Annotated in this window: 107 protein-coding genes (2 of these 107 cut by a window edge); 71 read left to right on the top strand and 36 right to left on the bottom strand. The window is 67.6% G+C overall.

Annotated elements, in window-relative coordinates:
* Positions 1–213, bottom strand: the 5' portion of a protein-coding gene (gene can, locus C5O79_RS25140) for a carbonate dehydratase (RefSeq protein WP_046546228.1). 555 nt of this gene lie to the left of the window's left edge; the window shows 213 of its 768 coding nt (coding positions 1–213); its start codon is at positions 211–213; the stop codon falls past the left edge of the window.
* Positions 214–268: 55 nt separating this feature from the next.
* Positions 269–2,086 (bottom strand): bifunctional isocitrate dehydrogenase kinase/phosphatase, encoded by a 1,818-nt coding sequence (gene aceK / locus C5O79_RS25135; protein ID WP_046544306.1) that lies wholly within the window; start codon positions 2,084–2,086, stop codon positions 269–271.
* Positions 2,087–2,390: 304 nt separating this feature from the next.
* On the opposite strand from aceK, the gene C5O79_RS25125 reads away from it, so the two are divergent.
* Positions 2,391–3,470 (top strand): MBL fold metallo-hydrolase, encoded by a 1,080-nt coding sequence (locus C5O79_RS25125; protein ID WP_131931827.1) that lies wholly within the window; start codon positions 2,391–2,393, stop codon positions 3,468–3,470.
* Positions 3,471–3,486: 16 nt separating this feature from the next.
* On the opposite strand, the gene C5O79_RS25120 is transcribed toward C5O79_RS25125, so the two are convergent.
* The 6 genes from C5O79_RS25120 to argS form a co-directional block, all read right to left on the bottom strand.
* Positions 3,487–5,133 (bottom strand): ABC-F family ATP-binding cassette domain-containing protein, encoded by a 1,647-nt coding sequence (locus C5O79_RS25120; protein WP_131931825.1) that lies wholly within the window; start codon positions 5,131–5,133, stop codon positions 3,487–3,489.
* Positions 5,134–5,332: 199 nt separating this feature from the next.
* Positions 5,333–6,928: an ABC transporter substrate-binding protein gene (locus C5O79_RS25115; RefSeq protein WP_124473074.1), complete on the bottom strand. Its 1,596-nt coding sequence runs from the start codon at positions 6,926–6,928 to the stop codon at positions 5,333–5,335.
* Between the two features lie 416 nt (positions 6,929–7,344).
* Positions 7,345–8,118, bottom strand: a complete 774-nt coding sequence (locus C5O79_RS25110; protein ID WP_046544310.1) for an SDR family oxidoreductase — start codon at positions 8,116–8,118, stop codon at positions 7,345–7,347.
* A 19-nt stretch (positions 8,119–8,137) separates the two neighbouring features.
* Complete coding sequence (locus C5O79_RS25105; RefSeq protein WP_047852279.1) at positions 8,138–8,776, bottom strand: thiol:disulfide interchange protein DsbA/DsbL; 639 nt, start codon at positions 8,774–8,776, stop codon at positions 8,138–8,140.
* A 69-nt stretch (positions 8,777–8,845) separates the two neighbouring features.
* Positions 8,846–9,751 carry an SPOR domain-containing protein gene (locus tag C5O79_RS25100; protein WP_046544312.1) on the bottom strand — a complete coding sequence of 302 codons (906 nt, stop codon included), beginning with the start codon at positions 9,749–9,751 and terminating at the stop codon, positions 8,846–8,848.
* Positions 9,752–9,854: 103 nt separating this feature from the next.
* A complete protein-coding gene (gene argS, locus C5O79_RS25095) occupies positions 9,855–11,636 on the bottom strand; it encodes an arginine--tRNA ligase (RefSeq protein WP_124493735.1) in 1,782 nt (593 codons plus the stop codon).
* A 200-nt stretch (positions 11,637–11,836) separates the two neighbouring features.
* Between argS and C5O79_RS25090 the strand changes: the two genes are divergently transcribed.
* A complete protein-coding gene (locus tag C5O79_RS25090; protein WP_011353361.1) occupies positions 11,837–12,160 on the top strand; it encodes a DUF1840 domain-containing protein in 324 nt (107 codons plus the stop codon).
* A gap of 302 nt (positions 12,161–12,462) precedes the next feature.
* Here the strand turns inward: C5O79_RS25090 and C5O79_RS25085 are convergent, their stop codons facing one another.
* The 6 genes from C5O79_RS25085 to C5O79_RS25055 form a co-directional block, all read right to left on the bottom strand.
* On the bottom strand, positions 12,463–13,050 hold the full coding sequence (locus C5O79_RS25085; RefSeq protein ID WP_131931823.1) for a hypothetical protein: 588 nt from the start codon (positions 13,048–13,050) through the stop codon (positions 12,463–12,465).
* 188 nt (positions 13,051–13,238) lie between these two features.
* Positions 13,239–15,956, bottom strand: coding sequence for a methionine synthase (metH, locus tag C5O79_RS25080; protein WP_039346353.1), 2,718 nt, complete (start codon positions 15,954–15,956; stop codon positions 13,239–13,241).
* A gap of 42 nt (positions 15,957–15,998) precedes the next feature.
* The gene (locus C5O79_RS25075) at positions 15,999–17,066 is read right to left on the bottom strand and encodes a homocysteine S-methyltransferase family protein (RefSeq protein WP_131931821.1); all 1,068 of its coding nucleotides are present in this window, start codon (positions 17,064–17,066) and stop codon (positions 15,999–16,001) included.
* A 200-nt stretch (positions 17,067–17,266) separates the two neighbouring features.
* Positions 17,267–17,524, bottom strand: a complete 258-nt coding sequence (locus C5O79_RS25070; RefSeq protein ID WP_006477667.1) for a DUF3567 domain-containing protein — start codon at positions 17,522–17,524, stop codon at positions 17,267–17,269.
* Between the two features lie 254 nt (positions 17,525–17,778).
* On the bottom strand, positions 17,779–19,074 hold the full coding sequence (locus tag C5O79_RS25060) for a DUF3108 domain-containing protein (RefSeq protein ID WP_131931819.1): 1,296 nt from the start codon (positions 19,072–19,074) through the stop codon (positions 17,779–17,781).
* 126 nt (positions 19,075–19,200) lie between these two features.
* Positions 19,201–20,067, bottom strand: a complete 867-nt coding sequence (locus C5O79_RS25055) for an IclR family transcriptional regulator (RefSeq protein ID WP_011353357.1) — start codon at positions 20,065–20,067, stop codon at positions 19,201–19,203.
* A gap of 130 nt (positions 20,068–20,197) precedes the next feature.
* Between C5O79_RS25055 and C5O79_RS25050 the strand changes: the two genes are divergently transcribed.
* The 6 genes from C5O79_RS25050 (at position 20,198) to rfaE2 (ending at position 26,225) form a co-directional block, all read left to right on the top strand.
* Complete coding sequence (locus C5O79_RS25050) at positions 20,198–21,190, top strand: fumarylacetoacetate hydrolase family protein (RefSeq protein WP_047852275.1); 993 nt, start codon at positions 20,198–20,200, stop codon at positions 21,188–21,190.
* Positions 21,191–21,327: 137 nt separating this feature from the next.
* Positions 21,328–22,155, top strand: a complete 828-nt coding sequence (locus C5O79_RS25045; protein WP_039346345.1) for an enoyl-CoA hydratase/isomerase family protein — start codon at positions 21,328–21,330, stop codon at positions 22,153–22,155.
* A gap of 88 nt (positions 22,156–22,243) precedes the next feature.
* The gene (locus C5O79_RS25040; protein WP_124647728.1) at positions 22,244–22,996 is read left to right on the top strand and encodes a PhaM family polyhydroxyalkanoate granule multifunctional regulatory protein; all 753 of its coding nucleotides are present in this window, start codon (positions 22,244–22,246) and stop codon (positions 22,994–22,996) included.
* A 24-nt stretch (positions 22,997–23,020) separates the two neighbouring features.
* Positions 23,021–24,247, top strand: a complete 1,227-nt coding sequence (locus tag C5O79_RS25035) for a patatin-like phospholipase family protein (protein WP_046544320.1) — start codon at positions 23,021–23,023, stop codon at positions 24,245–24,247.
* A gap of 463 nt (positions 24,248–24,710) precedes the next feature.
* The gene (locus C5O79_RS25025; RefSeq protein ID WP_011353352.1) at positions 24,711–25,589 is read left to right on the top strand and encodes a diiron oxygenase; all 879 of its coding nucleotides are present in this window, start codon (positions 24,711–24,713) and stop codon (positions 25,587–25,589) included.
* A gap of 150 nt (positions 25,590–25,739) precedes the next feature.
* On the top strand, positions 25,740–26,225 hold the full coding sequence (rfaE2, locus tag C5O79_RS25020; RefSeq protein WP_039346335.1) for a D-glycero-beta-D-manno-heptose 1-phosphate adenylyltransferase: 486 nt from the start codon (positions 25,740–25,742) through the stop codon (positions 26,223–26,225).
* A gap of 16 nt (positions 26,226–26,241) precedes the next feature.
* On the opposite strand, the gene C5O79_RS25015 is transcribed toward rfaE2, so the two are convergent.
* From C5O79_RS25015 to C5O79_RS25005, 3 genes are all read right to left on the bottom strand, one after another.
* Positions 26,242–26,484: a hypothetical protein gene (locus tag C5O79_RS25015; RefSeq protein ID WP_046546230.1), complete on the bottom strand. Its 243-nt coding sequence runs from the start codon at positions 26,482–26,484 to the stop codon at positions 26,242–26,244.
* Between the two features lie 195 nt (positions 26,485–26,679).
* Entirely contained in the window at positions 26,680–27,468 is a 789-nt protein-coding gene (locus tag C5O79_RS25010; protein WP_046544321.1) for a type III pantothenate kinase, read from the bottom strand.
* Positions 27,465–28,385, bottom strand: coding sequence for a biotin--[acetyl-CoA-carboxylase] ligase (locus C5O79_RS25005; protein ID WP_047852273.1), 921 nt, complete (start codon positions 28,383–28,385; stop codon positions 27,465–27,467). The genes C5O79_RS25010 and C5O79_RS25005 overlap by 4 nt, the downstream gene beginning before the upstream one ends.
* 490 nt (positions 28,386–28,875) lie before the next feature.
* Between C5O79_RS25005 and C5O79_RS25000 the strand changes: the two genes are divergently transcribed.
* Together C5O79_RS25000 and C5O79_RS24995 are read left to right on the top strand one after the other, a co-directional pair.
* The gene (locus C5O79_RS25000) at positions 28,876–29,430 is read left to right on the top strand and encodes a hypothetical protein (protein WP_081421227.1); all 555 of its coding nucleotides are present in this window, start codon (positions 28,876–28,878) and stop codon (positions 29,428–29,430) included.
* Entirely contained in the window at positions 29,417–30,091 is a 675-nt protein-coding gene (locus tag C5O79_RS24995; protein WP_047852683.1) for a M35 family metallo-endopeptidase, read from the top strand. The genes C5O79_RS25000 and C5O79_RS24995 overlap by 14 nt, the downstream gene beginning before the upstream one ends.
* 19 nt (positions 30,092–30,110) lie before the next feature.
* Here C5O79_RS24995 and C5O79_RS38640 read toward each other — a convergent pair whose 3' ends face one another.
* The 4 genes from C5O79_RS38640 to C5O79_RS24975 form a co-directional block, all read right to left on the bottom strand.
* The gene (locus C5O79_RS38640; protein ID WP_240687924.1) at positions 30,111–30,374 is read right to left on the bottom strand and encodes a hypothetical protein; all 264 of its coding nucleotides are present in this window, start codon (positions 30,372–30,374) and stop codon (positions 30,111–30,113) included.
* 205 nt (positions 30,375–30,579) lie between these two features.
* On the bottom strand, positions 30,580–31,128 hold the full coding sequence (locus tag C5O79_RS24985; RefSeq protein ID WP_047852272.1) for a hypothetical protein: 549 nt from the start codon (positions 31,126–31,128) through the stop codon (positions 30,580–30,582).
* Positions 31,129–31,350: 222 nt separating this feature from the next.
* Positions 31,351–32,196: a tetratricopeptide repeat protein gene (locus C5O79_RS24980; protein ID WP_047852271.1), complete on the bottom strand. Its 846-nt coding sequence runs from the start codon at positions 32,194–32,196 to the stop codon at positions 31,351–31,353.
* A gap of 8 nt (positions 32,197–32,204) precedes the next feature.
* Positions 32,205–34,274, bottom strand: a complete 2,070-nt coding sequence (locus tag C5O79_RS24975; protein ID WP_047852270.1) for a bifunctional 2',3'-cyclic-nucleotide 2'-phosphodiesterase/3'-nucleotidase — start codon at positions 34,272–34,274, stop codon at positions 32,205–32,207.
* A gap of 194 nt (positions 34,275–34,468) precedes the next feature.
* Between C5O79_RS24975 and C5O79_RS24970 the strand changes: the two genes are divergently transcribed.
* From C5O79_RS24970 to C5O79_RS24925, 10 genes are all read left to right on the top strand, one after another.
* Positions 34,469–35,692 (top strand): ABC transporter permease, encoded by a 1,224-nt coding sequence (locus C5O79_RS24970; RefSeq protein WP_226237935.1) that lies wholly within the window; start codon positions 34,469–34,471, stop codon positions 35,690–35,692.
* Positions 35,689–36,588 carry an ABC transporter ATP-binding protein gene (locus C5O79_RS24965; RefSeq protein ID WP_046544328.1) on the top strand — a complete coding sequence of 300 codons (900 nt, stop codon included), beginning with the start codon at positions 35,689–35,691 and terminating at the stop codon, positions 36,586–36,588. The genes C5O79_RS24970 and C5O79_RS24965 overlap by 4 nt, the downstream gene beginning before the upstream one ends.
* A 17-nt stretch (positions 36,589–36,605) precedes the next feature.
* A complete protein-coding gene (locus C5O79_RS24960; protein WP_047852268.1) occupies positions 36,606–37,535 on the top strand; it encodes an MlaD family protein in 930 nt (309 codons plus the stop codon).
* Positions 37,536–37,573: 38 nt separating this feature from the next.
* Entirely contained in the window at positions 37,574–38,197 is a 624-nt protein-coding gene (locus C5O79_RS24955) for a PqiC family protein (protein ID WP_047852682.1), read from the top strand.
* 19 nt (positions 38,198–38,216) lie between these two features.
* The gene (locus tag C5O79_RS24950) at positions 38,217–39,368 is read left to right on the top strand and encodes a VanZ family protein (protein WP_046544330.1); all 1,152 of its coding nucleotides are present in this window, start codon (positions 38,217–38,219) and stop codon (positions 39,366–39,368) included.
* 186 nt (positions 39,369–39,554) lie between these two features.
* Complete coding sequence (locus C5O79_RS24945; RefSeq protein ID WP_011694422.1) at positions 39,555–39,872, top strand: ferredoxin; 318 nt, start codon at positions 39,555–39,557, stop codon at positions 39,870–39,872.
* A 13-nt stretch (positions 39,873–39,885) separates the two neighbouring features.
* Positions 39,886–40,530, top strand: coding sequence for an alpha/beta hydrolase (locus C5O79_RS24940; protein WP_034198940.1), 645 nt, complete (start codon positions 39,886–39,888; stop codon positions 40,528–40,530).
* Positions 40,531–41,018: 488 nt separating this feature from the next.
* On the top strand, positions 41,019–42,332 hold the full coding sequence (locus tag C5O79_RS24935; RefSeq protein WP_046544331.1) for a D-alanyl-D-alanine carboxypeptidase family protein: 1,314 nt from the start codon (positions 41,019–41,021) through the stop codon (positions 42,330–42,332).
* A gap of 48 nt (positions 42,333–42,380) precedes the next feature.
* On the top strand, positions 42,381–43,307 hold the full coding sequence (locus C5O79_RS24930; protein ID WP_046544332.1) for a D-amino acid aminotransferase: 927 nt from the start codon (positions 42,381–42,383) through the stop codon (positions 43,305–43,307).
* Positions 43,307–43,615: a YbeD family protein gene (locus C5O79_RS24925; protein ID WP_011353335.1), complete on the top strand. Its 309-nt coding sequence runs from the start codon at positions 43,307–43,309 to the stop codon at positions 43,613–43,615. The genes C5O79_RS24930 and C5O79_RS24925 overlap by 1 nt, the downstream gene beginning before the upstream one ends.
* A gap of 25 nt (positions 43,616–43,640) precedes the next feature.
* On the opposite strand, the gene C5O79_RS24920 is transcribed toward C5O79_RS24925, so the two are convergent.
* Entirely contained in the window at positions 43,641–44,612 is a 972-nt protein-coding gene (locus tag C5O79_RS24920) for a transcriptional regulator GcvA (RefSeq protein WP_046544333.1), read from the bottom strand.
* Between the two features lie 102 nt (positions 44,613–44,714).
* On the opposite strand from C5O79_RS24920, the gene C5O79_RS24915 reads away from it, so the two are divergent.
* The 6 genes from C5O79_RS24915 to C5O79_RS24890 all read left to right on the top strand — a co-directional run bounded on the left by C5O79_RS24915 (position 44,715) and on the right by C5O79_RS24890 (position 49,947).
* Positions 44,715–45,041: a DUF2917 domain-containing protein gene (locus C5O79_RS24915; RefSeq protein ID WP_122474588.1), complete on the top strand. Its 327-nt coding sequence runs from the start codon at positions 44,715–44,717 to the stop codon at positions 45,039–45,041.
* 84 nt (positions 45,042–45,125) lie between these two features.
* Positions 45,126–45,884 carry a lipoyl(octanoyl) transferase LipB gene (gene lipB, locus C5O79_RS24910; RefSeq protein ID WP_046544334.1) on the top strand — a complete coding sequence of 253 codons (759 nt, stop codon included), beginning with the start codon at positions 45,126–45,128 and terminating at the stop codon, positions 45,882–45,884.
* Entirely contained in the window at positions 45,877–46,869 is a 993-nt protein-coding gene (lipA, locus tag C5O79_RS24905) for a lipoyl synthase (protein ID WP_039346279.1), read from the top strand. Before lipB ends, lipA begins: the two co-directional genes overlap by 8 nt.
* Before the next feature lie 252 nt (positions 46,870–47,121).
* Complete coding sequence (tauA, locus tag C5O79_RS24900; RefSeq protein ID WP_039346278.1) at positions 47,122–48,138, top strand: taurine ABC transporter substrate-binding protein; 1,017 nt, start codon at positions 47,122–47,124, stop codon at positions 48,136–48,138.
* Positions 48,139–48,178: 40 nt separating this feature from the next.
* On the top strand, positions 48,179–48,985 hold the full coding sequence (locus tag C5O79_RS24895; protein WP_047852265.1) for an ABC transporter ATP-binding protein: 807 nt from the start codon (positions 48,179–48,181) through the stop codon (positions 48,983–48,985).
* On the top strand, positions 48,985–49,947 hold the full coding sequence (locus C5O79_RS24890) for an ABC transporter permease subunit (protein ID WP_047852264.1): 963 nt from the start codon (positions 48,985–48,987) through the stop codon (positions 49,945–49,947). Before C5O79_RS24895 ends, C5O79_RS24890 begins: the two co-directional genes overlap by 1 nt.
* Before the next feature lie 127 nt (positions 49,948–50,074).
* Here C5O79_RS24890 and C5O79_RS24885 read toward each other — a convergent pair whose 3' ends face one another.
* The 3 genes from C5O79_RS24885 to C5O79_RS24875 all read right to left on the bottom strand — a co-directional run bounded on the left by C5O79_RS24885 (position 50,075) and on the right by C5O79_RS24875 (position 53,774).
* A complete protein-coding gene (locus C5O79_RS24885) occupies positions 50,075–50,710 on the bottom strand; it encodes a LysE family translocator (RefSeq protein ID WP_047852263.1) in 636 nt (211 codons plus the stop codon).
* A gap of 152 nt (positions 50,711–50,862) precedes the next feature.
* Positions 50,863–52,740 (bottom strand): gamma-glutamyltransferase, encoded by a 1,878-nt coding sequence (gene ggt, locus C5O79_RS24880; RefSeq protein ID WP_047852262.1) that lies wholly within the window; start codon positions 52,738–52,740, stop codon positions 50,863–50,865.
* Between the two features lie 71 nt (positions 52,741–52,811).
* Positions 52,812–53,774 (bottom strand): LysR family transcriptional regulator, encoded by a 963-nt coding sequence (locus C5O79_RS24875; RefSeq protein ID WP_131931817.1) that lies wholly within the window; start codon positions 53,772–53,774, stop codon positions 52,812–52,814.
* Between the two features lie 261 nt (positions 53,775–54,035).
* Here C5O79_RS24875 and C5O79_RS24870 point away from each other — a divergent pair, with 261 nt between their 5' ends.
* The 9 genes from C5O79_RS24870 to C5O79_RS24830 all read left to right on the top strand — a co-directional run bounded on the left by C5O79_RS24870 (position 54,036) and on the right by C5O79_RS24830 (position 67,064).
* The gene (locus C5O79_RS24870; protein ID WP_122474587.1) at positions 54,036–56,168 is read left to right on the top strand and encodes a 3-hydroxyacyl-CoA dehydrogenase NAD-binding domain-containing protein; all 2,133 of its coding nucleotides are present in this window, start codon (positions 54,036–54,038) and stop codon (positions 56,166–56,168) included.
* Positions 56,169–56,197: 29 nt separating this feature from the next.
* Positions 56,198–57,406: an acyl-CoA dehydrogenase family protein gene (locus C5O79_RS24865; protein ID WP_122474373.1), complete on the top strand. Its 1,209-nt coding sequence runs from the start codon at positions 56,198–56,200 to the stop codon at positions 57,404–57,406.
* Between the two features lie 14 nt (positions 57,407–57,420).
* A complete protein-coding gene (locus C5O79_RS24860; protein WP_122474372.1) occupies positions 57,421–58,557 on the top strand; it encodes an acyl-CoA dehydrogenase family protein in 1,137 nt (378 codons plus the stop codon).
* 31 nt (positions 58,558–58,588) lie between these two features.
* Positions 58,589–59,794, top strand: coding sequence for a CaiB/BaiF CoA-transferase family protein (locus C5O79_RS24855; RefSeq protein ID WP_122474371.1), 1,206 nt, complete (start codon positions 58,589–58,591; stop codon positions 59,792–59,794).
* A gap of 159 nt (positions 59,795–59,953) precedes the next feature.
* Positions 59,954–60,259, top strand: coding sequence for a DUF485 domain-containing protein (locus C5O79_RS24850; protein WP_047852258.1), 306 nt, complete (start codon positions 59,954–59,956; stop codon positions 60,257–60,259).
* 11 nt (positions 60,260–60,270) lie between these two features.
* Positions 60,271–61,956, top strand: coding sequence for a cation acetate symporter (locus C5O79_RS24845; protein WP_046544344.1), 1,686 nt, complete (start codon positions 60,271–60,273; stop codon positions 61,954–61,956).
* Between the two features lie 354 nt (positions 61,957–62,310).
* On the top strand, positions 62,311–63,600 hold the full coding sequence (locus C5O79_RS24840) for a dicarboxylate/amino acid:cation symporter (RefSeq protein ID WP_122474370.1): 1,290 nt from the start codon (positions 62,311–62,313) through the stop codon (positions 63,598–63,600).
* Positions 63,601–63,604: 4 nt separating this feature from the next.
* Entirely contained in the window at positions 63,605–65,614 is a 2,010-nt protein-coding gene (locus C5O79_RS24835) for an ATP-binding protein (RefSeq protein WP_122474369.1), read from the top strand.
* A 94-nt stretch (positions 65,615–65,708) separates the two neighbouring features.
* Positions 65,709–67,064: a sigma-54 dependent transcriptional regulator gene (locus C5O79_RS24830; protein ID WP_047852256.1), complete on the top strand. Its 1,356-nt coding sequence runs from the start codon at positions 65,709–65,711 to the stop codon at positions 67,062–67,064.
* A 97-nt stretch (positions 67,065–67,161) separates the two neighbouring features.
* Here C5O79_RS24830 and C5O79_RS24825 read toward each other — a convergent pair whose 3' ends face one another.
* A complete protein-coding gene (locus C5O79_RS24825; protein WP_046544348.1) occupies positions 67,162–67,698 on the bottom strand; it encodes a TlpA disulfide reductase family protein in 537 nt (178 codons plus the stop codon).
* A 160-nt stretch (positions 67,699–67,858) separates the two neighbouring features.
* Between C5O79_RS24825 and C5O79_RS24820 the strand changes: the two genes are divergently transcribed.
* Positions 67,859–68,431 (top strand): hypothetical protein, encoded by a 573-nt coding sequence (locus C5O79_RS24820; protein ID WP_046544349.1) that lies wholly within the window; start codon positions 67,859–67,861, stop codon positions 68,429–68,431.
* A gap of 333 nt (positions 68,432–68,764) precedes the next feature.
* Here the strand turns inward: C5O79_RS24820 and C5O79_RS24810 are convergent, their stop codons facing one another.
* Entirely contained in the window at positions 68,765–70,396 is a 1,632-nt protein-coding gene (locus tag C5O79_RS24810; RefSeq protein ID WP_047852255.1) for a YifB family Mg chelatase-like AAA ATPase, read from the bottom strand.
* A gap of 306 nt (positions 70,397–70,702) precedes the next feature.
* Positions 70,703–70,954: an accessory factor UbiK family protein gene (locus tag C5O79_RS24805; RefSeq protein WP_006489451.1), complete on the bottom strand. Its 252-nt coding sequence runs from the start codon at positions 70,952–70,954 to the stop codon at positions 70,703–70,705.
* A gap of 355 nt (positions 70,955–71,309) precedes the next feature.
* Between C5O79_RS24805 and C5O79_RS24800 the strand changes: the two genes are divergently transcribed.
* From C5O79_RS24800 to ptsP, 7 genes are all read left to right on the top strand, one after another.
* Positions 71,310–71,648: a P-II family nitrogen regulator gene (locus C5O79_RS24800; RefSeq protein WP_006398175.1), complete on the top strand. Its 339-nt coding sequence runs from the start codon at positions 71,310–71,312 to the stop codon at positions 71,646–71,648.
* 37 nt (positions 71,649–71,685) lie between these two features.
* Positions 71,686–73,200: an ammonium transporter gene (locus C5O79_RS24795; RefSeq protein WP_046544351.1), complete on the top strand. Its 1,515-nt coding sequence runs from the start codon at positions 71,686–71,688 to the stop codon at positions 73,198–73,200.
* Positions 73,201–73,444: 244 nt separating this feature from the next.
* A complete protein-coding gene (gshA, locus tag C5O79_RS24790; protein WP_011353295.1) occupies positions 73,445–74,734 on the top strand; it encodes a glutamate--cysteine ligase in 1,290 nt (429 codons plus the stop codon).
* Positions 74,735–74,760: 26 nt separating this feature from the next.
* Positions 74,761–75,717, top strand: a complete 957-nt coding sequence (gene gshB, locus C5O79_RS24785) for a glutathione synthase (RefSeq protein ID WP_039346241.1) — start codon at positions 74,761–74,763, stop codon at positions 75,715–75,717.
* A gap of 230 nt (positions 75,718–75,947) precedes the next feature.
* The gene (locus C5O79_RS24780; RefSeq protein ID WP_096507416.1) at positions 75,948–76,418 is read left to right on the top strand and encodes a PTS fructose transporter subunit IIA; all 471 of its coding nucleotides are present in this window, start codon (positions 75,948–75,950) and stop codon (positions 76,416–76,418) included.
* A 73-nt stretch (positions 76,419–76,491) separates the two neighbouring features.
* Positions 76,492–76,761: an HPr family phosphocarrier protein gene (locus C5O79_RS24775; RefSeq protein WP_046544352.1), complete on the top strand. Its 270-nt coding sequence runs from the start codon at positions 76,492–76,494 to the stop codon at positions 76,759–76,761.
* A 481-nt stretch (positions 76,762–77,242) separates the two neighbouring features.
* Positions 77,243–79,015, top strand: a complete 1,773-nt coding sequence (ptsP, locus tag C5O79_RS24770; protein ID WP_039346522.1) for a phosphoenolpyruvate--protein phosphotransferase — start codon at positions 77,243–77,245, stop codon at positions 79,013–79,015.
* Between the two features lie 74 nt (positions 79,016–79,089).
* Here the strand turns inward: ptsP and moeB are convergent, their stop codons facing one another.
* From moeB to gpmA, 3 genes are all read right to left on the bottom strand, one after another.
* Positions 79,090–79,842, bottom strand: a complete 753-nt coding sequence (moeB, locus tag C5O79_RS24765; RefSeq protein WP_039346236.1) for a molybdopterin-synthase adenylyltransferase MoeB — start codon at positions 79,840–79,842, stop codon at positions 79,090–79,092.
* A 103-nt stretch (positions 79,843–79,945) separates the two neighbouring features.
* A complete protein-coding gene (locus C5O79_RS24760; protein WP_039346234.1) occupies positions 79,946–81,493 on the bottom strand; it encodes a S41 family peptidase in 1,548 nt (515 codons plus the stop codon).
* A 270-nt stretch (positions 81,494–81,763) separates the two neighbouring features.
* Complete coding sequence (gpmA, locus tag C5O79_RS24755; protein WP_046544353.1) at positions 81,764–82,510, bottom strand: 2,3-diphosphoglycerate-dependent phosphoglycerate mutase; 747 nt, start codon at positions 82,508–82,510, stop codon at positions 81,764–81,766.
* A 135-nt stretch (positions 82,511–82,645) separates the two neighbouring features.
* Between gpmA and C5O79_RS24750 the strand changes: the two genes are divergently transcribed.
* The 5 genes from C5O79_RS24750 (at position 82,646) to C5O79_RS24730 (ending at position 85,562) form a co-directional block, all read left to right on the top strand.
* A complete protein-coding gene (locus tag C5O79_RS24750) occupies positions 82,646–83,068 on the top strand; it encodes a rhodanese-like domain-containing protein (protein WP_046544354.1) in 423 nt (140 codons plus the stop codon).
* Complete coding sequence (grxC, locus tag C5O79_RS24745; protein WP_039346228.1) at positions 83,065–83,325, top strand: glutaredoxin 3; 261 nt, start codon at positions 83,065–83,067, stop codon at positions 83,323–83,325. The genes C5O79_RS24750 and grxC overlap by 4 nt, the downstream gene beginning before the upstream one ends.
* Before the next feature lie 107 nt (positions 83,326–83,432).
* Positions 83,433–83,915, top strand: a complete 483-nt coding sequence (gene secB / locus C5O79_RS24740) for a protein-export chaperone SecB (protein ID WP_011353285.1) — start codon at positions 83,433–83,435, stop codon at positions 83,913–83,915.
* Between the two features lie 28 nt (positions 83,916–83,943).
* Positions 83,944–84,942, top strand: a complete 999-nt coding sequence (locus C5O79_RS24735) for an NAD(P)H-dependent glycerol-3-phosphate dehydrogenase (RefSeq protein WP_122474366.1) — start codon at positions 83,944–83,946, stop codon at positions 84,940–84,942.
* A gap of 95 nt (positions 84,943–85,037) precedes the next feature.
* Positions 85,038–85,562, top strand: a complete 525-nt coding sequence (locus C5O79_RS24730; RefSeq protein WP_047852252.1) for an O-acetyl-ADP-ribose deacetylase — start codon at positions 85,038–85,040, stop codon at positions 85,560–85,562.
* Between the two features lie 32 nt (positions 85,563–85,594).
* On the opposite strand, the gene trmL is transcribed toward C5O79_RS24730, so the two are convergent.
* Together trmL and C5O79_RS24720 are read right to left on the bottom strand one after the other, a co-directional pair.
* A complete protein-coding gene (trmL, locus tag C5O79_RS24725; protein WP_122474365.1) occupies positions 85,595–86,065 on the bottom strand; it encodes a tRNA (uridine(34)/cytosine(34)/5-carboxymethylaminomethyluridine(34)-2'-O)-methyltransferase TrmL in 471 nt (156 codons plus the stop codon).
* A 105-nt stretch (positions 86,066–86,170) separates the two neighbouring features.
* Positions 86,171–86,974, bottom strand: a complete 804-nt coding sequence (locus C5O79_RS24720; protein ID WP_046544357.1) for a phosphoribosyltransferase family protein — start codon at positions 86,972–86,974, stop codon at positions 86,171–86,173.
* A gap of 81 nt (positions 86,975–87,055) precedes the next feature.
* Here C5O79_RS24720 and C5O79_RS24715 point away from each other — a divergent pair, with 81 nt between their 5' ends.
* The 8 genes from C5O79_RS24715 to C5O79_RS24685 all read left to right on the top strand — a co-directional run bounded on the left by C5O79_RS24715 (position 87,056) and on the right by C5O79_RS24685 (position 94,113).
* Positions 87,056–88,021 (top strand): methyltransferase domain-containing protein, encoded by a 966-nt coding sequence (locus C5O79_RS24715; RefSeq protein ID WP_046544358.1) that lies wholly within the window; start codon positions 87,056–87,058, stop codon positions 88,019–88,021.
* 195 nt (positions 88,022–88,216) lie between these two features.
* Entirely contained in the window at positions 88,217–88,741 is a 525-nt protein-coding gene (locus tag C5O79_RS24710) for a DUF2244 domain-containing protein (RefSeq protein ID WP_046544359.1), read from the top strand.
* Positions 88,742–88,796: 55 nt separating this feature from the next.
* On the top strand, positions 88,797–90,392 hold the full coding sequence (gene coxB / locus C5O79_RS24705; RefSeq protein WP_122474364.1) for a cytochrome c oxidase subunit II: 1,596 nt from the start codon (positions 88,797–88,799) through the stop codon (positions 90,390–90,392).
* A gap of 43 nt (positions 90,393–90,435) precedes the next feature.
* Positions 90,436–92,043, top strand: a complete 1,608-nt coding sequence (gene ctaD, locus C5O79_RS24700) for a cytochrome c oxidase subunit I (protein ID WP_031401318.1) — start codon at positions 90,436–90,438, stop codon at positions 92,041–92,043.
* A gap of 69 nt (positions 92,044–92,112) precedes the next feature.
* The gene (locus tag C5O79_RS38225) at positions 92,113–92,253 is read left to right on the top strand and encodes a cytochrome oxidase small assembly protein (RefSeq protein ID WP_027789063.1); all 141 of its coding nucleotides are present in this window, start codon (positions 92,113–92,115) and stop codon (positions 92,251–92,253) included.
* Positions 92,254–92,288: 35 nt separating this feature from the next.
* Positions 92,289–92,897: a cytochrome c oxidase assembly protein gene (locus C5O79_RS24695; RefSeq protein WP_039346202.1), complete on the top strand. Its 609-nt coding sequence runs from the start codon at positions 92,289–92,291 to the stop codon at positions 92,895–92,897.
* 16 nt (positions 92,898–92,913) lie between these two features.
* Complete coding sequence (locus C5O79_RS24690) at positions 92,914–93,114, top strand: DUF2970 domain-containing protein (protein WP_046544361.1); 201 nt, start codon at positions 92,914–92,916, stop codon at positions 93,112–93,114.
* 141 nt (positions 93,115–93,255) lie between these two features.
* A complete protein-coding gene (locus C5O79_RS24685) occupies positions 93,256–94,113 on the top strand; it encodes a cytochrome c oxidase subunit 3 (protein ID WP_027789064.1) in 858 nt (285 codons plus the stop codon).
* A 172-nt stretch (positions 94,114–94,285) separates the two neighbouring features.
* Here C5O79_RS24685 and C5O79_RS24680 read toward each other — a convergent pair whose 3' ends face one another.
* The gene (locus C5O79_RS24680; RefSeq protein ID WP_011353273.1) at positions 94,286–94,495 is read right to left on the bottom strand and encodes a twin transmembrane helix small protein; all 210 of its coding nucleotides are present in this window, start codon (positions 94,493–94,495) and stop codon (positions 94,286–94,288) included.
* A gap of 84 nt (positions 94,496–94,579) precedes the next feature.
* Here C5O79_RS24680 and C5O79_RS24675 point away from each other — a divergent pair, with 84 nt between their 5' ends.
* Genes C5O79_RS24675 through C5O79_RS24655 form a run of 5 tightly spaced genes read left to right on the top strand, consistent with a single transcriptional unit; the run spans position 94,580 to position 98,661 of the window.
* Positions 94,580–95,290, top strand: a complete 711-nt coding sequence (locus C5O79_RS24675; protein ID WP_046546234.1) for an SURF1 family protein — start codon at positions 94,580–94,582, stop codon at positions 95,288–95,290.
* Positions 95,291–95,350: 60 nt separating this feature from the next.
* Positions 95,351–95,977 (top strand): cytochrome c oxidase subunit I, encoded by a 627-nt coding sequence (locus tag C5O79_RS24670; RefSeq protein WP_046544362.1) that lies wholly within the window; start codon positions 95,351–95,353, stop codon positions 95,975–95,977.
* A gap of 24 nt (positions 95,978–96,001) precedes the next feature.
* Positions 96,002–97,114 (top strand): COX15/CtaA family protein, encoded by a 1,113-nt coding sequence (locus tag C5O79_RS24665; RefSeq protein ID WP_039346192.1) that lies wholly within the window; start codon positions 96,002–96,004, stop codon positions 97,112–97,114.
* Positions 97,115–97,122: 8 nt separating this feature from the next.
* Positions 97,123–98,025: a heme o synthase gene (cyoE, locus tag C5O79_RS24660; protein ID WP_047852250.1), complete on the top strand. Its 903-nt coding sequence runs from the start codon at positions 97,123–97,125 to the stop codon at positions 98,023–98,025.
* Between the two features lie 18 nt (positions 98,026–98,043).
* Positions 98,044–98,661: an SCO family protein gene (locus C5O79_RS24655; RefSeq protein ID WP_122474362.1), complete on the top strand. Its 618-nt coding sequence runs from the start codon at positions 98,044–98,046 to the stop codon at positions 98,659–98,661.
* 151 nt (positions 98,662–98,812) lie between these two features.
* Here the strand turns inward: C5O79_RS24655 and C5O79_RS24650 are convergent, their stop codons facing one another.
* The gene (locus tag C5O79_RS24650; RefSeq protein ID WP_047852249.1) at positions 98,813–99,103 is read right to left on the bottom strand and encodes a YciI family protein; all 291 of its coding nucleotides are present in this window, start codon (positions 99,101–99,103) and stop codon (positions 98,813–98,815) included.
* A gap of 241 nt (positions 99,104–99,344) precedes the next feature.
* Here C5O79_RS24650 and C5O79_RS24645 point away from each other — a divergent pair, with 241 nt between their 5' ends.
* Together C5O79_RS24645 and C5O79_RS24640 are read left to right on the top strand one after the other, a co-directional pair.
* Complete coding sequence (locus C5O79_RS24645; RefSeq protein ID WP_047852679.1) at positions 99,345–100,949, top strand: methyl-accepting chemotaxis protein; 1,605 nt, start codon at positions 99,345–99,347, stop codon at positions 100,947–100,949.
* A gap of 204 nt (positions 100,950–101,153) precedes the next feature.
* On the top strand, positions 101,154–101,969 hold the full coding sequence (locus C5O79_RS24640) for a MetQ/NlpA family ABC transporter substrate-binding protein (protein ID WP_039346185.1): 816 nt from the start codon (positions 101,154–101,156) through the stop codon (positions 101,967–101,969).
* A 113-nt stretch (positions 101,970–102,082) separates the two neighbouring features.
* Here C5O79_RS24640 and C5O79_RS24635 read toward each other — a convergent pair whose 3' ends face one another.
* Complete coding sequence (locus C5O79_RS24635; RefSeq protein WP_046544364.1) at positions 102,083–102,391, bottom strand: VF_A0006 family four-cysteine protein; 309 nt, start codon at positions 102,389–102,391, stop codon at positions 102,083–102,085.
* A 336-nt stretch (positions 102,392–102,727) separates the two neighbouring features.
* Between C5O79_RS24635 and C5O79_RS24630 the strand changes: the two genes are divergently transcribed.
* The 8 genes from C5O79_RS24630 to nagA all read left to right on the top strand — a co-directional run.
* Positions 102,728–103,693, top strand: a complete 966-nt coding sequence (locus C5O79_RS24630; protein WP_046544365.1) for an ABC transporter substrate-binding protein — start codon at positions 102,728–102,730, stop codon at positions 103,691–103,693.
* Between the two features lie 139 nt (positions 103,694–103,832).
* On the top strand, positions 103,833–104,729 hold the full coding sequence (locus tag C5O79_RS24625; RefSeq protein WP_039346181.1) for an ABC transporter permease: 897 nt from the start codon (positions 103,833–103,835) through the stop codon (positions 104,727–104,729).
* A 1-nt stretch (position 104,730) separates the two neighbouring features.
* The gene (locus tag C5O79_RS24620) at positions 104,731–105,525 is read left to right on the top strand and encodes an ABC transporter ATP-binding protein (RefSeq protein WP_122474361.1); all 795 of its coding nucleotides are present in this window, start codon (positions 104,731–104,733) and stop codon (positions 105,523–105,525) included.
* Between the two features lie 237 nt (positions 105,526–105,762).
* Positions 105,763–106,470 carry a translesion DNA synthesis-associated protein ImuA gene (gene imuA / locus C5O79_RS24615; protein ID WP_122474360.1) on the top strand — a complete coding sequence of 236 codons (708 nt, stop codon included), beginning with the start codon at positions 105,763–105,765 and terminating at the stop codon, positions 106,468–106,470.
* Entirely contained in the window at positions 106,403–107,899 is a 1,497-nt protein-coding gene (locus tag C5O79_RS24610) for a DNA polymerase Y family protein (protein WP_122474359.1), read from the top strand. The genes imuA and C5O79_RS24610 overlap by 68 nt, the downstream gene beginning before the upstream one ends.
* Before the next feature lie 6 nt (positions 107,900–107,905).
* Positions 107,906–111,112 carry an error-prone DNA polymerase gene (locus C5O79_RS24605; protein ID WP_122474358.1) on the top strand — a complete coding sequence of 1,069 codons (3,207 nt, stop codon included), beginning with the start codon at positions 107,906–107,908 and terminating at the stop codon, positions 111,110–111,112.
* Between the two features lie 325 nt (positions 111,113–111,437).
* Entirely contained in the window at positions 111,438–112,172 is a 735-nt protein-coding gene (locus tag C5O79_RS24600; RefSeq protein WP_122474357.1) for a GntR family transcriptional regulator, read from the top strand.
* 98 nt (positions 112,173–112,270) lie between these two features.
* Positions 112,271–112,744, top strand: the 5' end (the start) of a protein-coding gene (gene nagA, locus C5O79_RS24595) for an N-acetylglucosamine-6-phosphate deacetylase (RefSeq protein ID WP_047852242.1). The gene runs 630 nt beyond the window's last position; only the first 474 of its 1,104 coding nucleotides appear in the window; the start codon lies at positions 112,271–112,273; its stop codon lies beyond the right edge, outside the window.

Below are 112,744 nucleotides of genomic sequence, written 5' to 3'. Positions count from 1 at the left end.
CGCGATATTGCGGTGGACGAACACTTCGCCCGGCGGCAGGCCGATGATCTCGTTCGCGGGTACGCGCGAATCCGAGCAGCCGATCCACAGATATTCCGGCGCCTGCTGGTGGGCCAGACGCGCGAAGAATTCCGGATCGTCCTCGAGCTTGTGCTTGACCCAGGCGTCGTTGTTGTCGAACAGGTGTGAAAGCGGATTGTCTTGGGGGTTCATCGGTGTGGATTCCGTTGGCGGAAATCGGGTCGCAATCGGTGCGGTATAGCGGGCGTCAGGCGGCGCGCTGCGCGTCGCCTGCGGCATCGCCCTGCTCCGTCGCGCCGAAACGCGCGGGGTAGCGCACGCAAAAGCGCAGCGCGGTGTCGTATGGATAGAAGTCGGGCAATTCGCCCTGGATCAGCTTGTCCTTGCTGGCCTGCCACAGCGCGGGATCGAAAAAGTCCGCGTGATGTTTCATGAAGACGTCGCGCACGCGCGGGTCGCCGAGCAGGAACGGCCCGTAGGTCTCCGGAAAGATGTCGTGCGGGCCGACGGTATACCACGGTTCGCCGGACAGCTCGTCTTCCTCGTTGCGCGGCGGCGGCACGCGGCGCACGTTGCAGTCGGTCAGGTACTCGATCTCGTCGTAGTCGTAGAACACCACGCGGCCGTGGCGCGTGACGCCGAAGTTCTTGTACAGCATGTCGCCCGGGAAGATGTTCGCCTTCATCAGCTCCTTCACCGCGTTGCCGTACTCCTTCACGCCGTGCTCGACGTCGGTGTCGGAGCCGTTCTGCAGGTACAGGTTGAGCGGCGTCATCCGGCGCTCGATGTACAGGTGCTCGATCACGAGATTGCCGTCCTCGTATTCGAGCAGCGACGGCACTTCCTTCTCCAGCTCGCGCACGAGCGCGTGGTCGAGCCGTGCGAGCGGCAGCGCGACGCTCGAATACTCGAGCGTGTCGGCCATCCGCCCGAGGCGGTCGTGGCGCTTCACGAGCTGGTACTTCTCCATGATCTGCGCGCGCGTGGTTTCCTTCGGCGGCGGGAAGTGATCCTTGATGATCTTGAACACGTACGGGAACGACGGCAGCGTGAACACGAGCATCACGAGGCCCTTGATCCCGGGTGCGATGATGAAGCGGTCGCTCGAATGCGACAGATGGTGCAGCAGGTCGCGATAGAACAGGTTCTTGCCCTGCTTCTGCAGGCCGACCGACGTGTAGATCTCCGCCTTCGGCTTGCCGGGCATGATCGTGCACAGGAAGTCGACGTACGCGGACGGCACGCCCATGTCGACGAGGAAATACGAGTGCGAGAAGCCGAAGATGATCATCAGCTGGTCGCGGCGCAGCAGCACGGTGTCGAGCGAGAGCACGCCAGGGCGCACGTGGCGGATCGGCACCGCGAACGGCAGCACGCGGTCGGCGTTGATGATGCGGCCGACGATGTACGCGCTCTTGTTGCGGAAGAACAGCGACGACAGCACGTGGATCTGGAAATTCGGCGCTTCGTCGAAGTGGCCGAATTCGTCGTGGATCGCCTCCATCACACACGCGATGTCGCGCGGGAGATCGTCGAACGCCGGCTCGAGCTGGAAGTTCGTGACGATCCGCTCGAGCGTGGCCGCGAGCCCGTCGGTGCCCGGATAGTACGCGCGGTAGGTCGGCTTCGCGGCCGGCTCGTCGTTCTCCAGATACTCGGTCGAGATCGCCGGGCGAACGAAGATGAAATCGTTGCTGAAGTACGAGCGGTGCAGGATCTTGCAGCACACCGAATTGAAGAAGGTTTCCGCGCACTCGGGCTGGCGGTGCGACGTGAGCAGCCCGATGTAGTGCAGCTTGATCTGCTGCCACACTTCGTCGTCGATGTTCTCCGCGTCGTATTCGTCTTCCAGCACCTCGACGCATTCCTTCACGCGATCGTCGTACGACGTGATCCGCTCGCGCGCGAGCCGCTGCAGCCCGTGCCAGTCGCCTTGCTCGTACAGCGTCTTCGCCTCGACGGCCGCCTCGCGGAAGATCCGGTAGTGGCGGTCGAAGTTCTCGAGCATCGTCTGCGCGACGTCGAAACCGATCTGCGAAGACAGCAGTTTGGGGAAGTGATTCATCGCGTGCAGACTCGTTCGGGAGGGGCTGTAAGCACTCGCCATTTTAGCGCCCAAGCGGGCAATTCAAGGGCTTTGCGGCGAGGCGCGGCCGGCCGGCAGGCGGCGGGTTGCCCGCCGTTGGGTGCCGTTCGGTGCATCTTCGCGTAAAGATACGGGTACGGAACCGATTCTGGCACGAACTTTTTTTGACGGGCGGCAAGCCGCCGGGCACGCGTTCCCCGGGACGGCGATAGAATCGACGCACCGCTCGCCGCGGCCTGCCGCCGGCGCGCAATCGCACCGATAACGACGAGACGCCCCACCGATGAACGCACTGGAACACCAACTCGACTATCCCTTCGCCGATACGCTGCCCGCCGCGGGCGACACGTTCGAGGTCGCGCCCGGCGTGCGCTGGCTGCGCATGCCGCTGCCGTTCTCGCTCGATCACATCAACCTGTGGCTGCTGCGCGACGAGATCGACGGGCAGGCCGGCTGGACGATCGTCGATTGCGGGATCTCGTCGGACGCGATCCGCACGCACTGGGAGCAGATCTTCGACACGCATCTCGACGGCCTGCCCGTGCTGCGCGTGCTCGTCACGCACTGCCACCCCGATCACTTCGGCCTCGCGAACTGGCTGTGCGAAGGCGGCGACAAGGGCCGCTGGAACGTGCGGCTGTGGATGACGCTCGGCGAGTACATGTTCGGCTGCCTGATGGCGGCCGGCAACGGCTCGAACGCGGGCGGCGCGGCGGCCGCCGATCACTTCGCGCGCCACGGGCTGACCGATCCGGCCGCGCTCGACAAGCTGCGCAACCGCCGCAGCTACTACTCGGATCTCGTGCCGGCCGTGCCGCCGCGCTACCGGCGCCTGCGCGAGGGTGACGCGGTGACGATCGGCGCGCGCACGTGGCGCGTCGTGACCGGCTTCGGCCATTCGCCTGAACATTGCGCGCTGCACAGCGACGCGGACGGCGTGCTGATCTCCGGCGACATGGTGCTGCCGCGCATCTCGACGAACGTGTCCGTGTTCGACCTCGAACCGGAAGCGAACCCGCTCGCGCTGTACCTGCAGTCGCTCGGCCGCTACGAGACGATGGCGCCCGATACGCTGGTGCTGCCGTCGCACGGCAAGCCGTTCCGCGGCGTGCGCACGCGCATCACGCAACTGCGCGAACACCACGACGCGCGTCTGGCCGAAGTGCGCGTCGCGTGCGCGGAAAAGCCGATGAGCGCGGCCGACATCGTGCCGATCATGTTCCGCCGGCGCGAGCTCGACATCCACCAGATGACGTTCGCGCTCGGCGAAGCGCTCGCGCACCTGAACCTGCTGTGGCTCGCGGGCGAGCTCGTGCGCGAGCAGGGCGACGACGGCGTGCTGCGGTTCCGCACCGCCGGCTGATACCGCCGCGTTCTCCTCAAGCGACGGGTTCGTAGCGCCACCCGTCGCGATGCCATTGCATCGTATGGGTCGGGTCGAGCGCCGCGAGAAACGCGGGGTCGTGCGACGCGACCACGATCGCGCCGGGAAAGCCAGCCAGTGCGGCTTCGATCGCCCGCACCGATTCGAGATCGAGGTGATTGGTCGGCTCGTCGAGCAGCAGCAGTTGCGCGGGCGTGCCGCGCCACAACGCGCACGCGAGCGCGGCCTTCAGGCGCTCGCCGCCGCTCAGCTGCCGTGCGGGCTGCGTCGCGCGCACCGCGTCGAGCTGCAGCAGTGCGAGCCGGCTGCGCAGGTCGCCTTCGGCGAGCGGCGTATCGAGCAGCCCCAGTTGCTCGACGATCGAACGATCGGGATCGAGCAGCGCGAGCCGCTGGTCGAGATACGCGGCGCTCACGTGCGTCGTGCGTGCGCCTGAACGCGGTTCGAGTTCGCCGGCCAGCATTCGCAGCAACGTCGATTTGCCGCAGCCGTTCGGGCCGGTCAGCGCGATGCGCACGGGGCCGCTCGCCGACCACGTGATTGCATCGGCCGCGCCTGCGATACGCCACGGCAGGTGCGCGCGTTCGAGCGTGAACAACTGGCGGCGCGCGCTGACCTCGGTGCCCGGCAGCGACACCAGCACGGGCGCATCGGCTTCGACGCGTGCGGCTGCTTCCTGTACCCGTTCGTCGAGTGTCGCCTTGAACTCGTTCTGGTGGCGCCGCACCGTGCCCATGATGCTGCGCGCCGCACCCTTGCGACTCTGTTTTGCCATCGATGACAGGTTGGCCGACTTCGCGTCGCGCAGCGACGCGGCCGCGTGACGCTGGATCGTGTCGTGTTCCTGTTCGAGCCTGCGCCTGACGCGTCCGCGTTCGGCACGCGCGTTGTCGAGCGCGGACTGCGCGGCATCCTGTTCCGCGTCGCGTTGCGCGCGGTAGAGCGCGTAGTTTCCGCCATACGAGCGCACGCCTTGCGGCGTCAGCTCGACGATCCGTTGCACGCCGGCGAGCAGCGCACGGTCGTGGCTCACGATGACGACGCCGCCGCGCCAGCCGTCGAGCGCCGCGCGCAGCCATGCACGGCCCGGCGCGTCGAGATGGTTGGTCGGTTCGTCGAGTACGAGCAAGCCCGCGCCGGACAGCAGCGCGCCGATCAGCGCGACGCGCGCGAGCTGGCCGCCGCTCAATGCCTGCGCGGGCGTGTCGGCGCGCACGTCGTGCAGTCCGGCTGCGTCGAGCGCGGTGCGCAGCCGCTCCGCGAGATCCCAGCGATCGCCGATCAGGTCGAAGTCGTGCGGTTCTGCGCGACCGTCGGCGAGACGCGCGAGTGCGCCGAGCGGCCCATCGAGCGCGGCAATTTGCGCGACGGTTCGCGGGCCGGCCGATACGTCGCCGTCGTCATGCTGCTGCGCGACGTAGACGACTGACGTGTGCCGCTCGATCGTCCCCGCGCTCGGCGCGCAGCACCCCGCGATCAATTGCGCGAGCTGGCTCTTGCCGATGCCGTTGCGGCCGACGATGCCGGTCGGCGTGCGGTCGATGGAAAGGTCGAGCGAATCGAACAGCGTGAAGCCGTCGTCGAAGCGGAAGGAAACGTGATGAAGCGCGACGAGCGCGCCGGTGGGCGTGGCTGCAGCCATAAGCACCTCCGAAAATGCGTGAAGACCTTCGCGCGCGGCGTGCGTGGCACGGCGGCGAAAACATTTCGGGAAGGCTTAGTTGTTCACTTTGGCTGACGTCCGGTGTGAGGAATGAGCGCGCAGTGTAGCGCGCGCCGCGCGCGGGCGGCAAGCGACGGTCGGACGCACCGTCGCCTGCGCGCCACGCGCGAGGGTTGCGTTACTGCACGGCGACGGTCGTGAAGTTCTGCCGTCCGAACGGACTCACGTGATAGCCGCTCACGTTCGTGCGCGTGAGCGCGGCCGCGGTCGGGTAGCCGAGCGGAATCCACAGCGCCTGGTCGTGGATGATCTTCTGCGCGGCTTCGTACAGTTTCGCGCGTTTGGCCTGGTCGGCGGTCGACTTGCCGTCGGCGATCAGCTTGTCGAGCTGCGTGTCGCAGAAGCGCGCGAAGTTGATGCCCGACTTCACCGCATTGCAGCTGAACAGCGGCGACAGGTAGTTGTCCGGATCGCCGTTGTCGCCGGCCCAGCCCATGAACAGCATGTCATGCTGGCCGAGCTTCGCCTGCTTGATCAGCTCGCCCCATTCGATCACCTTGACCTCGGCCTTCACGCCGATCTTCGCGAGGTCGGCCTGCAGCAGCTCCGCGCCGACCTTCGGGTTCGGGTTCAGCACGCTGCCGGTCGGGCGCGTCCAGATCGTCGTCGAGAAGCCGTTCGGGAAGCCGGCCTGCGCGAGCAGCTGCTTCGCCTTCGCCGGATCGTACGCATACGGCGCGACGTCCTTCGCATAGCTCCACGTGTTCGGCGGATACGGGTTGTTCGCGGCCGTCGCGGTATTGTCGAACACGACCTTCAGGTAGGTCGCGCGGTCGAACGCGAGGTTCAGCGCTTCGCGCACCTTGTCGTTGTCGAGCGGCTTCTTCTGCGTGTTCAGCGCGACGAACGCGGTCATGAACGCGGGCGTCTGCACGACCTTCAACGCGCTTTCGCCCTTCGCGGCGAGCACGTCCTGCGGCTTCGGCGACAGCGCGATCTGGCATTCGCCGGCCTTGACCTTCTGCAGGCGCACCGACGGGTCGGGCGTGATCGCATAGATCAGCCGGTCGACTTTCGGCTTCGTGCCCCAGTAGGTCGGATTCACGTCGTAGCGGATCAGCGCGTCCTTCGTGTAGCTCTTCAGCACGAACGGGCCGGTGCCGACCGGCTTCGCGTTCAGGTCGGCCTGCTTGCCGGCCTTCAGCAGCTGGTCCGCGTATTCGGCCGAGTAGATCGACGCGAAGCCCATCGTCAGGATCGGCACGAACGTCGCGTTCGGCTCGTTCAGCACGAACTTCACGGTGTTGTCGTCGACCTTCGTGACCGACTTCACGAGCTTCACGAGGCCCATCGACTGCGCGTGCGGGAAGCCGCTCGCGCCGGCCACCTTGTGCCACGGATTCGAGTCGTCGAGCATCCGCGAGAACGTGAACACGACGTCGTCCGCGTCGAGCGAGCGGGTCGGCTTGAAATAGTCGGTGGTCTGGAACGCGACGTTCGGACGCAGGTGGAACGTGTACGTGAGGCCGTCGGCGCTCGCATCCCATTTGTCGGCGAGCGCGGGCACGACCTTCTTCGCGGCTTCGTCGTACGACACGAGCGTGTTGAAGATCACGTCGGCCGATGCGTTGGTCGTGACGAGCGAGTTGTACTGCACGACGTCGAAGCCGTCCGGGCTCGATTCCGTGCAGATGGTGAGCGGCTTGGCGGCGGCGAGGCCGGGGGCGGCGAGGGCGGCGGCGAGCGTGGCCGCGGCGAACAGCTTGACCTGCATAGGATCTCCCACGTGGCTTGTGTTTTTTGCTGGGTGACGGGATGCGGGCGCGGCCCGGAAGCGGACAGGGCCGGCGCGGCTGGCGAATAGCATACCGTCAAAGTGCGCGGCGCGTGAAAAAAGGCGCCTGAACGCAGCGAATTGACCGAAAAACGGCTGCGTTCGCGACGGAACGGGTGTTGGGGCGGCGAGGGGCGAAGGAGGCTGCGGGCGGAAGAGCGCTGGGGCCCGGGATGCTGGGCAGCGGCGCGTCGGGGACGGTGCGGGAGCGGTGCGGGCGTGCCGCGAATCGAAGCGTCGAAGCCGCTTGGCGTCGGTGCGGAGAGACGGAGAGACGGAGAGACGGAGAGACGGAGAGACGGAGAGACGGAGAGACGGCCCGCGAAGCTTCGCGCGGGCCGGCACTCGCCGGCGTGTCAGTGCGCCCCGGCCTTCGGCTTGCGCGGCGCCTTCTCGAACAGGCGGTCGTACAGCCAGCGCGGCAACACATGCAGCACCTTCGCGACGACGCCCATCTGCCACGGAATCACGCGGAACGCGTGCTGCCGGGCGATTGCCTGGGCCGCGCGCGCCGCGAAGCGGTCGGCGTCCATCAGGAACGGCATCCGGTACGGGTTGTGCGCGGTCATCGGCGTGCGGATGTAGCCGGGCGCGATCGTCACGACGCCGACGCCGGCCGGCCGCAGCTCGACGCGCAGCGCTTCGAGATACTTGATCGCGGCCGATTTCGACGCGCTGTACGCGCCGGAGCCGGGCAGCCCGCGCACGCCGGCAACGCTCGCGACACCGACCAGCGTGCCGTGGCGCGTGGCCGTCATCGGGCCGACGAACGGCTCGAACGTCGCGACCATCCCGTAGTAGTTGATGTCCATCACGTCGCGGAACGTCGCGAGATCGCCCTGGCCCGTGACGGCACCCTGGCTGATGCCTGCGTTCGCGATGACGACGTCGGGGCAGCCGTGCGTCGAGATGAACGACGCAGCGGCCGTCGCGAGCGCATCGGCGTCGCGCACGTCGGCGGAATAGACGGAGATGGACAGCTTCGGGAACCGCCGCGCGAACGCATCGAGGGCATCGGTGCGTCGCGCGACGAGTGCGAGCGTGGCGCCCTGGCGGGCGTATTCCTCGGCCATCGCGAGGCCGAGGCCGCTCGATGCGCCGGTGATGAAGACCTTCAGCGGAGTAGTCATGCCGGCGCGAGGGCGGGGATCAGAGCTTCTTGTCCTGAACCTGCTTCACGAGGAAGTCGAGCACCTGGGCGGTACCCGGGATGCTGTTCGTGTAAGCGGGGCCCGTCTTGTACTTGCCCTGGACGACGACCGTCGGCACGCCGTCGATCGCGTAGTCCTTCAGCAGCTTGGCCGATTGGTTCACTTCGCCCTGCACGCTGAACGAGTTGTACGCGTCCGTGAACTTCTTCTTGTCGACGCCCTGCGTGGCCAGGAAGTCGGCCTGCGCCTGCGGCGTCAGCAGATAGTTCTTCTGCTTGTGGATCGCGTTGAAGATCGCCGGCGTGACCTTCTCGGAGATGCCGAGCGCGGACACCGCGTAGAACAGCTTCGAATGCGGGACGAAATCGTCACGGAATGCGACCGGGATGCGCTTGAAGTCGATGTTGTTGCCTTGCTTCTTCACCCAGGCCTCGATCGTCGGCTCGAATTCGTAGCAGTGCGGGCAGCCGTACCAGAAGAATTCGATCACCTCGACCTTGCCGGCCGGCGCGGACACCGGCTGCGGCGACTTCATCACCTCGAAGTCCTTGCCGGCTACCGGCGCGGCGGGCGAAGCCTGCGCGAGGCCGGCGGCCAGGCCCAGGGACAGAAGGAGCGTGCTAAGCAGTTTTTTCATGTTGTGAACGTCGAATCAGTTGCTCGGGTTACGAAACGTAACGGGTTCTGAGTGGGCTCGGCCGGTTGCTTACTGCTTCGTGAAACGAATCACCGCCGTGTCGACACCTGCATCGGACAGGCGCTGGCGAGCCGAGTTCATATCCTCGAACTTCGAGAACGGGCCGACACGGACGCGGAAGTACGTCACGCCGCTGACATCGCGCTTCGACACCTTCGACTCGAAGCCCTGGAAGCCGAGGCGCGCGCGCTGCTGCTCCGCGTCGCCTTCCGTCTTGTACGCGCCAACCTGCAGGAAGTAGCCGGTATTCGCGTCGTTCGCGGTCGGCGGCTTCGCTGCCGCGGCGGCCGCGGCCGACGAGGTCGGCTTCGGCGTGTTCGCGGCCAGCTGCTGTTGCTGCTGCTTTTGCGCGGCGGCTTGCTGCGCCTGCTTCTGCGCGGCGAAACGGGCGAGATCGTCCTCGCCGCCTTGCTGCTGTTGTTGCTGCGCTTGCTGCGTCTTCTTCGGCGGCGGCGTGGTGTCGGCCGGCTTCGGCGCGACGGCGACGCCGTTACCCGACGACGTATTGTTCGACGCGGTCGAGTTGTTCGAGCTGCCTGTGTTGTTCGAGCCGCTCGACCCGTTGGCCTGCGGCGGCACTTCGACGATCTGCGGTTCGGGCAGCAGGCCGCCCTGGGTCTGGTTCGCGGCCTGGCCGGGCGCGGTGTTCGGCGGCGCGGGCTGCGCGGCCTGCGGCACCGGCTGGCCCGGCGTCTTGCCCTGCAGCGCGCGGTTCGGATCGAACTGCTGCGGCTGGCTCGCGCCGTTGTCGGCCGGCGGCGGCGCGACCTTCGACACGAAAGGCGACGGGGAACGCGTGATGTAGAGCGCCACCACCACTGCGATCGCGAGGCCGACGATCAGGCCCAGCACGATTCCAAGAAATGTTCCTCCTGCTTGTTTCGATTGCTTCGAAGTTCGGCGTGGTTGTGCCATTGCTTGAGTCACCTGCAAAAAGAATCGTGAGAGGGCCGGGGCGGCCACCCGACGGCGGGCGCTGCCGCGGCCGTTCACAGCCCGGATCGGGCTGCTTGCGTCCTTACATCTTGGCGGGCGCGGACACGCCGAGCACCGCCAGACCATTCTCGAGCACCTGCCGGGTCGCGGCGAGGAGCGCGGCGCGCGCATTGCGCGGCGCTTCGTCGTCCACCAGCACGCGCTCCGCATTGTAGAACGAGTGGAATTCGCCAGCGAGGTCGCGCAGGTAGAACGCAACGGCGTGCGGAGCCAGTTCGTTGGCCGCGTGCGTGAGCATGTCCGGGTACTCGGCCAGCTTCTGCATCAGCGACGCCGCTTGCGCGCTCGTCAGCTGCGACAGGTCGGCGCCTGGCAGCTGCGCGACGTCGACGTTGTAGCGCGCTTTCAGCTCGTTGAGCACCGAGCAGATCCGCGCGTGCGCGTACTGGACGTAATAGACCGGGTTTTCGTCGTTCTGTTTCAGCGCGAGGTCGATGTCGAACACGAACTCGGTATCGGCCTTGCGCGAGATCAGGAAGAACCGCACCGCGTCGCGGCCGCGCGTGATGGTCGCTTCGTCGATCAGGTCGGGCGCCGCTTCCTGGCCCGCCGCCGCGCCACCCGACCATTCGATCAGGTCGCGCACCGTCACGTAGCTGCCCGCGCGCTTCGAGATCTTCACTTCCTGGCCGTCGCGCATCACGGTGACCATCTTGTGCAGCACGTAGTCGGGGTAGCCCTTCGGGATCCCGATGTGCAGGCCCTGCAGGCCGGCGCGCACGCGCGCGATCGTGCCGTGGTGGTCCGAACCCTGGATGTTGATCACCTTGGTGAAGCCGCGCTCCCACTTCGTCACGTGGTACGCGACGTCCGGCACGAAGTACGTGTACGTGCCGTCCGACTTGCGCATCACGCGATCCTTGTCGTCGCCTTCGTCGGTCGTGCGCAGCCACAGCGCGCCGTCCTGCTCGTAGGTCATGCCGGCCTTGATCAGCGCGTCGACCGTCTTCTCGACACGGCCTTCGCTGTACAGCGACGACTCGAGGTAGTACTGGTCGAACTTCACGCCGAACGCCTGCAGATCCATGTCCTGCTCGCGACGCAGGTACGTGACCGCGAACTTGCGGATCGCGTCGAGATCCTCGACGTCGCCCGTGCCCTTGACCGGCTCGCCGTCCGACGCGGCGACCGTTTCGCCGTTCAGGAAGTCGCGTGCGATGTCGGCGATGTATTCGCCGTTGTACGCCGCTTCCGGCCAGCCTGCGTCGCCCGGCTTCAGGCCGCGTGCGCGTGCCTGCGTCGAGATCGCGAGGTTGCCGATCTGCACGCCTGCGTCGTTGTAGTAGAACTCGCGGTGCACCGCGTAGCCCTGGCTCGCGATCACGTTCGCGAGCACGTCGCCGAGCGCGGCCTGGCGGCCGTGGCCGACGTGCAGCGGGCCGGTCGGGTTGGCCGACACGAATTCGAGCAACACTTGCTTGCCTTTCTCGCGATCGGACGTGCCGAACGCGCGGCCCTGGTCGAACACGGCGGCGATCACCGCCTGCTTCGCGGCGGCCGACAGGCGCAGGTTGATGAAGCCGGGGCCGGCGATCTCGGCGGCTTCGACGAGGCCTTGCGCGCCCGGCTGGGCGTTGAGGGCGGCGACGATCTGCTCGGCGAGCTGGCGCGGGTTCGTGCCGAGCGGTTTCGCGAGCTGCATCGCGACGTTGCACGCGACGTCGCCGTGCGCGGCGACCTTCGGGCGCTCCAGCGTGATGGCGGGGGCGACGAACGTGGCGTCGGCGCCTTTCAGCGCGTGTGCGACCTGCTTGACGCTATCCGCGAGCAGGGCTTCGAGGGTCTGTTTGTGTGCTGGCAGCATGCTGGTAGAAGGCTTCGTTGGTGGCGGCCGGAAACGCCGGCCCGCCGGCGCGCTTTTTAAGCGCGCGTTTCAGGGATCGCAGAATTTTAACAGGTGCTAATATGCCGCTCAGGCGGCCCGCGTCCGCGAGGCCGGACGCCGGTCTGTCGGCGTTCCCCAACCGCGCCGCGCAGGCACAACAAGATGAAAAGGGAATTGTCATGATTACGTTCAAGAGCAAGGCGGCACAGGATCTCGACGTGCTGAAGGATTTCGCCGTGTATGTGCTGGGTCTCGTCGGCAAGCAGCTGGGCGAGCGCGGTGTGATTACGCACGACGAACTGGACCACGCGATCGCCAAGCTGGAAGGCGCGGTTGCGCAGGCGAAGCAGGAACGCGCCGAGCACGCCGGCCATTTCCACGAAGACGAAGCCGACCACGCGCACCACGAAGTGCCGCCGAGCCTGGCACAGCGCGTCGCCCCCTTCCTCACGATGCTGCGCGAGGCGAAAGCCGGCGAAGCCGACGTGCACTGGGGCTTCTGAGCCCGCTTGCCCGGCCGCTCCGAAAGGATCGAAAGGCAGGAAAAAGCCCGCTTCCGAGCGGGCTTTTTCTTTTGTCTGATGAAAAATACGCCGGGCGGTGGTGTGCTCGGAGTGGGCGGCGGCGGGGCTCGCCTTGACCGAGAGGTGAAATTCCTTATAATTCAACGCAAGACTATGTGAAAGCGGGTGCGAAAACATAGCGCCGCCCGAGCGATCGGGCCCCACCTGGAGTGGGTACTTCGTCGAGAGACGGAAAGAGAATCCCGCATACGACGGCTGCCGAAAGGCGGCCGTTGGTTTTTCTACGCCCGGATCTTGCGGCCTTCCAGGCTTGCGCGCAGCAACGTGCGCAACGCGACTTTCCGGGCTTCCCGCTGGCGCCGGTTCAGCCCGCCATCCAGCATGTAGGCCGACTGCACGCGCAGGATGAGCCGGCGTTTCCTGATCCGGTCTTTCGAAACCTCGAAGAACACCGCATACACGCGTTGCGTGCCGTCCGATGCGATCGTTTCCACCGTGACGAAATTGGGTTGCCGTTCATCCGCGACGACGATCCGGCGCGTCGCCAGCCCGACGATCACGCCGCGCAGCAGCTGCCGTGACGCGCGATACCGGTCCACGCAGAGCACGCGTGTCTCACGGCCATCGTCGTAGATCTCGTCGTCCGGAATGGCGTCGCGGGTGCGTCCGTCCCATTTGAAGCTGCGTGTGAAGCAGTGACAGGAGAAGAGGACCAGAACCGTCACGTCGCAGCCGGTTTCCAGGTCGCAGGTGAATGTCAACGGACGCAGATGGCTCAGATCCCAGCGCTCGCCGCGGTAGATCGTCGACGGGAACGAGCTCCCGCTGTCCGCTGGCGTTTCGGTAATCCGGATCTCGAAGGTCGACATGGCGGGAATGATTTAGGGAGAAGGGCGCGTCATCTCACCCACGCGCGGTGGCCCGAAAGCTCGGCGTTGCAGCGACGTCGATCTCGATTATTGAGATTAGGTATCCTGATGAATCAAGGCGTTGTGCGACGCGCCCCTGGATCGGGGCGCGTGGCGATGGAAGCGGCGGGTCGCCGCAGTCGGTGCGGTTACAGTTGCGGCGCGAGCGCGCGGCGCGCGTCGTCGAGCGACAGCGCCATGCGTTGCGCATAGTCCTCGAGCTGATCCTGCCCGATTTTGCCGACCGAGAAATACGTGCTGTCCGGATGCGCGAGATAGAAGCCCGACACGCTCGCGGCCGGCAGCATCGCCAGCGAGTCGGTCACGCTCATGCCGATCTCGTCCGCGCGCAGCACGTCGAACATGTCGCGCTTCACCAGGTGGTCGGGGCAGGCCGGGTAGCCGGGCGCCGGGCGGATGCCCGCGTACTTTTCCGCGATCAGCGCATCGTTGTCGAGCGTCTCGCCGCTCGCGTAGCCCCACAGCTCGCGCCGCACGCGCGCGTGCATCGCTTCCGCGAAGGCTTCCGCGAAGCGGTCGGCGAGCGCCTTCAGCATGATCGCGCTGTAGTCGTCGTGGTCGGCTTCGAACTGCTTTTCCTTCGCGTCGACGCCGAGGCCGGCCGTCACCGCGAACATCCCGATGTAGTCGGCGACGCCCGATTCCTTCGGCGCGATGAAGTCGGCGAGCGAGCGGTTCGGCCGCATCACGCCGTCGACCACCGGGCGCACGCTCTGCTGGCGCAGGTTGCGCCAGGTCAGCAGCACCTCCGAGCGCGACTCGTCGCTGTAGATCTCGATGTCGTCGTCGTTGACGGTGTTCGCCGGCAGCAGCGAGATCACACCGCTCGCGGTCAGCCAGCGGCCCTGGATCAGGCGCGCGAGCATCGATTTCGCGTCGGAGAACACGCGCCGTGCCGATTCGCCGACGATCTCGTCGTTCAGGATCGCCGGGTACGGGCCCGCGAGATCCCAGGTCTGGAAGAACGGGCCCCAGTCGATGTACTGCGCGAGCTCGTTCAGGTCGTAGTTCTTGAACACGCGGCGGCCGATGAACTTCGGCTTCACCGGCTGATAGCCGGCCCAGTCGACCTTGGTCTTGTTCGCGCGCGCTTCGGCGAGCGTGACCATCGGCTGCGCCTTGCGGTTCGCGTGCTGGTCGCGGATGCGTTCATAGTCGGACTTCAGCTCGTCGAGGTACTTCGTCGCGCCTTCGTCGGACAGCAGGCTGGAGGCGACCGACACCGAGCGCGACGCGTCCGGCACGTAGACCACCGGGCCTTCGTAGTGCGGCGCGATCTTCACGGCCGTGTGCACGCGCGAGGTCGTCGCGCCGCCGATCAGGAGCGGGATCTTCTTCACGCGGAAGTAATCGTCGCGCTGCATTTCGGACGCGACGTAGGCCATTTCCTCGAGGCTCGGCGTGATGAGGCCAGACAGCCCGATGATGTCCGCACCCTCGACCTTCGCCTTCGCGAGGATCTCGTTGCACGGGACCATCACGCCCATGTTGACGACTTCGAAGTTGTTGCACTGGAGCACGACCGACACGATGTTCTTGCCGATGTCGTGCACGTCGCCCTTCACGGTCGCGATGACGATCTTGCCCTTCGCGCGCACGTCGCCGCCCGCCTCCGCGAGCAGCCGCTTTTCTTCCTCGATGAACGGGATCAGGTGCGCAACCGCCTGCTTCATCACGCGCGCCGATTTCACGACCTGCGGCAGGAACATCTTGCCCTGGCCGAACAGGTCGCCGACGATGTTCATCCCGTCCATCAGCGGCCCTTCGATCACGTTGATCGGGCGGCCGCCGGCCGCGGCGATCTTCGCGCGTACTTCCTCGGTATCCTCGACGATGAAGTTCGTGATGCCGTGCACCAGCGCATGCGAGAGCCGCTTCTCGACCGGCTGGTTGCGCCACTCGAGGTTCTCTTCCTTCTTCGCGCCGCCCGCCTTGAACTTGTCGGCGATCTCGAGCAGCCGGTCGGTCGAATCGTCGCGGCGGTTCAGGATCACGTCCTCGACGCGCTCGCGCAGCTCCGGGTCGAGATCGGCGTACACGCCGAGCTGGCCCGCATTGACGATGCCCATGTCCATCCCCGCCTGGATCGCGTGGTACAGGAACACGGTGTGGATCGCCTCGCGCACCGGGTCGTTGCCGCGGAACGAGAACGACACGTTCGACACGCCGCCGCTCACCTTCGCGTACGGCAGGTTCTGCTTGATCCAGCGGGTCGCCTCGATGAAGTCGACCGCGTAGTTGTTGTGCTCCTCGATGCCCGTCGCGACCGCGAAGATGTTCGGGTCGAAGATGATGTCTTCCGGCGGGAAGCCGACTTCGTTCACGAGGAAGTTGTACGAGCGCGTGCAGATCTCGATCTTGCGCTCGTAGGTATCGGCCTGGCCGGTTTCGTCGAACGCCATCACGACGGCCGCCGCGCCGTAGCGGCGGATCAGGTGCGCGTGGTGGCGGAACGCGTCCTCGCCTTCCTTCAGCGAGATCGAGTTGACGATCGCCTTGCCCTGCACGCACTTCAGGCCCGCCTCGATCACTTCCCACTTCGACGAGTCGATCATGATCGGCACGCGCGCGATGTCCGGCTCCGACGCGATCAGGTTCAGGAAGCGCACCATCGCCGCCTTCGAATCGAGCATCGCCTCGTCCATGTTGATGTCGATCACCTGCGCGCCGTTCTCGACCTGCTGGCGCGCGACCGCGAGCGCCTCGTCGAACTGGCCGTTGAGGATCATGCGTGCGAACGCCTTCGAGCCGGTGACGTTGGTGCGTTCACCGACGTTGATGAAGAGCGTTCCGGACGTGACGTTGAACGGCTCGAGGCCGGCGAGGCGCATCATGTGATCGGTCATGGCGGTGCGAATTCTGGTGATGAAGGACGTGGGGCGGTCGGGTCAGGCGTTGTCGCTGTACTGGTTCGGCCAGCGGCGCGGCTTCACGTCGGCGAGCGCCTTCGCGATCTCGGCGATGTGTTCGGGCGTCGTGCCGCAGCAGCCGCCCGCGAGGTTCACGAGCCCGGCTTGCGCGAATTCCTTCAGGAGGCCCGACGTGACGTCCGGCGTCTCGTCGAAGCCCGTCTCGGCCATCGGGTTCGGCAGGCCCGCGTTCGGATAGCACGACACGTACGTGTCGCACAGCTTCGCGAGCTCGGCGATGTACGGGCGCATCAGCGCCGCGCCGAGCGCGCAGTTCAGGCCGAACGTGAGCGGCTTCGCATGGCGCAGCGAATTCCAGAACGCCTCGACCGTCTGGCCCGACAGGATCCGGCCCGACGCATCGGTGACGGTGCCCGAGATCATGATCGGCAGGCGCTCGCCGGTGTCCTCGAACAGCTCGTCGAGCGCGAACAGCGCGGCCTTTGCGTTCAGCGTGTCGAAGATCGTCTCGACGAGGAACAGGTCGACGCCGCCGTCGAGCAGCGCCTTCGCCTGCTGGTAGTACGACGCGCGCAGTTCGTCGAACGTGACGTTGCGCGCGCCCGGGTCGTTGACGTCCGGCGAGATGCTGGCCGTCTTCGGCGTCGGCCCGATCGCGCCTGCGACGAAGCGCGGTTTTTCCGGCGTCGCGTATTTCTCGGCCGCTTCGCGCGCGAGCTTCGCCGATTCGATGTTCATCTGGACGACGAGATCTTCCATCTCGTAGTCGGCCTGCGCGACGGTCGTCGCACCGAACGTGTTGGTCTCGACGATGTCGGCGCCGGCCGCGAAGTACTGGTCGTGAATCTCGCGGATGATCTGCGGCTGGGTGATCGACAGCAGCTCGTTGTTGCCCTTGATGTCGCGCGGGAAATCCTTGAAGCGCTCGCCGCGATACGCGGCTTCGTCGAGCTTGTAGCGCTGGATCATCGTGCCCATCGCGCCGTCGAGGATCAGGATGCGCGACTTGAGCAGCGCGGGCAGAGCGGCGCCGCGCGTGTAGGGCGCGTCGAGCGGGACGGAAGCGGCGAGAGGAGTCGCAGACATGGGCGAGAGACCGGCGAAGACGGGAAAACCGTCATTGTAGCCGGTGCGCATGGGCGCCGCCCGCGTTGCGCCGCGCCGGCCGGGCCGCCAAATGAAAACCCCCGCCGGCGAACCGGGCGGGGGCAGGATCGGAGTGCTCGCGGCGCCGCGTCGATGCACGGCGAATGGCCCGGCCGCACGAGGCGCCGGGCTGCGGGTCGTCAGTGCAGCACGACGGGCATCATCATCAGGCTGTCGAATTGTCCGAGGAATTCGTCGACTTCATCGAGCGACGGTTCATCCTCGATCAACTGCTTCACGTGCGCGCGGAATCGTTCGGCAAGTTCGCCGTCGATGAAGATTTCGCGCTGCGCGTTCTTGTCGACGATTTCATATCCGCCGGCATTCATCAGGTGGTGGCCGGCCTGCGGCGCGAATTCGACGACGCAGTAGTTGGGGCTGTTGTAGATCATTTGCATGGCGGCACTCCTCTTCGCAGTGGCATCTGGCCTTGTTGTCCCCTAGGTGGGGCGAGCCTTGCCGGTTTCAAGGGGCTTGCGCTGCACACCCCGTTCCCGTTTGCGTGGGGTGTATCGGTTAGAAGCCGATGTCTATGAAACGTTTCCCATTGTCTGCCGGTGGACTGAAATAGTTGTTAAAGAGTGTCATCGGCCATTTCACGGAAATCTGTAATCGGTCGAAATTGCCGAATCGCGTGCATTGGCGCGCGAGTTCACTGTGTGACAGGCGATGTGACAGGCGAGGGCGCGGGCGGTGCAGCCGGTTGTGCCGGCGGTTGCACGGTGGCCGGCGGTGCGGGTTGTGCCGGTTCCGCAGCGGGAGCGGTCGATGCGTCGGGCGCCGGTGCACCGGCGGGCCCGTGCGTTGCGCCGCCTGCCGGTGTTTCGTCGGACGGCACTTCGTCGGACGGCGCGCCCGGCGCCGCGAGCCGGCCATGCCACAACAGCTCGATCTGCGCGCCGTTCGGTTCGGTCTGCACGAGCCGCGCGGGCAGCCAGCCGAGCGACGGCGCGAGCCACATGTCGATGCGGCGCGTGTCGCCGTCGCGCCGCGGCAGACGCATGAAGTGCCGCGCGCCGATGATGCCGGCCTGCGTCTGCACCTGCTCGTCGCCGATCACGGTGATCGGCCAGGTTTCGCCGCTGTTGTTGTCGATCACGAAGAACTGCTGCGTGACGCCCGGCTTGTACGCAGACGGATTGCCGCGCACGAGCCCCGACAGCTGCATCAGCATGCTGAAGCGATCCTGCACGCCGTCGGGCAGCGGTGCGTTGTTCGGCGTGCGCGTGAACACGACCTGCCGGATCTCGCGGTTGAAGATCGCGATGTCTTCCGGCCGCTTGCCGCGCTTCTCGACGTAGCGGTCGGGCGCGACGCCGAACGCGTCGATGCGGCCCTCGCTGCGGTAGGTGAACGGGCCGACGAACGGCACGGGCATCGACACCGACAGATCGTAGGTGTGCCCGTCGGTGCGCCAGTGGATCGTGCCGATCATGTTCTGCATGCCGTTGTAGAACGTGTCGTACTGCAGGTCGCCGGACGGCGGCGCGGCGAACTTCACGCCGTTCGTCGCGGGGCCCGGCGTCGCGGCGCTGGCGGCACCGGCAGCCGACGCGGCAGGCGGGCCCGATGCGGCAGGCACGCCACTCGCTGCGGACGCGGCGGCCGGCGGCTCGCCGTGTTCGTCCGTTTGCGTCGACGTGAGGACGGGCTCAGGCGCGGGTTTCGGTGCGGCGGCCTTCGGGGCAGCCGGGGCGGGCGCGGCCGGCCGCTCGACCGGCTTCGGCGCAGGCGGCGCGGGCTGGCGCTCGATCGGTTGCGGTTTCAGCAGCTCGATCTGCACGGGGACTTCGGCGGGCGCGGGCGGCGTGAACGCGTCGCGGTTGCGCATCAGCCAGAACGCGGCAAGCGCATGCAGCACCAGCACGATGACGAGCGCAATGCCCACGCGCAGCCAGTGGCGGGGCAAGGCGTGACTCGGGCGGGTGTCGGCAGGCTGCATGGGCATCGGAACAGGATCGGGGCGTCGCGTGACGTCGGGTGCGCAACGCGCGCCACAGGAATCGGACTGTCGAATGCGCCGCGCGTTCGCGCCGCTTGACGGGCAGGTGCCCGGGGGCGGGTGCCGGATGCGTCAGGCGTCGCGTGCGTCGGGACTATAGCCGAGTTCGTAAGACAGTTTCTGCGCGCAGGCGCGCAGCGCGGTGTCGATCTCACCGCCCCATGCGATGTCGAACGAGCCTTCCTGGCCGAGCGCGACGATCGCGAGCGCGAGTTCGCCGACCGCATCGAACACGGGCATGCAGAACGCGTGGATCGTCGGCAGCAGCATCCCCTCGACGCGCGCGGCCTCGTGCCGGCGTACGTCGGCGAGCACCGCGTCGACCTCGTCGAGCGTGCGCGGGCCGCCGTGGTGCGGCGAGCGGCGCGTATCGGCGAGTTCGCGCTCGAGCATCGCGGCGGTCTTGCTGCGCGGCAGGTACGCGGCGAACAGCAGCCCCGTCGCGGAGCCGAGCAGCGGCATCACGTCGCCGAGCTTCAGCGACGCCTTCGCCGGGTGGCTCGATTCCATCCAGTGCACGATCGTCGGCCCCTGGTTGCCCCATACCGCGATGCCGACCGTCTGGTCGAGGCGGTCGCGGAATTCGGTCAGTGCGATCCGCGCGAGCTTCACGCCGTCGACGCGCGCAAGCCGCGCGAGCCCCATCTGCAGCGCGAAGCCGCCGAGCTCGTAGCGGCCCGAGACGGGGTCCTGCGACACCACGCCGAGCCGCGAGAAGCTGACCAGGTAGCGATGCGCCTTCGCAGGACTCATGCCCGCGCGCTGCGCGAGGTCGCGCAGCATCATCGCGCGCGGCTCGCTCGTCAGCACGTCGAGCAGGCGGAAGCCGACCTCGATCGACTGGATGCCGGAACGGACCTTCTCGCCGTGCTCGCCGGAAGCGGCGTCGTCGGTGTCGGAGTCGGCGAGATCGTCGTCGGGAAGCGGGCTGGCGGGCATGGGCGGCAGGTGCGCGAAAAGGCGGCAGGAATCGGGGAGAAAACAGCGCGCACAATCGCAGCGCGCCGCAGGGATTCACCATCGTAAAATAGATTCCCTCCATCGTCACTACAACGGCAGAGTCCCCCTTATGAAACTTGCTTCGCTGAAGGACGGCACGCGCGACGGCCAGCTGATCGTCGTGTCGCGCGACCTGCACACCGCGGCGATCGCCGATGCGATCGCGCCGACGCTGCAGCGCGTCCTCGACGACTGGGCGTTCTACGCGCCGCAACTGCGCGACCTGTACGACGCGCTGAACCACGGCCGCGCGCGCAATGCGTTCGCGTTCGATCCTGCCAACTGCATGGCGCCGCTGCCGCGCGCGTTCCAGTGGGCCGACGGCTCCGCGTACGTGAACCACGTCGAGCTCGTGCGCCGCGCGCGCGGTGCCGAGATGCCGCCCGAATTCTGGACCGACCCGCTGATGTACCAGGGCGGCAGCGACGATTTTCTCGGGGCCCGCGACGACGTCGTGTGCCCGTCCGAGGAATGGGGCATCGATTTCGAGGCGGAAGTCGCGGTGATCACCGGCGACGTGCGGATGAGCGCGACGCCCGACGAAGCGCTGAAGGGCGTGCGGCTCGTGACGCTGGTGAACGACGTGTCGCTGCGCAACCTGATTCCGGCCGAGCTCGCGAAAGGCTTCGGCTTCTTCCAGAGCAAGCCGGCCACCGCGTTCGCACCGGTCGCCGTGACGCCCGACGAGCTCGGCGACGAATGGCGCGAAGGCCGCGTGCACCGGCCGATGATCGTCCACTGGAACGGCAAGAAGGTCGGCCAGCCCGATGCCGGCACCGACATGGTGTTCCACTTCGGCCAGCTGATTGCGCACGCGGCGAAGACGCGTAACCTGCGCGCCGGTTCGATCGTCGGCTCGGGCACGGTGTCGAACAAGGACGCGAAGCGCGGCTACTGCTGCATCGCCGAGAAGCGCTGCCTCGAGACGATCGAGCACGGCGCGCCGCAGACGGAATTCATGCGCTACGGCGACACCGTGCGCATCGAGATGTTCGACACGGCCGGCAAGTCGATCTTCGGCGCGATCGAGCAGTCGGTCGCGCCGCCCGACGGCGCGGCGTAAGCCGCGCGGAGCACGCAGCGCGCCGCTTTCGCGAAACCCGGGCCCGGCCCGCGCGCCGGGTTTCGCCCGATGTTTGCCCGCGCGGGCTTGGCTACACTCGATTCAGGGGTTCGAGAACCTCGAGCAAGGAGCAGCGCATGGCCGATCTCGCCGCGTACGGCGGTTACGAAGCACTGAAGGTGACGCGCCGCGACCATGGCGTGCTCGACATCGTGATGAGCGGCGAGGGCGCGAACCGCAGCGGCCTCGCGACCGCGAACGCACGCATGCATCGCGAGCTCGCCGACATCTGGCGCGACGTCGACCGCGATCCCGACACGCGCGTCGCGGTGATCCGCGGCGAAGGCAAGGGCTTCTCGGCGGGCGGCGACCTCGCGCTCGTCGAGGACATGGCGAACGACTTCGACGTGCGTGCCCGCGTATGGCGCGAGGCGCGCGACCTGGTCTACAACGTGATCAACTGCAGCAAGCCGATCGTCTCGGCGATGCATGGCCCGGCCGTCGGCGCGGGGCTCGTCGCCGGGCTGCTCGCCGACATCTCGATCGCCGCGAAGGATGCGCGCATCATCGACGGCCACACGCGGCTCGGCGTCGCGGCCGGCGACCACGCGGCGATCGTGTGGCCGCTGCTGTGCGGGATGGCGAAGGCGAAGTACTACCTGATGCTGTGCGAGCCGGTGAGCGGCGAGGAGGCCGAGCGGATCGGGCTGGTGTCGCTCGCGGTCGAGCCGGCCGACCTGCTGCCGAAGGCCTACGAAGTGGCCGAGCGGCTCGCGCACGGTTCGCAGTCGGCGATCCGCTGGACCAAGTACGCATTGAACAACTGGCTGCGCACGGCCGGCCCGACCTTTGATACGTCGCTGGCGCTCGAATTCATGGGCTTTTCCGGGCCCGACGTGCAGGAAGGCATTCGCTCGCTGCGCGAGCGCCGCCCGCCAGAGTTTCCCGGCGACGCGCCGTTCTGACACGCGCCGGCGCTATGATCGACCCAGGCGCGGCTCGCGCGACGCATGGCGGCCGCCTCGCTCTCACCCAGTCAACCAGGATGCCCGTATGACGACCGATGCCTCCGGCTCCAACCCTTTCGCCGGCTTTGCCGGCTTCAAGCCCGCCGACATGATGGACCGGATGTGGGACATGATGCGGATGTCGCCGTTCGGCGGGATGACGTCGTTCCCGGGCGCCACGCAAGGGCTGCCGCCGTCGCTGTCGAGCATGTCCGACATGATGGCGCCGCTCACGAGCGTCGAGGAACTCGACAAGCGGATCACCGATCTGCGCGCGGTCGAGCAGTGGCTGAAGCTCAATCTCGGGATGCTGCAGTCGGCGATCCAGGCGCTCGAGGTGCAGCGCGCGACGCTTGCGACGCTGCGTGCGTTCGGTGCGTTCGCGCAGAGCTCGATGTCGGCGGCCGAGGAAGCGGCCGTCGCGGCCGCGCATGCGGCGAAACAGGCGTCGGGCGATGCATCGCCGGCGCCGGAGGCCGACGCGTCGGATGCGGCGGCGGGCGACGCCGCGCCGCAGGCCTTCGACCCGTCGGGCTGGTGGAACCTGCTGCAGTCGCAGTTCAACCAGCTCGCGAGCCTCGCGATGGCGCAGCCGGGCATGCAGCCCGCCGCGCCGGGCGATGCGCCGCCGGACGCGGCCGCTTCGCCGGAGCCGGCCGCGAAGCCGGCACCGGCCGCCGCCGCGCCGCGCAAGCCTGCCGCGAAGCGCGCGAAGTCCGCCGGTTCGGCCGGTTCGGCCGCGGCGCGTGCGGCTGCCGCTTCGTCGCCCGAAACCCGTCCGCCGAAGCGTTCGACGTGACGCGGCGCAGGTAGCAGGTCGATCATGCGGCTCGCGCTCGTTCTGATGGGAGGCGGCGCACGCGCCGCCTATCAGGTCGGCGTGCTGAAAGCGCTGGCCGAGATCGCGCGCGAGGCCGATCCGTTGCGGCACACGCTGCCGTTCGCGGTCGTGTGCGGCTCGTCGGCCGGCGCGATCAACGCGACGTCGATCGCGAGCCACGCGGACGACTTTTCCCATGGCGTGCGGCGCCTGCTCGAATTCTGGGAGCCGTTGCGCGCCGACTACGTGTATCGCACCGACTGGCTCGGCGTCGCGGCCGCCGGCGCACGCTGGCTGGCGACGATGACCTTCGGCTGGGCGGCCCGCCGCTCGCCGCGCGGGTTGCTCGACAATGCGCCGCTCGCGCATCTGTTGCAGCGCGAGCTGAGCTTCCACCGGATCGAGCAGATGCTCGAGGCGCGCCTGCTGCACGCGCTCGCGGTGACGGCGCTCAGCTATTCGAGCGGCCGCCACCTCACGTTCTACCAGGCGGCGCAGCCGATCCAGGCGTGGCGGCGCGCGCAGCGCACCGCGCGGCTCGTCGACCTGTCGGCGTCGCACCTGCTCGCGTCGTCGGCGATTCCGTTCGTGTTCCCGGCCGTGCCGCTCGTGCTCGACGGGCAGATCGAATACTTCGGCGACGGGTCGATCCGGCAGATTGCGCCGCTGTCGCCAGCCATTCACTTCGGCGCGGACCGGATCGTCGTGGTCGGTGCGGCCGACCCGCGGCCCGAGATTCCGGCCGCGAACGGCCACGGGCTGGTGCGCGGCTACCCGACGCTCGCGCAGATCGGCCAGCAGGTGCTCGCGAGCGTGTTCCTCGACTCGATCGGCTCGGACATCGAGCGCATCGAGCACATCAACCGGATGATCGAGCACCTGCCGCACCAGGTCGAGGTGGACAGCGGCTGGCGGCACGTCGACGTGCTCGCGATCGCGCCGTCCGAGCGCATCGAGCTGATCGCCGCGAAGCACCTGAAGCAGATGCCGGCGACGATGCGCGGGCTGCTCGGCGCGATCGGCGGCAGCCAGCCGGCCGGTGCGTCGTTCGCGAGCTACCTGCTGTTCGAGGAGGCATTTACGCGTGAACTGATCGAGCTCGGCTACCGCGACGGGCGCGCGCAGCGCGACACGCTGGCGGGCTGGATTGCGCGGGCGGACGGCGGCAGCGCGCCTTCCGCCGGCATGCCGCCGGAAGGCGGAGTCGCGACCGGCGAAATACGGGTCTGATGCTTGCAGGAGAATGTAAGGTTGCGTTTTCGCGACGGTCGGCCGCGACCGATCGCCGCACCGCGATTGGCGGCGCACGACCGGGCGGGCGTCTCGGAACCGTCATGCACGCGTGATATCATGGCCGCCGCCGTATACACCATATCGAGCAGCCCGCCGATCCGGCATCCGCACGGGACCTTTCGGGAACCCGCCTGGGGCAGGGGACGGGCGCGCCAACGAGCCGGCCAGCGCCGGCCCCCACTCAGGCAAGCGTGCAGCCGGTTCCGTTCGCGGAGCGGCTGCGGCATGCCGCAACGGCGGCGCGCGGCCGCCCGGCTGCCGGACGAGGAATCACCGTCCGGCGGGCCGGTTTCCCGCGTAAAATTAGAGTCTTGGCTGCAAAAAGCGCGCTCGGGCGTGCTTGCGCGGCAACAGTCACGTTTAGAGAAGTCGCATTGCGCAGAACAGGGGTGGGACCATCATGAACACGATGCTTTATCCGGAACTTTACCGATCGCTCGAAGCCGTCCGCTGGGACATGGAGAAGGACATTCCGTGGGACAAGTTCGACGCTTCGCTGCTCACCGACGAGCAGGCGAAGACGATCAAGATGAACGCGATCACCGAATGGTCGGCGCTGCCCGCGACGGAAATGTTCCTGCGCGACAACCAGCACGACAGCGACTTTTCCGCGTTCATGAGCGTGTGGTTCTTCGAAGAGCAGAAGCATTCGCTCGTGCTGATGGAATACCTGCGCCGCTTCAAGCCGGAAATGGTGCCGACCGAAGAGGAGCTGCACGCGGTGCGCTTCCAGTTCGACCCGGCGCCGCCGCTCGAGACGCTGATGCTGCACTTCTGCGGCGAGATCCGCCTGAACCACTGGTACCGTTGCGCGGCCGACTGGCACACCGAGCCGGTCATCAAGCAGATCTACGAAACGATCTCGCGCGATGAAGCACGCCACGGCGGCGCGTACCTGCGCTACATGAAGAAGGCGCTGAACAACTGCGGCGACGTCGCACGTGCCGCGTTCGCGAAGATCGGCGTGCTGATGGCGTCGGCGCGCCGCACCGAGAAGCCGCTGCACCCGACCAACCTGCACGTGAACCAGGCGCTGTTCCCGCGCGACACCGTGCAGTCGCGCCTGCCCGATCCGGAATGGCTCGAGCGCTGGCTCGACGAGCAGATCCGTTTCGACGGCGAGTGGGAAAAGAAGGTCGTCGAGCGGATCCTGCACAACCTGTCGATCCTGTTCGAGCGCACGTTCGCGACCGCACAGGAACTGAACCGCTACCGCAAGGAAGTCACCGGCCGCCTGCAGGCCGAAAGCGGCCCGTCGTCGGCCGCGCAGCCGGCCTGAGGCCGGTTGGCGCCGCACCCGGCGTGAATCGCGCCGGCCGCGTCGCGCGATGTCGTAACCGTTGCATGAAGCCCGCCCGGTCAGTCCGGCGGGCTTTTTATCTGGCGCCGCCGCCGCGTGCGCCGTTGCCCATTCCGTCCGACTTCCATCATGTCCGCCACCTTCGAACGCAAGCTGATCACCCGTGATGCCCTCGTCGCCCTGCGCGCCACGCTGCCGTCGCCCGTCGTGTTCACCAACGGCGTGTTCGACATCCTGCATCGCGGCCACGTCACGTATCTCGCCGACGCGAAAGCGCTCGGCGCATGCCTGATCGTCGGCGTGAACAGCGACGCGTCGGTGCGCATGCTCGGCAAGGGCGACGACCGGCCGATCAATCGCGAGGAAGACCGCGCGGCGCTCCTCGCGGCGCTGGAAAGCGTCGACTGGGTCGTGACGTTCGAGGAAAAGACGCCCGTGTCGCTGATCGAGGCCGTCCGGCCGGACATTCTCGTGAAGGGCGGCGACTACGACATGGATGCGTTGCCGGAATCGGCGCTGGTGCGTGGCTGGGGTGGCCGGGCGCTGGCGATTCCGTTCGAGCACGATCGCTCGACCACCGCGTTGCTGAAGAAGGTGCGCGCGCAGCAGTCCTGAGCGCGACCCGGCGCCGTCAGGGCGCGGATGCTGCGAGCGGCTCGGCGGTGACGCCCGGCGGCGCGATCGGGCCGCCGATGACGGGCTGGTCGGTGGCCTGCGCGAGCGGCGTCACGCGCAGCGCCTCGGGCCGCACCTGCCGCGCCAGCACGCCGGGTTCGCGCGGGCCGGCCGCCGGCAGCGGCCCGAACACGCCGCGCACCACCACGAACGCAAGCATGTTGGCGAGAAAGAGAACAGCGATCAGCCAGCGCAGCATCGTCGACACTCCTCGTCGTCATTGAAGTGGTTCACGTCATTCAATCGGGCCGGCCGCATCGCCGGCTATTTCATGCGTCCCGTTGACCGCGCGTGCGAGCTGCCGTCATGGCGCGGCCCGTCTCCACCGTCATCGTGACGCAGGCCCGAACGGGCGCATGTTGCCGTGCGCCGGCGCGATGCCGGCGCCTTTCCGTCACGCCTGGGCCGCCGCTTCCGCGGCGATCAGCGCGAGCCCGGACAGGATCAGCGCATCGTGCCGCGTATGCGGGAGCGTCAGCGCTCGCGCGACGTCGTCCGCCGCGCCGCCGGCCAGCACGAGCCGCACGGGCGCCTGCCATGCATCCGCGAGATCGCGCCACGCGCGTTCGATCAGCCCGGCCTGCGCGTACAGGCAACCGGCCGACAGCGAGCGCGGCGTGTCGACCTGGAACGGTTCGGCCTGCGCACCCGCGAGCAGGCCGCTCGCGATGTCGGTGGTCAGCGTCGGCAACTGCGCGGTGTGCGTGCCGAGCGCGCGCATCATCAGCGCCCAGCCCGGTGCGATCAGCCCACCCGTGAAGCGGCCGTCCGCGCGCAGCGCCTCGAGCGTCGTCGCGGTGCCGAACGTCGCGATCAGCAGGTGCTCGCCCGGAAACGCCGCGTGCGCGCCGATCAGGCCGGCCCAGCGGTCGCTGCCGAGCTGCTCGGGCGTCGTATAGCCGTTCGTTACGCCGCATTGCGTCTGACGCGAACGTATCGTCGTGCGTGGCAGGCCCGGCCAGCATGCATCGAGCAGCGTGTCGAGCCGAGCGGCCACGTCGGCGCCCGCGACGTTCGAGATCCACGCGCCGCGCGGACGCGGCAGCGTCGACCAGTCCGGATCGGCGCCGCCGTCGCGTGTATGGCCGAACGCGCCCGTCTCGACGAGCGTGCGCTGCACATCCGCGAGCGCCCACTTGATCCGGCTGTTGCCGGCGTCGATCAGCAGGTGCGGCTCGTTCATTGCGCTTCGCGCAGCGACACGTCGCCGGCGGCGATCGCCTGCACGCCGTCCGGCGTATCGAGCAGCAGCTGGCCGGTCGCGTCGATGCCCGTCGCGACGCCGCGCACGCGTTCGACACCCTGTTCGAGCAGGACGACTTCGCACCCCGCATACGCGTGCAGCGCGTGCCAGCGCGGCAGGAACGGCGCGAGCCCTTCGGCGCCGAACTGCGCGAGCGCCGGCGTGAGCGCGTTCAGCGACGCGGCGAGCGTATCGGTCAGGTTGGCCGATGCGCACGCGATCGACAGCGCGGCGGGCGGCAGCCCGCTCGCGAGCGTCGCTTCGCGCGCACGCAGCGCGTCGACCTGCGCGGCGACGGCCTCCGCGCCGCGCACGTTGATGCCGAAGCCGATCACGACGGCGGTGGCGTCGGCGGTGGTCCAAGCGGTCTCGATCAGGATCCCGGCGAGCTTGCCGACGATGCGTGGCGTGCCGTTGTCGGTGGCGGTCAGCAGCAGGTCGTTCGGCCACTTGAGCGCGACGCGAGTATGGGCGTCGAGCGGCAACGCGGCCAGTCCTTCGGCGAGCGCAACGCCGATCGCGATGCTGAGGCCGCCGAGTGCTTCGACGGGGCGCGGCACGATGCAGCCGACCGAGCACAGCAGCGCATTGCCGGGCTGCGCGAACCACGGGCGGCCCTGCCGGCCGCGGCCGGCCGTCTGCTCGAACGCGACGCGCACGAGCGGCGCGGGCAGCGCGTTCGCCTTGCGCGGCAGCGCCTTGAGCCGGGTCGCGACGTCGGCGTTGGTCGAGCCGGTGGCGGCGACGATGTCGAGCGGCCACGCACGCGGCGCGGCGTCCAGGTGCGCCTCGAGCCGGTTGCGCGCGATGTGCGCGTCGCCGGAATCGGGCGTGTCGGAGGAGGTGGGGGCGTTCATGGCGCCTATTGTAGCGACAGGGGGCGATGGCGCGTCGGCAAGCGGGGCGACGGTCATTTCCTCGGGCGGCAGGGGCCGATGGATGCGCGATGCTTCGCGCGAATGTGTTCGTGCCGAATCGAGAGAAGTTGCATTCGGGTAGTCGAGTGCATATGAGCTGGAATCACCGTAGCTCCGACATTCCGATTGATCGATCGACGAAACGTCGTCGACCGATATCGATTGATCGGTATTTCGAATTCGTATGATGGATTTCTTTGTGTCGACCGTGCATTTTGGTGCGAGGAGATTTGCGCGGATAGCGACGAGAGGGAGTCCGGATGAATGGTGGCGAGAAATGGTTACGCGGGCCTTCGTTGGTTGGCGTCGGCCGGTGGATGGCTAGCGGCGGCCGGTATGCCGCTGGCAGGCTGACGTATGTCGAATGGGCGTCGCCCGGTACTTTCGCGGATGAGCGTTGCTCGGGCGCGATGAGCCGAGGCGGCGCCGCATGATCCGCTATTTCCTCGCCAAGGGCGACCGGGGCGGCAGCGCGACGATCACTGAAGGACTGGAATGCGTCACGTGTTCCAATCCACCGCCGCGGGTGCAGATCGCCACGCTCTATATGAAGACCTACTGCACGGCTTGCAAGCAGGTGGGGTTTGTCGCGCCGAAAGGCCCCCGCTTGCCCGGCAGGGCACCGAATGGTCAGGGATGGGCGCTGAGCGGGGATATCAATGCATGTGGGTGCAGTCCGCCGCTTGTGTTCTATGCCGAACGGGGCATGAAGATGCGGGTCGGGGACGGGTCCACCGAGCGGAAAGGGCTGGGAGACGAACATTCTCACCTGCCCGTCGGTGGTGCGGAATGCGACGAGCAGTATGTATTGAAAAACGAGAAAACGGGGCAGCCTTTGGTAGGTGTGCCGTATCGAATACATACCAGTTCCGGACGTGTCTTCAGCGGTATGACTGATAGTGCCGGGCACACACAGCGCGTAGCAACGCGCTACGCGGAAAAATTGAGAATTGAAATAGTGGAGCATGGCCATGCCGCACGATGACTACGAATACGTGACTGTGCATGACTCAGCCATGACGAATACGACGCATGGTTCGAAGATCGAGCTTTTATTGGCAGTCGACGGGCCGCCAATCTGCAAAAACATGACGGACGCGGAATTTCGGAAGAAAGTCCTGACGTTGCGCGACGATGCCGTAAAAATAATCACGCAGAGAGTCGACGAACTCGATGTCTGGAGAGAGCCTGCGCGGGCGAGAGTCAGAGAGTGGTTCGGGGTCGCCGACGAGCCCACTCGCGGTGCGCTGACGAACGGATTGGCGGCGTTGATCACCGTCATGAACGGATTGACGGCAAGGAATTTCGTTCGCTCCGATCCCGACCTTGATCGGGCTCTCGGCTGTACGCCAAATACCAAAAATCTAGACGGCGAAGTTGCGCACGTTTGCGGCCCCGATACCGCCACGCACACGATATCGATTTCCCCGAAGTTCTGTGAGCTTCCGGATACGAGTGCGGGTACGTTTTCCTCGATGCAACTGACCATTGTTCACGAGTGTGTGCATTTTCGGGATACATTCGGAGCGATTGACTACAAGAACACCTATGGACAATTTCTCAGCAGGCGGCTCGCCAAAGAGGTCCCGACAATGGCGATCAGGAATGCGGACAATATTGCGTGGTATATCTTGTGCATCGATTAGCCTTGTGGGGCTTTGTGCTTCAAGCGTCGTGTTTGCTTGCAGCTTTTCCTTGCAATACGCAAGTAAGCTCGACCTCGGCGTCGTGGCCATTTCGAATGCTGACCGGATTGCGCTCGCCAGCTTGTTGGTGACCGTTCGGAACAGTGCGGCCAACAATGGTCCCGTCGTGATCTACGGATATGCCGACGAGCATGAGCGCGACGCAATTTCGATCGCCCGTACTCGGGCGAATGCTGTCCGAGCGTATCTGCTCGATCTCGGCGTAGCAAAAGATCGGATTCACATGGACTCTAAAATCTGGCGAAGCAACTCCGTTGTTCCGTCGAGTAAACGCAATCAGATAGAAATAGAGTTCATTCCAGCGTGTTCATCGGAAGGTTGCGAGAATCCGTGCGGTACGGTCCTGCCGGAGCAGAAGTAACGACGCAAGGTATTCGCATGCGAGATATCCCCGCAGTGGCGTTGCGTCGCGCCAGCGCTCCACCTCCTTAGCGCCGCATCTCAATCCGCTCCAGCGCCTTGATGTCCTCCTCGGACGTCATTTCGCACGCCAGCAGCGTCTTGCCCTTCAGCGCCGGGCCCTGGCGGGCCGACACGAGGATCAGCGCACCGCCGGGGCCGCGGACCGTCAGCCGGCGCGAATAGCCGACGGACGACGCGCCCAGCAGGTTGCCCTTCTCGAGGGTGAGCTGGTAGCGCTTCGCGAGCTGGTCGGCGACCTCGCCGTCCACGAGCACGCCGATCCCGGTACTGACGAACACGACCTGCTGCGTCGTGAAGCCATCGCGGTGGATCGGCTCCGGCAGGCGATAGACCGCAGCGCCCAGCATCGACTCGTCCGGTTTCGGATCGGCTGCCTTGGCGGTGTTGTAGATCGAGTCCATCAGGTCCGACGTGAACGGCGGCTTGCAAAGCGCGGCGTCGAAGATGTCGGGCTGGGCGGGCGGCGCGGCGAGTGCGGTGAGCGGGGCGGCGGCGATGGTAACGGCGACGGCGCCGACGGCAGCGGCACCACGCCAGGAAAGGCGATGGGACATGGACGCAGTTCTCTCAGGTTTTATTGTGAGGCTGCATGTTAATGCATTGCCGCGCGCCGAACGACCGGCATGGAGCGGCCCGATGGCGGCAATGCAACCGGCGCGCGGGCCCGCGCCCCGCGATCGATTCCGTTGCCGGGTGATCGATGCGCGGGGCGTCGGGGCATGCGCGTCATGCAGCCGGTGAAATGCCGGTTCGTGCGCGTGCGTGCGAAAGTACCGTCAAGGCGCGACGACCGGGTGCTTCAGCGCGTGCGCGGTCTCGATCCACTGCGCATGGAACTCGTCCGCGTTGGGCTTGAGCCCGAGCTCGCCGTTGCGATAGGCCATCGCGAGCGTCTGCACGGCTTCCGGCAGCTCGTGCTCGGCGGCGCGGCGATACAGCGCCAGCGCGCGCGCCTCGTCGCGCGGCACGCCGCTGCCTTCTCGGTACGCGTTCGCGAGCATGAAGTCCGCGGCCGGGATGTCCGCGCGCGACGCGACGTCGAACCAGTGCGCGGCCTGCACGGGATCGGCGGCGACGCCGTAACCGCTGCGATAGATCAGCCCGAGGTAATACGCGGCGGCCGGGTCGCCCTGCGCGGCCGCTTCGCCGAGCAGCGTGCGGGCGCGTGCGTAGTCCTTCGGCATGTCGCTGCTGCCGAGCAGCAACGCCTTGCCGAGCGCGAGCTGCGCACGCCGGGCGGCCGGCGCGTCGGCCTTGCTGTTTGCCGCCGCAGCCGTTTCCAGCCAGCCGCGCCCCTCGTCGCGCAGGCCCGGTTCGCGCGCGTCGACGAGCGCAATGCCGAGCGCCGCCTGCGCGTCGCCCGAGCCGCGGCGCGCCAGCGTGCGCAACTGCGCGAGCGCGTGCGGCTCGGTGGCCTGCGTGACCATCGCCTGCCACTCGTCGAGCTGCGCGGCGCTCGGCGCGGGGCCGGCGCCGCGCAGGCCGGTCGCCGCGACGACGGCCGCGACGGTCACGGCCGCCGCCGCGAGCAGCGCGGCCGGCGGGAGTTTCGCGCGCAGCAGGCGCCGCGCGGCGGCGGCGAGGCCGGTTTCGGCCGGCCGCATCGTCCGGATCGGTTGCATCGCGGGTCTCATTGCGTGAGGTCGATTTCGTAGGTGGCGAGGTTCTTGCCCGAGCCGTCGTCGGCCGCGACCTGCGTGATGCCGGTCAGGCCGGCCGCCGCCGCGTCGCCGAGGCGGTTCGGCGCGGATGCGAACTGCACGTGCGCGACCGAGCTCGCGAGCTTCGTGAAGCGCCAGCTGCGCTGTGCGCCGTCGGCCACGCGCGTGATTGCGCCGCGCTTCTTGACGAACGCGATCAGCACGTCGCGGTTCGCGTCGGGCGACGCGAAGATCGTCTTGCTGCCGTCGAGGCCCGGGAAGTTGCCGCCGCCGCTCGCGCGGTAGTTGTTGGTCGCGACGATGAACTGCGCGTTCGGGTCGATCGCCGCGCCCTTGTACGTCAGGTTCTTGATCCGGCTGCCGACCGGCTGCGTGACGTCGATTTCGTACGCGAGATCGGCCGACGTGAACATGTCGAAGTTGTAGCCGGGGAACGTGCTGACGAGCGGCTGCACGGTCGCCTTGGTCGGGTCGATGCGGTTGAAGCGCTTCGCGGCCGTTTCGAGCCAGTTCTTCACGTCGGCGCCGCTCACCTTCACCGCGTACACGGTGTTCGGGTACAGGTACAGGTCGGCCGCGTTGTTGATCGCGAGTGCGCCCGGCGCGACGTCGGTGTAGTCGGTGCCGCCGCCGAAGCCGCTCTTGAACGGCGCGCTGACCGACAGCACCGGCAGCGACGCGTATTGCGGCAGGTTCGCCTGCACGTAGGTCTTCACGTAGTCCGCCTGCGCCTCGTTGACGATCTGGATCGCGCCCGGGTCGCCGACATCGGCGAAGTACGAGTTCATCCGGTAGTCGGTCGAGCCGATCGGCGTCTTCACGTAGTCGATCGTCGCCTGGTGCTCGGCGGCGATCGCGGCGGAGACCGACGGGTCGGCCGCGACGTAGCTCTTGTCGGCGTTCTGGATCGGTCGCGCCTCGACGGTCGTCAGCGACTTGTCGACGCTCCACGTCTTGCCGTCGAACTTCAGGCCGAGCTTGATCACGCCGAGGTGCTTGCCCCAGTAGTTGGCCATCACGGTCGGCACGCCGTTGACGGTGCCCTTGACCTTGTCGACGCCCGGCAGGTTGAACTGCGACACGGTGCTGTTCGCGTCCGGGAACACCTGGTGCGAGTGGCCGATCAGCATCGCGTCGATGCCGGTCACCTTCGACAGCCACCAGCTGCCGTTCTCCATCGTCGGCGAATACGCGGAATTGTCGAGGCCGCCGTGCGAGATCGCGACGACGAGATCGGCGCCCTTCGCGCGCATCTCCGGAATGTACTTCTCGGCGGCTTCCTTCAGGCCGGTCGTGTAGACCTTGCCGTCGAGCCAGCGCTTGTCCCAGCTCATGATCGCGGGCGGCGTGAAGCCGATGATGCCGATCTTCACGGGCGCGCTGACCGTCTTGCCGTCCGGCGTCGTCGCGGTCACGGTGCGGGTCAGGATCGTGTACGGCGTGAACAGTGGCGCGTTGGTCTTCGCGCTGATCACGTTCGCGAGCACCTGCGGGAAGTTCGGGCCCGCGCACTTCTTCTGCTGGGCCGGCGCCGGCAGGCCGTCGACCTCGAACGTGTTGCCGGTCACCTGCGACAGGTACGGCAGCCCGTAGTTGAATTCGTGATTGCCGATCCCGCCGCCGTCGAATTTCGCCGCGTTCATCACCTTGTAGATCGCGAGCGTCTGGTCGCAGCCGACCGGCTTCACGAGCGCCTGGTAGTCCGACAGCGCGGTGCCCTGGATCGTGTCGCCGTTGTCGAGCAGCAGCGTGTTCGGATACTGCGCACGCGCTTGCGCGATCAGCGTCGACACGCGCTCGAAGCCGAGCGAGTTGTCGGCGGCGAGCTTGAAATAGTCATACGACAGCACGTTGGTGTGCAGATCGGTCGTCTCGAGCAGGGCGAGCGTGGCCGTCGTGCCGACGGGCGCCTGGGCCGCCGGCGGCGTCGAGGGCGGCGACGTGACGTCGTCGCCGCCACAGGCGGCGAGGATGAAGGCGAGGCTGGCGAGCGCGGCGATGGCCGGCACGCGACGGCGGGAAGGCAGGGGGAGACGCATCGGTTGTCCTGTTCGGTGTTCTGTTTTATGGAATGCGAGAGTCGCAACGCATGGCGGCGCGGGGCGCCGACGGCCTGAGGTGCGGCGCGTGAGAGTATCGAAAGGAATCGTGACGGAAGAATGAAAGGTGATGAAGCCGGCAACGGGCCGGCGGCGTCGGCTCTCACGCATCCCCCGGGGCCGGCGTTCCCGGCCTGGCTCCCCCGGCCGGGCGCACCACCGAAATCCTCACGTCGCGTCGTCGGACGGTTCGCTACAATGGCCGCTGTCACCTTTTTGCAAACAACCCGCCCTTGGACTTCGAGACTCCTCCCGGCCTGTCGGTCGACGCCGGCGGCCAGGGCCAGACGGTGCGCCTGACCGGCCAGTGGACCGCGCTCGCGCTTGCACGCAATCGCGGCGCGGTGGCGCGCCGTATCGCGAGCATCGCGTCCGGGCGCGTGAGCGAATGGGATCTGTCCGGCATCGAGCGGCTCGACCACGTCGGCGGCCAGGCGCTGTGGCGCGTGTGGGGCCGCAAGCTGCCGGCCGGCGTCGCGCTGAGCGCCACGCAGCGCACGATCTTCGAGCGCATCGAGCGGCTCGACAGCCAGCGCGAGGCGCCCGAGCGCATCGTGCGGTTCGATCCCGTCACGCGGCTCGGCCAGGCGATCTTCGGGTTCGGCGAACACCTGCAGGGCGGCATCGCGATGTTCGGCCTCGTGATCCTCGATGCGCTGTCGGTGCTGCGTCACCCGAAGACGATGCCGTGGAAGGAAACCTCGGCGAACATCTACAGCGCCGGCGCGCAGGCGCTGCCGATCACCGCGCTCGTCGCGTTCCTGATCGGCATCGTGCTCAGCTACCTGTCCGCGCAGCAGCTGCAGATGTTCGGCGCGAACCGCTACATCGTGAACATCCTCGGGCTGTCGGTGATCCGCGAGCTCGGCCCGGTGCTGTCGGCGATTCTCGTCGCGGGCCGCTCGGGCTCGGCGATTACCGCGCAGATCGGCGTGATGCGCGTGACCGAGGAGCTCGACGCGATGCGCGTGATGGGCATCCCGCACGGGTTGCGGCTGATCCTGCCGCGCGTGTTCGCGCTCGGCATTGCAATGCCGCTGCTCGTGATGTGGACCAACATCATCGCGCTGACGGGCGGCGCGCTCGCCGCGAAGCTCGTACTCGGCATCGACGTCAACTATTTCGTGCGCTCGCTGCCCGGCGTCGTGCCGATCGCGAACCTGTACATCGGGGTCGGCAAGGGCGTCGTGTTCGGCATGCTGATCGCGCTGGTCGCCTGCCATTTCGGCTTCCGCATCAAGGCGAACTCGCAGAGCCTCGGCGAAGGCACGACCACGTCGGTCGTGTCGTCGATCACGGTCGTGATCCTTGCCGACGCGGTGTTCGCGATCCTGTTCCAGAACGTGGGGCTCGGATGAACGCTTCGAACGAAACGACCGCGCACGCCGCGGCCATCGGCGCCGGGTCGGCTGCGGCGGCCGATGCCGACGACCTCGTGATCGAGGTGCGCAACCTGACCAAGCGCTACGGGCGCAACATCATTCACCAGAAGCTCGACTTCGACGTGCGGCGCGGCGAGATCGTGGCGATCGTCGGCGGCTCGGGCTCCGGCAAGACCACCCTCGTGCGGCAGATCCTCGGCCTCGAGCGGCCGACGTCGGGCACGATCAAGGTGTTCGGCGAGGACACGGCGACGATCGACGACGCGAGCGCGCGGATGATGCGCACGCGCTCCGGGATGCTGTTCCAGCAGGGCGCGCTGTTCTCGTCGATGACGGTGTTCGACAACGTCGCGCAGCCGCTGCGCGAGCTCGGCCGCGTGCCGCCGGACCTGCTGCACGACATCGTGATGCTGAAGCTCGAGATGGTCGGGCTGCCGTGCAAGCACGCATCGAAGATGCCGGCCGCGCTGTCGGGTGGGATGGTCAAGCGGGTGGGCATCGCGCGCGCGATCGCGCTCGAGCCCGAGCTGCTGTTCCTCGACGAGCCGACGGCCGGCCTCGATCCGCAGGCGTCGGACGAATTCGTCGAGCTGATCGCGACGCTGCACCGCACGCTCGGGCTGACCGTCGTGATGGTGACGCACGATCTCGACACGATGGTCGCGCTGTCGACGCGCGTCGCGGTGCTGGCCGACCGCAAGGTGCTGGTCGCCGCGCCGGTCGAGGAGGCCGCGAACGTCGACCATCCGTTCATCCACGAATATTTCCTGGGGCTGCGCGGGCGCCGCGCATTGCAGGCGCTGCCGCCCGAGCGGCGCGCGAAGCTGCCGAAGGCGGCCCTCGAACCGGCGCTGTCGAGCGTCGAGCTGTAGGAGCAAGGAATCCGCGAATGGAAAACAAATCACATGCGTTCTGGGCCGGCCTGTTCACGATCGCGCTGACGCTCGCGATCGCGGGCACCGTGTTCTGGTTCAACGTCGACCGCACCGTGCGCGTGCCGTACGACCTGCTCGCGCGGACCAACGTGACGGGGCTGTTCCCGGACGCGGCCGTGCGCTTTCGCGGCCTCGACGTCGGCAAGGTGCAGTCGATCGGCTTCGATCGCGCGCACCCGGGCCAGATCCGGATCCGGATCCTCGTCGACCACGATGCGCCGATCACGCAGTCGACCTACGGCAGCCTCGGCTTCCAGGGCGTGACGGGCATCGCGTTCGTGCAGCTCGAGGACACGGGCCGCGATCTCGCGCCGCTGCCGTCGTCGGCGAAGGCGATCGCGCAGATCCCGATGCGCCCGAGCCTGTTCGACCAGATCCAGGAGCGCGGCGACGTGCTGCTGCGGCAGCTCGAACTGGCCGCGAAGAGCGCGAATGCGCTGATGTCGCCCGAGATGCGCGAGCAGTTGCGCGCGACCGCCGAGAGCCTGCAGCACGCGGCCGATGGCGCCGCCACGCTGACGAAGCAGCTCGGCCCGGCGGTCACCGCGTTGCCGGAGACGATGCACGAGGTGAACCGCGCAATGGCGTCGGCGAACACGCTGCTGCAGCCGAACGGGCCGCTCGTGTCGAACCTGGACAAGGCCGGCACGGCCGCGGAGCAGGTCGGTATCGCGCTGAACGATCTCAACGCGCGCGTGCAGTACGACACGCTGCCGCGTTTCAACGCGCTCGCCGGCAACGTCGGCGACGCATCGCGGCAATTGAAGGACGTGGCCGGTGAACTTGGCCGCAATCCGCGCAGTCTGTTGTTCGGTTCGCCCGGCGCGGCGCCGGGGCCCGGCGAGCCCGGCTTCGTCTGGCCGGGTGCGGCGGCCGGGCAGTGACACCCATCGAAACCGGAAACATCATGCAGGAACACGCCATGCCACGAATCCTTGACCGCGCGCTGCGTCCCGCCGCGGCCGCGCTTGCCGTGCTGACGCTGTCGTTCGCCGCCGGCTGCGCCGGCAACAGCGCGGTGCTGTCGAATGTGCGCTACGACCTCGGACCGGCCACGTCGGTCGTGTCCGCAGGCCCGGGGCCCGCGCTGAAGGTGCTCGACGTCGCCGCGCCCGACGCGCTCGACTCCGACAAGTTCGCCTACCGCCTCGCGTATGTGGACGCGCAGCATGTGGCCGTCTACCGCGACAGCCGCTGGACTGCGCCGCCCGCCCAGCTGCTCACGCAGCGGCTGCGCGGCGCGCTGTCGTCGCGCGGCACGGTGCTCGAAGGCACCGACGGCGTGCGCGCGCCGACCCTCAAGGTCGACCTGAACGAATTCGAACAGGTGTTCGACGGCCAGTCGCAGAGCCACGGCGCCGTCACCGCGCGTGCGACGCTGATGCTGGACGGCAAGGTGCTGGGCCAGCGCACGTTCGTTGCACGTGCGCCGTCGAGCACGCCCGATGCGGCGGGCGGCGCTCGCGCGCTCGCGACCGCGAGCGATCAGCTCGTGTCGCAGATCGCCGCGTGGGTCGGCATGCAGGCGTACGCGGGCACGCCGTGACGCGTGCCGCGCAGCCGCGATGAGTGCGACCGGCACGCCTCGCGCATCGCCGCTCGCGCGGCAGGCCTTTGCCGCTTACGCGGCGCTCGTCGTCTACGCGTCGTTGTATCCGTTCGGCGGCTGGGTGTCGCTCGGCATCGGGCCGTTCGACTACCTGTTCGCGCCGATGCAGCGCTACGTGACTGCATTCGACGTCGTCACGAACGTAGTCGGCTACATGCCGTTCGGCGCGCTCGCCGTGCTCGCGCTGCACCCGCGCTGGCGCGGCGTGGCCGCGACGCTGATCGCGGCCGGGCTCGGCGTGCTGCTGTCGGGCTCGATGGAAGCGCTGCAAACCTACCTGCCGACGCGCGTCGCGTCGAATCTCGATCTCGCGGCCAATGCGCTCGGTGCGCTGCTGGGCGCCGCGCTCGTCGCGCCGGCCACCGGTGCGCTGCTCGATCGCGGCGCGCTGCGCCGGCTGCGCTTCGCGTGGTTCGAGGACGACGGCGCGACGCCGCTGCTGCTCGCCGGGCTGTGGCCGTTCGCGATCCTGTTCCCGTCGCCGTTCCTGTTCGGCATCGGCGACTGGCCGGCCGCGCTGTGGGAGCGCGCCGACGCGTCGATGCAGGACGCGCTGCTTGCGTGGCTGCCGGCCGCATGGCGCGTGGGCGAATGGCCCGAGCGCGTCGACGGCTGGCTGTCCGATTCCGCATGGGAGGCCGCGCTCGGCGGGTTGATGCTGTTCGCCGCACTGACGATCGCGTCGCTCGCGATGCGGCCGCGTGCGCCGCGTATCCGGCTCCTGATCGCGCTCGTCGCCGCGACGCTCGTGCTGAAGGCGGCCGCGACGTTCATGCAGTCGGCCACCGGCCTCGTCGTCGTGTGGGCGACGCCCGGCGCGCGGCTCGGGATCGAGCTCGGCTTCGCGGCCGCGCTTGTCGCGCTGCACGTGCCGGCGACCGGGCGTGCGACGCTCGCGGCGCTCGCGCTGCTGGCCGGCGTGGCGCTCGTGAACCTGCTGCCGGTCAATCCGTTCTTCGACTTCACGCTGTCGGGCTGGCGGCAGGGCCGCTACGTGCACTTCAACAGCCTCGCGCGCTGGCTCGCGTGGATCTGGCCGTACGCGGCGCTGATCTGGCTCGGCCAGCGCGTCGAGCATGCGTGGCTGCCGGCTGCCTTGCGCCGGTGACGCGAGGGCTGCGGCGCCGCGGTCGTGGCGGTATCGCAGGCAGCGGCGCGTGCCCCTCGCTATAATCTTCGGCATGAGTGCAGTGTTCGGCACCCATCGGTACCGAACACTGCACGCCCGTTGCCCCGCGCAGCGGCAACCGCTCCTCTTTCCGCACGGCCTCGCGCCGGGCCGCTCGTCACCATCATGGATTCCTACTACCAGCACCACGTCTTCTTCTGCCTGAACCAGCGCGAACCGGGCGCCGAACGCCCGAGCTGCGCGCAATGCGACGCGCAGACCATGCAGGAATACGCGAAAAAGCGCGTGAAGGAACTCGGCCTCGCGGGGCCCGGCAAGGTCCGCATCAACAAGGCCGGCTGCCTCGACCGCTGCGAGGAAGGGCCCGTGATGGTCGTGTATCCGGAAGGCACGTGGTACACGTACGTCGACCAGGCCGACATCGACGAGATCGTCGAGTCGCACCTGCGCGACGGCAAGGTCGTCGACCGCCTGAAGATCTGAGCGGGCCGGCCGAATGAACGTTCATACGCAGAAGTCGCTGATCGCGGGCCCGGTCGGGCAGATCGAAATCGCCGTCGACCTCCCCGACGCAGTACGCGAAAGCGGCGCCGCGCCGCGCGGCATCGCGCTCGTCGCGCATCCGCATCCGCTGTTCGGCGGCACGATGGACAACAAGGTCGCGCAAACTCTTGCGCGTACGCTCGTGCAGCTGAACTACGTTGTGTTCCGGTCGAACTTCCGCGGCGTCGGCGCGACCGAAGGCGTGCACGACAACGGCACCGGCGAGGCCGACGACCTGCTCGCGGTGCTCGCGCACATGCGCGCGCAGCCCGCATATGCCGACCTGCCGCTCGTGCTCGCGGGCTTCTCGTTCGGCACCTTCGTGCTGTCGCACGTGGCGAAGCGGCTGCGCGACGCGGGCGAGACGATCGAACGGATGGTGTTCGTCGGCACGGCCGCGAGCCGCTGGCAGGTGGCCGACGTGCCCGAGAACACGCTCGTGATCCACGGCGAAACCGACGACACGGTGCCGATCGCTTCCGTGTACGACTGGGCGCGGCCGCAGGAACTGCCGGTCGTCGTGATCCCCGGCGCCGAGCATTTCCTGCATCGCAAGCTGCACGTGCTGAAGCGCATCATCGTCGACGCATGGCGCTAGCCAGAGTGCGGGTGCCGGCATGACGCCGGCGGCCTGCGTCGCTTCCTGCACATGACCTCCGGCCCTCGCCTGAGGCGCGCTTTTCTTCACGCGACGTCGCGCCGCACCGTGCGGCGCCGCCCCGCTTCCACCTCGCCTGCGCATGCCTTTCGCACACCTTCGCGTGCGATGACGGGCAACTTGCCGCCACCCCGCGCCCGGTGCCGATGTGCAACTGTCCGGCGCCAGGTTCGCGAAAACGCCCTGCGCGGCCACGTATAATGGCCGGATTCCGCGTCGCCCGCGGCCCGGCTGGGCCCATTGCGGCGCTCGTTTCGCTGCCTGTCCGCCCGCTCGCGACGGCCGCGAACCGAACGCGTCCGCACGAGTCCAACCGGCGCGTTTCGCGTCGCCCGACGATGTCGGGCGAGTGCCCGAAACGCCCGCCGCCTTGCCGTTCAACCCTGCGCGTTTCGCACCGCACTTTCTGCCATCAGCCTGAATCGATCATGCGTCTGTCTCCCCAAGGCCTCAAGTCCCTCGCTTCCTCCATCGCCTTCGGCACCGCCGCGCGCAACGTCGCGCTCGGCGTGATGCTGCCCGTCGCGCTCGCATCGACGATCGTCGTCGCCGAGGCGAAGCCGGCCGCCAAGGCCAAGGCCGCGCATGCGGCGCCGGCCGCCACCGAGCAGTTCACCGGCGCGCCCGCGACCTACATGCCGGGCGCGGTGCCGCCGCCGGGCGTGAATGCGCGCTCGTGGGTGCTCGTTGATGCGACCAGCAACACGGTGCTCGCGTCGGGCAATGCCGATGAACGCGTCGAGCCCGCGTCGCTGACGAAGCTGATGACTGCCTACCTCGTGTTCGAAGCGCTCGACAAGAAGAAGATCTCGATGGAGCAGATCGTCACGCCGAGCGAAGCCGTGCGCCGCGTCGGCCGCGACGAGTCGCGCATGTTCATCGAGGCGAACAAGCCGGTGTCGGTGCACGACCTCGTGTACGGGATGATCATCCAGTCGGGCAACGACGCCGCGATCGCGCTGGCCGAACTCGTCGGCGGCAGCGAAGGGCAGTTCGTCACGCTGATGAACGACGAGGCGCAGCGCCTCGGCATGAAGGGCACGCACTTCGCCGACGTGAACGGCATGCCCGACCCGAACCACTACACGACGGCCGGCGACCTCGCGAAGCTGTCCGCGCACCTGATCCGCGATTTTCCGCAGTACTACGGCATCTTCTCGGAGAAGGAATTCAAGTACAACAACATCCGCCAGGGCAACCGCAACCGTCTGCTGTGGCTCGACCCGACGGTCGACGGCCTGAAGACGGGCCACACGCAGGCGGCCGGTTACTGCCTGATCGCGTCGGCGAAGCGCGCGATTCCGGGTGTGGACGGCCAGCGCCGTCTCGTGTCGGTGATGATGGGCGAGCAGAAGGAAAACGACCGCACGCAGGACAGCATGAAGATGCTGAACTACGGCTACAGCGCGTTCGATTCGGTGCGCCTGTTCAAGGGCGGCCAGGCAATGTCGACGCCGCGCGTCTACAAGGGCAAGGAAAACACCGTGCAGGTCGGCGTGAAGGGCGACCAGTGGGCGACCGTGCCGCGCGGCCTCGGCGACAAGATCAAGACGGAAGTCGACGTCAACGCGCCGCTGATCGCGCCGCTCGCGGAAGGCCAGCAGGTCGGCACCGTGAAGATCGTCGCCGACGGCAAGACGCTGTCGGAGTTCCCGGTCGTCGCGCTGCAGGCCGTGCCGGAAGCGGGTATCTTCGGGCGTATCTGGGACTCGATCCTGCTGATGTTCAGCAAGAAGAAGTAAGCACGACGGGCCTTTGTTTTCACGACTTCATCCCCATCTGTCATAGCTATGAGCCAAGCCGAATTCGAACCGATCGTCTACCTCAGCGTATCGTCGCAGGAGGAAATGGTGCCGCTGTCGGAAGCCCGTGTACCGGTGCTCGACCGCGGGTTCATCTTCGGCGATGGCGTGTATGAAGTTGTCCCCGTTTATGCGCACGACGGCGCGCACGTGCCGTTCCGGATCGAGCAGCATCTGGCGCGGCTCGAGCGCAGCCTGAAGAAGATCGGCATCGCGAACCCGCATGACGACGCGGGCTGGCGTGCGCTGATCGAGCGCGTCGTCGCGGCGAATGCCGAAGGGCTCGGAGCAGCCAACGCGCTCGTCTACCTGCAGGTGACGCGCGGCGTCGCGAAGCGCGGCCACGCGTTCCCGGCGAACGCGGTGCCGACGGTGTTCATGATGACGAGCCCGCTGCGCCTGCCATCGGAAGAAGAACGCGCGAAGGGTGTGCGCTGCGTGACGGCCGAGGATCGTCGCTGGCTGCATTGCGACATCAAGTCGATCTCGCTGCTCGGCAACGTGCTGATGGCGCAGCATGCGGCCGAACGCGATGCGTTCGAGACGCTGCAGCTGCGCGACGGCAACCTGACGGAAGGCTCGTCGTCGAACGTGTGGATCGTGAAGAACGGCGAGCTGCTCGCGCCGCCGCGCAGCAACAAGATCCTCGAGGGGATCCGCTACGCGCTGATCGAGGAACTGGCGGACGAATGCAAGATCCCGTTCGTCGCACGCGAGATCAGCGAAGTGGAGTTGCGCGCGGCCGACGAAATCATGATCACGTCGGCCACGAAGGAAGTGCTGCCCGTCACGTCGCTCGACGATCTGCCCGTGCATGGCGGCAAGCCGGGCCCCGTATTCGCGGCGTTGTATGACGCGTACCAGCGCGCGAAAGCGCGCGAGTTTGAACAGTTTGACCTAACCCGGAGCAAATGATGAGCGAACCCACCAAAACCATCGAGGTGACCGGCGCGATCGATACCCGGAAGGAGTCGCTGCTGGAGTTCCCGTGCGATTTCCCGATCAAGATCATGGGCAAGGCGCACCCGGAGTTCAAGGACACGATCTTCAAGGTCGTGGCCGTTCACGACAACGAGATCGATGTCGAGAAGATCGAGGAGCGTGCGTCGAGCGGCGGCAATTACACGGGCCTCACGATCACCGTGCGGGCGACGAGCCAGGAACAGCTCGACAACATTTACCGCGCACTGACCGGCCATCCGATGGTCAAGGTCGTACTCTAGGGCCTGTTATTAGCGGGAACAGGCCCTACGCCCTCCATCCTCCTTCCTGCGCGCACTCGGCCGGGGTCTTCCCCGCCGCGCGCCGCGCGTCCAGTTCGTCGCACAGCCGCTTGTATTCGGCGACTTCCTGAAGCAGCCAGGTCCTGAACGCCTGCACGCGCGGCGTGTTCAGGAGCGGCGGCGGACACACGAAAAAATAGTGCCACGGGCTCGGCCCGTCGATGTCGAACAGGCGCACGATGCGCCCGTCGAGCAGGTCGTGCACCGCGAGCGAGCGGCGCACCAGCGCGATGCCCTGGCCGTCGATCGCGGCCAGCAGCAGGTTCGACGAGTCCTGGTACAGAATCCCCCGTTTCGGCTCGGTCAGCGTCTTGAGCCCGGCCGCGTCGAACCACGGCCGCCACAGTTCGTCGTCCGAGCGCAGCAGAGGGTAGTGCACGAGATCGGCGGGCGTCTGCGGCAGCTTGCCGCCGTTCAGCGTCGGCGCGCACGCCGGAAAGAACACCTCGTCGAACAACGGCTCGACGTGCAGCCCCGGATAGTTGCCCTGACCGAACCGGATCGCGAGATCGACGTCGTCGCGCGCGAAATCGGTGAGCGAGTTGGTGGACTGCAGCTCGACGTCGATTTCCGGATGCCGCTCGATGAACGTGCCGATGCGCGGCGTGATGAAGCGCGCGGCGAACGACGACAGCATCGACACCACGAGCCGCCGGTCGCGGTCGCTCGCGCGCACGTCTCGGGTCGCGTCGGCGATCACCATCAGCGCGGTGCGGATCTGCTGCGCGTAGCGCATGCCGGCGTCGGTCAGGCATAGCCGCTTGCCGTTGCGCGTGAACAGCTGCACGCCGAGCTCCTCCTCGAGTGCGCGAACCTGATGGCTGACCGCGCCGTGCGTGACGAACAGCTCGTCGGCGGCGCGCGAGAAATTCTCGTGACGGGCGGCGGCTTCGAACGCGCGAATCGCGTTCAGCGCAGGTAGCTGGCGGAGGTCCATTTGCTAATTTTCCTCACATCGACGTGAAAATTGGTCGTTTTGTCTGACGCCTTGAAGTGACTACGATTGTAGCCATCGGAGCACTTATTGGCGGAGTCGATCATGCAAGAAATTTCTTCAAGCATCACGTTCGAAATCCCCGCGGGCGAAACCGTGCCGATGAAGGTACAACGCAGCACGCGGCTGATCGTCCAGAACGGGCCGGTGTGGGCGACGCGCAGCAACGACGTCAACGACTACTTCCTGGTCGACGGCGAAACGCTGAAGCTGCGCCGCGGCGAGCGGCTGTGGCTCAGCGCGGAAGGCCGGGAGGGCACGTGCGTGTCGTTCTCGGTGTCGCGGCCGCCCCGGGAAGTCGCGCTCGGCGGGCTGGCACGGCTGCGCGAACGCCTGACCGCGTTGCTTCACGACGGCTGGCGCACCGTCTGACCATCATTTCCTCCGACGGATACCGGCGATCCGTCCCTCTCCCGAGGCCGGCGAGACCCACGGGTTTTCGGTAAACTACCGCCCATGTCCGTTTCGCCGGTTTCCATCGTGTCCACGCCTGTTGCCGTTTCCGCATCGCCCGCCGGGTCCCCGGATCAGCCGGCCACGCCGGTCACCGTGCGGTGGCGGGGCGTCGAGACCTACGAGGCGAGCTTCGACGCGATGCGCGCGTTCACCGACACGCGCACGGCCGATACTGGCGACGAGATCTGGCTGGTCGAGCATCCGCCCGTCTACACGCTCGGCCAGGCCGGCGACCCGGCCCACCTGCTGGTGGCCGACAGCGGCGTGCCGCTCGTGAAGGTCGACCGCGGCGGACAAATCACTTACCACGGCCCCGGCCAGATCGTCGCGTACCTGCTGCTGGACCTGCGCCGGCGCAAGCTGATGGTGCGCACGCTGGTGACGAAGATCGAGGAGGCCGTGATCGAAACCCTCGCGGCGTATAATCTCGCTTCGGTCCGCAAGGCGGGCGCGCCCGGGATCTACGTGGCGTCCGGCGTGCACGAGGGCGCGAAAATCGCGGCCCTCGGCCTGAAGATCCGCAACGGCTGCAGCTATCACGGGCTGAGCCTGAACGTGAAGATGGATCTGCGCCCGTTTCTTGCGATCAACCCGTGCGGCTATGCCGGACTGGAAACTGTCGACATGGCGAGCCTCGAGGTTGCCGCCGACTGGAACGACGTCGCCCACACGCTGGTGCGCCGTCTGATCGCCAACCTCGACGGCGCATCCGCGGCCGCCGACAAGCCGCAGGCACTGGAACAACATTCGAATGACTGACGTTACCGCTTCCCCCGCACCGGCCGATTCGGCCGCGACTCCTGCCTACGATCCGACCGCCAAGCAGAAGGCGCAGGCGAAGACGGCGCGCATCCCGATCAAGGTCATTCCGATCGAGAAGCTGAAGAAGCCCGAGTGGATCCGCGTGAAGGCGGCCACCGGCAGTTCGCGCTTCAACGAGATCAAGACGATCCTGCGCGAGCACAACCTGCATACGGTGTGCGAGGAAGCGAGCTGCCCGAACATCGGCGAATGCTTCGGCAAGGGCACCGCGACGTTCATGATCATGGGCGACAAGTGCACGCGCCGCTGCCCGTTCTGCGACGTCGGCCACGGCCGCCCCGATCCGCTCGATCCGGACGAGCCGAAGAACCTCGCGCGCACGATCGGCGCGCTGAAGCTCAAGTACGTGGTGATCACGAGCGTCGACCGCGACGACCTGCGCGACGGCGGCGCCGGCCACTTCGTCGAATGCATCCGCGAAGTGCGCGAACAGTCGCCGGAAACGCGCATCGAAATCCTGACGCCGGACTTCCGCGGCCGTCTCGACCGCGCGATCTCGATCCTGAACGCCGCACCGCCGGACGTGATGAACCACAACCTCGAAACGGTGCCGCGCCTGTACAAGGAAGCGCGCCCGGGTTCGGACTACGCGCACTCGCTGAAGCTGCTGAAGGACTTCAAGGCGCTGCATCCGGACGTCGCGACGAAGTCGGGCCTGATGGTCGGCCTCGGCGAAACCGAAGAGGAAATCCTGCAGGTGATGCGCGACCTGCGCGCGCACGACGTCGACATGCTGACGATCGGCCAGTACCTGCAGCCGTCCGAGCACCACCTGCCGGTGCGCGCGTACGTGCATCCGGATACCTTCAAGATGTACGAGGAAGAGGCGTACAAGATGGGCTTCACGCACGCGGCCGTCGGCGCGATGGTGCGGTCGAGCTATCACGCCGATCTGCAGGCGCACGGGGCCGGGGTGGTCTGAGCGTCCTTGCTTCGCCGTCTTCCGGCGAACCCGAAAAAAGCCCGCAGCGATGCGGGCTTTTTCGTTGATGCGGACGCCATTCCTGCGTTCGCACGGCAATCGCCACCCGACCGGACGCGCAATCCGGTCGAGCATGGAAAGCAAAGCTGAAACGGCATCGATAGCTTCGCAGGATAAGTTCGCTCCCGCCGCGCGCAAAGCTCCTATAGTCGGCTCTCCCGCAGCAATGCCCGCATTCCGAAGGAGAGCCGCATGTCCCGTTTCAGCTTCATCCGCCGCGCCGTCGTCGCGCTGACCGCCTTTGCCGCGCTCGGCGCGGCGCACGCCGAGACGCGCGAAGTCGTGATCGCGTACCAGGACATGGTGGTGCCGTGGCGCTATGCGCAGGCGAGCGGTGAAGTCGAAAAGGCGACCGGCTACAAGGTCACGTTCCGCAAGCTCGACAGCGGCGCCGACGTGATCCGCGCGCTCGCGTCGGGCTCCGTGCAGCTCGGCGAAGCCGGCTCGAGCCCGATCGCGGCCGGGCTGTCGCAGGGGCTCGACATCTCGCTGTTCTGGGTGCTCGACAACATCAACGACGCCGAGGCGCTCGTCGCGCGCAACGGCTCGGGCGTCACCAACATCGCATCGCTGAAGGGCAAGAAGATCGGCGTGCCGTTCGTGTCGACGTCGCATTTCCACACGCTCGTCGCGCTGCAGGCCGCGGGCGTCAATCCGAACGACGTGAAGATCGTCAACCTGCGTCCGCCCGAAGTCGCGGCGGCGTGGGCACGCGGCGACATCGACGCGACCTACATCTGGGATCCGGTGCTCGCGAAGGTCAAGCAATCGGGCACCGTGCTGACGACGTCGGGCCAGGTTGCGAAAGAAAGTGGCAAGGCGACCTTCGACGGCTTCGTCGTGAGCCGCAAGTTCGCGCGCGAGAACCCCGAGTTCGTCACGCGCTTCGTGAAGGTGCTCGCGGCGGCCGATGCCGACTACCGCGCGCATGCGGCGGCGTGGAAGGTCGGCTCGCCGCAGGTCGCGGCGGTCGCGAAGGTATCGGGCGCGAACGCGCAGGATGTGCCGGCCAGCCTCGCGCTTTATGCGTTCCCGACGGCGGCCGAGCAGGCATCGCCGACGTGGCTCGGCGGTGGCGCGCAATCGGGCGCCGCGAAGTCGCTCGCGGCCACGGCCACGTTCCTCAAATCGCAAGGCACGATCCAGACGGTGCTCGCCGACTATTCGGCCGGCGTCGATCCGCAGTTCGTGCAGAAGGCCGCGCGCTGAGCGCGGCCGTTCAGCCCACTCGTCGCGGAGCCCGTCGATCATGAGCACGCTGGAAGTCCGTCAGGTATCGGTCGCCTATCCGGGCGAGCGCGGCAGGCCGACGACGCAGGCGCTCGCGCGCGTCGACCTGCGCATCGAGTCCGGTGAATTCGTCGTCGCGCTCGGCGCGTCCGGGTGCGGAAAGACGACGCTCTTGAACTGCATGGCCGGCTTCGTCGCGCCGACGACCGGCGACGTGCGCGTCGATGGCGTACCGGTCACGGGCCCCGGCGCCGATCGCGGCGTCGTGTTCCAGAAGTACGCGCTGCTGCCGTGGCTCGATGTACTCGACAACGTCGCGCTCGGGCTGCGCTTCGCACGGGTGTCGAAGGCCGAACGCGAAGCGCGGGCGCGGGAGATGCTCGCACTCGTCGGGCTCGACGGTCATGCGCATGCACGCGTGTACGAGCTGTCGGGCGGGATGCAGCAGCGTGTCGGCATTGCGCGTGCGCTCGCGAGCGACCCGCGCGTGCTGCTGATGGACGAGCCGATGGGCGCGCTCGATGCGATGACGCGCGGCACGATGCAGGCGCTCGTGCTCGACGTGTGGGCGCGCACCGGCAAGACGGTGTTCTTCATCACGCACGATGTCGAGGAGGCATTGTTCCTCGCGACGCGTCTCGTCGTGATGACGCCCGGCCCCGGCCGGATCGCGGAAACCTTCGAACTGCCGTTCGCGCGCCGCTACGTCGAATCGCGCGATGCGCGTGCCGTGAAGTCTTCACCGGATTTCATCGCGTGGCGCGAGCGGCTGATCGCGTATCTGCATCGCGACGAGGCAGGCGAGGCAGCCGAGGTGGCCGCGTGATGCACGAACTCGCGCGACAGGGCGCGTCGGTCGGACGCGGTCGGATCAGCACTTTGCACAGGCAGGACAGCATGAGCACGCAGGATTCGTGGACGGCCGGCGGGACGGCCGCAGGTGTCGAGCAGGGCGATCGTACGCGCACTCGGGCGGCCGCGCGTCGTGCGCCGTCGTCGCGCCGCTACCGGTTGCCGGGGGAGGGGAAGACGGCGGCCTTGAGCACGGCGACGGTCGCCGCGCTGGCCGTGCTGTGGTGGGTCGCCACGCATCGCCAGTGGCTGCCGCCGCTGTTCTTGCCCGCGCCGGAAGCCGTGTGGGCGGCATTCGTCGACGCATGGCATGGCCGCATCCAGGGCGGCCTGCCGTTGTCCGAGCACTTGCTGTGGAGCGCGGCGCGCGTATTCGGCGCATTCCTGCTCGCGACCGCGATCGGCGTGCCGGCCGGCATCCTGATGGGCGTGAGCCGCGTCGCGCGCGGCGTGCTCGATCCGCTGCTCGAGTTCTACCGGCCGCTGCCGCCGCTCGCGTACCTGCCGCTCGTCGTGATCTGGTTCGGCATCGATGAAACGGCGAAGCTCGTCGTGATCTTCCTCGCGTGCTTCGCGCCGATCGCGATGGCCGCGCGCGCCGGCGTGCGCGCCGCGACGGTCGAACAGATCAACGCCGCGTATTCGCTCGGCGGCAGCTTCGCGCAGATCGTGCGCCACGTCGTGCTGCCGGCCGCGTTGCCGGAAATCCTCACCGGGCTGCGGATCGCGATCGGCTTCGGCTGGACGACGCTCGTCGCGGCCGAGATGGTCGCCGCGACGGCCGGGCTCGGGCAGATGGTGCTCAACGCATCGAGCTTCCTGCGCACCGATATCGTCGTGATGGGCATCCTGATCATCGGCGCGATCGCGTGGCTGTTCGATCTCGCGATGCGCTGGGTCGAGCGGCGGATCGTGCCGTGGAAGGGGCGGGGATAAGCGCGGGTATCGCCCGGGCGTCGTGGCGATGGACAGGACGGGCGACCGGGGAGGGAATCCGGTTCGACCCGTTGCGCACGGTCATTGCGATGCGGCGCGCAGCGGGGCCGTCACGGGCGCGACCGGGTCATGCCGTCATGCCGCGACGATAGAGGCTCAGTGCCACCGCCAGTCCGGCCAGCATGCCGGCGCAGCCGCGATTGAGCCATTTCAGCGCGCGTCCGGACATCGCTTTCATCACGTGATAGCCGCTCGCTGCGTAGATCGCCATCAACAGGACGTCGATCGTCGCAGTGAGGATGGCCAGCGTAGCGTACTGGGCTGCGACGTTCGCTTCGGGCTGGATGAATTGAGGCAGGAAGGCCGAGAAAAACAGCAGCCCTTTCGGATTGGACAACGCGACCAGCAGCGAACGCTTGAATGCCGACCGGCCGTTCCGTGCACCGTCGGCTGGCACGACATCGGTCGACGGCAGCGTCGCGGGGGCGTGCCAGAGTGCCCATGCGAGGTACAGCAGATACACGGCGCCCGCCCACTTCAGCATCACGAACAGGTGCTCCGACGCTTGCATGATCGCGCCGAGGCCGCATCCGACCGCACCGATCAGGATCAGGTCCGACAGCGCGGCGCCGGCGATTCCGTAAGCCGCGATGCGCAGGCCGCGCGTGGTGCCGTTGTTCAGTGCCAGCAGCATCGTGGGGCCTGGCGTGACCGTCACGGCGGATACCGTGATGACGTACAGCAGGAGCGTCGTCGAGTTCATGTCGCGGCTTCTGAACGGGTAGCGGAAGCCGTCAGTTTAAACCTGGCCGGATGCGCGGCATGGGTTCACTCCGCGCCCGTTCGCCAGGCGGATGGCGCTGCCGGATCGCACACGCGAGTCGAGCGGCGCGCGGGGGGCGCCGCTCATCGCCGTCAATCCCCCATCGCAACCCCTTCCCGCCGCGGATCGGCCCCGCCGAACCACACCGTCTGCCCCTGCACGTTCAGCCGCTGGATCCCCTGCAGCCCCGAGTTCATCTCGACGACCTGCACGTCGTGCCCGCGGCCCTTCAGCCCGTCGGCGAGGGCTTCCGACACGCGGCCGCGTTCGAGCTGCGTCGGCCCGTTCATCGACCCGAAGTTCGGCAGCGCGATCGCCTGCTGCATCGTCATCCCCCAGTCGAGCACACCCACCAGCGTCTTCGCGACGTGATTGATGATCGCGGGGCCGCCGGCCGAGCCGGCGATCATCGTCACCTGCTTCGTCTTCTTGTCGAACACCAGCTCCGGCGACATCGCCGAGCGCGGCCGCTTGCCGGGCTGCACGCGGTTCGCGACCGGCCGGCCGTTGTCGTTCGACACGAACGAGAAATCGGTGAGCTGATTGTTCAGCATGAAGCCGCGCACCATCAGCCGCGAGCCGAATGCATCCTCGATGCTCGTCGTCATCGACAGCGCCTGGCCATAGCGGTCGACGATCGCGATGTCGGACGTCGACGGCAGCTCGGGGCTGCGGTCGTCGGCCATCGCGAGCGTCGCGCCCTGAGGCGTGCCGGCCTGCGCGACGCCCATGCTGTTGTCGCCGATCAGGTGTGCGCGCTGCGCGAGATAGGTCTTGTCGGTGAGGCTCGCCCAGCTGCCGCCCGGCAGCGGCACGAAATCGGGATCGGCGACATAGCGCGCGCGGTCCGCATACGCGAGGCGCCCGGCTTCGCTGAACAGGTGGGCGGCGAACGGAGTCGGCTCGTAGCCGACGTCGTTGCGCACCGGCTTCTGCGAGCCGATCTGCTGCCAGTCGGGCATTGCCTCGAGGATGCCGAGCATCTGCGCGATCGCGAGGCCGCCCGACGACGGCGGCGGCATCCCGCACACGACCGAGCGCCGGTAGTCGGTGCACAGCGGCGCGCGCACCTTCGCCTTGTAGCGCGCGAGATCCTGCAGCGACAGCAGGCCCGGGTTGGTCGGGTGCTTGCGTACCTTCGTGACGATGTCGCGCGCGATCGCGCCGCTGTAGAACGCGTTCGCGCCGCGGTCGGCGACCTGGCGCAGCACGGTCGCGAGCGCGGGGTTCTTGAGCACCGTGCCGGCGGCCTTCGGCGAGCCGTCCGCGTTGTAGAAGTACGCACGGGCGGCCGGGTCGTTCTTCAGGTACCGGTCGTTCGCGATCAGCATCGCAAGCCGCGGGCTGATCGTGAAGCCGTGCTCGGCGAGCCGGATCGCCGGCTGGAACAGCCGGCGCCACGGCAGCTTGCCGTGCGCGCGATGCGCGTCGTCGAGCATGCGCAGCACGCCCGGCGTGCCGACCGAGCGCCCGCCGACGACACCTTCGTAGAAGCCCATCGGCTGGCCGGTCGGCCCGTAGAAGAGGCGCTCGGTCGCGGCGGCCGGCGCGGTTTCGCGGCCGTCGTAGGCCTGCGTCGCCTTCCCGTCGAAGTACAGCATGAATGCGCCGCCGCCGATCCCCGACGATTGCGGCTCGACGAGCGCGAGCACCATCTGCGTGGCGATCGCCGCGTCGATCGCGGTGCCGCCGGCCTTCAGCATGTCGAAGCCGGCCTGCGTCGCGAGCGGGTTCGCGGCGGCGATCATGAAGTGCTGCGAGGTCCAGCCCGGCTTGTCGGTCCAGCCGGACGACAGCTCGGGCGCGTGGAAGCCGGGCAGCGGCACGGCGGCGCCCGAGGCGGCGGCGACGGGCACCACCGCGCTCGACGGCGGCGTGGACGGGGACGTGCAGCCGGCGTTGAACGCGACGAGCGCGACGGCGGCGAGCAGCGTCCAGGAGCGCGAATGCGGACGAATCCGGTCGAACATTGAACCCTCGGCAGCAGTGAATTCGAAGGAGGCGACGGTGCCGGCGCAACGCGGCTGCCCGCCCCGGCGCGCTATTGTCGCCGCGCGCCCGGCGGCTTGTCACCCGACAGGAAACCCTGACGCATCGCGCCGGGCCCGCCCCGGCCGGTCTTTCCGGCCTGTTCGAGGATGAACTCTATGAACGTCGACGTCGCACGCGTGTGGTGCCGGTTCGGCATGTAGAGCATGTACATGTGCGTGCCGAAGATGCTGAGCCGGTACGCGTCGAGCGACGTGACGACCGTGCCGCGCCGGATGTCGTCATGCATCACGTAGTCGGGCACGATGCCGACGCCGATCCCGCCGAGGATCGCCTGCCGCAGAAACAGGAAGTTCTCCGAAATCAGCGTGGGCTCGAGCAGCACCTCGTGGCGCTCGTCGCCGAGATACGCGGCGATCCTGAGCTGCCGGCCCATTACCGTCGCGGTGACGACGGGGGCGGCCGACAGCGCGCCGAGGCTCGCCGGCATCCCGTGCTCGGCTGCGAATGCGGCGGACGCGCACGCGACGTAGCGCACCGCGCCCATGTCGCGCGCGACGAGGTTCTGCGGCGGCTCCGGCATCACGCGCACCGCGATGTCGATCTCGTCGCGCATCAGGTCTTCCACGCGGTTCTCGAACACGACGTCGAGCACGATGCCCGGATGCAGCCGCTTGAACGCGAGCAGCCAGTCGGACATCACGATCTGCCCGTAGCCGCTCGGCACCGACAGCCGCACGCGGCCCTGCAGGTCCTGGCCGAGCGTCGTCACCGATTCCTGCGCGGCGAGCAGTTCGTTGCGGATGCGCCGGCCGTGCTCGTACAGCTTCAACCCGATCTCGGTCGGCTCGATGCGCCGCGTCGTGCGCCGCACGAGCTGCTGGCCGATCGACCGCTCGAGCTGGTTCAGCCGGTAGCTGACGTTTGCGCGGCTCATCTTGAGCCGCTGCGCGGCCTTGCTGAGATTGCCGGCGTCGAGGATCTCGACGAGCAGCGTCAGCGCGTTCAGGTCCATGCGTCGCGTCTCCTGATCCGTCCCGCTAATGAATCTCGATCGCGGCCGGAAGCATTCAGTGTCAAGTCAGACTTGACAGCTTGTAAAAGCGGAAGGGAATTGTCAATGAATCTCGATCAATCGAGAATCGGGTCATGCCCGGCGTACGGCCGGATCTTGTCCCGCTTCGTGCGGGACCGGGGCCGGTGCCCCGGCGCCGCTCGCGTGGCCGTGAGCCACGAACCGGCGTCGACGCATCGGTCGCCGCGTCAAGGAGACACGATGAACTCACCCGCTTCCCCCGCCAGCCCGGCCGGCACCGTCACGCGCGAACGGCGCGACAAGGTGCTCGTCATCACGATCGACCATCCGCCCGTCAATGCGCTGTCCGCCGACGTGCGGCGCGGCCTCGCCGATGCGATCGACGCCGCGCAGGCCGACGACGCGATCCGCGCGGTGCTGATCGTCGGCGCCGGCCGCAACTTCATCGCGGGCGCCGACATCCGCGAATTCGGCAAGCCGATCGTGCCGCCGTCGCTGCCCGACGTGTGCGAGCGGATCGAATCGGGCACGAAGCCGGTCGTGGTCGCGTTGCACGGCGCGACGCTCGGCGGCGGCCTCGAAGTCGCGCTCGCCGCGCATTACCGGCTCGCGGTGCCGGGCGCGAAGCTCGGGCTGCCCGAAGTGACGCTCGGCCTGCTGCCCGGCGCGGGCGGCACGCAGCGCGCGCCGCGCCTGATCGGTGCGAAGGCCGCGCTCGACCTGATGCTGACGGGCCGTCATGCGAGCGCCGAGGAAGCGCTCGCGCTCGGCCTCGTCGATCGCATCGCGCACAGCGACGACACGCTCGCCGAAGGGCTCGCCTATGCGCAGGAGCTCGTGTCGCTCGGCGCACCGGTGCGCCGCACGCGCGATGCGCGGGGCCTGGCCGACCGCGCGGCCGCGCAGGCTGCGATCGAGGCGGCGCGCGCGGAATTGCCGAAGAAGTCGCGTGGCCTGTTCTCGCCCGCGAAGATCGTCGACGCGGTCGAGGCCGCGCTCACACAGTCGTTCGACACGGGGATGAAGCTCGAGCGCAGCCTGTTCCTGCAATGCGTCGACAGCCCGCAGCGCGCGGGTCTCGTGCATGCGTTCTTCGCGGAGCGCGAAGCGGCGAAGGCGCCCGAGGCGCGGCGCGCGAGCGCGCGGCCGGTCGAGCGGATCGGCGTGGTCGGCGGCGGCACGATGGGCGCGGGCATCGCGGTCGCGGCGCTCGATGCCGGGCTGCCGGTGACGATGATCGAACGCGACGAAGCATCGCTCGCCCGTGGCCGAGCGCACGTCGAGAAGGTATATGACGGCCTCGTCGCGAAAGGGCGGATGACACCGGCCGCGCACGCGGCGCGGCTCGCGCGCTTCAAGGGCAGCACGTCGTACGACGCGCTTGCGCAGGCCGACGTCGTGATCGAGGCCGTGTTCGAGGACATGGCGGTGAAGAAGGGCGTGTTCGCCGAACTCGCGCGCGTGTGCAAGCCGGGCGCGGTGCTCGCGACCAACACGTCGTATCTCGACATCGACGAACTGGCCGCGAGCATCGACCGGCCGGCCGACGTGATCGGCCTGCATTTCTTCTCGCCCGCCAACGTGATGAAGCTGCTCGAGATCGTCGTGCCGAAGCGTGTGAGCCCGGACGTCGTCGCGACCGCGTTCGCGCTGGCCAGGCAACTGAAGAAGACGCCGGTGCGCGCCGGCGTATGCGACGGCTTCATCGGCAACCGGATCCTCGCGGTCTATCGCACGGCGGCCGACTACCTGATGGAAGACGGCGCGTCGCCGTACCAGATCGACCGCGCGGTGCGCGAATTCGGCTTCCCGATGGGGCCGTTCCAGGTCGTCGACCTCGCGGGCGGCGACATCGGCTGGGCGACCCGCAAGCGCCGCGCGGCGACGCGCGACCCGCGCTCGCGCTACGTGGAGATTTCCGACCGGCTGTGCGAGCGCAGCTGGTTCGGCCAGAAGACGGCGCGCGGCTACTACCTGTATCCGGACGGCGCGCGCGTCGGCGCGCCGGACCCGGAAGTCGAGACGATCGTCGCCGAAGAACGCGCGAAGAAGGGCATCACGCCGCGCACGTTCACCGACGACGAGATCCTGCGCCGCTACCTCGCCGCGATGATCAACGAAGGCGCGAACGTCGTGCACGAGAAGATCGCGCTGCGCCCGCTCGATGTCGATGCGGTGTTCCTGTACGGCTACGGTTTCCCGCGCTATCGCGGCGGCCCGATGCATTACGCGGACACGGTCGGCCTCGCGAATGTGCTCGCCGATATCCGCGCGTTCGCGAAGGAAGATCCGCTGTTCTGGAAGCCGTCGCCGCTGCTCGTCGATCTCGTCGCGCGCGGCGCGGATTTCGCGAGCCTGAACCGCATCGACTGAACGCCCACCGCATTCGCAACGGACCCACGATGGACCTCAATTTCACTCCCGAAGAGGAAGCCTTCCGCACGGAAGTGCAGCGCTTCCTGCAAGCCGAACTGCCCGAGCGCATCGCGCGCAAGGTGAAGGGCGGCCTGCATCTCAAGCGCGACGACATGCGCGAATGGCATGCGATCCTCAACGCGCGCGGCTGGCTCGCGAGCCACTGGCCGCGCGAATACGGCGGCCCCGGCTGGAGCGTCGCGCAGAAGTTCCTGTTCGACAACGAATGCGCGCTCGCGGGTGCGCCGCGCATCGTGCCGTTCGGCGTGAACATGCTCGGCCCCGTGCTGATCAAGTACGGCAACGAAGCGCAGCAGCGCCACTGGCTGCCGCGCATCCTCGACGGCACCGACTGGTGGTGCCAGGGCTACTCGGAGCCGGGCGCCGGTTCCGATCTCGCGGCGGTGAAGACGAGCGCGGTGCGCGGCATCGACGCGCAGGGCGAGCACTACCTCGTGAACGGCCAGAAGACGTGGACCACGCTCGGCCACTACGCGAACATGATCTTCTGCCTCGTGCGCACCGCGACCGACGTGCGCAAGCAGGAGGGCATCAGCTTCCTGCTGATCGACATGAACACGCCGGGTGTCGAGGTGCGCCCGATCATCACGCTCGACGGCGAGCACGAAGTCAACGAGGTGTTCTTCACCGACGTGCGCGTGCCGGCGGCAAACCTCGTCGGCGAAGAGAATCGCGGCTGGACCTACGCGAAATACCTGCTCACGTATGAGCGCACCAACATCGCCGGAATCGGCTTCTCGACGGCCGCGCTCGACCGGCTGCGCGCGGTGGCCGCGAAGGTCACGAAGAACGGCCGGCCGCTCGCGGACGATCCGTTCTTCGCGGCGCGCGTAGCACGTGTCGAGATCGAGCTCGAGAACATGCGCACGACCAACCTGCGCGTGCTGGCCGCGGTCGCGGGCGGCGGCGCGCCCGGGGCGGAAAGCTCGATGCTGAAGATCCGCGGCACGCAGATCCGCCAGGAGATCACCGCGCTGATGCGGCGCGCGATGGGGCCGTACGCGCAGCCGTTCGTCGAGGAAGCGCTCGATGCCGATTACGACGGCGAGCCGGTCGGCCCGGACGACGCCGCGAGCGCCGCGCAGCAGTATTTCAACAACCGTAAGCTGTCGATCTTCGGCGGCTCGAACGAGATCCAGAAGAACATCATCGCGAAGATGATGCTCGGGCTGTAACGAGGGACGCGACGATGGATTTCCAGCACACAGAAGACCGCCGGATGCTGGCGGATACGTTGAATCGCTTCATCGCCGAACAGTACGCGTTCCCGGTGCGCGATCGCATTGCGCAGTCGGCTGAAGGTTTCGATCGCGCGATGTGGCTGCGCTTTGCCGAACTCGGCACCGTCGGCGCGCTGTTTGCCGAAGCCGACGGCGGGTTCGGCGGCGCGGGCTTCGACATCGCGGTGGTGTTCGAATGCCTCGGGCGCGGGCTCGTCGTCGAGCCGTTCCTCGGCGCGCTGCTCGCGGGCCGTGCGCTGTCGCTCGCCGGCGGCGCCGCGCATCGCGACCGGCTGGCCGCGCTGATCGACGGCCGCGCGAGCGCCGCGTTCGCGCACGACGAGCCGGGCTCGCACTACGAACTGACGACCGTGCGCACGCGTGCCGAACGCTCGGGCGACGGCTGGGTGCTGACGGGCGCGAAGGGCGTCGTCGACCAGGCCGCGCAGGCGGCGTTCTTCGTCGTCAGCGCGCGCGTGTCGGGTCATGACGACGATGCAGCCGGCATCGGCCTGTTCGTCGTGGCGGCCGATGCACCGGGCGTATCGCTGCGCGACTACCGGAAGATGGACGGCGGCCGCGCGGCCGAGGTGCGCTTCGAACGCGTCGTGCTGCCGGCCGATGCCGCGCTCGGCGCGCACGGCGGTGAAGCCGGCGCCGAGCTGCTCGAACGCGTGCTCGGCTACGGGCTGCTCGCGCTGTCGGCGGAAGCGCTCGGCGCGATGGACGTTGCGAAGGAGTACACGCTCGACTACCTGCGCACGCGCAAGCAGTTCGGCTTGCCGATCGGCAGCTTCCAGGCGCTGCAGCACCGGATGGCCGACCTGCTGCTCGAAGTCGAGCAGGCGCGCTCGGCGGTGATCAACGCGGCCGCGCAGCTCGATGCGCCGCGCGTGGTGCGCGAACGCGCGCTCGCCGCCGCCAAATACAGCATCGGCCGGATCGGCACGCTCGTCGCGGAGGAGAGCATCCAGCTGCACGGCGGGATCGGGATGACGTGGGAGCTGCCGCTGTCGCACTACGCGAAGCGGCTCGTGATGATCGATCACCAGCTCGGCGACGAGGATCATCACCTCGCGCGCTACATCGCGCTGTCGAAACAGTAAAAAACGAACGACGCGAATGGAGGAGACAAGGATGACGAACGAATCCCGCGCATTGCCGCTGGCCGGCGTGAAGGTGCTCGATTTCTCGCGCGTGCTCGCGGGCCCGTGGTGCGCGATGGTGCTCGCCGATTTCGGCGCGGAAGTGATCAAGGTCGAGCATCCGGCGCGCGGCGACGACACGCGCGACTGGGGCCTGAGGATCGGCGACACCGAGACGACCTACTTCAACAGCGTGAACCGCAGCAAGCGCTCGATCTGTCTCGACCTGCAGACCGAAGCGGGGCGGCGCCTTGCACGCGAGCTGGCCGCGCAGGCCGACGTGGTGCTCCACAACTTCAAGTTCGGCGGCGCGGAAAAGCTCGGGCTCGGCTACGACGCGCTGGCCGAGCTGAACCCGCGCGTCGTGCACTGCGCGATTTCCGGCTACGACCGCTCGGGCGCCGAGGCCGCGCGGCCCGGCTACGACCTCGTCGTGCAGGGCGAGGCCGGGCTGATGGCGCTGAACGGCGAGGCCGGCCAGCCGCCGCTGAAGTTCGGCGTCGCGGCGGTCGACCTGTTCACCGGCATGTATTCGGCGCAGGCGATCCTCGCCGCGCTGTACGAGCGCCATGCGACCGGGCGCGGGCGACGCATCGAGATGGCGCTGTTCGACTGCGGGCTGATGATCACCGCGTACTACGGTCTCGACGCGCTGCTGATGGGCGAGGACCCGCCGCGCTACGGCAACGCGCATCCGTCGATCGTGCCGTATGGCGTGTTCGACGCGGCCGACGGCCCGCTCGTGATCACGGTCGGCAACAACACGCAGTTCGCGCGTTTCTGCGACGCGATCGAGCGGCCCGATCTCGCGGCCGACGCGCGCTACAAGACCAACCTTGGCCGCTCGGAAAACCGCGCCGAGCTGTTGCCGGAGATTCGCGGCGAACTCGCGCGCCGGTCGCGCGCGACGTTGCTCACGGCACTCGCCGATGCAGGCATTCCGTGCGGCGAAGTGCTCGGGCTGCACGAAGCGCTGAAGTCGGAGCGCGCGACGCGCGCGGGGCTCGTCACGCGGCAGCCGCACCCGGTCGCCGGCGGCGTCGACGTGCTTGCGCCGCCGTATCGGTTCGATGGCGCGCGGTTGCCGGTGCGCGGTGCGCCGCCGGTGCTCGGCGCGGATACGGACGCGGTGCTCGGCGGCTGGCTCGGGATGTCGGCCGACGAGGTCGCGCGGCTGCGTGCGGATCGCGTGGTCTGAGCCCAAGCCCAAGCCCAAGCCCAAGCCCAAGCCCAAGCCCAAGCCCAAGCACGGGCAGGACACGTTGCATTGCACCGCCTCGGCGCGGGCGGATCGGTAGACGCGCCGACCATCCAGACGAAAACCCTCGCGATACGACGAGGAGACATTGGAGACACCATGGAGCTTTCCGCCATCGAATCGGTCACGGCGCGCCGTGACTACCAGCAGCTCGTGCGGGCGCGGCGCCGCTTCAGCTTCACGCTGACGGCGCTGATGATCGCCACGTACTACGGCTTCATCCTGCTCGTCGCGCTCGCGCCGCACGTGCTCGCCGCGCCGCTGTACCGCGGTGCGACGATGACGGTCGGGATTGCCGCGGGCGTCGCGATCATCCTGGTCGCGATCAGCCTGACCGCGTGCTACGTGCTGCGCGCGAACCGTGCGTTCGACCGCCGCGTCGACGCGATCCTGCAGCGTTCGTGACGGAGGCCGACATGCGACGACTCTCGATGGCGCTCGGCGCGCCTGCCGTTCTCGTTTCCTCCGCCGCCCACGCGGTATCGGTCGCGGGCCCGATGCCCGACAAGGTCGAACTGAATCCGGTCGCGATCGGGATGTTCTTCGCGTTCGTGTTCGCGACGCTCGCGCTCACGCGCTGGGCCGCACGCCGCACGCGCTCGACACGCGACTTCTACACGGCCGGCGGCGGCATCACCGGGCTGCAGAACGGGCTTGCCATCGCGGGCGACTACATGTCGGCCGCGTCGTTCCTCGGGCTGTCCGGGATGGTGTTCATGTTCGGCTTCGACGGGCTCATCTACTCGATCGGCTTTCTGGTCGGCTGGCCGTTCGTGATGTTCCTGATCGCCGAGCCGCTGCGCAACCTCGGCAAGTTCACGTTCGTCGACGTCGTCGCGTACCGCTTCGCGCAGCGGCCGATCCGGCTGCTGACGTCCGCGAATTCGCTGACCATCGTCGTGCTGTACCTCGTCGTGCAGATGGTCGGCGCGGGCAAGCTGATCCAGCTGCTGTTCGGGTTGTCGTACGGCACGGCCGAGCTGATCGTCGGCGTGCTGATGGTCGTCTACGTGTTCTTCGGCGGGATGACGGCCACCACCTGGGTGCAGGTGATCAAGGCCGTGCTGCTGCTGTGCGGCGCGACGCTGCTCGTCGTGCTCGCGCTCGGCGAATTCGGCTTCAGCGTCGACGAGATGTTCCGCCGCGCGGTGGCCGTGCATCCGGGCGCGCTGTCGATCATGGGCCCCGGCAAGCTGATCCGCGATCCGGCCAACGCGCTGTCGCTCGGCATCGCGCTGATGTTCGGCACGGCCGGCTTCCCGCACATCCTGATGCGTTTCTTCACCGTGCCGAACGCGAAGGAGGCGCGCAAGTCGGTGCTCTACGCGACCGGCTTCATCGGCTACTTCTACCTGCTGACCTTCGTGATCGGCTTCTCGGCGATCGTGCTGCTCGCGCAGCATCCGGAGTTCTTCAAGGTCGGCGCGAACGGCACGTTCAACCTGACGCACGACCTGCTCGGCGGCTCGAACATGGTCGCGGTGAAGCTCGCGCAGGCGGTCGGCGGGAACTGGTTCTACGGCTTCATCGCGGCCGTCACGTTCGCGACGATCCTCGCGGTGGTCGCGGGCCTGACGCTCGCCGGCGCGACGACGATCTCGCACGACCTGTATGCGCAGATGTGGGCACGCGGCAAGCCCGACGAACGCGTCGAGATGCGCATTTCGCGCGCGGCGACGATCGCGCTGTCGGCGGTCGCGATCGGGTTGTCGATCCTGTTCGAGCACGTGAACGTCGCGTTCATGGTCGGCCTCGTCGCCGCGGTGGCCGCGAGCGCCAATTTCCCGGTGCTCGCGATGTCGATCTTCTGGCGCGGGATGACGACGCGCGGCGCGGTGCTCGGCGGGGGGCTCGGCCTCGTGTCGGCGGTCGCGCTCACGGTGCTGTCGAAGTCGGTGTGGGTCGACGTGCTGCACCACGCGCACGCGCCGGTGTTCCTCGACAACCCGGCGCTCGTGTCGGTGCCGCTCGCGTTCATCGGGATCGTCGTCGGCTCGCTCGCGGATCGCGGCGAGCGTGCACGCCGCGAGCGCGACGCGTTCGCGCAGCAGGAGTTCTACGCGCAGACGGGCGTGCTGGCCAGCCGGGCCGTGCAGCATTGATTCGTCTGATGAAACGATGCCTCCGTCCGGATCGCCGGACGGATATTTTCCGGAAATCCGGAATCCCGGATTTCCTTGCCTGCCGCATTATGAGAAATACAATGAATACAAAGGTTTGACGGGTTTCAGGAACCTGGCATTGACCTTGCAATATAAAGCGCACGGCCATCCCACGGCCGAACTACTACAGCAAGCAAGGAGACAATCGATGACCACTGCCTTCCTCCCCCTCCGGACGTCCTGAGGCATCGCTTGTTGCGGCACGGCAGCCGCGCGGGCGAGTGACTTCCCCTGACATTCGTCCGCGCGCGTGACGCCGTTTCCATCGGCTCATCTACTTCTGCAGGAACCATCGTGAAGAAGAAACCCTTCTACAAAGTGCTCTATGTGCAGGTGATCTTCGCCATCATCGTCGGCGTGATCCTCGGCCACTTCTACCCGTCGATCGCCACCGACATGAAGCCGCTCGGCGACGGCTTCATCAAGCTGATCAAGATGGTGATCGGCCCGATCATCTTCTGTACGGTCGTCACCGGCATCGCCGGCATGGAGGACATGAAGAAGGTCGGCCGCGTCGGCGGCAAGGCGCTGCTGTACTTCGAGATCGTGTCGACCTTCGCGCTGGTGCTCGGCCTCGCGGCCACGCACATCCTGCGTCCGGGCGTCGGCTTCAACATCGATCCGGCGACGCTCGACGGCAAGGCCGTCGCGTCGTACGCGGCGAAGGCGCACGGGCAGTCGACGGTCGACTTCCTGATGCACATCATCCCGAACACGATGGTCGATGCATTCGCGCAGGGCGAAATCCTGCAGATCCTGCTGATCGCACTGCTGTTCGGCAGCGTGCTCGCGCACCTCGGCGAGCGCGGCAAGGTCGTCACCGACTTCATCGACGGGCTCACGCGCGTGCTGTTCGGCATCGTGCACATCGTCACGAAGCTGGCCCCGATCGGCGCGTTCGGCGCGATGGCGTTCACGATCGGCAAGTACGGCGTCGGCTCGCTGGTGCCGCTGCTCAAGCTGATCGGCACGTTCTACCTGACGTCGGTCGTGTTCGTGCTGGTCGTGCTCGGCACGATCGCGCGCGTCACCGGCTTCTCGATCATCCGCTTCGTGTCGTACATCAAGGAAGAGCTGCTGATCGTGCTCGGCACGAGCTCGTCGGAAGCCGCGCTGCCGCAGCTGATGGAAAAGCTCGAGAAGGCAGGCTGCTCGCGTTCGGTCGTCGGCCTCGTCGTGCCGACCGGCTATTCGTTCAACCTCGACGGCACCAACATCTACATGACGATGGCCGTGCTGTTCATCGCGCAGGCGACCAACATCGAACTGACGTGGATGCAGCAGCTCACGCTGCTGGCGGTTGCGATGCTGACGTCGAAGGGCGCGAGCGGCGTCACGGGCGCGGGCTTCATCACGCTCGCAGCGACGCTGGCCGTCGTGCCGACGATCCCGCTGTCGGGCATGGTGCTGATCCTCGGTATCGACCGCTTCATGAGCGAGTGCCGCGCGCTGACCAACATCGTCGGCAACGGCGTCGCCACCGTCGTCGTGTCGGCCTGGGAGAAGGAACTCGACCGCAACAAGCTGCGCCAGGCGCTGGCGGGCGGCGGCGAGGTCAAGACGACCGAGACGGCCGGCGTCTGATGCGATGAACGAGCAGGCGGCGGCACCGCCCGCCGGCGGCGCTGCCGGCGGCGGCCACGGCAGGGAGGCGGAGGCCTATGACACAATAGGCGATCCGCATCGCCAGGAAGCCTCGACCGTGACGCGCCGCCTGCTCATCCTCGTCGTGCTTGCCGCCGCGCTCGCCGCGGCGTGCACGCTGACGTGGACGATCACCTGGCGGCGCGGCGTCGCCGAACTGCAGCGCAACGCCGCGGTGCGCGTCGACCGCACCACCAACGCGCTCAAGAGCACGCTCGACCGCTACGAGTCGCTGCCCTACCTGCTCGGCAGCCACCCGTACGTGCAGGAGCTGCTCGCCGATCCGAAGCGCGCCGACTACACCGGGCGCGTCAATCGCTATCTCGAAGACCTCAACGAACACGCGCACGCGACCGTCACCTACGTGATCGGCGCAGACGGCCTGTGCGTCGCCGCCAGCAACTGGCGTGCGCCCGACAGCTTCGTCGGAACCGAATACCGTTTCCGCCCGTATTTCCTCGACGCGATGAACGGCCAGGTCGGCCGCTTCTTCGGGATCGGCACGATCTCGCGCGATCCGGGCTACTACATCTCGCAGCCCGTCTGGCGCGACGGCAAGATCGCTGGCGTCGTCGTCGTGAAGCTCAACCTCGAGTGGTTCCAGGGCGCCGATGCGTCCGAGCCGCTCGTTGTCGCGGATGATCACGGCGTCGTGTTCCTGTCGTCGGTGCCCGCATGGAAGTACCACACGCTGCGGCCGCTCACGGGGCCCGTCGCGGCGTCGATCTACGAGACGCGCCAGTACGCGCAGCAGCCTGTCACGCCGCTGCCGCTGCGCATCGAGCAGGTGCTCGGCCCCGATGCGGAGATCGTGCGCCTCGGAGCCGGCCTGCGCGCGCCGCGCTATCTCGCGAGCAAGCGCCGGATCGGCGAGCCCGACTGGCTGCTCGTCACGCTCGCGCCGATCGCGCCCGTCGACGCCGATGCGCGCAACGCGACGATCGTCACCGGTTTCGGCTTCGTGTCGGTCGCGCTGCTTGCGTTCTACTGGCGGATGCGCCGCGCGCGCGTGCGCGAAATGATCCGCGGCCGCGCGCTGCTGCAGCAGGCCTATGCGGAGCTGAACCGGCGCGTCGAGGAGCGCACGGCCGACCTGTCGGAAGCGAACGAGCAGTTGCAGAAGGAAGTCGGCGACCGGATCCGCGCGGAGCAGGAGCTGCGCGCCGCGCACGACGAACTGATCCAGGCGAGCAAGCTCGCCGCGCTTGGCCAGATGGCGGCCGGCATCACGCATGAACTGAACCAGCCGCTCGCGGCGCTGCGCAGCTTCTCGGACAACACGCGCGTGCTGCTCGATCGCGGCGAGCAGGCGGCCGCGCGCGAGAACCTCGAGGCGATCGCCGCGCTCACCGAGCGGATGGGCAAGATCACGAACCAGCTGAAGCTGTTCGTCGGCCGTGCGAAGCCGCGCAACGAGCAGGCGCTGGTCGTGCGCGCGCTGCGCAGCGTGCTGTCGCTGCTCGACGAGCGCCTGCGCGGCGTTGCGCTCACGCTGACGCTGCAGGACGCGACCGTGTCGCCCGCGCACGATGCGCCGCTCGACCTGGCGCGCGACTACCCCGAGCTCGTCGCCCGTTGCGAGGATCTGCGCCTCGAACAGGTGCTGATCAACCTGCTCGGCAACGCGCTCGATGCGGTCGCCGGCGTGGCGGCGCCCGCGATCGAGGTGACGATCGCGGTGTCGGCGGCCACGCTCGCGGTCGAGGTGCGCGACAACGGAAGCGGCATTGCGCCCGACTTGCTGCCGCGCCTGTTCGAACCGTTCTTCACGACCAAGGAAATGGGGCGCGGGCTCGGGCTCGGCCTCGCGATCTCGTCGTCGATCGCGAGCGATGCGGGCGGTGCGCTCACAGCGCGCAACGCGCCGTCGGGCGGCGCGCTGTTCGTCTTGACGCTGCGGCGCGCCCGCACGCATCATCCGGACTCCGTGTCCGAGCCGGCGGGCTCGCGCTAGGCGCGCCACGCCGCCCGCCCGATCGGCGCACGATCGGTATCAACGACGCCGCGCGCGCTGCCGCCGCGCGGCCCGTCAGGAGCAAGTGAGTACGATGGCCAACCGGCTGCAAGTGATCTATATCGAAGACGATGCGCTCGTTCGCCGGGCCAGCGTGCAGAGCCTTCAGCTGGCGGGGTTCGACGTCGTCGGCTTCGAGTCGGCCGAGGCGGCCGAGAAGGCGATCGTCGCGGATACCGCCGGCGCGATCGTCAGCGACATCCGACTGCCCGGCGCGAGCGGGCTCGACGTGCTCGCGCAGTGCCGCGAGCGCGTGCCCGACGTGCCCGTGATCCTCGTCACGGGGCACGGCGACATCTCGATGGCCGTGCAGGCGATGCGCGACGGCGCGTACGACTTCATCGAAAAACCGTTTGCGGCCGAGCGCCTGATCGAGACGGTGCGCCGCGCGCTCGAGCGCCGCGAACTCGTGCTCGAGAACCACGCGCTGCGGCGCGAACTGGCCGGACAGAACGTCGTCGCGCCGCGCATCATCGGCCGCAGTCCGGCAATCGAGCAGGTGCGCAAGCTGATCGCGAACGTCGCGCCGACCGATGCGTCGGTGCTGATCAACGGCGACACCGGCGCCGGCAAGGAGCTGATCGCGCGCAGCCTGCACGAGCTGTCGCCGCGCCGCGACAAGCCGTTCATCGCGGTGAACTGCGGCGCGCTGCCCGAGCCGATGTTCGAGTCGGAGATGTTCGGCTACGAGCCCGGCGCGTTTACCGGCGCCGCGAAGCGCCGCGTCGGCAAGCTCGAATATGCGTCCGGCGGCACGCTGTTCCTCGACGAAATCGAAAGCATGCCGCTCGCGCTGCAGGTGAAGTTGCTGCGCGTGCTGCAGGACGGCGTGCTGGAGCGGCTAGGCTCGAACCAGCCGATCCGCGTGAACTGCCGCGTGGTGGCGGCCGCGAAAGGCGACATGAGCGAACTCGTCGCGGCCGGCACGTTCCGGCGCGACCTGCTGTACCGCCTCAACGTCGTGACGATCGCGCTGCCGCCGCTCGCCGAGCGCCGCGAGGACATCGTGCCGCTGTTCGAGCACTTCATGCTCGATGCGGCCGTGCGCTACGCGCGCCCCGCGCCGGTGCTGACCGACCGGCAGCGCGCGAGCCTGATGCAGCGCGACTGGCCCGGCAATGTGCGCGAGTTGCGCAACGCGGCCGACCGCTTCGTGCTCGGCGTGGCCGACATGTCGCAGGAGACGGGGGCGAGCGGCGACGACGCCGACAACGAGCAGACGCTGAAGGAGCGCATCGAGCAATTCGAGCGCGCGGTGATCGCCGAGGCGCTGAACCAGACGGGCGGCGCGGTCGCCGCGACGGCCGACCGGCTGCATGTCGGCAAGGCGACGCTGTACGAGAAGATGAAGCGCTACGGGCTGTCGGCGAAAGGCGAAACCGAGCGCTGAAAAGCAAACGGACCGCGGAACCGGGTTGCCCGGTCATGCGGTCCGTCGTGCGGGGAAGGGCGCGGTGCGCGGCCCTTCGAGCCGGATCGGGCGGCGCTCAGGCCGCGTTGCCGTCGAGTGCCTTCTTGAGCAGCGCGTCGAGTTCCGCGAACTGCGGCGCGCCGACGTAGCGCTTCAGGATCTTGCCGTCCTTGTCGACGACGAAGGTCGTCGGCGTGAGCTGCACGTTGCCGAACTGCTTCGCGACGCTGCCGTCGTCGAGCGCGACCTTGAACGGCAACTGGCGCGTCTGCGCGTAGTTCGCGACGTACATCGGCGGATCGTAGTTCATCGCGACCGCGACGAATTCCAGACCCTGACCCTTGAAGCGGTTGTAGGTATCGACCATCTGCGGCATTTCCTGCATGCAGGTCGCGCAGCTCGTCGCCCAGAAGTTCACGAGATAGACCTTGCCTTTCAGATCGCCTGCGGTCGAAACCTTCTGGCCCGACAGCAGCGTGAACGTGGCGTCCGGCACGCTGGACTTGCCGTTGAATGCGAAGAAGCCGGCGACGGCGATCGCCGCGACGACGACGGCGGCGACGATGTAGCGGACGGGGCCGGCGCTGCGCCGGACGGGAGGCGTGGTGTTCATCTGGTGCTCTCGGAGTCGGTCGATGACGCGGATCAATGCAAAGGACATCGAAATTCGACGCTCATTTTAGCGCGAATGCGGCTTGCGCACCGACGGCGGCCGCACATCCCGGATTTCACGTTCAGCGGATAATGCTCGTTTTGCCTGCCCGATCCACGCCATGCCGAAGGAAGTCACCGTTTCGTTGCGTCCTCTTTTTCGTCCGTTGCGACACTTCGCCGCGCTCGCGTGCGTGAGCGCGGCGCTGGCCGCGTGTTCGCCGTCGTACGACTGGCGCACGCTGCACAACGATGCCGGCTACACGATCGACCTGCCTGCGAAGCCGACCGTCGAGGAGCAGCCGGTGGCGATCGGCGGCACGTCGATGCCGATGCGGATGCAGGCCGCGCACGTCGACGGCGCGGTGTTCGCGGTCGGCACGCTGACGCTGCCGGACGACCGTGACGACACGCGCCGCGCGGCGCTCGAATTCCTGCGCGCCGGGCTGTCCCGCAACCTCGAGGGTGCGCCGCAGACGGCTTCGGTGCCCGTGCCGCTCGCGGCCGGCGGCGCGGTGAACGGGCTCGAGCTGCGCGTCGCGGGCGCGGCGGCCGGCGGCGATCGCACGCACAAGACGATCGTCGCGCGGCTCGCCGCGCGCGGCCGGCACGCGTACCAGGCTGTCGTGATTGCCGACGGGCCGCTCACGCAGGAGCAGCTCGAACAGTTTTTCGGGTCGTTCAAACTCGACTGACGGCGGCCGGCGAGGGTGCTCAGACCCCCGGTGGCAATTGAAAGTTCATTCGCAGCTTTCGACGCTAGTCGCCGGATTTTGCGAGGTTTTTTCGGCTATCCACAGCGCATGTGGATAACTTTGTTGAAAAGTTGCCCCGATTTCCCGCCAAGCCGCACGGGACGGCCTTCCGGCCTGTTTGGGCGCTCGCTTGTATTTTGGGAAAAATCAATAAAAACAAAGGGATACGGATTCCGTGCTGCAAAGGTCTCGCCGAGCCCCGATCCGGGGTCGGATTCGCGGAATTGTGCATAAGTCAAGTCTTGACAGCCGGATTTTGTCCTCCGAGGGCGTTCAAAGCGCCGTCAGCGCGCGCCTGTAGCGGATTGCTTCGGCGATCTGCGCGGCCGTCGGCAGCGGGTCGCCGGCCAGGTCGGCGATCGTCCGCGCGACCTTCAGCACGCGGTAATACGCGCGCGCCGACCAGCCGAAGCGTTCGCCGGCCTCGCGCAGCAGCCGTTCGCCTTCGTCGGTCGGCCGGCACAGGTCGTCGGTCTCGCGGCCGCTCAGCATGTGGTTCGTCTTGCCCTGCCGATCGAGTTGCAGCGCACGCGCCTGTGCAACCCGCGCAGCTACGGCGGCACTTGGCTCGCCGGGCGCCGATGCGCGCGTCGCCAGTTCGGCCGGCGACAGCGCGGGCAGGTCGATCTGGATGTCGATGCGGTCGACGAGCGGCCCCGACAGCTTGCGCAGGTAGCGCGCGGCGACGTCGGGGGAGCAGCGGCAGCGCCCCGACGGATCGCCGTGCCAGCCGCACGGGCACGGATTCATCGCGGCGATCAACTGACAAGCGGCCGGAAAATCGGCCTGCTGGGCCGCACGTGAAATCGTGATGCGGCCGGCCTCCAGCGGCTCGCGCAGCATTTCGAGCACGTGCCGGTCGAATTCCGGGAGTTCGTCGAGGAACAGCACGCCGAGGTGCGCGAGCGTGATCTCGCCCGGTTGCGGCGGGTTGCGGCCGCCGACCAGCGCGGCGGCGCTCGACGAGTGATGCGGCGCACGGAACGGCCGCCGGCGCCACTGCGCGGGCAAGAAGCCGAGGCGGCTCGCGGAGAGGAGCGCCGCCGACGTCAGCGCCTCGTCGTCGGTCAGCGGCGGCAGGAGGCCCGGCAGCCGTGCGGCCAGCATCGACTTGCCGGCCCCCGGCGGCCCGACCATCAGCATGTGATGGCCGCCTGCGGCCGCGACTTCCAGCGCGCGGCGGGCGCCGCGCTGGCCGACCACGTCGGCGAGATCGGGAGCGGCCGGCGTCGGCAGGCCGTCGAGGCACGGCGCCGCGACCGGCGCGAGCCGCCCGTCGGGCGCGCCGGTGAGGTGCGCGCACAGCGCGGGCAGGTCCGGCGCGCCGAACACGGTGACGCCCGGCACGAGCGCGGCCTCGGCGGCGCTGGCGAGCGGCAGGTACAGCTCGGGGGCGTTCGACGCGGCGGCGGAGTGCGGCTGCGGGCCGGCCTCCCGGCCACCGTTGCCTGAACTGGAGAGCGTGCCGGAAACCAGGCCGGAAGCCGCGCCGCTTTCCGCAACCTGCCAATCCCGCGCCACGCCGCACGCCATCGCGAACGCGCCGCGCATCGGCCGCAGCGCGCCCGTCAGCGACAGTTCCCCCGCGAATTCGCGGCCGGCCAGCGCGTCGGCCGGGATCTGGCCGTTCGCGGCGAGGATGCCGAGCGCGATCGGCAGGTCGAACCGTCCCGACTCCTTCGGCAGGTCGGCCGGCGCGAGGTTGACGGTGATGCGGCGCACGGGGAATTCGAAGCCGCAGTTCTGCAGCGCGGCGCGCACCCGCTCGCGGCTTTCGCGGACTTCGAGATCGGGCAGGCCGACGATCGAAAACGACGGCAACCCATTGGCGAGATGGACTTCGACGGTGACGTCCGGCGCACGGCCGGAGGCGGGCGCGCGACTGCGCACCACGGCGAGCGACATGGCGAGGCTCCTGTAAACAAGGCGGACGGATGACGGCCATTCGGGGCCGCATGCCGCGGGAATCGGAGGAACGGTGCGCGCTTGCCGGCGTGGCGCGGGGAAAGAACGAGGAACAGCGGAACGACGGACTGCGAAGAGCGATGAACAGCGAAGAGCGGGGGGCTGCGTAGAACGACGGACGACGAAGAGCGGTACGGTGATTTCAGTGCTTCAGTGCTTCAGTGCTTCAGTGCTTCAGTGCTTCGAGGCGGCGGGCGCGGACCGCACGAGGCGGCCCGCGCCCGGACCTTGCGGCCGGGCACGGCGTCAGGCTTGCGGCGCGGCGAGCTTCTGCTCGAGTTCCGCGACGCGTTTCTCGAGTTCCTCGAGGCGCACGCGGGTGCGGGCGAGCACTTGCGCCTGCGTGTCGAATTCCTCGCGCGTGACGAGATCGAGTTTCGAGAAGCCTTGCGACAGCATGGCCTTCACGTTGCGCTCGACGTCCTTGGCCGGCGAGTTTTTCAGCAGATCGCTGACGCGCGACTGCAGATCGTTGAAAACGTCGCTGGGTTGCTTCATGTGATTCCCCTTCCTTGCACAAAAAATGTGCATCTTCAGTTGCGTACGTGCCCATGATGCACGCATGACCGGAAATGGTGCGCCCGGAGCGCGAATTCCGGGCATGGCGCCCGCATGGGTGAATGCCCCGGCGATCCGGGACGTGCGTGCACTCTAGCAACGATCCTTTCGCCGCGCCAGCAAACCAGGCCACGTTGGCCATTCGGCCGGGCTTCCGCGCCTTACATCGCCGGATGTGACCCTGTTCCCGCGCCCTTCGAGACGGTGTTCCAACGGACATGGCATGCGAGTTGCTGAGAAGAGTCCGTTACAACATTCCAACCAATTCGACGGGACAACCCAGCGAGAGGACTTCATGAAACTCATTACCGCAATCATCAAGCCGTTCAAGCTCGATGAGACGCGCGAAGCGCTGTCGGCGCTCGGCGTCTCGGGCATCACGGTGACGGAGGTGAAAGGGTTCGGGCGCCAGAAGGGGCATACCGAGCTGTACCGCGGCGCCGAATACGTGGTCGATTTCCTGCCGAAGATGAAGATCGAGGCGGCCGTGTCGGACGATCTCGTCGACCAGGCGGTGGAAGCGATCGAGCGGGCCGCGCGCACCGGCAAGATCGGCGACGGCAAGATATTCGTCACGCCCATCGAGCAAGTGATCCGGATTCGCACCGGGGAGACCGGCGCTGACGCGCTGTAACAGAACAGACAAGACAAGCGACAAGAGGAAACCCAAGATGCGCAAACTTCTGATGTCCCTGCTGATGGCCGGCTCGCTGATCGCGGCCGGCGTCGGCTCCGCGCTCGCCGACGACGCGGCGTCCGCCGCGGCTGCGTCCGCACCTGCCGCCACGGCTTCCGACGCATCGGCTGCTGCCGCTCCGGCCGCTTCGGCACCGGCTGCCACCGACGCATCCGCGACCGCCGCTGCCGCCGCACCGGCTTCGGGCGCCGCCGACGCATCGGCTGCCGCCGCCGCGTCCGCGCCTGCCGCACCGGCTGCGCCGACCGCCCCGTTCTCGGTCGATTCGTCGAAGATCAGCGCGGGCGACACCGCGTGGATGCTGACGTCCACCGCGCTCGTGCTGTTCATGACGATCCCCGGCCTCGCGCTGTTCTACGCGGGCATGGTCCGCAAGAAGAACGTGCTCGCGACCGTGATGCAGAGCTTCGCGATCACCGCAGTGATCACGGTGCTCTGGACGGTGGTCGGCTACAGCCTCGCGTTCACGCCGGGCAACGGCTTCATCGGCGGCCTGTCGCGCGTGTTCCTGCACGGCATGAACTACATCAAGGGCGACAAGGCGACCACGCTGACCGTCAGCCACCTCGCGACGACGATCCCGGAATCGGTCTACTTCGTCTACCAGATGACGTTCGCGATCATCACGCCGGCACTGATCTGCGGCGCGTTCGCCGACCGGATGAAGTTCTCGGCGATGCTCGTGTTCATGACGCTCTGGTCGCTGATCGTCTACGTGCCGATCGCGCACATGGTGTGGGAGCCGACCGGCTGGCTGTCGTCGGACGGCGTGCTCGACTTCGCGGGCGGCACGGTGGTGCACATCAACGCCGGTATCGCGGGCCTCGTGTCGTGCCTGGTGCTCGGCAAGCGCGTCGGCTACGGTCGTGAATCGATGGCACCGCACAACCTCGTGCTGACGATGATCGGCGGCTCGATGCTGTGGGTCGGCTGGTTCGGCTTCAACGCAGGCTCGGCGGTCGCGGCCGACGGCCGTGCCGGCTTCGCGATGCTGACGACGCAAGTCGCGACGGCGTGCGCGGCGCTCGGCTGGATGTTTGCCGAATGGATCGCGAAGGGCAAGCCGTCGGTGCTCGGCATCGTGTCGGGCGCGGTCGCGGGTCTGGTGGCGATCACGCCGGCAGCCGGCTTCGTCGGCGTGGCAGGCGCGCTCGTGATCGGTATCGCGGCAGGCGTCGTGTGCTTCTGGTCGGCGACGTGGCTCAAGTCGAAGCTCGGCTACGACGATTCGCTCGACGCGTTCGGCGTGCACGGCATTGGCGGGATTCTCGGTGCACTGCTGACTGGCGTATTCGCGGTCAAGGATATCGGCGGCGCCGACGGCAGCCTGCTGCTGCAGGCGAAGGGCGTCTTGATCACGCTGGTCTACAGCGGCGTGCTGAGCTTCGTGCTGCTGAAGCTGATCGACCTGACGATCGGCCTGCGCGTGTCGGAAGAAGAAGAGCGCGAAGGTCTCGACGTGATCCTGCACGGCGAGCATGTCGAATAAGTCACAAGGATGACCGGCGGGCCGCCGCGACGACGGCGCCCGCCATGAATGAGCGCAGCGACTTGGGCCCGCCTCACCCGGCGGGCTTTTTTTCTTCTGTCACGCGCTGTCGTAGCGGATAACCCTTCACTCTATCGGGTCAATAGCCGAAAACTTCCTCCATATCCTTGTGAAGCCGGGAACAATCCCCAAATGGGCAGGGCAATTGCTCTACAATCTTCATTCTCCCGCTCGCGAGTGATTCATGGTTCCCCACCTCGTTACCGCGTTGAACGGTCCGCTGCTCGAACTCGAGCAGAAGATCCTCGACGCGACGCCTGCGATCGAACGCTGGTTCAGGCTCGAATGGCAGGAACACACCCCGCCGTTCTATTGTTCGGTGGACCTGCGCAATGCCGGCTTCAAGCTGGCGCCTGTTGACGCGAACCTGTTTCCCGGCGCGTTCAACAACCTGCCGTCCGAAGTGCTGCCGCTCGCCGTGCAGGCGGCGATGGCCGCGATCGAGAAGATCTGCCCGGACGCGAAGAACCTGCTCGTGATTCCCGAGCTGCCGACCCGCAACGCGTTCTACCTCGAAAACGTCGCACGTCTCGCGACGATCATGCGCCAGGCCGGCCTGAACGTGCGCTTCGGTTCGCTCGACCCGAGCATCACCGACATGACGCCGATCACGCTGGCCGACGGCCAGAAGATCGTGCTCGAACCGCTCGAGCGTTCGCAGCGCCGCCTCGGCCTGAAGAATTTCGATCCGTGCTCGATCCTGCTGAACAACGATCTGTCGGCCGGCATTCCGGCCGTGCTGGAAAACCTGCACGAGCAGTACCTGCTGCCGCCGCTGCACGCGGGCTGGGCCGTGCGCCGCAAGTCGACGCATTTCTCGTGCTACGACGACGTCGCGAAGAAGTTCGCGAAGATGGTCGGTGTCGATCCGTGGATGGTGAATCCGTATTTCGCGCACGTGGAAGGCGTCGACTGGCAGGCGCATGAAGGCGAGCAGGCGCTCGCCGATGCGATCGACGGCGTGCTGAAGAAGATCGCGCGCAAGTATCGCGAATACGGGATCAGCGAGAAGCCGTACGTCGTCGTGAAGGCCGACGCGGGCACGGCGGGGCGCGGCGTGATGACCGTGCACGATGCGGCCGAGATCGGCCGCATGTCGAAGGCCGAGCGCGCGCAGATGGCCGAGTCGAAGGCCGGCCTCGCGGTGCGCGACGTGATCGTGCAGGAAGGCGTGTATACGTTCGAGCGCGTCGGCGACGAAGTCGCCGAGCCCGTCGTGTACATGATCGACCGCTACGTGGTCGGCGGCTTCTACCGCACGCACGCCGGTCGCGAGCGCGACCAGAACCTGAACGCGCCCGGCATGCACTACGTGCCGCTCGGCTTCGAGCACACCGCGCTGCCGGATGCGGGCGCCAAGCCGGGTGCCGCGCCGCCGAACCGTTTCTACATGTACGGCGTCGTCGCGCGGCTGTCGCTGATCGCGTCGTCGATCGAACTGGAAAAGACCGACCCCGAAGCCATCCAGGTGTAACGGACCTTCGCTACGTACAGGACCTCATGGACATTCTCTTTATCGCCGACCCGCTCGAGCGCTTCAAGATCTACAAGGATTCGACCTACGCGATGATGGCGGAGGCGGCGCGGCGCGGGCATGCGGTGTACGCATGCGAGCCGCACCAGCTCGCGTGGACGGGTTCGGGCGTCGAGGCGGACGTGCAGCGCGTGACGATCGTCGGCGATACGGCCGATCTGCACCGCCATCCGTGGTACGAGGCGGCCGCGCACGAATCCCGTGCGCTGACGTCGTTCGGTGCGGTGCTGATGCGCAAGGATCCGCCGTTCGACATGGAATACGTGACGGCCACGTGGATGCTCGAGCTCGCCGAGCGGGCGGGCGCGCACGTGTTCAACAAGCCGCAGTCGATCCGCGATCACTCGGAAAAGCTCGCGATCGGCGAGTTTCCGCAATTCGTCGCGCCGACGCTCGTCACGCGTGATGCGGCACGCCTGCGCGCGTTCCACGCCGAGCATGGCGACGTGATCGTCAAGCCGCTCGACGGGATGGGCGGGATGGGCGTGTTCCGCGTGAAGGCCGACGGGATGAATCTCGGCGCGATCATCGAGATGCTCGGCCACGACGGCACGCGCTCGCTGATGATCCAGAAGTTCATTCCGGAGATCAAGGCAGGCGACAAGCGCATCCTGCTGATTGCGGGCGAACCGGTGCCGTTTTCGCTCGCGCGGATTCCGCAGGGCAGCGAAGTGCGCGGCAATCTCGCGGCGGGCGGGCTCGGCGTGGCGCAGCCGCTGACCGCGCGCGATCGCGAGATCGCCGAAACGCTCGGGCCCGTGCTCGCGGCACGCGGGTTGCTGCTGGTCGGCCTGGATGCGATCGGCGACTGGCTGACCGAGGTGAACGTCACGAGCCCGACGTGCTTCCGCGAGATCATGGAGCAGACGGGCTTCGACGTCGCCGCAATGTTCATCGACGCGCTGGAGCGTGCAGCCGCGTAGGCTGCTTTCCCGCGCAACCCCGGCGGCGGCCGCGCAGGTCCCCGTCGCCGGAGCGGTTCGACCGGCCTGCTACAATGCCCGCTTGCCCGGTGCTGCGCTCGCGTACCCAAGGCCCGGCGGTCGGGCCGAAACTGTTGCAAGGCTGAACATGGAACGTTTCCCACACTCGCTACGCTCATTGCCCCGCCGCGGGGTGTCGGCCCGCCAGGGGCGGCCGGGAGCGATCTGACATGGCCGGGATCCTGATCATCGCGCACGCCCCGCTCGCCACCGCGCTGCGGGACTGCATCGCGCACATCTATGGCGGCGTGCCCGCCCGCATCGGCTGTATCGACGTGATGGCGGACAGCGACCCGACCCAGGTGATGGCGTTCGCGCACGCGGAGCTCGCGCGTCTCCGGGAAGAGAACGGCGTGGTCGTGCTGACCGACATGTACGGCGCGACCCCCGCGAACATCGCGGGCCAGCTCGCGAAGCTCGAAAACGTGCGCGTGCTGGCCGGCGTGAACCTGCCGATGCTCGTGCGGGCCGTCTGCTACCGCACCGTGCCGCTCGACAAGCTGGTCGACAAGGCGCTGTCCGGCGGCGCGAAGGGCGTCCACGAGGTGTCGGCCGGCACGCCGCCGCCGCCGAGCGAAACCGGCTGCGGCCAGTGCGCGCCGATTCCGCCCGAACCGCAGCCGCGCACCGAATCGCACTGAGCCTCCGTTTTCCGTTTTAGACCGACCCGCCTGCGCGCGCCGCCGGCGGTCCCGACCGACCCGACCGAGAATCATGCTTCAACAAGAAACCACCATCGTCAATAAATTGGGGCTCCATGCGCGCGCATCGGCCAAGCTTACGCAACTGGCCGGCAACTTCCAGTCGGAAGTCTGGATGACGCGCAACGGGCGCAAGATCAATGCGAAGAGCATCATGGGTGTGATGATGCTGGCGGCCGGCATCGGCAGCACAGTGACGATCGAGACCGACGGGTCCGACGAGCAGGAAGCGATGGATGCGCTGCTGAAGCTGATCGCCGACAAGTTCGGCGAAGGCCAGTGATCTAGGGCCTGTTTCCATATGGAACGCACATGCGAATGCCCGAAATCGCTCGTAGGGCAAGGAGCGAGGAGCGCCGTTTGGCCGAGCCAAACAAGCGACGAGCGACGCCGCCATACGGGCGATTTCGGGCATTCCCGTGACACGTATTTTTTAATTTGGGGTTGCCACGAGAACGGCCGCTCGCCGCGTTGCACTCCTTGCGAATACGTCCAGTATTCGCGGCGTCGCGCGCCTCGCGAGCGGCCGTTCTCGTGGCAACGCATGCGCGTTCCATATGGAAACAGGCCCTCGGATCGTTGCCGTTTCCAGTCAGAATGCCGCGGATTCCGCGGCATTTTTTTCGTCGGAAGCATTGATGCGGAATGCGCAATGCTGCGGTGCATGCAGCCAGCGGGGAGTCGCGGAATTTATAATCGCTAACCGGGGTCATAAGCGCATCGCAGCAGTGTGCCGCGGCTTTACTTGTACAGAGGAGGTGCGCGTGTCCTTCACGCTGCATGGCATTCCCGTCTCACGTGGTATCGCGATCGGGCGAGCGTATCTGATCGCGCCGGCGGCGCTCGACGTCGCCCATTACCTGGTCGAGGCAAACCAGATCGATGCGGAGGTCGAGCGCTTCCGCACCGCGCTCGAGGTCGTGCATCACGAACTCGAAGCGCTGCGCGCCGACCTGACCGACGACACGCCGAGCGAAGTCGGCGCATTCATCGACGTCCACGCGATGATCCTGAGCGACGAGATGCTCGTGCAGGAAACCATCGACCTGATCCGCACGCGCCGCTACAACGTCGAGTGGGCGCTGACCGAGCAGCTCGAGCTGCTCACGCGCCACTTCGACGATATCGAGGACGAATACCTGCGCGAGCGCAAGGCCGACATCGAGCAGGTGGTCGAGCGTGTGCTGAAGGCGCTCGCCGGCGCGCCGTCCGCGTCGCAGGCGCTCGACCGCGCGGCCAAGAACGGCACGAACGAGATGATCGTCGTCGCGCACGACATCGCGCCGGCCGACATGATGCAGTTCAAGTCGCAGTCGTTCCAGGCGTTCGTCACCGACCTCGGCGGGCGCACGTCGCACACGGCGATCGTCGCGCGCAGCCTCGGCATTCCGGCCGCGGTCGGCGTGCAGCATGCGAGCGCGCTGATCCGCCAGGACGACCTGATCATCGTCGACGGCGACCAGGGCATCGTGATCGTCGATCCGGCGCCGATCGTCCTCGAGGAATATTCGTACCGGCAGTCCGAGAAGCTGCTGGAGCAACGCAAGCTGCAGCGCCTGAAGTTCTCGCCGACGCAAACGTTGTGCGGCACCAAGATCGAGCTGTACGCGAACATCGAGCTGCCCGACGACGCGAAGGCGGCCGTCGAGGCCGGCGCGGTCGGCGTCGGGCTGTTCCGTTCCGAGTTCCTGTTCATGCATCAGAAGGAGATGCCGGAGGAGGAAGAGCAGTTCGCCGCGTACAAGCGGGCCGTCGAGTGGATGAAGGGCATGCCGGTGACGATTCGCACGATCGACGTCGGTGCGGACAAGCCGCTCGAGGCGCTCGACGAAGGCTACGAGACGGCACCGAACCCCGCGCTCGGCCTGCGCGCGATCCGCTGGAGCCTGTCCGAGCCGCAGATGTTCCTCACGCAGTTGCGCGCGATCCTGCGCGCGTCCGCGTTCGGCCAGGTGAAGATCCTGATCCCGATGCTCGCGCACGCGCAGGAGATCGACCAGACGCTCGACCTGATCCGCGAGGCGAAGCGTCAGCTCGACGATGCGGGGCTCTCGTACGACCCGAACGTGCGCATCGGCGCGATGATCGAGATCCCGGCCGCGGCGATCGCGCTGCCGCTGTTCCTGAAGCGGTTCGATTTCCTGTCGATCGGCACGAACGACCTGATCCAGTACACGCTCGCGATCGACCGCGCGGACAACGCGGTCGCGCACCTGTACGACCCGCTGCATCCGGCCGTGCTGCACCTGATCGCCTATACGTTGCGCGAAGCGAAGCGCGCGGGCGTGTCCGTGTCGGTATGCGGGGAAATGGCGGGGGACCCGGCGCTCACGCGTCTGTTGCTCGGGATGGGGCTCACCGAGTTCTCGATGCACCCGAGCCAGTTGCTGGTCGTGAAGCAGGAGATCCTGCGCGCGCACCTGAAGGCGCTCGAAAAGCCCACGGCCGACGTGCTCGCCGCGTTCGAGCCGGAGGAAGTGCAGGCCGCGTTGCAGCGCCTGTCGGTGGCGGAGCCGCGTGCGGATGCGGCTGCGTAGCCGGCGTCCGCGTCTGCGCTAATCGTCGCGAAGTGTCACCATGCATGCGCCGCCCGGCGCATGCCCGTCGCGCGTCAGTGCCGGCCCCCGCACACGGGGCAGTCGGCCTGGCGCGCGATTTTCATCGTCGTCCATTCCATCCGCAGCGAATCGAGCATCATCAGGCGCCCGTTGAGCGTCTTGCCGATTTCCCCGATCACGCGCAGCGCCTCGGCGGCCTGCATCGCGCCGATGATCCCGACCGTCGGCGCGAACACGCCCATCGTCGCGCACGCGACTTCCTCGAACGGCTGGTCTTCCGGAAACACGCACGCATAGCAGGGCGCGGCCGGGTCGCGGAAGTCGAACGTGCTGATCTGCCCGTCGAAGCGCAGCGCGGCGCCCGATACGAGCGGCACGCCATGCGCGACGCAGGCGCGGTTGATCGCGTGCCGCGTCGCGAAGTTGTCGGTGCAGTCGAGCACGACGCTCGCGTGCGGCACGTGCGCGTCGAGCCATGCATCGTCGACACGCTCCGCGACCGCGTGCACTTTCACCTCGGGGTTCAGCTGCGCGAGCGCGTCGCGCCCTGATTCGACCTTGTGGCGGCCGACCGACGCCGTCACGTGCAGGATCTGCCGCTGCAGGTTCGTGAGATCGACCGTATCGGCGTCGACGAGCGTGATCGTGCCGACGCCCGATGCCGCGAGGTACATCGCGGCGGGCGAGCCGAGGCCGCCCGCGCCGACGACGATCGCATGCGCATCGAGAAAGCGCTGCTGTGCCTCGATGCCGATTTCGTCGACGAGGATGTGACGGGAGTAGCGAAGGAGTTGATCGTCGTTCATGGGGAGTCGTGGCGAGGCGGCGTATGTGTCGTTATTTTAGGCGCGCATGAAAAACGGGCCATCGCGGTCTTCCCGCGATGGCCCGTCGGATGCCGGCCGGCGCTTACTTCGGTGCCGACGCGGGCTTCGGTGCGGAAGCCGGCTTCGCGCTGGCGCCCGATGCCTTCGAGGCCGTGGCGGCCTTGCCGGCCGGGCCCTTCGTGCTTTCGGCGAGCAGCGACTTCGATTCCTGGACCGGCTTGCCTTCGAGCTTGTTGAGCGCCTGCTGCATCATGAAGTCGTCGGCGCTGCCGAACTCGATCGGCTTGCGATCGCGATCCTTCTGGCGCTGCTCCGGCGTCTTCTTGTCGTTCTGCTCTTCAAGCACGCGCAGCTGATCCATCCGGCGCTGCTCGCGGTCTTCCTGTTCCTTCTTCTCGTTCGGATCCTGCGTGTTCGCGAGGTGGTTCGTGTAGTCGACCTCGCGCGTCACGAGCACGTCGTCCGGATCGCCGTCCGCGTACTGATCGACCGGCACGTCCGGCGTGATGCCCTTGTTCTGGATCGAACGGCCGCTCGGCGTGTAGTAGTACGCGGTGGTCAGGCGCAGCGCGGTGTCGGCCGTCATCGGGCGGACCGTCTGCACCGAACCCTTGCCGAACGTCGTCTTGCCCATGATCTGCGCGCGCTTCGAATCCTGCAGCGCACCGGCGACGATTTCCGACGCGGACGCCGAATAGGCGTTCGTCAGCACGATCATCGGCACGGTCTTGAAGACCGGCGGCAGGTTCTTCAGCGGATCGCCATCGAAGGACGGCAGGCGATAGTTGTCATACGTATCGCGGTAGACCTGCTTCGAATCGGCGATCTGGCCGTTGGTCGACACGACGACGGAGTCGGGCGGCAGGAACGCGCCGGCCACGCCGACCGCGCTCTGCAGCAGGCCGCCGCCGTTGTTGCGCAGGTCGAGGACGAGGCCCTTCAGGTTCGGCTGCTGGCGTGCGATGTCCTGCAGCTTCTGGGCGAGATCGGGCGTCGTGCGCTCCTGGAAGCTCGTGATGCGGACATACGCATAGCCCGGATCGAGGATCTTCATCTTCACGCTCTGGACCTTGATGATCGCGCGCGTGACCGTGACCGGGAATGTGCGGTCGTCGCTCTTGCGGAAGATCGTCAGCGTGACCTTGGTGCCCGGCTCGCCGCGCATCTGCTTCACGGCCTTGTCGAGCGTCATGCCGCGCACCGGCTTGTCGTTGATGCGGGTGATCAGGTCGCCCGGACGGATGCCGGCGCGGAACGCGGGGGTATCCTCGATCGGCGAGATCACCTTGACGAGGCCGTCTTCCTGCGAGATCTCGATGCCGAGACCCGCGAAGCGGCCCTTCGTCTGCTCCTGCAGCTCGTCGTAGTCGGTCTTGTCGAGGAACGACGAGTGCGGGTCGAGGCTCGACACCATGCCCTTGATCGCGGCCGTCAGCAGCTTCTTGTCGTCGACCGGTTCGACGTACTCGCGCTTGATCTGTCCGAAGACTTCCGCGAACAGGCGGAGCTGGTCGAGGGGAAGCGGCGCCGTGGCGGTCTGCTCGGCCGATGCGGAAACCTGCAGCGTGGCGAACACGCCCGTGGCGAGGCCCGCGGCAATCAGGCCGATGTTCTTCAATTTCATTCGCATAGAGATCTGGTGCGGTCGGGAAGCGCGTGGCGGTAGCGGGGATGATGTAGCGGACAAGTATAACTGTTCGTCCGATAACTCAGTGGAACGGCGCGAAAAGCGTCGAACAGGCCCGGAGCCGGCCCGGCGGGGGCGCCGCCGGATGCGCTGCGGGTTCGAAAGCGGTTTCGACAGCGCCAGGGCCGCGAAGGTTCGCGCGGCGCGGGCTACAAGGGCCGGGGGCCGGGCCGCACCGGACGCAGCCCGCCCGGCTTGCCCGGCCGACGGGCGTCAGCCCGCCTTGCCCTGCTTCGCGACGGCGGCCTGCGCCTGCGCGATCGCGTCCTGGTCGCCGAGGTAATAGTGCGTGATCGGCTTCAGGTTCTCGTCGAGTTCATACACGAGCGGCACGCCGTTCGGGATGTTCAGGCCGACGATGTCGCTGTCCGAGATGCCGTCGAGGTACTTGATCAGCGCGCGCAGCGAATTGCCGTGCGCGGCGATCAGCACCTGCTTGCCGGCGCGGACCGCCGGGGCGATCGACTCGTTCCACAGCGGCAGCACGCGCGCGACCGTGTCCTTCAGGCACTCGGTGAGCGGCAACTGCTCGCGCGGCACCTTCGCGTAGCGCGGGTCGTTGAACGGCGCGCGTTCGTCGGTCGGCTCGAGCGCGGGCGGCGGCGTGTCGTAGCTGCGGCGCCACACGAGCACCTGGTCGTCGCCGAACTTCGCGGCCGTTTCCGCCTTGTTCAGACCCGACAGCGCGCCGTAGTGGCGCTCGTTCAGGCGCCACGAATGGACGACCGGCAGGTACATCAGGTCCATCTTGTCCTGCACGTGCCACAGCGTGCGGATCGCGCGCTTGAGCACCGACGTGTACGCGATGTCGAACGTGTAGCCGGCCTCCTTGAGCAATTCGCCGGCCTGGTAGGCCTCGTTGCGACCCTGTTCGGTCAGGTCGACGTCGACCCAGCCGGTGAAGCGGTTTTCCTTGTTCCACGTCGATTCGCCGTGGCGGATGAGAACGAGTTTGTACATGGATCTTGCGGTCGGTAGTGAAGGAAGCGGTGGCGCATCGTGCAGGACCCGACCCGGGCCCGCCATCGCGCAAGACGGTTATTTTATAATGGCGGGATTGTCCTCATCCGATTTCTCTTTTTCCGGCGGAATTCCGTGACGTTCTTTACCAATTACACCAACCTGGCCCTTATCGCGATCCTGGTGGTATCCGGCGGCCTGCTGGCCTGGCCCGCGCTGCGCCGCGGCCGCGGCGGCCTGTCCGCCGCAGAGGCGACGCAACTCATCAACCGCCGCAACGCGGTCGTGATCGACGTGCGCGCCGCGGCCGATTTCGCTGCCGGCCACCTGCCGTCGGCGCGTCAGGTCGCGGTGGGCGAGATCGGCACGAAGATCGCGCAGGTCGCGAAGAACAAGAGCACGCCGGTGTTGCTCGTCTGCCAGAACGGCCAGCAGTCGCAGAAGGCGGCGCGCGAGGTCGAGGCGGCGGGTTACGCCGAGGTGCACGTGCTCGAGGGCGGCGTGGCCGCCTGGCAGCAGGCCGGGATGCCGGTCGTCAAACAAGGAGTGGCGAAGTGAACAAGGTTTTGATGTACAGCACGCAGGTGTGTCCGTATTGCATCCAGGCCGAGCGCCTGCTGAAGCTGCGCGGTGTCGAGCAGATCGAGAAGGTGCTGATCGACCGCGATCCGGCCCGCCGCGACGAAATGATGACGCGCACGGGGCGCCGCACGGTGCCGCAGATCTATATCGGCGACACGCACGTCGGCGGTTACGACGATCTGTCGAAGCTCGACCGCGAAGGCGGGCTCGTCCCGCTTCTGCAAGCGGCCTGATTAGGGCAGAATGGCCGCCGGCCGCGCCGCGGCTTGGGCGCGCAGGATTTATCCGTGGCGGCCGGCGAGAAGCCGGGCCGCCCCGTCACCACTTTTAGGGAAACACCATGTCCGACGTCGAAAACCAACCGTTCTTCAACATCCAGCGCGTCTACCTGAAGGATATGTCGCTCGAGCAGCCGAATTCGCCGGCGATCTTCCTCGAGCAGGACATGCCGTCGGTTGAAGTCGAAGTCGACGTCAAGGCCGACCGCCTCGCGGAAAGCGTGTTCGAAGTCGTCGTGTCGGGCACCGTCACCGCGAAGGTGAAGGACAAGGTCGCGTTCCTGATCGAAGCGAAGCAGGCCGGCATTTTCGACATCCGCAACATTCCGGACGAACAGCTCGACCCGCTCGTCGGCATCGCATGCCCGACGATCCTGTTCCCGTACCTGCGTTCGAACATCGCCGACGCGATCACGCGTGCGGGCTTCCCGCCGATCCATCTGGCGGAAATCAACTTCCAGGCGCTGTACGAACAACGCCTCGCGCAGCTTCAGCAGCAGGCCGGTGCCGCAGCAGGCGCACCGAACGGCACGACGCTGAACTGACGTTTCACTCGGAGGACCGGTGCTGGGTATGAAAGTAGCCGTTCTCGGCGCCGGTGCTTGGGGCACCGCGCTCGCGGGCCATCTGGCCGCGCGGCACGATACGCTTCTGTGGGCGCGCGACGCCGCGCTCATCGCCGGGCTGCAGGCCCGGCACGAAAATTCCCGTTATCTGGACGGCATCGCGCTGCCTGATGCGTTGCGCTACGACGCCGATCTCGGCGCCGCGCTCGCGCATGGCGCCGCGGACGACGCACTGTGCGTGATCGCCGCGCCCGTGGCGGGGTTGCGCACGCTGTGTCACGCGATGCGCGACGCAGGCTGCGTGCCTGCGCATGTCGTCTGGGTCTGCAAGGGCTTCGAGGCCGACACGCATCTGCTGCCGCACCAGGTGATCGCGGCCGAGTTGCCCGAACAGCACAGCAACGGCGTGCTGTCGGGGCCGAGCTTCGCTCGCGAAGTCGGGCAGTCGCTGCCCGTCGCGCTGACGGTGGCGAGCACGTCCGCCGAATGCCGCGAGCGCACGCTCGCCGCGTTCCATCACGGCGCGATGCGGATCTATACGGGTGACGATGTGGTCGGTGTCGAGGTCGGCGGCGCGGTGAAGAACGTGCTCGCGATCGCGACCGGCATTGCCGACGGTCTCGGCCTCGGGCTGAACGCGCGCGCCGCGCTGATTACGCGCGGCCTCGCCGAAATGTCGCGGCTCGGCGTCGCGCTCGGCGGGCGAGCGGAAACCTTCACGGGCCTCACGGGCCTCGGCGACCTGATCCTCACCGCCACGGGCGACCTGTCGCGCAACCGCACGGTCGGCCTGCAACTGGCGGCCGGCCGCACGCTGAACGATATCCTCGGCGCGCTCGGCCACGTGGCCGAAGGCGTGCGCTGCGCGCAGGCCGTGCTGGCCATCGCGCGCGCGCAGTCGATCGAAATGCCGATCACCGAAGCCGTGTGCGGCGTGCTGTTCGACGGCATCGCGCCGAGCGACGCCGTCAGCGGCCTGCTGCGGCGCGACGCGCGCGCCGAGTAACGCGGCCCGGCGCCGTTCGGCGTCGTGTTCGCGTCGGGCGCGCGGCGTCAAAGCACGCTACGCTTGAACAGTCTCCGGCGTTCCGGGAGGTTGTCATGCTGCAGATCCATTCCACTACGCTCGATGCGCAGGTCGTCGACATTACGACGCTCGATGTCGACGCGATCGTCAACGCCGCGAACGGCTCGCTGCTCGGCGGGGGCGGCGTCGACGGAGCGATCCACCGCGCGGCCGGCCCCGGCCTGCTTGCCGAGTGCCGCACGCTCGGCGGCTGCGAGACGGGCGACGCCAAGCTCACGCGCGGCCACGGGTTGCCGGCGCGCTATGTGATCCACGCGGTCGGGCCCGTGTGGTACGGCGGCGGGCGCGGCGAGGCGGATCTGCTTGCGTCTTGCTACCGGCGCGCGATCGAGCTGGCCGAGGAGGTCGCTGCAACGTCGATCGCGTTCCCGGCGATCAGTTGCGGCATCTATCGCTATCCGGCTGAGGAAGCCGTCGAGATCGCGGTCGGCACCGTCGCCGAAATGCTGCCGCAGGCGCCGAACCTCGCACGCGTGGTGTTCGCGTGCTTTTCTCCCGACATTTACGACCTGTATCGCGCGCGGCTCGCGCGGGCGTGACGCGTCGCGGTTCCGGGTGCGCCGCGCAAGCGTCATGCGCCGCCTTCGAAGCCGGCCTGGCGCCACGCCTCGAACACGACCACCGCGACCGTGTTCGACAGGTTCAGGCTACGGTTGTCCGGCCGCATCGGCAGGCGTACGCGCTGTCCGTTCGGGAAGCGCTCGAGCAACTCGGCGGGCAGGCCGCGCGTTTCGGAGCCGAACACGAACCAGTCGCCGGGCAGGAACGCATGATCGTGGAAGCGGCCCGAGCCGCGCGTCGTGAACGCAAACATTCGCGCGGGATCGGGCGTTTCCGCCGCGATGAACGCATCCCAGTCGCGGTGCACGCGCATCTGCGCATACTCGTGATAGTCGAGGCCCGCGCGGCGCATCCGCGCGTCGTCGAGCGGGAAGCCGAGCGGCTCGATCAGGTGCAGGCGCGCGCCCGTGTTGGCGCACAGGCGGATCACGTTGCCGGTGTTCGGCGGAATTTCGGGAGCGACTAGGACGACGTTGAACATGTTTCGGTCTGGCTGGGCCGGCCGGGGCTGCGCCATGTGCGCGTTCCCGGCCGGCCGGTTCGTGGCGGCCGCCGCCGTGTTCGGGCGGCTGGCCTCTCTATCTAATTAATCCCTGGCGGTGCGCAGCGCAACCAGATTCGTCACGCGCGCGGCACCCGCCGCCTTCAGCGCGTGCGCGGCTGCCGCGAGCGTCGCGCCGGACGTCATCACGTCGTCGACGAGCGCGACGTGGCGGCCGGCGACGCCACCCGCCACCGCGAATGCCGCCAGCACGTTGTCGCGCCGTGCGTGCCGGTCGAGCCGCGACTGGGGCGCGGTATCGGCGACCCGCGCGAGCAGCGCTGCATCCGCATGCACGCCGAGCCGGCGCGCAAGCGGGCGCGCGATCGCCCACGCCTGGTTGTAGCCGCGCGCGACGAGCCGCCGGTGCGACAGCGGCACGGGCGCCACGAGGTCGAAGCCGCCGGCGCCGGGCGTATCGTCGATCAACCGGGCGAGCCGCGCGGCGAATTCGGTGCCGAGCGCGAGTTTCCGATGAAACTTCAGGCCGCGCGCGAGCCCGTCGAGCGGCGCGCAGTAATCCGCCAGCGCGAGCGTCGCATCGAATGGCGGCGCCGCCGCGCGGCACGCGTCGCACCGGTATGCGGTAACGCGGCCGGTGCCGGCGCGAGCGCCGCGGGGCGGAGGCGAACGCGGTGGCCCGATGCCCAGCGGCAGCGCGCAGACGTCGCAGCGCAGCCGCGCTTCGTTCCAGTAAGCGGCGTCACAAGCGCTGCAAATCACGGCGTGTGACAAATTGCCGCACAGTGCGCAGCGATTCGGCAGCGCGACCGCGGCGACGCGCGCTGCCAGCGCGCGAACCTGCGACAAAGCGACGCGCATCGTGCGTCGGGCGGAACTGCGGATCATCGCAATACTCCTGACACCCCGCCTCAATGAAGCCCGCGGGGCGAGCGAGTATACTTCGGGCTCTTCGCCAGTGTGCCCGACATGTCCCCAGCTTCGACTTCAACCGGCCGTCCGGCCAATGACGCAAGGCGCCTGCGGCGGATCTTCGACCGCCGTGCCGCCACGTTCGATGCGGTCGCGTTCCTGCCGCGCGAGATCGCGCAGCGCATGAACGAGCGCCTCGAATACATCAAGGTGAGCCCCACAGCCGTGCTGGACGCGGGTTGCGGCCCGGGCGACGACCTGCCGGCGCTGCGCGCGCGCTTTCCGGAGGCGCCCGTATTCGGCGTCGACCTGTCGGGCGCGATGCTCGCGCAAGCGGGGCAGCGCGAGGTCGAGCAGGCGAGCTGGCGCCGCTGGCTGCCGGCCTCGCTCGGCCGCGCACTGGGCCAGCGCGGCCCGCGTGTCGCGCAGGCCGATTTTGCCGCGCTGCCGTTTCCCGGCGGCGCGTTCGACCTCATCTGGTCGAATCTCGCACTCCACTGGCATTCGCGCCCGGACGCGGTGCTGCCCGAATGGCAGCGCGTGCTGCGCGTGAACGGGCTGCTGATGTTCAGCACGCTGGGCCCCGATACGCTGCGCGAGCTGCGCGCGGCCTGCGCGGACGCCGAAGCGGCGCTCGGCATGACGCCGCCCGCCGCGCGCGTGATCGATTTCGTCGACATGCACGACCTCGGCGACATGCTCGTCGAGAGCGGCTTCGAGATTCCCGTGATGGATCAGGAAGTGCTGACCGTCACCTACAAATCCCCCGACTCCCTGCTGGCCGACGTGCGCCGCTGGGGTGCCTATCCGTTCGACCGCGAGGCGCCGCAGCGCGCGACGCGGCGCTTTCGCGCGGCGCTCGACGACGCGCTGGAAGCCCGCCGGCGCGCGGACGGCACGATTCCGCTGACGTTCGAAGTGATCTACGGCCACGCATGGAAGGCCGTGCCGCGCACGACCGCAGAAGGGCACGGGATCGTGCGCATCGAGGACATCGGAAAGGGGCGTCCGAAGAATCGGTAAAGCGGTAAAGAGGGGTTTTGTTATGTCTGAAATTAGCGGCGCAAAGCGGGGCCGAATTGGCGCCTGAAATGGCCGGAAAGCTTGTCGCGCTTGGCTCGCGGGCCGATAGTCGCTTGCTTGTGGATGCCATTGAACCCGCCTATAATGCGTCAGCTTGTCGTCCCGGGGTCCCCGCAATACGGGGCGACGAGTCCGATGCAGGCATGCATCGCATGCCATTCGCGTGAGGCGGCGATGGAAGCAGCGAGGGTTTTGGCGGAGACGACGAACGGCGAGCCGGTCCTCGAAGACTGGCTCATGAAGCGCAACTGTTCGGCGTCGCCGCGCCAGTTCGTGCTGTTTTACGCGTCGCTCGCGGGCTTCTCGCTGGTGATCGCGACATTGCTGATGTGGCGGGGGGCTTGGCTCGTCATGCCCTTCACCGGAATCGAGTTGCTGGCTGTGGGTGTCGCATTTGCGATCTATGCTCGCCATGCGGTCGATTACGAACGCATCAGGCTGTATCCGCACCGGCTCGTGATCGAGCGGATGGATGCGGAGCGGCTCACGCAGATCGAATTCAACCCGCGCTGGGTGCGGGTCGAGCCGGGTGCGACGCCACGCGATCCGATTCGGCTGGTATCGCGCGGGCAGACCGTCGTAATCGGGCAGCATCTCGCGCAGTACAAGCGCGCGCAGTTCGCCGACGAACTGCGCGTATCGCTCAGGCGCTGCGGCTGACGAGGCGCGGGCACCGGCGGATAGGGCCGGTAGCTTGCGACGGGGGAGGGTTTGAATGGAAATTTTGGGTAAGGATGCTATGAAAACAATCAAGCGAGCCCTCGCGGGCGTGCTGGCATGCAGCGGATTGCTCTTTGCCGGTGCGGCCCTGGCGGTCGGTGATAGCCCGGGCGGCCCCCGTGTCAACGAGATCAACTTTCAGCCGCCTGTCACGAAGATCGCCGAGGAGCTCTACGATCTCCACACGATGATGCTCATCCTGTGTACGGTGATCTTCGTCGGCGTGTTCGGCGTGATGTTCTATTCGATCTTCGCGCACCGCAAATCCAAGGGCCACAAGGCCGCCAATTTCCATGAAAGCACGACCGTCGAGATCATCTGGACGATCGTGCCGTTCGTCATCGTCGTGCTGATGGCGCTGCCGGCGACGAAGGCCGTCGTCGCGATGAAGGACACGACGAACGCCGACCTCACGATCAAGGTCACCGGCTACCAGTGGAAGTGGGGCTACGACTACGTGAAGGGCCCGGGCGAGGGCATCGGCTTCCTGTCGACGCTCAGCACCCCGCGTGACGAAGTGATGGGCAAGAAGCCGATCACCGACACCTATCTGCAGGAAGTCGACAACCCGCTCGTCGTGCCGGTCAACAAGAAGATCCGCATCATCACGACCGCGAACGACGTCGTCCACTCGTGGTACGTGCCCGCGTTCGGCGTGAAGCAGGATGCGATCCCCGGCTTCGTGCGCGATACGTGGTTCAAGGCCGACAAGGTCGGTACGTTCCGCGGTTTCTGTACCGAGCTGTGCGGCAAGGAACACGCGTACATGCCGGTCGTGGTCGAAGTCCTGTCGGATGACGACTACGCGAAGTGGGTCACCGCGCAGAAGGCCAAGCTGGCCAGCGCCGCAGTCGATCCGAACAAGGTCTACACGATGGCTGAACTCGTCGCGCACGGCGAGGAAGTCTACAAGGCGAACTGCGCGGCCTGCCACCAGGTGAGCGGCAAGGGCCTCGGCGCGTTCCCGGCCATGGACGGCAGCCCGATCGTGAACGGCCCGATCGCCGGCCACGTCGAGCGCGTGCTGCACGGCAAGGGCGCGATGCCGTCCTGGGCGTCGCTGTCGGATCTCGACATCGCGTCGGTCATCACGTACGAACGCAATTCGTGGGGCAACCACAAGAACGACCTGCTGCAGCCGAAGCAAGTGGCCGACGCGCGTAACGGCAAGATGCCGGAAGACGCGGCGGGCGCATCGGCAGCGGCACCGGCGGAAGCCGCTTCGGCGCCGGCGCAAGCCGCGTCGGGCGCAGAGCAGCCGGCCGCAGCGGCATCGGCCGCACTGTCGACGATCTACTTCGAGACGGGCAAGAGCGTGCTGCCGGCCGACGCTAAGGCGGCGATCGCCGCCGCGGCCGACTATGCGAAGGCGCATCCGGACGCGAAGCTCGCGCTGTCGGGCTTTACCGACAAGACGGGCTCGGCCGACGCGAACGCCGAACTGGCGAAGCATCGCGCGCAAGCCGTGCGCGACGCGCTGAAGGCAGCAGGCGTGGCGGAAGACCACATTATTCTCAAAAAGCCGGAAACGATCACGGGCGGGGCTGACGCGAAGGAAGCCCGGCGTGTCGAGATCGGCCCGGCGGCTTGACGTGTCGCTGAGTTAGTCGACGTATTCGCATTAGGAGATTCTCATGTCTAGCATCGGGCACGACGTAGCCGCGGACCACGCGCACGACGACCACGCGCACGAAATGCCGCACGGCTGGCGGCGCTGGCTGTTCGCCACCAACCACAAGGACATCGGTACGCTGTACCTGTTGTTCTCGTTCATCATGTTCCTGTCGGGCGGCGTGATGGCGCTCGCCATCCGGGCCGAGCTGTTCGAACCGGGCCTGCAGATCATGCGTCCGGAGTTCTTCAACGAACTCACGACGATGCACGGCCTGATCATGGTGTTCGGTGCGATCATGCCGGCGTTCGTCGGCTTCGCGAACTGGATGATTCCGCTGCAGATCGGCGCGTCCGACATGGCGTTCGCGCGGATGAACAACTTCAGCTTCTGGCTGCTGCCGGTCGCGGCCGTGCTGCTGGTCGGTTCGTTCTTCGCGCCGGGCGGCGCGACGGCCGCCGGCTGGACGCTCTACGCGCCGCTGTCGACGCAGATGGGCCCGGGCATGGACTTCGCGATCTTCGCGGTCCACATCATGGGCGCATCGTCGATCATGGGCGGGATCAACATCGTCGTGACGATCCTGAACATGCGCGCTCCGGGCATGACGCTGATGAAGATGCCGATGTTCGCGTGGACGTGGCTGATCACGGCTTACCTGCTGATCGCGGTGATGCCGGTTCTGGCAGGCGCGATCACGATGGTGCTGTTCGACCGCCACTTCGGCACGTCGTTCTTCAACGCGGCAGGCGGCGGCGACCCGGTGATGTACCAGCACATCTTCTGGTTCTTCGGCCACCCCGAGGTGTACATCATGATTCTGCCGGCGTTCGGGATCGTGTCGCAGGTGATCCCGGCGTTCGCACGCAAGACGCTGTTCGGCTATAGCTCGATGGTGTACGCGACGGCTTCGATCGCGATCCTGTCGTTCATGGTCTGGGCGCACCACATGTTCGCAACGGGCATGCCGGTCACCGGCCAGCTGTTCTTCATGTACGCGACGATGCTGATCGCGGTGCCGACGGGCGTGAAGGTGTTCAACTGGCTCGCGACGATGTGGCGCGGCTCGATGACGTTCGAAACCCCGATGCTGTTCGCGATCGGCTTCCTGTTCGTGTTCACGTTCGGTGGTCTCACGGGCCTGATGCTCGCGATGGCGCCGCTCGACATCCAGTATCACGGGACCTACTTCGTGGTGGCGCACTTCCACTACGTGCTGGTGGCCGGCTCATTGTTCGCGCTGTTCTCGGGCTGGTACTACTGGGCACCGAAGTGGACGGGCTGGATGTACAACGAGACGCGCGGCAAGATCCACTTCTGGGCGTCGATGATCTTCTTCAACCTGACGTTCTTCCCGATGCACTTCGTCGGTCTCGCCGGCATGCCGCGTCGCTACGCGGACTACCCGGCGCAGTTCACGGACTTCAACCAGGTGGCGACGATCGGCGCATTCGGCTTCGGCCTCGCGCAGGTGTACTTCCTGTTCGCGGTCGCGCTGCCGGCCTACCGTGGCGGCGGCGAGCTGGAAAAGGCGTCGGACAAGCCGTGGGATGGCGCGACGGGCCTCGAGTGGACGGTGCCGAGCCCGGCTCCCTTCCATACGTTCGAGCAACCGCCGCACGTCGAGTAAGTTTCACAGTGCGCCCCGTCGCTGCCTGCCGCGCAGGCAGGCGCGGCGGGCGCCGAACCGAAGTGTCAGATGAACCGGAATCCACAACAAAGACGAACGCCCGAGCAGATCCGCGCGGGCAACAAGCGGCTCGGCCTCATCCTGCTCGTCATCGCCGCCGTTTTTTTTGTGGGTGTCGTGATCAAGCAGTGGTGGCTGTCCACTCACTGATGCAGCAACAGACGCAGTAGCGAGGAAGTTGTCGTATGTCGAAGCCGGAAGAGGGCGCCGTCGATCGCGCGTTCAATCGTTCGATGCTGGTGAAGCTCTTCGTCGTGGCCGGGCTGATGTTCGGTTTCGGCTTCGCGCTGATCCCGATGTATCGGGCGATCTGCCAGATCACCGGCATCAACAACCTGGTGCAGCGCGATGTCAGCGAGCGCGAGGTGAAGAATTCGCAGGTCGACACCAGCCGTACGGTGTCGATCGAGTTCGATGCGAACGCGCGCGGCCCGCTCGGTTTCAAGCCGGAGCACAACAGCCTCGACGTGCATCCGGGCGAGCTGACGACGATCGTGTACGACGTGACGAACGGGCAGGGCCGGCCGGTCGTTGCCCAGGCGATTCCGAGCTACGCGCCGAAGCAGGCGACGGAGTTCTTCAAGAAGATCGAGTGCTTTTGCTTTACGCAGCAGACGCTGGCCGCGAACGAGTCGCGCAAGATGCCGGTGGTGTTCGTGATCGATCCGAAACTGCCGAAGGACGTGAAGACGATCACGCTGTCGTACACGTTCTTCGAGCTGAATACGCCGGCCACGCCGGCGCCGGCGCCGGGCAAGACCGCGGCGCAGGGCGCGGCGAAGCCGGACGCATGACGACGGAGGCGGGGCGATGACGGGGGACAAGCGGGGCGGGTCGTTTGGCCAGGCGCTGAAAGCGGTGCTGTGGTCGTTTTTCGGGGTGCGCAAGCGGCGCGACCTGGAGGCCGACGCGACGCAGCTCAATCCGCTGCACGTGCTGATCGTCGCGTTGTTGGCAGCCGGTGTGTTCATCGGCGTGCTGATCCTGATCGTGCGTGCCGTCGTGGGCTGAAGCCCGCGGCCACGAAAGAAGAATGCAGTGCGCGGCGCCACGGCGGCGCGTGCAGGAAGGAGCGGCGGTGGTCACGCCGCGCAAGAAATAAAGCCGGAGCGGTTTCCGGTACACAAATTGGACAGAAGTGGAGAATCAAGCATGAGCGGTCAAAACCAGACCCCGTACTATTTCGTGCCGCATCCGTCGCACCATCCGATCAGTGCGGCCATCGGCCTGCTGGTCATGCTCGGATCGGCGGCGCTGTGGATCAACGGTCACGACTGGGCGCCGTTTACGGCGCTGCTCGGCCTGCTGTGGTTGCTCTTCACGCTGTATCACTGGTTCGGCGACGCGATCGCCGAATCGGAAGGCGGTCATTACGGCAAGAACGTCGACAAGTCGTACCGCTGGAGCATGAGCTGGTTCATCTTCTCGGAAGTCATGTTCTTCGGCGCGTTCTTCGGTGCGCTGTTCTATGCGCGTGAAATCGCGCTGCACCAGCTCGGCAGCCTCGACTACAAGCTGATCTGGCCGGATTTCTCCGCCGTGTGGCCGAACGAAGGCCCCGCCGCGCTCGCCGGTCACTTCAAGACGATGGGCCCGTGGCCGATCCCGACGCTGAACACCGCATTCCTGCTGTCGTCGGGCGTGACGCTGACGATCTCGCACCACGCGCTGCGTGACGATCATCGCAAGAAGGCGATCGCCTGGCTGGCCGCGACGCTCGTGTTCGGTATCTGCTTCCTGTTCCTGCAGGGCTTCGAGTACTACCACGCGTACAACGAACTGAACCTGACGCTGAACTCGGGCGTGTACGGTTCGACGTTCTTCCTGCTGACCGGCTTCCACGGCTTCCACGTGTTCCTCGGCGGCACGATGCTCGCAGTGGTGCTGGTGCGGATGATCCGCGGCCACTTCAAGCCCGATCACCACTTCGCATTCGAAGGCGCCGCGTGGTATTGGCACTTCGTCGACGTCGTCTGGCTCGGCCTGTACGTCGTCGTCTACTGGCTGTAAATGGAACAACGGCCCGCGCAGCAATGCGCGGGCCGTTTTCATTGGGTCGGCCGGGGCAGCGTGACTGCCGGCCTTCACCCTCCGGGCGCCGCCGCGACTCAGTCAGGCGGCGCTTTTGCTTGGTGCGGCGGCCATGTGGCGAAATGTCACAGCGGCCGCGGCGGCAAAACGGTCAACGCCCGATCGGCAGGCCGGTCGAATGGATCCAGCCCATCCAGTTCGCGATCAGGATGAGCAGGAACAGCGACACCGACAGCCCGACGCGGGTGGCGAGCGACCAGACCATGCGTTTCGTATGGCCGCGGTCGTGCATCATGAAGTAGAGCGCCGAGCCCATGCTGGCAATGATGAGGACGAAGGCGATGGGAACGAGTATGTGCATGACACGAACCGGACGACGGCAATTCGAAAGGAAGAGGATAATTATCGCACCTTGCTTTCGGGCATGTGCCGGGCGGGCCGCATGATGAAGATCCGCTGGCTGCCCGCGCTGCTGATCCTCGTCGTCGTCGCGGTCACGATCCGTCTCGGCTTCTGGCAGCGCGACCGCGCGCACCAGAAGGAAGCGCTGCAGGCGAGCATCGAGCGCTACGAGCAGGCGGCGCCCGTCGACGTCGGCGCGCAGCCGATGCCGCTGGCGTCGATCGAGTTTCATCGCGTGCGTGCGAAGGGCCGTTTCCTGCCCGAGCAAGCCGTGTTTCTCGACAATCGGCCGTATAACGACCAGCCGGGTTTTTACGTCGTGATGCCGTTTAAACTCACGGGCGGCGGCGTCGTGCTCGTGAACCGCGGCTGGCTGCCGCGCAATATTTCCGATCGCACGGCGATCGAGCCGTTCGCGACACCCGCGGGCGACGTCGAGATCGTGGGCATCGCGCGTGCTGACGCGTCGCGCGCGTTCGAGCTCGGCGAAGGCGGGTCGGCCGCGCACCAGAAGATCCGGCAGAACCTGGACGTCGCCGCGTATGCGAAGGAAACGGGGCTGCCGCTGCAGCCGTTCGTGATCCAGCAGACGAGCGACGATGGCGACAAGCTCGTGCGCGACTGGCCGGCGGCGACGACCGGCGTCGAGCGCAATTACGGTTACATGTTTCAGTGGTGGGCGATGGCGGCGGCCGCGCTCGGCTTCGGCCTGTACGCCGCGCGGCGTGCGGCGAAGAAGTCGGCCGGCGCGTGAGTGCCATGCCAGGACGCGGCGCCGGCGCCGCGGGTTCGTTTCGAGAGGTCTGATTTGTCCATGCAATCTCCCCGTCAGGGTTCGGCCGCTGCGCCGATGTCGCCGGCGGCCCGCAAGCGCGGCCGCTGGATGCTCGTGCTGCTGGGTCTCGTGTGCGCCGCACCGATGATCGCGTCGTACTTCACCTATTACGTGATCAAGCCGAAGGGCGGCTCGACCAACTACGGCACGCTGATCGAGCCGCAGCGCCCGATCCCCGCGGATCTGCAGGTAACCGATGAAACCGGCAAGACCGTGCCGCTGTCGTCGCTGCGCGGCGTGTGGCTGTTCGTGATGACCGACAGCAGCGCGTGCGACGAAGCCTGCGTGAAGAAGCTCTATTTCATGCGCCAGATCCGCGTCACGCAGGCAGGCGAGCGGCACCGGCTCACGATGGTGTGGCTGCGCAGCGATGCGGGCGCGACGCCGCAGAAGGTGCTGGACGCGTACCCGGACACGCGCCGTCTCGTCGCCGATCCGGCCGCGGTGGCCGCGTGGCTGCCGGCCGACGCGGGCACGAAGGACAGCGACCACATCTACATGGTCGACCCGAACGGCAACCTGATGATGCGCTTCCCGAAGGATCCGAACCCCAGCAAGATCAAGTCGGACGTGACGAAGCTGCTGAAGTGGTCGAGCATCGGCTAAGGCAATACGAGAGGCATTGAACCGATGGCGTATCTACTGCAACTCGGCCTGATCGGCTTCTGCATCGCGCTGCTGCCGCTGTCGTACGTGTGGGTGAAGGCCGACGACAACAAGTTTCGCAAGCTGGTGTGGATCACCACCTTCCTGACGCTCGACCTGGTGATGTTCGGCGGCTTCACGCGGCTGACCGATTCGGGGCTCGGCTGCCCGGACTGGCCCGGCTGCTACGGCACGTCGTCGCCGTTCATCGCGCACGCCGCGATCACGGCCGCGCACCAGGCGATGCCGACGGGCCCCGTCAGCATGTCGAAGGCATGGATCGAGATGATCCACCGCTATTTCGCGATGGCGATCGGCGTGCTGATCATCGCGCAGGTCGTGATCGCGTGGTCCGCGCGGCTGCGCCGCCGCCCGCTGCACGTGTCGCCGTGGTGGCCGACGAGCCTGCTGCTGCTGATCCTCGTGCAGGGCGCGTTCGGCGCGTGGACGGTCACGATGAAGCTGCAGCCGGTGATCGTCACGATTCACCTGCTGCTCGGCCTCACGCTGCTCGGCACGCTCGGCTGGCTCGCGGCGCGGCAGACGCCGCTGCCGTCGCATGATCCCGAAGCCGGCCGCTATCGCGCGGCTGCGCTCGCGGCGCTCGTGCTGCTCGTCGTGCAGATCGCGCTCGGCGGCTGGGTGAGCACCAACTACGCGGTGCTCGCGTGTACCGACTTCCCGACCTGCAACGGCCAGTGGATCCCGCCGATGGACTTCCAGCACGGCTTCCACCTGTGGCGCGCGCTCGGGATGACGAAAGACGGCGAAGCGATCACGCAGGACGCGCTGGTCGCGATCCACTGGACGCACCGCACGTTCGCGTTCGTCGTGGTCGCGTACCTGGTCGCGTTTGCGCTGAAGATGCGCCGTTTCGAATCGCTGCGGCGGCCCGCGAACGGCGTGCTGCTGGTCGTCCTGCTGCAGTTCGTGACGGGCCTGACCAACATCGTGCTGCAGTGGCCGCTGCCCGTCGCCGTCGCGCACAACGGCGGGGCCGCGATCCTGCTGCTGCTCGTCGTCATGTTAAACTTTCGCATCCTTTCAAGCCGCCCCGGCCGTGTCGCGCAGCCTGCGCGCGACGCCGCCCCGGCGTGACCGCCCCCATGCAAAGCACCCTCTCCCAATCGCCCGGTAGCCGGTTTTCGCAGTACATGGCATTGACGAAGCCGCGTGTCACGCAGCTCGCGGTGTTCTGCGCGGTGATCGGCATGTTCCTCGCGACGCCGGGCATGGTGCCGTGGCACGTGCTGATCGGCGGTACGGTCGGCATCTGGCTGCTGGCCGGCGCCGCGTTCGCGATCAACTGCCTCGTCGAACAGAAAATCGACGCGATGATGCGCCGCACCGCGTGGCGCCCGTCCGCGCGCGGCGAGATCACGCCCCCGCAGATCCTGCTGTTCTCGGCCGTGCTCGGCAGTGTCGGCGCATGGACGCTCTATACGTTCACGAACCCGCTGACGATGTGGCTGACGATCGCCACCTTCGTCGGCTACGCGGTGATCTACACGCTGCTGCTCAAGCCGATGACGCCGCAGAACATCGTGATCGGCGGTGCGTCGGGCGCGATGCCGCCGGCGCTCGGCTGGGCCGCGGTCACCGGCGCGGTGCCGGGCGACGCGTGGATCCTCGTGCTGATCATCTTCGTGTGGACGCCGCCGCATTTCTGGGTGCTCGCGCTCTATCGCCGCAAGGACTACGAGAACGCGGGGCTGCCGATGCTGCCCGTCACGCACGGCGAGAAGTTCACGCGGCTGCACATCCTGCTGTACACGGTGATCCTGTTCGCGGTCACGCTGATGCCGTTCATCTCCGGGATGAGCGGGGCCGTCTACCTGACGAGCGCGGTGCTGCTCGGTGCGGTGTTCCTCGCGTATGCGTGGAAGATCCATCGCGACTACTCGGACGAACTCGCCCGCAAGGCCTTCCGCTACTCGATCGTCTACCTGTCGCTGCTGTTCGCCGCGCTGCTCGTCGATCACTATGCACGCCCGCTGCTCGGCGTGTAACCGCACGGTTTGAACGCAATGCTCCAATTACGGTTCGGGCGCCGCGCGCGCCAAGGCTGGATGCTCGCATGCGCATTCACGGCAGCGCTGCTGCTCGCCGGATGCGACAACGCGCCGAAATTCCAGAATCTCGACATCACCGGCAACACGCAGTTCGGCAGCGACTTCTCGCTGCCCGATACGGCCGGCAAGGTGCGCACGCTCGCCGACTTCAAGGGCCGTGCCGTCGTGATGTTCTTCGGCTATACGCACTGCCCGGACGTCTGCCCGACGACGATGGCCGAGCTGTCCGAAGCGCTGAAGCAGCTCGGGCCCGATGCCGCGAAGCGCGTGCAGGTGCTGTTCGTCACCGTCGACCCGGAGCGTGACACGCCTGCGCTGCTCGGCCAGTACGTGCCCGCGTTCGATCCGTCGTTCATCGGCCTGCGGCCGGCCGACGAAGCCGCGCTGAAGAAGGTTACGAAGGATTTCCGCGTGTACTACGCGAAGGTGCCCGGCAAGACGCCCGGCAGCTACACGATGGATCACACGGCCGCGAGCTACGTGTTCGACCGCGACGGCAAGCTGCGCCTGTTCGTGCGCGACGGCCAGGGCCCCGGCCCGTGGGTCCACGACCTGAAGCTGCTGGTCGACTGACCGGCAGCCGCCGGGCGCCCGGCCCGGCGATCACATGACGGCCGCCTCGCGCCGTCACGCTTTCCCTCTCTCTTCGTTGTTTGCATGCGCCGCCCGTCGGGCGGCGTTGCGGCCTGCGCGCGCCTCGCGCAGATGTCGCGCAGGCGTTGCGTTACGGCAGTGCGGGCACGTTGAAACCGGATGCGGCACGCGTGATCCGGAATTCCGTCACGCGATACGTGGCGAGCCCTTCGGTGACGAACGGATCGGTCTTCAGGATCGCGTCCAGCTCTTCGCGATCGATGCGGGCCGCGAGGATCACGCCGCCTTCGCGCGGCACCTTCGGCCCCGCTGCGATGAAGATGCCCTTGTCGAACTGCGGCTGCAGGAATGCGCGATGGCGTTCGAGTGCGTCGTCGATGCGCTCGAGCGATGCGGTGTAATGAATGTCGATGACGTACATGGGGCCCCCGGAATGACGCCGGCTCTTCGTGTGCCGGCCAGCCGGTCTTTTTAGCACAGCGGATGCGGACTGTCGCGCCGGCAGTCGCGGCGCGGGGGCGAGCGGCATGTCGATCGCCGGTTTGCGGCGCCGGCCCGTATTCAAGTTGTAAGCCTCGGTGCCGTAAATGAATGGGCAAGCGTTTGCGCGCGGCAGGCCGTTCGCGCGAAGCGTGCGCATCGACATCGACAAAGGCACGCAGATGAGCAGAATGAGTTTGAACCGCAAGCTGTGGCTCGCGCTTGCGCTGGTATGGATCGGCCTCCTGGGCGTCGGCGCATGGAGCGCGTTCGAGACGCGCGCGACGATGCTCGCCGAACGCAAGGCAGGCATCGCGAATCTCGTCGATTCGGCGGCCGGCATCGTGAAGGCGTATCACGCGCTCGCGCAGAACGGCACGCTGCCCGAGGCCGACGCGAAGCGCGGCGCGCTCGCGAGCCTGGCCGCGATGCGCTACGGCGATGCGGGCTACGTGTTCGTGATGGACTCGAAGCCGGTCGTGCTGATGCATCCGACGCTGCCGAAGCTGGTCGGCACGCAGGTCGGCGACTATCTCGACCCGGACGGCAAGCCGCTGTTCGTCACGATCCTGAACGCCGCGAAGGAAACCGGCAGCGGCTTCGCCGAGTACCGCGGGCGGCTGCCGCACAGCGAGACTGCCGTACCGAAGATCAGCTACGTCACGCGCTTTGCGCCGTGGGACTGGAACATCTCGAGCGGCGTCTTCCTGAAGGACATCGACACCATCTACTACCGGACGCTGCTCGGCCACCTCGCGGTCGTGTTCGTGATCGGTTTCGTGATCAGCGCGGCGATGCTGGTGATCATCCGCAACGTGCGCAGCAGCCTCGGCGGCGAGCCCGACGACGCGGCCGCGCTCGCCGCGCGCATCGCGCAGGGCGACCTGACGCAGCCGGTGCCGGTGCGTGCGGGCGACCGCACGAGCATGATGGCCGCGATGCACGACATGCAGGCACGGTTGCAGGCGACGATCGGCGGGATTCGCCAGTCGGCTGGTTCGATCGCGTCGGCGAGCCGCCAGATCTCGGCCGGCAACGACGACCTGTCGCAGCGCACCGAGGAGCAGGCCGCATCGCTGGAAGAAACCGCTGCGAGCATGGAGCAGCTGACTGCGACCGTGAAGCAGAACGCCGACAACGCGCGGCAGGCGAGCGGGCTCGCGAACAGCGCATCGGAGATCGCGCGCACGGGGAGCGACGTCGTGAACCGCGTGATCGGCACGATGGGCGAGATCGACGACAGCTCGCGCAAGATCGCCGACATCATCGGCGTGATCGAAGGCATCGCGTTCCAGACCAACATCCTCGCGCTGAACGCGGCGGTCGAAGCCGCACGCGCGGGCGAACAGGGCCGCGGCTTCGCGGTGGTCGCGGGCGAAGTGCGCTCGCTCGCGCAGCGCAGCGCGACGGCGTCGAAGGAGATCCGCGAGCTGATCGTCGACTCGGTCGAGCGCGTGCGCAACGGCTCGACGCTGGTCGGCCAGGCCGGCACGACGATGGGCGAGATCCTGCAGGCCGTCGCTCGCGTGACCGACATCATGGGCGAGATCGCGGCCGCGTCCGAGGAGCAGGCGAGCGGCATCACGCAGGTCGGGCGCGCGGTCACGCAGATGGACCAGGTGACGCAGCAGAACGCGGCGCTCGTCGAGGAGGCCGCCGCGGCCGCTGCGTCGTTGCAGGAACAGGCCGCGCGGTTGCGCGATACGGTCGGCGCGTTCCGGGTCGGCGGCCAGGTGGGCGAGCCGGCATTCGAGACGAAGGCGGCCGACCGGGCAGCGGTGGCGTGACGCGCTCGGGCCGATGCGCGGCTCGCGCAAACGCAACTAACGGCCGAGCCGCGCAGCCCGCGCCAGCACCGCTGCGGTGCATACCCATATGAGCGGGATGTATTTCACTTCCCGCTGATCCTGTGACACCATTTGCCCCTTCCTGCGAGTCGGGGCATACCCGTATCGCGCCCCATTTCAGTCAAGCAAGAAAGCGAGAAACAGATGAAGCGTCGCAGTCTCCTGAAGGTATTTTCCGTGCTGGCCACCGGTGCCGCGCTGACGCTGTCGGCCGGTGCGCACGCCGAAGACAAGGTGATCAAGGTCGGCACGGTCGCCGGCCCGGATGCGGAAGTGTGGCAGCTCGTGCAGAAGGTCGCGAAGGAGAAGGAAGGCCTGAACGTGAAGGTCATCGAGTTCAACGACTACGTGCAGCCGAACGCGGCGCTCGACTCGGGCGACCTCGATGCAAACAGCTTCCAGCACCAGCCCTACCTCGACAGCCAGGTGAAACAGCGCGGCTACAAGCTGGTCACGGCAGGCCTGACCTACATCTCGCCGATCGGCGTGTACTCGAAGAAGTTCAAGTCGCTGAAGGATCTGCCGCAGGGCGCGAAGCTCGCGGTGCCGAACGATCCGTCGAACGAAAACCGCGCGCTGCTGCTGCTTCAGACGCAAGGCGTGATCAAGCTGAAGGCCGGCGCTGGCACGGGCGGCAACAATGCGACGGTGCTCGACATCGCCGAGAACCCGAAGAAGCTGAAGATCTCCGAACTCGACGCTGCGCAACTGCCGCGCGTGCTGTCGGACGTCGACGCGGCCGTGATCAACACGAACTACGCGCTCGCCGCCAACCTGCAGCCGACCAAGGACGCGATCGCGCTCGAATCGCTGACGAGCCCGTATGCAAACGTGATCGCCGTGCGCGCGAAGGACAAGGATCAGCCGTGGGTGAAGAAGCTGGTCAAGGCGTACCAGTCGCCGGAAGTACGCGAATTCATCAAGAAGCAGTTCAAGGGCTCGATGGTCGCGTCGTTCTGAACGCCGCACACCGGTCGGACCGTTGAACGCAAGGGGCCTGCATCGCGCAGGCCCTTTTTCATTGGCGCGGCCGATCGGCGAGGGCCGCACGGTGTGGCGCGTTCAACGCCGGGTCACATCTCGCCGCGCCGTGAGCAGATCGACATGATCTGCTGGATCGCATAGTTGTCGCGCACGCCCGGCAGCGACTGCACGACACACTCGTGAAAACGCCGCTCGCGCGGCAGCAGCATCGCGTTGTTGCGATACAGCGCGTCGCACGAGCGCTGGATCAGTTGCGCCGCCGCACCGTTGCGGCTTTCGCGCAGCGCATTGAGCATGCAGTCGTCGTATTGCGCACTGCCGTCGGTCAGCGCGAACGCCGCGCCCGGCAACGCCAGTGCGAGGGCCGCGAATGCGATGGCTCTGACTCCCCGTTTCATGTGCTGCCCTCCGATGGCGTGGATGGGGTCGGTCGACAGCATAACGTAAAGCCGCGGGCGCGGCTGACGCATTGCGCCGAGGCCGGCGGAAACCGCCGCCGGTCGGGCTTCGCGCGCGTTCGCGGGTTTCGACGGGGGCGGCGATTCGGGGCGTGTTGCGAAAGCTTTGAGTCAGGCGGTGGTCTGCGGAAATGGTATCCTCGTGCGTTCGCCGCTGCGCGCTTTCCCGGAGCGTGCGCGGGCCGTTCGCCAGCGCGTCGTACGCATGGCGGCGCCCGCCCGACGGCGGCGGGAATCCATCATCCAGAACCGACACAATACGGGGGAGACACACCCATGAAGCGTTTCAAGACTTTCGCGATCCGTTCGATCGCGGCCGGCGTGGCCGCACTCGCGCTGGCCGGCGCCGCGCATGCACAAACTGTCAAGGTGCTGTCGATCGTCGACCATCCGGCGCTCGACGCGATCCGCGACGGCGTGCGCGCCGAACTGAAGGCGGAAGGCTACGGCGACGACAAGCTCAAGTGGGAATACCAGAGCGCGCAGGGCAACACGGGCACGGCCGCGCAGATCGCGCGCAAGTTCGTCGGCGACCAGCCCGACGTGATCGTCGCGATCGCGACGCCGGCCGCGCAGGCGGTGGTTGCATCGACGAAGAGCGTGCCGGTCGTCTATTCGGGCGTGACCGATCCGGTCGCCGCGCAGCTCGTGAAGGGCTGGGGGCCGTCGGGCACCAACGTGACGGGCGTATCCGACAAGCTGCCGCTCGATCGCCAGGTCGCGCTGATCAAGCGCGTCGTGCCGAAGGCGAAGACGGTCGGAATGGTCTACAACCCGGGCGAGGCGAACTCGGTCGTCGTCGTGAAGGCGCTCGCGGAGATCCTCGCGAAGCAGGGGATGACACTGAAGGAAGCGGCCGCGCCGCGTACCGTCGACATCGGCCCGGCCGCGAAAAGCCTGATCGGCAAGGTCGACGTGATCTACACGAACACCGACAACAACGTCGTGTCCGCGTACGAAGCGCTCGTGAAGGTCGCGAACGAAGCGAAGATCCCGCTCGTCGCCGGCGACACCGACAGCGTGAAGCGCGGCGGCATCGCGGCGCTCGGCATCAACTACGGCGACCTCGGCCGCCAGACGGGCAAGGTCGTCGCGCGCATCCTGAAGGGCGAGAAGCCGGGCGCGATCGCGTCGGAGACGAGCAGCAACCTCGAGTTGTTCGCGAACACGGGCGCGGCCGCGAAGCAGGGCGTGACGCTGTCGCCGGATCTGCTCAAGGACGCGAAGACGGTCATCAAGTAAGCCGCGGTCCGACCACCGCGCTTGCGGGCCCGATCCGGGCCTGAACGACACCGCCGGACGGGCGGCTCCCACCCGGGGCCGCCCGTTCGCTTCGCCCGGCCGTACACGTGAGGCCGGGAAGCAACAGGATTTCCCCATCATGTCACTGTTCTCGTTTCTGGGCGCGCTGGAGATCGGCCTGATCTTCAGCCTCGTCGCCCTCGGGGTGCTGATTTCATTCCGCATCCTCAACTTCCCCGACCTCACCGTCGACGGCAGCTTTCCGCTCGGCGGCGCCGTTGCCGCGACGCTGATCTCGGCCGGCTACGACCCGTTCAGCTCGACCTGCATCGCGATCGTCGCAGGCGCGGTGGCCGGCTTCATCACCGGCTGGCTCAACGTGCGCCTGAAGATCATGGACCTGCTCGCCAGTATCCTGATGATGATCGCGCTCTATTCGGTGAACCTGCGGATCATGGGCCGGCCGAACGTGCCGCTCATCACCGAGCCGACGATCTTCACCGTGCTGCAGCCCGACTGGATGCCCGACTACGTGCTGCGCCCGGCGCTGCTCGCGATCGTCGTCGTGGTCGCGAAGCTCGGCCTCGACTGGTTTTTCTCGTCGCAGCTCGGCCTCGCGATGCGCGCGACCGGCGCGAACCCGCGGATGGCGCGTGCGCAAGGCATCGCGACCGGCCGCGCGACGCTCGCCGGGATGGCGCTGTCGAACGCGCTCGTCGCGCTCGCCGGTGCGCTGTTTGCGCAGACCCAGGGCGGCGCCGACATCTCGATGGGGATCGGCACGATCGTGATCGGGCTGGCCGCCGTGATCATCGGCGAGACGCTGCTGCCGGCACGCCGGCTCGTGCTGACGACGCTCGCGGTCGTGCTCGGCGCGATCGTCTACCGTTTCTTCATCGCGCTCGCGCTGAACAGCGAATTCATCGGCCTGAAGGCGCAGGATCTGAACCTCGTGACGGCCGCGCTCGTCACGATCGCGCTGGTGCTGCCGGCGACGCGCAAGAAACTGTTCGCGCGCAAGAACGGAGGGGCCTGACATGCTGTCCGCACAAGACCTGAAACTCACGTTCAATCCCGACACGCCGATCGAGACGCGCGCGCTGCGCGGGCTGTCGCTCGAGATTCCCGACGGCCAGTTCGTCGCGGTGATCGGCTCGAACGGCGCCGGCAAGTCGACCTTCCTCAATGCGGTCAGCGGCGACCAGGCCGTCGATGCGGGACGCATCTCGATCGACGGCACCGATGTGACGCGCAAGGCCGCGTGGGATCGCGCGCACCTCGTTGCGCGCGTGTTCCAGGATCCGATGGCCGGCACCTGCGAGGCGCTGACGATCGAGGAGAACATGGCGCTCGCGATGGCGCGCGGTGCACGGCGCGGCTTCCGGGCCGCGCTCGACCGGCCGTCGCGCGAGCTGTTCCGCGACAAGCTGCGGCTGCTGAACCTCGGCCTAGAGAACCGGCTGACAGACCGGATCGGTCTGCTGTCGGGCGGCCAGCGGCAGGCGGTGAGCCTGTTGATGGCGTCGCTGCGGCCGTCGCGGATCCTGCTGCTCGATGAGCACACGGCCGCGCTCGACCCGAAGACGGCCGCGTTCGTGCTGGAACTGACCGCGCGCATCGTCGCCGAGAGCAAGCTGACGACGATGATGGTCACGCACAGCATGCGGCAGGCGCTCGACTACGGCGACCGCACGGTGATGCTGCACCAGGGGCAGGTCGTGCTCGACGTGTCGGGCGACGCGCGCCGCGGGCTCGACGTGCCGGACCTGCTGCAGATGTTCGAGAAGGTGCGTCACGAGCAGCTCGACGACGACGCGTTGCTGCTCGGCTGACGGGCGGCAGGCGGGCCGGCGCGGTGCGGGGTGTTGCATCGTGCCGGTTCGCCGTCGGGTTGGCGTGCAGGCCCGGCCGGGCCACGATCCGGCCACGCCCGCTCCGGCGCGGCGTAACATGACGGCCGCGCCGGCTTTCCCGCTGTTTTCCTCTGACGAAAACCGGTTTCGCACCGGTGCTGTGCGACGCGAGCGCATTGCCATATACTGTATATCCATACAGTTATGGGTGGCATCATGCTCGCATCCTCCATTTCTCCCGAATCCCTTCATCCGTCGCTGTGGCGCGGCTCGCAGCTTGCGCGCGGCGGTCCGCGCACGATCGAGACCGGCTTCGCGCCGCTGTCGGCCGAGCTGCCGGGCGGCGGCTGGCCGGTCGGCGGGCTCGTCGAACTGCTGGCCGCGCAGCCAGGCTGCGGCGAGATGCGGCTGCTCGCGCCCGCGCTCGCACGCACCGTCAACGCCCGGCGGCCACTCGCGCTCGTCGCGCCGCCGCAGTCGCCGTATGCGACCGCGCTCGCCAGTCTCGGCGTGCCGTCCGACGCACTGCTGTGGCTGCGTGCCGGCAGCCACACCGATGCGTTGTGGGCTGCCGAGCAGGCACTCAAGACCGGTTGTTGCGGCGCGCTGCTGCTGTGGCAGGACGCGCGGCCCGATGCGCTGCGGCGCCTGCATCTCGCGGCCGCGCGCACGGGCGACACGCTGTTCGTGATGCTGCGCCCGCTGTCGGCCGAGCGGCAACCGTCGCCGGCCGTGCTGCGCGTCGCGCTGTACCCGGTGCCGGGCGGCGTGTCGCTCGACATCGTCAAGCGGCGCGGCCCCGCCCGCAGCGAGCCGCTCGTGCTCGACCTGCCGTCGCCCATCGTGGAGAGCCGCTATGCGCGTCTTGCTCGGCATCCATCTGCCGCGCCTGCCGCTCGACGTGTGCGTCGCGCTTCCGTCTGACGGCGAGGCGGGCGAGGCCGGCGGCGCAGGCTGTGCGGTGCTCGAGCAGGGTGTCGTGCTGATCGCCGACGCGGCCGCGCGCCGGCAGGGCGTGCGCGCGGGCATGAAGCGCGGCGGCGTGCTCACGCTCGCGCCGCACACCCAACTCGTCGAACGCGATCCCGCGCGCGAGGCCGATGCGCTGCGCGCGGTCGCGCTCGCGTTGCTGCGCTTCTCGCCGTGCGTCGCGTTCGGCGACGAAGCCACGCTGCTCGTCGACGTCGGCCCGAGCCTGCGCCTGTTCGGCGGGTTGCCGTCGCTGTGCCGCCAGGTACGTGCGACGCTCGCGGCGCTCGGCTATGCGGCACGCCTGTCCGCCGCGCCGACTGGGGGCGGCGCGTGGCTGCTCGCGCGCGTGTCGGCCCGCGCGCGCATCCGGCGCCGCGTCGCGAGTCCGGCCTCGCTTGTCCGTGTGCTCGACAGGCTGCCCTGCGTGCTGCTGCCCGACGCGCGTCCGTATGCGGGCTGGCTCGACGGCCTCGGTTGCCGCACGCTCGCCGATCTGCGCGGGCTGCCGCGCGCGGGGCTGCAGCGTCGTTGCGGTCCAGCGCTGCTGGCCGCGCTCGATCGCGCGTACGGCGATGCGGTCGAGCCGCTTGCGTGGATGGCGGTGCCGCCCGTGTTCGACGTGCTGCTCGAATTGCAGGAGCGGGTCGAATACGCGGAAGCCGTGTTGTTCGTGGCGCGGCGGCTCGTCGTGCAGCTGTGCGGCTGGCTGGCCGCGCGGCAGCTGTCGCTGGCCGCGATGACGTTCGATCTCGAGCACGAGCGCGGTCGCCAGGCCGTGCCGCCGACGCCGCTCGAGCTCGCGTTCGCGTCGCCGGTGCGCGACGAGGCGCACTTCATGCGGCTGCTCGGCGAGCGGCTCGCGCGCGTCGAGCTGCCGGCCGCGGTGATCGCGGTGCGTCTGAAGGCCACGCGCGTCGAATCGGTTGCGCCGCCGGCCGACGATCTTTTCCCCGAGCCGGGCGGCACGCGCGAGACACGCGCGCGGCTGTTCGAGCTGCTGGTCGCAAGGCTCGGCGCGGACAACGTGCTGCGCGCGGCGCCCGTCGCCGATCACCGGCCCGAAGCGGCGAACCGCTGGCTGCCGCTTGACGCGCAGGCCGGCAAGCCGGCTGCCGGGCCGCCGGCCGTGCCGCCGAGGCCCGCGTGGTTGCTGGCGGAGCCGCTGCCGTTGTTGATGCGTGGGGAGCGTCCGGTATTTCATACGCCGCTGAGGATGATGTCGTCGGTGGAGCGGATCGAGGCCGGGTGGTTCGACGGTCAGCTCGCTGCGCGCGATTACTGCGTCGCGCAGGACGAGGCTGGTGCGTGCTACTGGGTGTTCAAGGAGCGGGCGGGGAGCGAAGCCGAGCCACGCTGGTTCCTGCACGGCCTGTTCGGGTGAACGGTCATGGTTGCGGAATTCAGCTGGCTGCCCGATTACGCGGAGTTGTTCTGCCGTTCGAACTTTTCGTTCCTGCATGGCGCGTCGCATGCGGAGGAACTGGTCGAGCGTGCGTCCGAGCTCGGCTATCGCGGGATCGCGATCACCGACGAATGCTCGCTCGCCGGCGCGCCGCGCATGCACGTCGCGGCGAAGGCAAAAGGGCTGCCGCTCGTCATCGGGTCGTATTTCGACGTCACGCCGGATGAAGTCGCGCCCGGCCACGATCCCGGCCCCGGCGCGTTCGGGATCGTGTTGCTTGCGCAGAACCGCGAGGGCTACGGCAATCTGTCCGAACTGATTTCGTGGCGGCGGATGGCCTCGCCGAAGGGCACTTACAAGCTGACGTCGCGGATGCTGTCGGCGCCGCCTGCCGAGTTTGCGCACTTGCGCGGCATGCCCGACTGCTTCGCGATTCTCGTGCCCGTGTATCCGGTGCGTGCCGATGTACTCGACGCGCAGGTCGCGTGGTTTCGCGCGACGTTCGGCGAGCGGGCGCGGCTCGGGCTCGTGCAACTGCAGCGCGCGCTGGACGGCGCGCAGCGCGAGGAGATTCGTGCGGCGGGTGAGCGGCGTGGCGTGCGCATCGTCGCGCTGGGCGACGTGACGATGCACCGGCGCTCGTGCAAGGAGTTGCAGGACGTGATGACGGCGATTCGCGTCGGCATGCCCGTCTCCGAGTGCGGGTATGCGCTTGCGCCGAATGCGGAACAGCATTTGCGCGGGCGGAACCGGATCGGGAATCTGTTCTCGCCGGAGGAGATTGCGGAGACGTGCGCGATTCTCGATGCGTGTCACTTCGAACTCGACACGCTGCGCTACGAGTATCCCGACGAGATCGTGCCGAAGGGGCATACGCCGACGAGTTATCTGGAGCAGGAAACCATGGCCGGGGCGGCCACACGCTATCCGCAAGGTGTGCCGGAGAAAGTGTCGAAGCAGATCCGGCATGAACTCGACCTGATCGCGCAACTGAGCTACGAGCCGTTCTTCCTGACCGTCTACGACATCGTCAAATACGCGCGCAGCCAGAACATCCTGTGCCAGGGCCGCGGCTCGGCCGCGAACTCGGTCGTCTGCTATTGCCTCGGCATCACCGAGGTCGATCCCGATCAGAGCACGATGCTGTTCGAGCGCTTCATCAGCGCGGAGCGTGGTGAGCCGCCCGATATCGACGTCGACTTCGAGCATCAGCGCCGAGAAGAGGTGATCCAGCACATCTACGAAAAATACGGGCGCAACCGCGCCGCACTCGCGGCCGCCGTATCGACCTATCGCCCGCGCGGCGTGCTGCGCGAAACCGGCAAGGCGCTCGGCGTCGATCCGATGCTGGTCGATCGCGTCGCGAAGGGGCATCGCTGGTTCGACGGTAGTCGCGATCTGTTGCAGCAATTCTCGACGATCGGGCTCGATCCCGAGACGCCGCTCATCCTGGCATGGGCCCGGCTCGCCGCGCGGCTGCTGAATTTTCCGCGCCACCTGTCGCAGCACTCGGGCGGTTTCGTGATCAGCCGCGGCAAGCTCACGCGGCTCGTGCCGGTCGAGAACGCGGCAATGGACGGGCGGCGCGTGATCCAGTGGGACAAGGACGATCTCGAAGCACTCGGGTTGATGAAGGTCGACGTGCTCGCACTCGGCATGCTGTCGGCGCTGCATCGCGCATTCGACATGCGCACCGCGTGGCGCGGGCCGCCGGAGCCGGGTGGTGAGCCGTTCACGCTGAAGCACATTCCGCAGGATGACAAGGCGACCTACGACATGATCTGCCGCGCCGACACGGTCGGCGTGTTCCAGATCGAATCGCGCGCGCAGATGTCGATGCTGCCGCGCCTGCGTCCGGAGACTTACTACGATCTGGTGATCGAGGTTGCGATCGTGCGGCCGGGGCCGATCCAGGGCGGGGCCGTGCACCCCTATCTGAAACGCCGCCAGGGACTCGAAAAGGTCAGTTATCCGAAGGAGGACCTGAAGCCTGCACTTGAACGTACGTACGGCGTGCCGATCTTCCAGGAACAGGTGATGCAGATCGCGATGATCGCGGCAGGCTTCACGCCCGGCGAAGCTGATGAACTGCGCCGCGCGATGGCCGCGTGGAAGCGCAAGGGCAATCTCGAGAAATATCACAGCAAGATCGTCGACGGGATGCGCGAGCGCGACTATCCGCCCGACTTCGCCGAACAGATCTTCGAACAGATCAAGGGCTTCGGCGATTACGGTTTCCCCGAAAGCCACGCAGCAAGCTTCGCGAAACTCGCGTACGCCAGCAGCTGGCTCAAATGCCACGAACCGGCGATCTTCCTCGCCGCGCTGCTGAACAGCCAGCCGATGGGTTTCTACCCGCCGTCGCAACTCGTGCAGGACGCGAAGCGTCACGGCGTGCAGGTGCTGCCGATCGACGTGATGCAAAGCAACTGGGAAGCATCGCTCGAAGCGCTGCCCGACCAGCCGCCTCCGCACGGCCAGCCGGCCGTGCGGCTCGGCCTGTCGCTCGTGCGCGGCCTCGGCGAAGCCGCCGCACGCCGCATCGAAGCCGCCCGCACGGCGGCCGGCCCGTTCGACAACGTCGACACCCTCGCGCGTCGCGCGCAACTCGAACGCCGCGATCTCGAAGCGCTCGCCGCCGCGAATGCGCTTGCGACGCTCGCCGGCCATCGCCGCGATGCGCTATGGCAAGCGGTTGCCGCAGCCCCCGAACGCGACCTGCTCGCGACCGCGCCGATCGACGAACCCGAGAAGCCCGCACTCGGCGCGCCGTCGGAAGCCGACGACATCCTCGCCGACTATCACACTACCGGCCTCACGCTGAACCGCCACCCCGTCGCGCTGCTGCGGCCCGAGCTGCGCGTGCGGCGGCTGTCGTCCGCGGCCGAATTGCACGACCGCCCCGACGGCCGGCTCGCGCGTGCGTGCGGGCTCGTGACCGCACGGCAGATGCCGGGCACCGCGAAAGGCGTGATGTTCATGACGCTCGAGGACGAAACGGGCTGCGTGAACCTGATCGTCCGGCCCGAGCTGCTCGCGCGGCAGCGTCGCGAAACCCTCGATTCGCGGCTGCTTGCCGCGTCCGGCGTGTGGCAGGTCGCGAGCGACGTGAGGCATCTCGTCGTGCAGCACTTCGAGGATCTGACGCCGCTGCTCGGCGGCCTGCGCACGTCGAGCCGCGAGTTCCACTGACGCAACCGGCGCGCGCTGCCGAACGCGTGGTGCCTCGCCATCCGTGCATACCAGTCGGCTCAACTGGTCCTATTCAGGTCTCATATTCCCGCCCAAAAGCTGGCCGAACCGCATGCTCGAACTGTCCCCTTGCATACCAATCCGGGTAAATCCCTATCCCGTACTTCGTTGTAAACAAAGGGTTTGTGAGGACTAAAACGCTTGCGGGGCAAGGCTTCCGGCGATTTCTGCACCGCTAATACCAGTTCGTTGACTGGTATTATTGTGGTTATATAATGCGTTCACTTTCGACGGTCGCAGATCGTCGTCCGACACCCGGAGGCACATGGAAACCGGCTGGTCCGAACTGGCGCCCGATCCCCTCAGCGACACGCCGCTTTATCTGCAGCTCGCCCGCAACCTGGCGAGCGCGATCCACGCCGGTGCGTGGCGGGCCGGCGAGGCGCTGCCGTCGGAGCGGCTGCTGTCGGCGTCGGTCGGCGTGTCGCGGATCACGGCCCGTCGCGCACTCGCGCTGCTGGTCGAGCAGGGGCTGATCAAGCGGGCGCGCGGGGCGGGCAGCTTCATCACGCCGCGCGTCGCCGATCCGCTGTCGCGTCTCGTCGGCTTCACCGCGAAGATGCAGCAGCGCGGCTTCGTGCCCGATTCGGTGTGGCTGTCGCGCACGCTGCGTGCAGCAAACCGCGACGAGATCACGCGGCTCGGCCTCGCGCCCGGTGCGACGGTGGCGCGGCTCGAACGGCTGCGCCGCGCGGACGGCATCGTGATGGCCGTCGAGCACTCGACGCTGCCGGCCGCGGTGGTGCCCGATCCGCAGGCGCTCGGTGCGTCGCTGTACGAATACCTCGAAGCGCGCGGGATGACCGTCGTGCGCGCGCTGCAGCACTTTCGCGCGGCGAACGCAACGCACGCGATCGCGAAATGGATGGCGGTGAAGCCGGGTTCGGCACTGCTGGTGATCACGCGGATCGGCTACGGCGCCGACCAGCGAGCGATCGAAGTGAGCGAAACGTATTGCCGCGACGATTACTACGACTTCGTCGCCGAACTGAAACGCTGACGCGCGAGACTGCCCGCGCGCGACACGCGTGAAGCAACGACACGGATTTGCAAATCACGACGCGGATGCCCGCGTCACCAGATCATCAAGAGAACGTCATGCTGACTGGAAACATCCTTACCCCCGACGGCTGGATTCACGGTTCGCTCGATAGCGAGAACGGCCGCATCACGACCCTCGACGGCAAGCCCGTCGATCCCGCGAAGAACGACGCGCCTTACATCCTGCCCGGCTTCATCGACCTGCACGTGCACGGCGGTGGCGGCGCCGACGTGATGGAAGGCGGCGACGCGATCGAGACGATCGCCCGCACGCACGCGCAATTCGGCACGACGAGCCTGCTCGCGACGACGATGACCGCGCCGCGCGACGAACTGATGCAGGTCGTCGCGAACCTCGGCACCGTCGCGCGCACCCGCACGCCGGGCGGCGCACGCGTGCTCGGCGTGCACCTCGAGGGCCCGTACATCAACCCCGGCAAGCTCGGCGCGCAACCCGACGCGGCCGTGTCGGCCGTGCTCGACGAAGTGCTGAAGTACCTGTCGATCGCACCGATTCGCGTCGTCACGCTC

It is taken from the genome of Burkholderia sp. SRS-25, assembly GCF_004343765.1.
Classification (GTDB): Bacteria; Pseudomonadota; Gammaproteobacteria; order Burkholderiales; family Burkholderiaceae; genus Burkholderia; species Burkholderia contaminans.
The sequence above is the reverse complement of the archived record's forward strand: the minus strand, read 5'-3'. Positions and strand labels throughout refer to the sequence as shown.

Bases quoted from the DNA above. Each gene is read 5' to 3' on its own strand.
- C5O79_RS24825 (WP_046544348.1), bottom strand. From the start codon at position 67,698: ATGAACACCACGCCTCCCGTCCGGCGCAGCGCCGGCCCCGTCCGCTAC.
- C5O79_RS24625 (WP_039346181.1), top strand. From the start codon at position 103,833: ATGTCACTGTTCTCGTTTCTGGGCGCGCTGGAGATCGGCCTGATCTTC.
- C5O79_RS25000 (WP_081421227.1), top strand. From the start codon at position 28,876: ATGATCCGCTATTTCCTCGCCAAGGGCGACCGGGGCGGCAGCGCGACG.
- C5O79_RS24780 (WP_096507416.1), top strand. From the start codon at position 75,948: ATGGCCGGGATCCTGATCATCGCGCACGCCCCGCTCGCCACCGCGCTG.
- C5O79_RS25005 (WP_047852273.1), bottom strand. From the start codon at position 28,385: ATGAACGCCCCCACCTCCTCCGACACGCCCGATTCCGGCGACGCGCAC.
- C5O79_RS24800 (WP_006398175.1), top strand. From the start codon at position 71,310: ATGAAACTCATTACCGCAATCATCAAGCCGTTCAAGCTCGATGAGACG.
- C5O79_RS25035 (WP_046544320.1), top strand. From the start codon at position 23,021: ATGCGGCTCGCGCTCGTTCTGATGGGAGGCGGCGCACGCGCCGCCTAT.
- C5O79_RS24925 (WP_011353335.1), top strand. From the start codon at position 43,307: ATGAGCGAACCCACCAAAACCATCGAGGTGACCGGCGCGATCGATACC.
- coxB (WP_122474364.1), top strand. From the start codon at position 88,797: ATGGAAATTTTGGGTAAGGATGCTATGAAAACAATCAAGCGAGCCCTC.
- C5O79_RS25050 (WP_047852275.1), top strand. From the start codon at position 20,198: ATGAAACTTGCTTCGCTGAAGGACGGCACGCGCGACGGCCAGCTGATC.
- C5O79_RS24885 (WP_047852263.1), bottom strand. From the start codon at position 50,710: ATGAACTCGACGACGCTCCTGCTGTACGTCATCACGGTATCCGCCGTG.
- C5O79_RS24670 (WP_046544362.1), top strand. From the start codon at position 95,351: ATGCAATCTCCCCGTCAGGGTTCGGCCGCTGCGCCGATGTCGCCGGCG.
- C5O79_RS24955 (WP_047852682.1), top strand. From the start codon at position 37,574: ATGCCACGAATCCTTGACCGCGCGCTGCGTCCCGCCGCGGCCGCGCTT.
- C5O79_RS24735 (WP_122474366.1), top strand. From the start codon at position 83,944: ATGAAAGTAGCCGTTCTCGGCGCCGGTGCTTGGGGCACCGCGCTCGCG.
- C5O79_RS24710 (WP_046544359.1), top strand. From the start codon at position 88,217: ATGCAGGCATGCATCGCATGCCATTCGCGTGAGGCGGCGATGGAAGCA.
- C5O79_RS25125 (WP_131931827.1), top strand. From the start codon at position 2,391: ATGAACGCACTGGAACACCAACTCGACTATCCCTTCGCCGATACGCTG.
- C5O79_RS25055 (WP_011353357.1), bottom strand. From the start codon at position 20,067: ATGCCCGCCAGCCCGCTTCCCGACGACGATCTCGCCGACTCCGACACC.
- lipB (WP_046544334.1), top strand. From the start codon at position 45,126: ATGTCCGTTTCGCCGGTTTCCATCGTGTCCACGCCTGTTGCCGTTTCC.
- C5O79_RS25090 (WP_011353361.1), top strand. From the start codon at position 11,837: ATGATTACGTTCAAGAGCAAGGCGGCACAGGATCTCGACGTGCTGAAG.
- C5O79_RS24930 (WP_046544332.1), top strand. From the start codon at position 42,381: ATGAGCCAAGCCGAATTCGAACCGATCGTCTACCTCAGCGTATCGTCG.
- C5O79_RS25105 (WP_047852279.1), bottom strand. From the start codon at position 8,776: ATGAAAAAACTGCTTAGCACGCTCCTTCTGTCCCTGGGCCTGGCCGCC.
- C5O79_RS24760 (WP_039346234.1), bottom strand. From the start codon at position 81,493: ATGCGAATGAAATTGAAGAACATCGGCCTGATTGCCGCGGGCCTCGCC.
- C5O79_RS24890 (WP_047852264.1), top strand. From the start codon at position 48,985: ATGCACGAACTCGCGCGACAGGGCGCGTCGGTCGGACGCGGTCGGATC.
- C5O79_RS24675 (WP_046546234.1), top strand. From the start codon at position 94,580: ATGAAGATCCGCTGGCTGCCCGCGCTGCTGATCCTCGTCGTCGTCGCG.
- C5O79_RS24975 (WP_047852270.1), bottom strand. From the start codon at position 34,274: ATGCGTCTCCCCCTGCCTTCCCGCCGTCGCGTGCCGGCCATCGCCGCG.
- C5O79_RS24985 (WP_047852272.1), bottom strand. From the start codon at position 31,128: ATGTCCCATCGCCTTTCCTGGCGTGGTGCCGCTGCCGTCGGCGCCGTC.
- C5O79_RS24830 (WP_047852256.1), top strand. From the start codon at position 65,709: ATGGCCAACCGGCTGCAAGTGATCTATATCGAAGACGATGCGCTCGTT.
- C5O79_RS24810 (WP_047852255.1), bottom strand. From the start codon at position 70,396: ATGTCGCTCGCCGTGGTGCGCAGTCGCGCGCCCGCCTCCGGCCGTGCG.
- C5O79_RS24895 (WP_047852265.1), top strand. From the start codon at position 48,179: ATGAGCACGCTGGAAGTCCGTCAGGTATCGGTCGCCTATCCGGGCGAG.
- C5O79_RS25060 (WP_131931819.1), bottom strand. From the start codon at position 19,074: ATGCCCATGCAGCCTGCCGACACCCGCCCGAGTCACGCCTTGCCCCGC.
- C5O79_RS24855 (WP_122474371.1), top strand. From the start codon at position 58,589: ATGACGAACGAATCCCGCGCATTGCCGCTGGCCGGCGTGAAGGTGCTC.
- imuA (WP_122474360.1), top strand. From the start codon at position 105,763: ATGCTCGCATCCTCCATTTCTCCCGAATCCCTTCATCCGTCGCTGTGG.
- C5O79_RS24935 (WP_046544331.1), top strand. From the start codon at position 41,019: ATGCGTCTGTCTCCCCAAGGCCTCAAGTCCCTCGCTTCCTCCATCGCC.
- C5O79_RS25115 (WP_124473074.1), bottom strand. From the start codon at position 6,928: ATGCAGGTCAAGCTGTTCGCCGCGGCCACGCTCGCCGCCGCCCTCGCC.
- C5O79_RS24630 (WP_046544365.1), top strand. From the start codon at position 102,728: ATGAAGCGTTTCAAGACTTTCGCGATCCGTTCGATCGCGGCCGGCGTG.
- C5O79_RS24775 (WP_046544352.1), top strand. From the start codon at position 76,492: ATGCTTCAACAAGAAACCACCATCGTCAATAAATTGGGGCTCCATGCG.
- cyoE (WP_047852250.1), top strand. From the start codon at position 97,123: ATGCAAAGCACCCTCTCCCAATCGCCCGGTAGCCGGTTTTCGCAGTAC.
- ctaD (WP_031401318.1), top strand. From the start codon at position 90,436: ATGTCTAGCATCGGGCACGACGTAGCCGCGGACCACGCGCACGACGAC.
- C5O79_RS24860 (WP_122474372.1), top strand. From the start codon at position 57,421: ATGGATTTCCAGCACACAGAAGACCGCCGGATGCTGGCGGATACGTTG.
- C5O79_RS25075 (WP_131931821.1), bottom strand. From the start codon at position 17,066: ATGTCTGCGACTCCTCTCGCCGCTTCCGTCCCGCTCGACGCGCCCTAC.
- C5O79_RS24945 (WP_011694422.1), top strand. From the start codon at position 39,555: ATGGATTCCTACTACCAGCACCACGTCTTCTTCTGCCTGAACCAGCGC.
- C5O79_RS24915 (WP_122474588.1), top strand. From the start codon at position 44,715: ATGCAAGAAATTTCTTCAAGCATCACGTTCGAAATCCCCGCGGGCGAA.
- C5O79_RS24845 (WP_046544344.1), top strand. From the start codon at position 60,271: ATGCGACGACTCTCGATGGCGCTCGGCGCGCCTGCCGTTCTCGTTTCC.
- C5O79_RS24805 (WP_006489451.1), bottom strand. From the start codon at position 70,954: ATGAAGCAACCCAGCGACGTTTTCAACGATCTGCAGTCGCGCGTCAGC.
- trmL (WP_122474365.1), bottom strand. From the start codon at position 86,065: ATGTTCAACGTCGTCCTAGTCGCTCCCGAAATTCCGCCGAACACCGGC.
- C5O79_RS24720 (WP_046544357.1), bottom strand. From the start codon at position 86,974: ATGATCCGCAGTTCCGCCCGACGCACGATGCGCGTCGCTTTGTCGCAG.
- secB (WP_011353285.1), top strand. From the start codon at position 83,433: ATGTCCGACGTCGAAAACCAACCGTTCTTCAACATCCAGCGCGTCTAC.
- C5O79_RS24645 (WP_047852679.1), top strand. From the start codon at position 99,345: ATGAGCAGAATGAGTTTGAACCGCAAGCTGTGGCTCGCGCTTGCGCTG.
- C5O79_RS24620 (WP_122474361.1), top strand. From the start codon at position 104,731: ATGCTGTCCGCACAAGACCTGAAACTCACGTTCAATCCCGACACGCCG.
- C5O79_RS24600 (WP_122474357.1), top strand. From the start codon at position 111,438: ATGGAAACCGGCTGGTCCGAACTGGCGCCCGATCCCCTCAGCGACACG.
- C5O79_RS24690 (WP_046544361.1), top strand. From the start codon at position 92,914: ATGACGGGGGACAAGCGGGGCGGGTCGTTTGGCCAGGCGCTGAAAGCG.
- C5O79_RS25010 (WP_046544321.1), bottom strand. From the start codon at position 27,468: ATGAACGAGCCGCACCTGCTGATCGACGCCGGCAACAGCCGGATCAAG.
- metH (WP_039346353.1), bottom strand. From the start codon at position 15,956: ATGACCGATCACATGATGCGCCTCGCCGGCCTCGAGCCGTTCAACGTC.
- C5O79_RS25040 (WP_124647728.1), top strand. From the start codon at position 22,244: ATGACGACCGATGCCTCCGGCTCCAACCCTTTCGCCGGCTTTGCCGGC.
- C5O79_RS24685 (WP_027789064.1), top strand. From the start codon at position 93,256: ATGAGCGGTCAAAACCAGACCCCGTACTATTTCGTGCCGCATCCGTCG.
- argS (WP_124493735.1), bottom strand. From the start codon at position 11,636: ATGCTGCCAGCACACAAACAGACCCTCGAAGCCCTGCTCGCGGATAGC.
- C5O79_RS24635 (WP_046544364.1), bottom strand. From the start codon at position 102,391: ATGAAACGGGGAGTCAGAGCCATCGCATTCGCGGCCCTCGCACTGGCG.
- C5O79_RS24650 (WP_047852249.1), bottom strand. From the start codon at position 99,103: ATGTACGTCATCGACATTCATTACACCGCATCGCTCGAGCGCATCGAC.
- C5O79_RS38225 (WP_027789063.1), top strand. From the start codon at position 92,113: ATGAACCGGAATCCACAACAAAGACGAACGCCCGAGCAGATCCGCGCG.
- C5O79_RS24820 (WP_046544349.1), top strand. From the start codon at position 67,859: ATGCCGAAGGAAGTCACCGTTTCGTTGCGTCCTCTTTTTCGTCCGTTG.
- C5O79_RS24695 (WP_039346202.1), top strand. From the start codon at position 92,289: ATGTCGAAGCCGGAAGAGGGCGCCGTCGATCGCGCGTTCAATCGTTCG.
- C5O79_RS24950 (WP_046544330.1), top strand. From the start codon at position 38,217: ATGAGTGCGACCGGCACGCCTCGCGCATCGCCGCTCGCGCGGCAGGCC.
- C5O79_RS24605 (WP_122474358.1), top strand. From the start codon at position 107,906: ATGGTTGCGGAATTCAGCTGGCTGCCCGATTACGCGGAGTTGTTCTGC.
- C5O79_RS24640 (WP_039346185.1), top strand. From the start codon at position 101,154: ATGAAGCGTCGCAGTCTCCTGAAGGTATTTTCCGTGCTGGCCACCGGT.
- gpmA (WP_046544353.1), bottom strand. From the start codon at position 82,510: ATGTACAAACTCGTTCTCATCCGCCACGGCGAATCGACGTGGAACAAG.
- moeB (WP_039346236.1), bottom strand. From the start codon at position 79,842: ATGAACGACGATCAACTCCTTCGCTACTCCCGTCACATCCTCGTCGAC.
- rfaE2 (WP_039346335.1), top strand. From the start codon at position 25,740: ATGTCCGCCACCTTCGAACGCAAGCTGATCACCCGTGATGCCCTCGTC.
- C5O79_RS24995 (WP_047852683.1), top strand. From the start codon at position 29,417: ATGCCGCACGATGACTACGAATACGTGACTGTGCATGACTCAGCCATG.
- gshB (WP_039346241.1), top strand. From the start codon at position 74,761: ATGGACATTCTCTTTATCGCCGACCCGCTCGAGCGCTTCAAGATCTAC.
- C5O79_RS25100 (WP_046544312.1), bottom strand. From the start codon at position 9,751: ATGGCACAACCACGCCGAACTTCGAAGCAATCGAAACAAGCAGGAGGA.
- C5O79_RS24865 (WP_122474373.1), top strand. From the start codon at position 56,198: ATGGACCTCAATTTCACTCCCGAAGAGGAAGCCTTCCGCACGGAAGTG.
- ggt (WP_047852262.1), bottom strand. From the start codon at position 52,740: ATGTTCGACCGGATTCGTCCGCATTCGCGCTCCTGGACGCTGCTCGCC.
- C5O79_RS25045 (WP_039346345.1), top strand. From the start codon at position 21,328: ATGGCCGATCTCGCCGCGTACGGCGGTTACGAAGCACTGAAGGTGACG.
- C5O79_RS24920 (WP_046544333.1), bottom strand. From the start codon at position 44,612: ATGGACCTCCGCCAGCTACCTGCGCTGAACGCGATTCGCGCGTTCGAA.
- C5O79_RS24655 (WP_122474362.1), top strand. From the start codon at position 98,044: ATGCTCCAATTACGGTTCGGGCGCCGCGCGCGCCAAGGCTGGATGCTC.
- C5O79_RS24835 (WP_122474369.1), top strand. From the start codon at position 63,605: ATGAACGAGCAGGCGGCGGCACCGCCCGCCGGCGGCGCTGCCGGCGGC.
- C5O79_RS24610 (WP_122474359.1), top strand. From the start codon at position 106,403: ATGCGCGTCTTGCTCGGCATCCATCTGCCGCGCCTGCCGCTCGACGTG.
- C5O79_RS24870 (WP_122474587.1), top strand. From the start codon at position 54,036: ATGAACTCACCCGCTTCCCCCGCCAGCCCGGCCGGCACCGTCACGCGC.
- C5O79_RS24665 (WP_039346192.1), top strand. From the start codon at position 96,002: ATGGCGTATCTACTGCAACTCGGCCTGATCGGCTTCTGCATCGCGCTG.
- C5O79_RS24980 (WP_047852271.1), bottom strand. From the start codon at position 32,196: ATGCAACCGATCCGGACGATGCGGCCGGCCGAAACCGGCCTCGCCGCC.
- C5O79_RS24940 (WP_034198940.1), top strand. From the start codon at position 39,886: ATGAACGTTCATACGCAGAAGTCGCTGATCGCGGGCCCGGTCGGGCAG.
- C5O79_RS25070 (WP_006477667.1), bottom strand. From the start codon at position 17,524: ATGCAAATGATCTACAACAGCCCCAACTACTGCGTCGTCGAATTCGCG.
- aceK (WP_046544306.1), bottom strand. From the start codon at position 2,086: ATGAATCACTTCCCCAAACTGCTGTCTTCGCAGATCGGTTTCGACGTC.
- C5O79_RS24875 (WP_131931817.1), bottom strand. From the start codon at position 53,774: ATGGACCTGAACGCGCTGACGCTGCTCGTCGAGATCCTCGACGCCGGC.
- C5O79_RS25120 (WP_131931825.1), bottom strand. From the start codon at position 5,133: ATGGCTGCAGCCACGCCCACCGGCGCGCTCGTCGCGCTTCATCACGTT.
- C5O79_RS24795 (WP_046544351.1), top strand. From the start codon at position 71,686: ATGCGCAAACTTCTGATGTCCCTGCTGATGGCCGGCTCGCTGATCGCG.
- C5O79_RS25085 (WP_131931823.1), bottom strand. From the start codon at position 13,050: ATGTCGACCTTCGAGATCCGGATTACCGAAACGCCAGCGGACAGCGGG.
- C5O79_RS24850 (WP_047852258.1), top strand. From the start codon at position 59,954: ATGGAGCTTTCCGCCATCGAATCGGTCACGGCGCGCCGTGACTACCAG.
- C5O79_RS24730 (WP_047852252.1), top strand. From the start codon at position 85,038: ATGCTGCAGATCCATTCCACTACGCTCGATGCGCAGGTCGTCGACATT.
- lipA (WP_039346279.1), top strand. From the start codon at position 45,877: ATGACTGACGTTACCGCTTCCCCCGCACCGGCCGATTCGGCCGCGACT.
- C5O79_RS24960 (WP_047852268.1), top strand. From the start codon at position 36,606: ATGGAAAACAAATCACATGCGTTCTGGGCCGGCCTGTTCACGATCGCG.
- C5O79_RS25015 (WP_046546230.1), bottom strand. From the start codon at position 26,484: ATGCTGCGCTGGCTGATCGCTGTTCTCTTTCTCGCCAACATGCTTGCG.
- C5O79_RS24680 (WP_011353273.1), bottom strand. From the start codon at position 94,495: ATGCACATACTCGTTCCCATCGCCTTCGTCCTCATCATTGCCAGCATG.
- C5O79_RS25025 (WP_011353352.1), top strand. From the start codon at position 24,711: ATGAACACGATGCTTTATCCGGAACTTTACCGATCGCTCGAAGCCGTC.
- gshA (WP_011353295.1), top strand. From the start codon at position 73,445: ATGGTTCCCCACCTCGTTACCGCGTTGAACGGTCCGCTGCTCGAACTC.
- tauA (WP_039346278.1), top strand. From the start codon at position 47,122: ATGTCCCGTTTCAGCTTCATCCGCCGCGCCGTCGTCGCGCTGACCGCC.
- C5O79_RS24965 (WP_046544328.1), top strand. From the start codon at position 35,689: ATGAACGCTTCGAACGAAACGACCGCGCACGCCGCGGCCATCGGCGCC.
- C5O79_RS25110 (WP_046544310.1), bottom strand. From the start codon at position 8,118: ATGACTACTCCGCTGAAGGTCTTCATCACCGGCGCATCGAGCGGCCTC.
- C5O79_RS24715 (WP_046544358.1), top strand. From the start codon at position 87,056: ATGTCCCCAGCTTCGACTTCAACCGGCCGTCCGGCCAATGACGCAAGG.